130 protein-coding genes, 3 tRNA genes, 3 pseudogenes and 1 other annotated feature are annotated in these 108,941 nt (G+C 53.9%); of the genes and pseudogenes, 81 read left to right on the forward strand and 55 right to left on the reverse strand.

The annotated features are described in order from the left end of the window. A partial coding sequence (locus ACLHV8_RS23960) for a PLP-dependent aminotransferase family protein (RefSeq protein ID WP_410392140.1) occupies window positions 1–1,201 on the forward strand: 1,201 nt, incomplete at its 5' end. Here ACLHV8_RS23960 and ACLHV8_RS23965 read toward each other — a convergent pair. The 6 genes from ACLHV8_RS23965 to acrA all read right to left on the reverse strand — a co-directional run bounded on the left by ACLHV8_RS23965 (window position 1,173) and on the right by acrA (window position 8,016). Then, a complete protein-coding gene (locus ACLHV8_RS23965) occupies window positions 1,173–1,640 on the reverse strand; it encodes a YlaC family protein (RefSeq protein ID WP_028017615.1) in 468 nt (155 codons plus the stop codon). The genes ACLHV8_RS23960 and ACLHV8_RS23965 overlap by 29 nt on opposite strands. A 117-nt stretch (window positions 1,641–1,757) precedes the next feature. Next, window positions 1,758–2,309: a maltose O-acetyltransferase gene (gene maa / locus ACLHV8_RS23970; protein ID WP_028017614.1), complete on the reverse strand. Its 552-nt coding sequence runs from the start codon at window positions 2,307–2,309 to the stop codon at window positions 1,758–1,760. Window positions 2,310–2,519: 210 nt separating this feature from the next. Then, window positions 2,520–2,738: an HHA domain-containing protein gene (locus ACLHV8_RS23975; protein WP_008499287.1), complete on the reverse strand. Its 219-nt coding sequence runs from the start codon at window positions 2,736–2,738 to the stop codon at window positions 2,520–2,522. A gap of 27 nt (window positions 2,739–2,765) precedes the next feature. Continuing rightward, a complete protein-coding gene (tomB, locus tag ACLHV8_RS23980; protein WP_008499288.1) occupies window positions 2,766–3,140 on the reverse strand; it encodes an Hha toxicity modulator TomB in 375 nt (124 codons plus the stop codon). A gap of 513 nt (window positions 3,141–3,653) precedes the next feature. Continuing rightward, window positions 3,654–6,800: a multidrug efflux RND transporter permease subunit AcrB gene (gene acrB, locus ACLHV8_RS23985; RefSeq protein ID WP_208594356.1), complete on the reverse strand. Its 3,147-nt coding sequence runs from the start codon at window positions 6,798–6,800 to the stop codon at window positions 3,654–3,656. A gap of 22 nt (window positions 6,801–6,822) precedes the next feature. Then, window positions 6,823–8,016, reverse strand: coding sequence for a multidrug efflux RND transporter periplasmic adaptor subunit AcrA (gene acrA, locus ACLHV8_RS23990; RefSeq protein WP_028017612.1), 1,194 nt, complete (start codon window positions 8,014–8,016; stop codon window positions 6,823–6,825). A 141-nt stretch (window positions 8,017–8,157) separates the two neighbouring features. Here acrA and acrR point away from each other — a divergent pair, with 141 nt between their 5' ends. Together acrR and mscK are read left to right on the forward strand one after the other, a co-directional pair. Next, window positions 8,158–8,811, forward strand: coding sequence for a multidrug efflux transporter transcriptional repressor AcrR (acrR, locus tag ACLHV8_RS23995; protein WP_028017611.1), 654 nt, complete (start codon window positions 8,158–8,160; stop codon window positions 8,809–8,811). Window positions 8,812–8,924: 113 nt separating this feature from the next. Beyond that, window positions 8,925–12,272 carry a mechanosensitive channel MscK gene (gene mscK, locus ACLHV8_RS24000; RefSeq protein ID WP_028017610.1) on the forward strand — a complete coding sequence of 1,116 codons (3,348 nt, stop codon included), beginning with the start codon at window positions 8,925–8,927 and terminating at the stop codon, window positions 12,270–12,272. Window positions 12,273–12,301: 29 nt separating this feature from the next. Here mscK and rsmS read toward each other — a convergent pair whose 3' ends face one another. Further along, window positions 12,302–12,460, reverse strand: a complete 159-nt coding sequence (gene rsmS, locus ACLHV8_RS24005) for a pleiotropic regulatory protein RsmS (RefSeq protein WP_208594355.1) — start codon at window positions 12,458–12,460, stop codon at window positions 12,302–12,304. Window positions 12,461–12,474: 14 nt separating this feature from the next. Further along, the gene (gene priC, locus ACLHV8_RS24010) at window positions 12,475–13,002 is read right to left on the reverse strand and encodes a primosomal replication protein N'' (protein ID WP_208594354.1); all 528 of its coding nucleotides are present in this window, start codon (window positions 13,000–13,002) and stop codon (window positions 12,475–12,477) included. Window positions 13,003–13,052: 50 nt separating this feature from the next. Between priC and ACLHV8_RS24015 the strand changes: the two genes are divergently transcribed. From ACLHV8_RS24015 to ACLHV8_RS24055, 9 genes are all read left to right on the forward strand, one after another. Beyond that, window positions 13,053–13,430 (forward strand): DUF454 family protein, encoded by a 378-nt coding sequence (locus ACLHV8_RS24015; protein ID WP_028017608.1) that lies wholly within the window; start codon window positions 13,053–13,055, stop codon window positions 13,428–13,430. A 152-nt stretch (window positions 13,431–13,582) separates the two neighbouring features. Continuing rightward, window positions 13,583–14,134 carry an adenine phosphoribosyltransferase gene (gene apt, locus ACLHV8_RS24020; RefSeq protein WP_108090679.1) on the forward strand — a complete coding sequence of 184 codons (552 nt, stop codon included), beginning with the start codon at window positions 13,583–13,585 and terminating at the stop codon, window positions 14,132–14,134. A gap of 88 nt (window positions 14,135–14,222) precedes the next feature. Further along, on the forward strand, window positions 14,223–16,151 hold the full coding sequence (dnaX, locus tag ACLHV8_RS24025) for a DNA polymerase III subunit gamma/tau (RefSeq protein ID WP_028017606.1): 1,929 nt from the start codon (window positions 14,223–14,225) through the stop codon (window positions 16,149–16,151). Next, window positions 15,481–15,545 (forward strand) — a sequence feature (DnaX frameshifting element). Its footprint overlaps the gene before it by 65 nt. Before the next feature lie 54 nt (window positions 16,152–16,205). After that, on the forward strand, window positions 16,206–16,538 hold the full coding sequence (locus ACLHV8_RS24030; protein WP_003858972.1) for a YbaB/EbfC family nucleoid-associated protein: 333 nt from the start codon (window positions 16,206–16,208) through the stop codon (window positions 16,536–16,538). After that, the gene (gene recR / locus ACLHV8_RS24035) at window positions 16,538–17,143 is read left to right on the forward strand and encodes a recombination mediator RecR (RefSeq protein WP_028017605.1); all 606 of its coding nucleotides are present in this window, start codon (window positions 16,538–16,540) and stop codon (window positions 17,141–17,143) included. Before ACLHV8_RS24030 ends, recR begins: the two co-directional genes overlap by 1 nt. A gap of 110 nt (window positions 17,144–17,253) precedes the next feature. Beyond that, window positions 17,254–19,128: a molecular chaperone HtpG gene (htpG, locus tag ACLHV8_RS24040; protein ID WP_028017604.1), complete on the forward strand. Its 1,875-nt coding sequence runs from the start codon at window positions 17,254–17,256 to the stop codon at window positions 19,126–19,128. Between the two features lie 193 nt (window positions 19,129–19,321). Beyond that, complete coding sequence (adk, locus tag ACLHV8_RS24045; RefSeq protein WP_006809841.1) at window positions 19,322–19,966, forward strand: adenylate kinase; 645 nt, start codon at window positions 19,322–19,324, stop codon at window positions 19,964–19,966. Window positions 19,967–20,090: 124 nt separating this feature from the next. Beyond that, window positions 20,091–21,053 carry a ferrochelatase gene (gene hemH / locus ACLHV8_RS24050; RefSeq protein ID WP_028017603.1) on the forward strand — a complete coding sequence of 321 codons (963 nt, stop codon included), beginning with the start codon at window positions 20,091–20,093 and terminating at the stop codon, window positions 21,051–21,053. A 62-nt stretch (window positions 21,054–21,115) separates the two neighbouring features. Continuing rightward, window positions 21,116–22,420: an inosine/guanosine kinase gene (locus tag ACLHV8_RS24055; RefSeq protein WP_128348585.1), complete on the forward strand. Its 1,305-nt coding sequence runs from the start codon at window positions 21,116–21,118 to the stop codon at window positions 22,418–22,420. Between the two features lie 92 nt (window positions 22,421–22,512). On the opposite strand, the gene ybaL is transcribed toward ACLHV8_RS24055, so the two are convergent. Together ybaL and ACLHV8_RS24065 are read right to left on the reverse strand one after the other, a co-directional pair. After that, window positions 22,513–24,189: a YbaL family putative K(+) efflux transporter gene (gene ybaL / locus ACLHV8_RS24060; protein ID WP_208594352.1), complete on the reverse strand. Its 1,677-nt coding sequence runs from the start codon at window positions 24,187–24,189 to the stop codon at window positions 22,513–22,515. A gap of 230 nt (window positions 24,190–24,419) precedes the next feature. Next, entirely contained in the window at window positions 24,420–25,640 is a 1,221-nt protein-coding gene (locus tag ACLHV8_RS24065; RefSeq protein WP_028017600.1) for an MFS transporter, read from the reverse strand. 169 nt (window positions 25,641–25,809) lie between these two features. Here ACLHV8_RS24065 and ushA point away from each other — a divergent pair, with 169 nt between their 5' ends. Beyond that, the gene (gene ushA, locus ACLHV8_RS24070; RefSeq protein WP_208594351.1) at window positions 25,810–27,462 is read left to right on the forward strand and encodes a bifunctional UDP-sugar hydrolase/5'-nucleotidase UshA; all 1,653 of its coding nucleotides are present in this window, start codon (window positions 25,810–25,812) and stop codon (window positions 27,460–27,462) included. A gap of 47 nt (window positions 27,463–27,509) precedes the next feature. Here the strand turns inward: ushA and ybaK are convergent, their stop codons facing one another. The 3 genes from ybaK to copA all read right to left on the reverse strand — a co-directional run bounded on the left by ybaK (window position 27,510) and on the right by copA (window position 31,532). Then, window positions 27,510–27,989 carry a Cys-tRNA(Pro)/Cys-tRNA(Cys) deacylase YbaK gene (ybaK, locus tag ACLHV8_RS24075; protein ID WP_028017598.1) on the reverse strand — a complete coding sequence of 160 codons (480 nt, stop codon included), beginning with the start codon at window positions 27,987–27,989 and terminating at the stop codon, window positions 27,510–27,512. Window positions 27,990–28,188: 199 nt separating this feature from the next. Then, window positions 28,189–28,983, reverse strand: coding sequence for a TraB/GumN family protein (locus tag ACLHV8_RS24080; RefSeq protein WP_208594350.1), 795 nt, complete (start codon window positions 28,981–28,983; stop codon window positions 28,189–28,191). Window positions 28,984–29,033: 50 nt separating this feature from the next. Then, on the reverse strand, window positions 29,034–31,532 hold the full coding sequence (gene copA / locus ACLHV8_RS24085; protein ID WP_410376788.1) for a copper-exporting P-type ATPase CopA: 2,499 nt from the start codon (window positions 31,530–31,532) through the stop codon (window positions 29,034–29,036). Window positions 31,533–31,640: 108 nt separating this feature from the next. On the opposite strand from copA, the gene cueR reads away from it, so the two are divergent. Beyond that, on the forward strand, window positions 31,641–32,051 hold the full coding sequence (gene cueR / locus ACLHV8_RS24090; protein ID WP_028017595.1) for a Cu(I)-responsive transcriptional regulator: 411 nt from the start codon (window positions 31,641–31,643) through the stop codon (window positions 32,049–32,051). Here the strand turns inward: cueR and ACLHV8_RS24095 are convergent. Beyond that, on the reverse strand, window positions 32,048–32,500 hold the full coding sequence (locus ACLHV8_RS24095) for an NfeD family protein (RefSeq protein WP_208594348.1): 453 nt from the start codon (window positions 32,498–32,500) through the stop codon (window positions 32,048–32,050). The genes cueR and ACLHV8_RS24095 overlap by 4 nt on opposite strands. After that, window positions 32,497–33,411, reverse strand: a complete 915-nt coding sequence (locus tag ACLHV8_RS24100) for an SPFH domain-containing protein (protein ID WP_024906863.1) — start codon at window positions 33,409–33,411, stop codon at window positions 32,497–32,499. Before ACLHV8_RS24100 ends, ACLHV8_RS24095 begins: the two co-directional genes overlap by 4 nt. A gap of 136 nt (window positions 33,412–33,547) precedes the next feature. Here ACLHV8_RS24100 and fetA point away from each other — a divergent pair, with 136 nt between their 5' ends. Together fetA and fetB are read left to right on the forward strand one after the other, a co-directional pair. Then, window positions 33,548–34,219, forward strand: a complete 672-nt coding sequence (gene fetA / locus ACLHV8_RS24105; protein ID WP_049007461.1) for an iron efflux ABC transporter ATP-binding subunit FetA — start codon at window positions 33,548–33,550, stop codon at window positions 34,217–34,219. After that, the gene (gene fetB / locus ACLHV8_RS24110) at window positions 34,212–34,994 is read left to right on the forward strand and encodes an iron efflux ABC transporter permease subunit FetB (RefSeq protein ID WP_208594347.1); all 783 of its coding nucleotides are present in this window, start codon (window positions 34,212–34,214) and stop codon (window positions 34,992–34,994) included. The genes fetA and fetB overlap by 8 nt, the downstream gene beginning before the upstream one ends. Window positions 34,995–35,045: 51 nt before the next feature. Here the strand turns inward: fetB and ACLHV8_RS24115 are convergent, their stop codons facing one another. Genes ACLHV8_RS24115 through tesA form a run of 3 tightly spaced genes read right to left on the reverse strand, consistent with a single transcriptional unit; the run spans window position 35,046 to window position 37,381 of the window. Then, window positions 35,046–35,900: a co-chaperone YbbN gene (locus ACLHV8_RS24115; protein WP_023293125.1), complete on the reverse strand. Its 855-nt coding sequence runs from the start codon at window positions 35,898–35,900 to the stop codon at window positions 35,046–35,048. Between the two features lie 58 nt (window positions 35,901–35,958). Beyond that, the gene (locus ACLHV8_RS24120; protein WP_208594346.1) at window positions 35,959–36,729 is read right to left on the reverse strand and encodes an SDR family oxidoreductase; all 771 of its coding nucleotides are present in this window, start codon (window positions 36,727–36,729) and stop codon (window positions 35,959–35,961) included. A 28-nt stretch (window positions 36,730–36,757) separates the two neighbouring features. Further along, window positions 36,758–37,381 carry a multifunctional acyl-CoA thioesterase I/protease I/lysophospholipase L1 gene (gene tesA, locus ACLHV8_RS24125; RefSeq protein WP_028017590.1) on the reverse strand — a complete coding sequence of 208 codons (624 nt, stop codon included), beginning with the start codon at window positions 37,379–37,381 and terminating at the stop codon, window positions 36,758–36,760. On the opposite strand from tesA, the gene ybbA reads away from it, so the two are divergent. The 3 genes from ybbA to ACLHV8_RS24140 all read left to right on the forward strand — a co-directional run bounded on the left by ybbA (window position 37,352) and on the right by ACLHV8_RS24140 (window position 41,777). Continuing rightward, window positions 37,352–38,038: a putative ABC transporter ATP-binding protein YbbA gene (ybbA, locus tag ACLHV8_RS24130; protein WP_208594345.1), complete on the forward strand. Its 687-nt coding sequence runs from the start codon at window positions 37,352–37,354 to the stop codon at window positions 38,036–38,038. The two genes, tesA and ybbA, sit on opposite strands and share 30 nt — an antisense overlap. Further along, window positions 38,035–40,449, forward strand: a complete 2,415-nt coding sequence (gene ybbP, locus ACLHV8_RS24135; protein ID WP_208594344.1) for a putative ABC transporter permease subunit YbbP — start codon at window positions 38,035–38,037, stop codon at window positions 40,447–40,449. Before ybbA ends, ybbP begins: the two co-directional genes overlap by 4 nt. A gap of 182 nt (window positions 40,450–40,631) precedes the next feature. Next, a complete protein-coding gene (locus ACLHV8_RS24140) occupies window positions 40,632–41,777 on the forward strand; it encodes a porin (protein ID WP_208594343.1) in 1,146 nt (381 codons plus the stop codon). Between the two features lie 125 nt (window positions 41,778–41,902). Here ACLHV8_RS24140 and mnmH read toward each other — a convergent pair whose 3' ends face one another. From mnmH to ppiB, 7 genes are all read right to left on the reverse strand, one after another. Then, window positions 41,903–42,973, reverse strand: coding sequence for a tRNA 2-selenouridine(34) synthase MnmH (gene mnmH / locus ACLHV8_RS24145; protein WP_208594342.1), 1,071 nt, complete (start codon window positions 42,971–42,973; stop codon window positions 41,903–41,905). A gap of 84 nt (window positions 42,974–43,057) precedes the next feature. Further along, window positions 43,058–44,125 (reverse strand): 5-(carboxyamino)imidazole ribonucleotide synthase, encoded by a 1,068-nt coding sequence (purK, locus tag ACLHV8_RS24150; RefSeq protein ID WP_208594341.1) that lies wholly within the window; start codon window positions 44,123–44,125, stop codon window positions 43,058–43,060. After that, a complete protein-coding gene (purE, locus tag ACLHV8_RS24155) occupies window positions 44,122–44,631 on the reverse strand; it encodes a 5-(carboxyamino)imidazole ribonucleotide mutase (RefSeq protein WP_028017586.1) in 510 nt (169 codons plus the stop codon). Before purE ends, purK begins: the two co-directional genes overlap by 4 nt. Before the next feature lie 171 nt (window positions 44,632–44,802). Continuing rightward, complete coding sequence (locus tag ACLHV8_RS24160; RefSeq protein ID WP_028017585.1) at window positions 44,803–45,012, reverse strand: YdgH/BhsA/McbA-like domain containing protein; 210 nt, start codon at window positions 45,010–45,012, stop codon at window positions 44,803–44,805. A gap of 79 nt (window positions 45,013–45,091) precedes the next feature. Beyond that, window positions 45,092–46,212 (reverse strand): IS3-like element ISSen4 family transposase gene (locus tag ACLHV8_RS24165; RefSeq protein ID WP_121528277.1). Its coding sequence is split into 2 segments (ribosomal slippage): window positions 45,092–45,954 and window positions 45,954–46,212, totalling 1,122 coding nucleotides; the frame shifts between segments, so codons are not numbered across the junction. A gap of 161 nt (window positions 46,213–46,373) precedes the next feature. Further along, entirely contained in the window at window positions 46,374–47,096 is a 723-nt protein-coding gene (gene lpxH, locus ACLHV8_RS24170; RefSeq protein ID WP_208595040.1) for a UDP-2,3-diacylglucosamine diphosphatase, read from the reverse strand. Between the two features lie 3 nt (window positions 47,097–47,099). Next, entirely contained in the window at window positions 47,100–47,594 is a 495-nt protein-coding gene (ppiB, locus tag ACLHV8_RS24175) for a peptidylprolyl isomerase B (RefSeq protein ID WP_028017583.1), read from the reverse strand. Window positions 47,595–47,769: 175 nt separating this feature from the next. Here ppiB and cysS point away from each other — a divergent pair, with 175 nt between their 5' ends. Next, window positions 47,770–49,155: a cysteine--tRNA ligase gene (gene cysS / locus ACLHV8_RS24180; protein ID WP_208595041.1), complete on the forward strand. Its 1,386-nt coding sequence runs from the start codon at window positions 47,770–47,772 to the stop codon at window positions 49,153–49,155. A gap of 89 nt (window positions 49,156–49,244) precedes the next feature. Here cysS and ACLHV8_RS24185 read toward each other — a convergent pair whose 3' ends face one another. The 5 genes from ACLHV8_RS24185 to folD form a co-directional block, all read right to left on the reverse strand. After that, the gene (locus tag ACLHV8_RS24185; protein ID WP_208595042.1) at window positions 49,245–49,772 is read right to left on the reverse strand and encodes a metal-dependent hydrolase; all 528 of its coding nucleotides are present in this window, start codon (window positions 49,770–49,772) and stop codon (window positions 49,245–49,247) included. A gap of 73 nt (window positions 49,773–49,845) precedes the next feature. Then, complete coding sequence (gene malI / locus ACLHV8_RS24190) at window positions 49,846–50,862, reverse strand: Mal regulon transcriptional regulator MalI (RefSeq protein WP_208595043.1); 1,017 nt, start codon at window positions 50,860–50,862, stop codon at window positions 49,846–49,848. Window positions 50,863–50,945: 83 nt separating this feature from the next. Then, window positions 50,946–52,445 carry a PTS transporter subunit EIIC gene (locus tag ACLHV8_RS24195; RefSeq protein WP_208595044.1) on the reverse strand — a complete coding sequence of 500 codons (1,500 nt, stop codon included), beginning with the start codon at window positions 52,443–52,445 and terminating at the stop codon, window positions 50,946–50,948. A gap of 233 nt (window positions 52,446–52,678) precedes the next feature. After that, window positions 52,679–52,891, reverse strand: a complete 213-nt coding sequence (ybcJ, locus tag ACLHV8_RS24200) for a ribosome-associated protein YbcJ (RefSeq protein WP_023310640.1) — start codon at window positions 52,889–52,891, stop codon at window positions 52,679–52,681. 1 nt (window position 52,892) lies between these two features. Then, window positions 52,893–53,759, reverse strand: a complete 867-nt coding sequence (gene folD, locus ACLHV8_RS24205; RefSeq protein ID WP_208595045.1) for a bifunctional methylenetetrahydrofolate dehydrogenase/methenyltetrahydrofolate cyclohydrolase FolD — start codon at window positions 53,757–53,759, stop codon at window positions 52,893–52,895. Between the two features lie 310 nt (window positions 53,760–54,069). Here folD and fimA point away from each other — a divergent pair, with 310 nt between their 5' ends. From fimA to sfmF, 6 genes are all read left to right on the forward strand, one after another. After that, window positions 54,070–54,630 (forward strand): type 1 fimbrial major subunit FimA, encoded by a 561-nt coding sequence (fimA, locus tag ACLHV8_RS24210; protein ID WP_049007452.1) that lies wholly within the window; start codon window positions 54,070–54,072, stop codon window positions 54,628–54,630. A gap of 63 nt (window positions 54,631–54,693) precedes the next feature. Further along, window positions 54,694–55,239: a type 1 fimbrial protein subunit FimI gene (fimI, locus tag ACLHV8_RS24215; protein WP_208595046.1), complete on the forward strand. Its 546-nt coding sequence runs from the start codon at window positions 54,694–54,696 to the stop codon at window positions 55,237–55,239. Window positions 55,240–55,273: 34 nt separating this feature from the next. Further along, entirely contained in the window at window positions 55,274–55,966 is a 693-nt protein-coding gene (gene fimC / locus ACLHV8_RS24220; protein WP_028018408.1) for a type 1 fimbria chaperone FimC, read from the forward strand. Between the two features lie 14 nt (window positions 55,967–55,980). After that, window positions 55,981–58,545, forward strand: coding sequence for a fimbrial biogenesis usher protein (locus tag ACLHV8_RS24225; RefSeq protein ID WP_208595047.1), 2,565 nt, complete (start codon window positions 55,981–55,983; stop codon window positions 58,543–58,545). A 13-nt stretch (window positions 58,546–58,558) separates the two neighbouring features. Next, complete coding sequence (gene fimH, locus ACLHV8_RS24230) at window positions 58,559–59,563, forward strand: type 1 fimbria D-mannose specific adhesin FimH (RefSeq protein ID WP_049007448.1); 1,005 nt, start codon at window positions 58,559–58,561, stop codon at window positions 59,561–59,563. 9 nt (window positions 59,564–59,572) lie between these two features. Continuing rightward, window positions 59,573–60,097, forward strand: coding sequence for a fimbria assembly protein (gene sfmF / locus ACLHV8_RS24235; protein ID WP_208595048.1), 525 nt, complete (start codon window positions 59,573–59,575; stop codon window positions 60,095–60,097). 51 nt (window positions 60,098–60,148) lie between these two features. Here sfmF and fimZ read toward each other — a convergent pair whose 3' ends face one another. From fimZ to ACLHV8_RS24250, 3 genes are all read right to left on the reverse strand, one after another. Beyond that, window positions 60,149–60,781 carry a fimbria biosynthesis transcriptional regulator FimZ gene (gene fimZ / locus ACLHV8_RS24240; protein ID WP_049007446.1) on the reverse strand — a complete coding sequence of 211 codons (633 nt, stop codon included), beginning with the start codon at window positions 60,779–60,781 and terminating at the stop codon, window positions 60,149–60,151. Between the two features lie 800 nt (window positions 60,782–61,581). Next, window positions 61,582–62,310: a helix-turn-helix transcriptional regulator gene (locus ACLHV8_RS24245; RefSeq protein ID WP_208595049.1), complete on the reverse strand. Its 729-nt coding sequence runs from the start codon at window positions 62,308–62,310 to the stop codon at window positions 61,582–61,584. Between the two features lie 24 nt (window positions 62,311–62,334). Then, window positions 62,335–63,033 carry an EAL domain-containing protein gene (locus ACLHV8_RS24250; protein WP_028018415.1) on the reverse strand — a complete coding sequence of 233 codons (699 nt, stop codon included), beginning with the start codon at window positions 63,031–63,033 and terminating at the stop codon, window positions 62,335–62,337. A 278-nt stretch (window positions 63,034–63,311) separates the two neighbouring features. On the opposite strand from ACLHV8_RS24250, the gene ACLHV8_RS24255 reads away from it, so the two are divergent. Further along, a tRNA-Arg gene (locus ACLHV8_RS24255) sits at window positions 63,312–63,388 on the forward strand. 15 nt (window positions 63,389–63,403) lie between these two features. Here the strand turns inward: ACLHV8_RS24255 and ACLHV8_RS24260 are convergent. The 20 genes and pseudogenes from ACLHV8_RS24260 to ACLHV8_RS24355 all read right to left on the reverse strand — a co-directional run bounded on the left by ACLHV8_RS24260 (window position 63,404) and on the right by ACLHV8_RS24355 (window position 72,761). Then, window positions 63,404–64,561, reverse strand: coding sequence for a tyrosine-type recombinase/integrase (locus tag ACLHV8_RS24260; protein WP_410377042.1), 1,158 nt, complete (start codon window positions 64,559–64,561; stop codon window positions 63,404–63,406). Then, complete coding sequence (locus tag ACLHV8_RS24265; RefSeq protein ID WP_072058545.1) at window positions 64,444–64,779, reverse strand: helix-turn-helix domain-containing protein; 336 nt, start codon at window positions 64,777–64,779, stop codon at window positions 64,444–64,446. Before ACLHV8_RS24265 ends, ACLHV8_RS24260 begins: the two co-directional genes overlap by 118 nt. A gap of 8 nt (window positions 64,780–64,787) precedes the next feature. Then, window positions 64,788–64,988, reverse strand: coding sequence for a hypothetical protein (locus tag ACLHV8_RS24270; RefSeq protein WP_333488453.1), 201 nt, complete (start codon window positions 64,986–64,988; stop codon window positions 64,788–64,790). Window positions 64,989–65,179: 191 nt separating this feature from the next. After that, the gene (locus ACLHV8_RS24275) at window positions 65,180–65,485 is read right to left on the reverse strand and encodes a hypothetical protein (RefSeq protein ID WP_306124754.1); all 306 of its coding nucleotides are present in this window, start codon (window positions 65,483–65,485) and stop codon (window positions 65,180–65,182) included. Window positions 65,486–65,494: 9 nt separating this feature from the next. Then, on the reverse strand, window positions 65,495–65,734 hold the full coding sequence (locus ACLHV8_RS24280; protein ID WP_306124755.1) for a DUF4222 domain-containing protein: 240 nt from the start codon (window positions 65,732–65,734) through the stop codon (window positions 65,495–65,497). Beyond that, complete coding sequence (locus ACLHV8_RS24285; RefSeq protein WP_410376789.1) at window positions 65,734–65,952, reverse strand: TraR/DksA family transcriptional regulator; 219 nt, start codon at window positions 65,950–65,952, stop codon at window positions 65,734–65,736. Before ACLHV8_RS24285 ends, ACLHV8_RS24280 begins: the two co-directional genes overlap by 1 nt. A gap of 91 nt (window positions 65,953–66,043) precedes the next feature. After that, window positions 66,044–66,361: a hypothetical protein gene (locus ACLHV8_RS24290; protein WP_410376790.1), complete on the reverse strand. Its 318-nt coding sequence runs from the start codon at window positions 66,359–66,361 to the stop codon at window positions 66,044–66,046. Continuing rightward, a pseudogene (locus tag ACLHV8_RS24295) lies at window positions 66,358–66,576 on the reverse strand (hypothetical protein). Before ACLHV8_RS24295 ends, ACLHV8_RS24290 begins: the two are co-directional and overlap by 4 nt. Then, window positions 66,573–67,124 carry a phage N-6-adenine-methyltransferase gene (locus tag ACLHV8_RS24300; RefSeq protein WP_252076653.1) on the reverse strand — a complete coding sequence of 184 codons (552 nt, stop codon included), beginning with the start codon at window positions 67,122–67,124 and terminating at the stop codon, window positions 66,573–66,575. Before ACLHV8_RS24300 ends, ACLHV8_RS24295 begins: the two are co-directional and overlap by 4 nt. Beyond that, window positions 67,121–67,273: a DUF1317 family protein gene (locus ACLHV8_RS24305; protein WP_128348905.1), complete on the reverse strand. Its 153-nt coding sequence runs from the start codon at window positions 67,271–67,273 to the stop codon at window positions 67,121–67,123. Before ACLHV8_RS24305 ends, ACLHV8_RS24300 begins: the two co-directional genes overlap by 4 nt. 11 nt (window positions 67,274–67,284) lie before the next feature. Further along, on the reverse strand, window positions 67,285–67,995 hold the full coding sequence (locus ACLHV8_RS24310) for a hypothetical protein (RefSeq protein ID WP_410392112.1): 711 nt from the start codon (window positions 67,993–67,995) through the stop codon (window positions 67,285–67,287). An 11-nt stretch (window positions 67,996–68,006) separates the two neighbouring features. Then, the gene (locus tag ACLHV8_RS24315) at window positions 68,007–68,672 is read right to left on the reverse strand and encodes an ATP-binding protein (RefSeq protein WP_410392141.1); all 666 of its coding nucleotides are present in this window, start codon (window positions 68,670–68,672) and stop codon (window positions 68,007–68,009) included. 3 nt (window positions 68,673–68,675) lie between these two features. Beyond that, a complete protein-coding gene (gene exoX, locus ACLHV8_RS24320; protein ID WP_410392142.1) occupies window positions 68,676–69,332 on the reverse strand; it encodes an exodeoxyribonuclease X in 657 nt (218 codons plus the stop codon). Further along, on the reverse strand, window positions 69,316–69,471 hold the full coding sequence (locus tag ACLHV8_RS24325) for a hypothetical protein (RefSeq protein WP_169809454.1): 156 nt from the start codon (window positions 69,469–69,471) through the stop codon (window positions 69,316–69,318). Before ACLHV8_RS24325 ends, exoX begins: the two co-directional genes overlap by 17 nt. Next, window positions 69,465–69,860 (reverse strand): hypothetical protein, encoded by a 396-nt coding sequence (locus tag ACLHV8_RS24330; RefSeq protein ID WP_410392143.1) that lies wholly within the window; start codon window positions 69,858–69,860, stop codon window positions 69,465–69,467. Before ACLHV8_RS24330 ends, ACLHV8_RS24325 begins: the two co-directional genes overlap by 7 nt. 75 nt (window positions 69,861–69,935) lie before the next feature. Continuing rightward, window positions 69,936–70,142, reverse strand: coding sequence for a cell division protein FtsZ (locus tag ACLHV8_RS24335; RefSeq protein ID WP_001752704.1), 207 nt, complete (start codon window positions 70,140–70,142; stop codon window positions 69,936–69,938). Continuing rightward, window positions 70,139–70,297, reverse strand: coding sequence for a hypothetical protein (locus ACLHV8_RS24340; protein WP_023294196.1), 159 nt, complete (start codon window positions 70,295–70,297; stop codon window positions 70,139–70,141). The genes ACLHV8_RS24335 and ACLHV8_RS24340 overlap by 4 nt, the downstream gene beginning before the upstream one ends. Continuing rightward, window positions 70,294–70,533, reverse strand: a complete 240-nt coding sequence (locus ACLHV8_RS24345) for a hypothetical protein (protein WP_218586899.1) — start codon at window positions 70,531–70,533, stop codon at window positions 70,294–70,296. The genes ACLHV8_RS24340 and ACLHV8_RS24345 overlap by 4 nt, the downstream gene beginning before the upstream one ends. A 1,023-nt stretch (window positions 70,534–71,556) precedes the next feature. Beyond that, window positions 71,557–72,033, reverse strand: coding sequence for a hypothetical protein (locus ACLHV8_RS24350; RefSeq protein WP_096218539.1), 477 nt, complete (start codon window positions 72,031–72,033; stop codon window positions 71,557–71,559). Window positions 72,034–72,068: 35 nt separating this feature from the next. Continuing rightward, window positions 72,069–72,761 (reverse strand): XRE family transcriptional regulator, encoded by a 693-nt coding sequence (locus ACLHV8_RS24355; protein WP_410392144.1) that lies wholly within the window; start codon window positions 72,759–72,761, stop codon window positions 72,069–72,071. Between the two features lie 127 nt (window positions 72,762–72,888). Between ACLHV8_RS24355 and ACLHV8_RS24360 the strand changes: the two genes are divergently transcribed. The 46 genes from ACLHV8_RS24360 to ACLHV8_RS24585 all read left to right on the forward strand — a co-directional run bounded on the left by ACLHV8_RS24360 (window position 72,889) and on the right by ACLHV8_RS24585 (window position 101,889). Continuing rightward, window positions 72,889–73,140, forward strand: coding sequence for a transcriptional regulator (locus ACLHV8_RS24360; protein WP_023327242.1), 252 nt, complete (start codon window positions 72,889–72,891; stop codon window positions 73,138–73,140). Window positions 73,141–73,180: 40 nt separating this feature from the next. Further along, on the forward strand, window positions 73,181–73,402 hold the full coding sequence (locus ACLHV8_RS24365; RefSeq protein WP_045889109.1) for a CII family transcriptional regulator: 222 nt from the start codon (window positions 73,181–73,183) through the stop codon (window positions 73,400–73,402). An 80-nt stretch (window positions 73,403–73,482) separates the two neighbouring features. After that, entirely contained in the window at window positions 73,483–73,629 is a 147-nt protein-coding gene (locus tag ACLHV8_RS24370) for a hypothetical protein (protein WP_319858713.1), read from the forward strand. Next, entirely contained in the window at window positions 73,622–74,440 is an 819-nt protein-coding gene (locus ACLHV8_RS24375; protein ID WP_063448421.1) for a replication protein, read from the forward strand. Before ACLHV8_RS24370 ends, ACLHV8_RS24375 begins: the two co-directional genes overlap by 8 nt. Continuing rightward, complete coding sequence (locus ACLHV8_RS24380) at window positions 74,437–75,870, forward strand: DnaB-like helicase C-terminal domain-containing protein (RefSeq protein WP_410392145.1); 1,434 nt, start codon at window positions 74,437–74,439, stop codon at window positions 75,868–75,870. The genes ACLHV8_RS24375 and ACLHV8_RS24380 overlap by 4 nt, the downstream gene beginning before the upstream one ends. Next, window positions 75,870–76,169 carry a protein ren gene (locus ACLHV8_RS24385; RefSeq protein WP_410392146.1) on the forward strand — a complete coding sequence of 100 codons (300 nt, stop codon included), beginning with the start codon at window positions 75,870–75,872 and terminating at the stop codon, window positions 76,167–76,169. The genes ACLHV8_RS24380 and ACLHV8_RS24385 overlap by 1 nt, the downstream gene beginning before the upstream one ends. Then, window positions 76,166–76,693 (forward strand): hypothetical protein, encoded by a 528-nt coding sequence (locus ACLHV8_RS24390; RefSeq protein WP_410392147.1) that lies wholly within the window; start codon window positions 76,166–76,168, stop codon window positions 76,691–76,693. Before ACLHV8_RS24385 ends, ACLHV8_RS24390 begins: the two co-directional genes overlap by 4 nt. Continuing rightward, window positions 76,690–76,950 (forward strand): DUF4752 family protein, encoded by a 261-nt coding sequence (locus ACLHV8_RS24395; RefSeq protein ID WP_410392148.1) that lies wholly within the window; start codon window positions 76,690–76,692, stop codon window positions 76,948–76,950. The genes ACLHV8_RS24390 and ACLHV8_RS24395 overlap by 4 nt, the downstream gene beginning before the upstream one ends. Then, entirely contained in the window at window positions 76,947–77,330 is a 384-nt protein-coding gene (locus tag ACLHV8_RS24400; protein WP_062856096.1) for an ead/Ea22-like family protein, read from the forward strand. The genes ACLHV8_RS24395 and ACLHV8_RS24400 overlap by 4 nt, the downstream gene beginning before the upstream one ends. 271 nt (window positions 77,331–77,601) lie before the next feature. Continuing rightward, a complete protein-coding gene (locus ACLHV8_RS24405; protein WP_410392149.1) occupies window positions 77,602–78,693 on the forward strand; it encodes a hypothetical protein in 1,092 nt (363 codons plus the stop codon). Next, window positions 78,693–78,977: a DUF4752 family protein gene (locus tag ACLHV8_RS24410; RefSeq protein ID WP_023300402.1), complete on the forward strand. Its 285-nt coding sequence runs from the start codon at window positions 78,693–78,695 to the stop codon at window positions 78,975–78,977. Before ACLHV8_RS24405 ends, ACLHV8_RS24410 begins: the two co-directional genes overlap by 1 nt. Window positions 78,978–79,121: 144 nt before the next feature. Then, on the forward strand, window positions 79,122–79,403 hold the full coding sequence (locus ACLHV8_RS24415; RefSeq protein WP_023300401.1) for a hypothetical protein: 282 nt from the start codon (window positions 79,122–79,124) through the stop codon (window positions 79,401–79,403). 210 nt (window positions 79,404–79,613) lie between these two features. Next, complete coding sequence (locus tag ACLHV8_RS24420) at window positions 79,614–80,045, forward strand: hypothetical protein (protein WP_410392150.1); 432 nt, start codon at window positions 79,614–79,616, stop codon at window positions 80,043–80,045. After that, window positions 80,038–80,610, forward strand: coding sequence for an NUMOD4 motif-containing HNH endonuclease (locus ACLHV8_RS24425; protein ID WP_047723643.1), 573 nt, complete (start codon window positions 80,038–80,040; stop codon window positions 80,608–80,610). The genes ACLHV8_RS24420 and ACLHV8_RS24425 overlap by 8 nt, the downstream gene beginning before the upstream one ends. Continuing rightward, entirely contained in the window at window positions 80,603–80,773 is a 171-nt protein-coding gene (locus ACLHV8_RS24430; RefSeq protein ID WP_410392151.1) for a NinE family protein, read from the forward strand. Before ACLHV8_RS24425 ends, ACLHV8_RS24430 begins: the two co-directional genes overlap by 8 nt. Beyond that, the gene (locus tag ACLHV8_RS24435; RefSeq protein ID WP_410392152.1) at window positions 80,766–81,407 is read left to right on the forward strand and encodes a recombination protein NinG; all 642 of its coding nucleotides are present in this window, start codon (window positions 80,766–80,768) and stop codon (window positions 81,405–81,407) included. The genes ACLHV8_RS24430 and ACLHV8_RS24435 overlap by 8 nt, the downstream gene beginning before the upstream one ends. Further along, entirely contained in the window at window positions 81,404–81,544 is a 141-nt protein-coding gene (locus ACLHV8_RS24440; protein WP_410392153.1) for a YlcG family protein, read from the forward strand. The genes ACLHV8_RS24435 and ACLHV8_RS24440 overlap by 4 nt, the downstream gene beginning before the upstream one ends. Then, on the forward strand, window positions 81,541–82,230 hold the full coding sequence (locus ACLHV8_RS24445; RefSeq protein WP_410392154.1) for a bacteriophage antitermination protein Q: 690 nt from the start codon (window positions 81,541–81,543) through the stop codon (window positions 82,228–82,230). Before ACLHV8_RS24440 ends, ACLHV8_RS24445 begins: the two co-directional genes overlap by 4 nt. A 121-nt stretch (window positions 82,231–82,351) precedes the next feature. Then, window positions 82,352–82,426: transfer RNA gene (locus ACLHV8_RS24450), tRNA-Asn, on the forward strand. A 5-nt stretch (window positions 82,427–82,431) separates the two neighbouring features. Then, window positions 82,432–82,506 (forward strand) — tRNA-Thr (locus ACLHV8_RS24455). Between the two features lie 190 nt (window positions 82,507–82,696). Beyond that, on the forward strand, window positions 82,697–83,038 hold the full coding sequence (locus ACLHV8_RS24460; RefSeq protein ID WP_023311421.1) for a phage holin, lambda family: 342 nt from the start codon (window positions 82,697–82,699) through the stop codon (window positions 83,036–83,038). Continuing rightward, window positions 83,022–83,465, forward strand: a complete 444-nt coding sequence (locus ACLHV8_RS24465; protein ID WP_121528294.1) for a lysozyme — start codon at window positions 83,022–83,024, stop codon at window positions 83,463–83,465. Before ACLHV8_RS24460 ends, ACLHV8_RS24465 begins: the two co-directional genes overlap by 17 nt. Further along, window positions 83,462–83,935 carry a lysis protein gene (locus tag ACLHV8_RS24470; RefSeq protein ID WP_045899734.1) on the forward strand — a complete coding sequence of 158 codons (474 nt, stop codon included), beginning with the start codon at window positions 83,462–83,464 and terminating at the stop codon, window positions 83,933–83,935. The genes ACLHV8_RS24465 and ACLHV8_RS24470 overlap by 4 nt, the downstream gene beginning before the upstream one ends. A 197-nt stretch (window positions 83,936–84,132) precedes the next feature. Then, window positions 84,133–84,651: a Rha family transcriptional regulator gene (locus tag ACLHV8_RS24475; protein ID WP_001064347.1), complete on the forward strand. Its 519-nt coding sequence runs from the start codon at window positions 84,133–84,135 to the stop codon at window positions 84,649–84,651. A gap of 60 nt (window positions 84,652–84,711) precedes the next feature. Next, the gene (locus ACLHV8_RS24480; protein ID WP_045356282.1) at window positions 84,712–85,332 is read left to right on the forward strand and encodes a putative metallopeptidase; all 621 of its coding nucleotides are present in this window, start codon (window positions 84,712–84,714) and stop codon (window positions 85,330–85,332) included. A gap of 31 nt (window positions 85,333–85,363) precedes the next feature. Further along, window positions 85,364–85,837, forward strand: a complete 474-nt coding sequence (locus tag ACLHV8_RS24485) for a DUF2280 domain-containing protein (RefSeq protein ID WP_410376771.1) — start codon at window positions 85,364–85,366, stop codon at window positions 85,835–85,837. A gap of 2 nt (window positions 85,838–85,839) precedes the next feature. After that, entirely contained in the window at window positions 85,840–87,462 is a 1,623-nt protein-coding gene (locus tag ACLHV8_RS24490; protein WP_053520720.1) for a hypothetical protein, read from the forward strand. Further along, complete coding sequence (locus ACLHV8_RS24495; protein WP_410376772.1) at window positions 87,462–88,931, forward strand: DUF1073 domain-containing protein; 1,470 nt, start codon at window positions 87,462–87,464, stop codon at window positions 88,929–88,931. The genes ACLHV8_RS24490 and ACLHV8_RS24495 overlap by 1 nt, the downstream gene beginning before the upstream one ends. A 13-nt stretch (window positions 88,932–88,944) precedes the next feature. Beyond that, window positions 88,945–89,553 carry a phage minor head protein gene (locus ACLHV8_RS24500; RefSeq protein WP_410376773.1) on the forward strand — a complete coding sequence of 203 codons (609 nt, stop codon included), beginning with the start codon at window positions 88,945–88,947 and terminating at the stop codon, window positions 89,551–89,553. A gap of 14 nt (window positions 89,554–89,567) precedes the next feature. After that, window positions 89,568–90,800 (forward strand): DUF2213 domain-containing protein, encoded by a 1,233-nt coding sequence (locus tag ACLHV8_RS24505; protein WP_410376774.1) that lies wholly within the window; start codon window positions 89,568–89,570, stop codon window positions 90,798–90,800. A 4-nt stretch (window positions 90,801–90,804) separates the two neighbouring features. Then, the gene (locus tag ACLHV8_RS24510) at window positions 90,805–91,308 is read left to right on the forward strand and encodes a hypothetical protein (RefSeq protein ID WP_006120173.1); all 504 of its coding nucleotides are present in this window, start codon (window positions 90,805–90,807) and stop codon (window positions 91,306–91,308) included. Window positions 91,309–91,319: 11 nt separating this feature from the next. Further along, window positions 91,320–92,261 (forward strand): DUF2184 domain-containing protein, encoded by a 942-nt coding sequence (locus ACLHV8_RS24515; protein WP_053520707.1) that lies wholly within the window; start codon window positions 91,320–91,322, stop codon window positions 92,259–92,261. Between the two features lie 41 nt (window positions 92,262–92,302). Beyond that, window positions 92,303–92,692 carry an STY1053 family phage-associated protein gene (locus ACLHV8_RS24520; protein WP_001040703.1) on the forward strand — a complete coding sequence of 130 codons (390 nt, stop codon included), beginning with the start codon at window positions 92,303–92,305 and terminating at the stop codon, window positions 92,690–92,692. Next, window positions 92,658–93,065 (forward strand): DUF4054 domain-containing protein, encoded by a 408-nt coding sequence (locus tag ACLHV8_RS24525; protein ID WP_410376775.1) that lies wholly within the window; start codon window positions 92,658–92,660, stop codon window positions 93,063–93,065. The genes ACLHV8_RS24520 and ACLHV8_RS24525 overlap by 35 nt, the downstream gene beginning before the upstream one ends. Beyond that, the gene (locus ACLHV8_RS24530; protein ID WP_057057891.1) at window positions 93,062–93,616 is read left to right on the forward strand and encodes a hypothetical protein; all 555 of its coding nucleotides are present in this window, start codon (window positions 93,062–93,064) and stop codon (window positions 93,614–93,616) included. Before ACLHV8_RS24525 ends, ACLHV8_RS24530 begins: the two co-directional genes overlap by 4 nt. Then, window positions 93,603–93,992, forward strand: a complete 390-nt coding sequence (locus ACLHV8_RS24535) for a head-tail adaptor (protein WP_109549915.1) — start codon at window positions 93,603–93,605, stop codon at window positions 93,990–93,992. The genes ACLHV8_RS24530 and ACLHV8_RS24535 overlap by 14 nt, the downstream gene beginning before the upstream one ends. Beyond that, window positions 93,967–94,530, forward strand: coding sequence for a hypothetical protein (locus tag ACLHV8_RS24540; RefSeq protein WP_410377040.1), 564 nt, complete (start codon window positions 93,967–93,969; stop codon window positions 94,528–94,530). The genes ACLHV8_RS24535 and ACLHV8_RS24540 overlap by 26 nt, the downstream gene beginning before the upstream one ends. Window positions 94,531–94,533: 3 nt before the next feature. Continuing rightward, a complete protein-coding gene (locus ACLHV8_RS24545; RefSeq protein ID WP_410376776.1) occupies window positions 94,534–95,694 on the forward strand; it encodes a DUF3383 family protein in 1,161 nt (386 codons plus the stop codon). Window positions 95,695–95,704: 10 nt separating this feature from the next. Next, on the forward strand, window positions 95,705–96,145 hold the full coding sequence (locus ACLHV8_RS24550) for a DUF3277 family protein (RefSeq protein WP_410376777.1): 441 nt from the start codon (window positions 95,705–95,707) through the stop codon (window positions 96,143–96,145). A 3-nt stretch (window positions 96,146–96,148) separates the two neighbouring features. Continuing rightward, a complete protein-coding gene (locus ACLHV8_RS24555; protein WP_410376778.1) occupies window positions 96,149–96,574 on the forward strand; it encodes a phage tail assembly chaperone in 426 nt (141 codons plus the stop codon). A 104-nt stretch (window positions 96,575–96,678) separates the two neighbouring features. Beyond that, complete coding sequence (locus ACLHV8_RS24560; protein ID WP_371831623.1) at window positions 96,679–96,762, forward strand: DUF6889 family protein; 84 nt, start codon at window positions 96,679–96,681, stop codon at window positions 96,760–96,762. Next, on the forward strand, window positions 96,752–99,019 hold the full coding sequence (locus tag ACLHV8_RS24565; protein WP_410376779.1) for a transglycosylase SLT domain-containing protein: 2,268 nt from the start codon (window positions 96,752–96,754) through the stop codon (window positions 99,017–99,019). The genes ACLHV8_RS24560 and ACLHV8_RS24565 overlap by 11 nt, the downstream gene beginning before the upstream one ends. Continuing rightward, window positions 99,019–99,621: a phage baseplate protein gene (locus ACLHV8_RS24570; protein WP_059365111.1), complete on the forward strand. Its 603-nt coding sequence runs from the start codon at window positions 99,019–99,021 to the stop codon at window positions 99,619–99,621. Before ACLHV8_RS24565 ends, ACLHV8_RS24570 begins: the two co-directional genes overlap by 1 nt. 1 nt (window position 99,622) lies before the next feature. Then, window positions 99,623–99,928, forward strand: a complete 306-nt coding sequence (locus tag ACLHV8_RS24575; protein ID WP_410376780.1) for a phage baseplate plug protein — start codon at window positions 99,623–99,625, stop codon at window positions 99,926–99,928. Window positions 99,929–99,930: 2 nt separating this feature from the next. After that, window positions 99,931–100,998, forward strand: coding sequence for a hypothetical protein (locus ACLHV8_RS24580; RefSeq protein ID WP_410376781.1), 1,068 nt, complete (start codon window positions 99,931–99,933; stop codon window positions 100,996–100,998). Between the two features lie 519 nt (window positions 100,999–101,517). Further along, the gene (locus tag ACLHV8_RS24585) at window positions 101,518–101,889 is read left to right on the forward strand and encodes a hypothetical protein (RefSeq protein ID WP_410377041.1); all 372 of its coding nucleotides are present in this window, start codon (window positions 101,518–101,520) and stop codon (window positions 101,887–101,889) included. 34 nt (window positions 101,890–101,923) lie between these two features. Here the strand turns inward: ACLHV8_RS24585 and ACLHV8_RS24590 are convergent, their stop codons facing one another. Continuing rightward, entirely contained in the window at window positions 101,924–102,274 is a 351-nt protein-coding gene (locus ACLHV8_RS24590) for an effector-associated constant component EACC1 (RefSeq protein ID WP_410376782.1), read from the reverse strand. Between the two features lie 215 nt (window positions 102,275–102,489). Between ACLHV8_RS24590 and ACLHV8_RS24595 the strand changes: the two genes are divergently transcribed. The 8 genes and pseudogenes from ACLHV8_RS24595 to ACLHV8_RS24630 all read left to right on the forward strand — a co-directional run. Further along, window positions 102,490–103,227 carry a Gp138 family membrane-puncturing spike protein gene (locus tag ACLHV8_RS24595; RefSeq protein WP_410376783.1) on the forward strand — a complete coding sequence of 246 codons (738 nt, stop codon included), beginning with the start codon at window positions 102,490–102,492 and terminating at the stop codon, window positions 103,225–103,227. Continuing rightward, window positions 103,227–103,580, forward strand: coding sequence for a hypothetical protein (locus tag ACLHV8_RS24600; RefSeq protein ID WP_016239889.1), 354 nt, complete (start codon window positions 103,227–103,229; stop codon window positions 103,578–103,580). Before ACLHV8_RS24595 ends, ACLHV8_RS24600 begins: the two co-directional genes overlap by 1 nt. Continuing rightward, window positions 103,581–104,780: a baseplate J/gp47 family protein gene (locus tag ACLHV8_RS24605; RefSeq protein ID WP_410376784.1), complete on the forward strand. Its 1,200-nt coding sequence runs from the start codon at window positions 103,581–103,583 to the stop codon at window positions 104,778–104,780. Continuing rightward, window positions 104,777–105,457 carry a DUF2612 domain-containing protein gene (locus ACLHV8_RS24610; protein ID WP_264878914.1) on the forward strand — a complete coding sequence of 227 codons (681 nt, stop codon included), beginning with the start codon at window positions 104,777–104,779 and terminating at the stop codon, window positions 105,455–105,457. Before ACLHV8_RS24605 ends, ACLHV8_RS24610 begins: the two co-directional genes overlap by 4 nt. Then, entirely contained in the window at window positions 105,457–106,359 is a 903-nt protein-coding gene (locus tag ACLHV8_RS24615; protein ID WP_410376785.1) for a phage tail protein, read from the forward strand. The genes ACLHV8_RS24610 and ACLHV8_RS24615 overlap by 1 nt, the downstream gene beginning before the upstream one ends. Continuing rightward, a complete protein-coding gene (locus tag ACLHV8_RS24620) occupies window positions 106,359–106,949 on the forward strand; it encodes a tail fiber assembly protein (RefSeq protein WP_410376786.1) in 591 nt (196 codons plus the stop codon). The genes ACLHV8_RS24615 and ACLHV8_RS24620 overlap by 1 nt, the downstream gene beginning before the upstream one ends. Window positions 106,950–107,297: 348 nt before the next feature. Further along, window positions 107,298–107,540 (forward strand): annotated as a pseudogene (locus tag ACLHV8_RS24625) (Arm DNA-binding domain-containing protein); the annotation flags it as partial. A gap of 2 nt (window positions 107,541–107,542) precedes the next feature. Then, window positions 107,543–107,929 (forward strand): annotated as a pseudogene (locus ACLHV8_RS24630) (DNA primase); the annotation flags it as partial. Window positions 107,930–108,279: 350 nt separating this feature from the next. Here the strand turns inward: ACLHV8_RS24630 and ACLHV8_RS24635 are convergent. After that, the gene (locus ACLHV8_RS24635; protein WP_125322005.1) at window positions 108,280–108,861 is read right to left on the reverse strand and encodes a hypothetical protein; all 582 of its coding nucleotides are present in this window, start codon (window positions 108,859–108,861) and stop codon (window positions 108,280–108,282) included. Between the last annotated feature and the right edge of the window lie 80 nt (window positions 108,862–108,941).

Raw genomic sequence — 108,941 nt, forward strand, 5'->3', positions numbered from 1 at the left:
ACAGTTAGCTCACCGTTCTGTCGCCCGGGCATTGCCGGATTCTGCCATCACGCTCGCAAAGCGGGTCTCCTTGTTACCTGCGCCAGTGGCCCGGGATACACCGGTTATGGCATTCACCCCCGGGACGCCTGCCATCAACTATTTTCCTCTACCGCTGTGGCGAAGATTGTTCGATCGCGTGTTGCGGGAGGAGGGGAGTAGCCTGTTGGGATATGGTTCACCTGCCGGGGAACCGTCGCTGCGGGCGGCCATTGCCCGTCATCTTGCCCTGTCTCGCGGAATTGACTGTGACGCCAGCCAGATTGTAATAACGGAAGGCGCGCTTGAAGGCGTCAATCTTTGCACGATGCTGTTGAGCGAGCAGGGAGATGTCGCGTGGGTGGAAAATCCCGGATATAGCGGGGCAAAAAGTGCTTTTGTAAAAAACGGTCTGAAGATGACGGCAATACCTGTTGATGACGAGGGAATGTGCTGGGAAGGGCTGGATGTTCCTTCCCCCTCGCTTATTTTCACCTCGCCTTCACATCAATTCCCTTACGGAAGCGTACTCAGTGCGCGGCGGCGTCTGGCATTGCTGGAACTTGCCCGGCAACATAACGCCTGGATTATTGAGGACGATTACGACAGTGAGTTCCGTTACACCGGTGAGCCCGTGCCGGCAATGTTGGGAATGGTAGCGAATGCCCCCGTCGTCTATCTGGGGACATTCAGCAAAACGCTGTTTCCGTCGCTCAGAATGGGGTTCATGGTGTTACCCCCGGCGCTGGCAAATGCGGCTCATCCGGCTATTGGTGCACTGTTACGCGGTGGACACCGTGCTGAACAGCGTACTCTGGCGCTGTTTATTGAAGAAGGCCATTATGCCCGTCATCTTGCCGCCATGCGTCGGCTCTATCGTAAACGTTACCGCCAGTTACGGGAGGTGCTGAGCGGGGAGCTTCATACTCCGCATCGCATTCTTGCTGGCGAGGGCGGAATGCACCTGACGCTGGCGATAGAAGGGATTGATGACCAGAAGCTGGTGGAGCAGGCGAGGGCGTTTCAGCTGGCCCCCGCTGCATTGAGCGGATATTACCTGGAGAAAAAGCAGGGGCAAACCGGTCTGGTATTAGGTTACGGCAATACCTCTGCTTCTCAGTTTGTGCCGGGGATCCGACGCCTGCAGGCCTTAATTACGCAGCAACAGGGCGAGAAAGGGTAAAGACATCGTAGAAAGAAAGCTGACCTTTGGTAGAGATCATTTTCTGTAGCTTCTCTTTTTGCACGTTTTCGACAGCCGGAGAGTGCATGATGCTGTCGATTAGCTCTGTTGGTACGTAACGGGTGTTGTACCATTCGCCGTTGTAGCAGACCCGAAAATCGAGTACGTCGATATCTTCGTAGCGGTAGCGGGGATTCACGTCGAAAAAGAAAAAGGCGTTAAATACAACAAACAGCACAACGAGTAGCCAGACGGAGTCCACCAGCGTTTCGGATTTCAGCATCACAATAAGCGTCGCCAGCCAGGCGGCATACATTGCAACAAACAGTCCAGGATGTTTGCGGATAAAGCTAATGCTAAAGCGCGGGCGATTGTCGCGCTTTTCGCGGAGGTTAAGTTCGTCGATGGTGGCAGTGAGCAGGCGCTGTATCTCGGTCATTTTTTGCCTTCATGAGAGTTGACAATACAGGGGATCTGTCAATTTTAGGGGAGCCATTTGGTTGAAAAAAGTAACAGTATGGCGCTAAAAGACCATAACAGTTGACTCCCCGCAGCCTTACAGTTTTTTGATGATTTTTGCCGGGTTACCGCCAACGACGACATTGGTCGGGACGTCTTTCGTCACGACAGCGCCGGAGGCCACCACTACATTATCGCCAATGGTTACGCCGGGATTAATGACCGCACGTCCACCAATCCAGACGTTGTTACCGATTCTCACGGGTTTGCCAAACTCCACGCCGCTATTACGTTCTTCGGCGTCCAGTGGATGGGTTGCCGTATAAATATGAACTCCCGGCGCGAGCATGCAGTTATCACCAATGTGAATTGGGCACACATCGAGCATCACGCAGTCGAAGTTAGCGTAAAAGTCTTTACCCAGATAAATGTTATATCCGTAGTCGCATCGGAAGCTCGGTTCAATATAAGCCCCTTCGCTTTTTCCCAGAAGTTCCGCCAGAATGTTCTGGCGTTCTGTTTTTTCATCAGGTGCGGTGTGGTTATAACGATGAACCAGATGGCGGGCCCGCAGGCGGTCAGTCCGTAATGTCTCATCACCAGGGCGATAAGGTTCACCTGCAATCATCTTCTGTTTTTCAATGCTCATCCTGGAAACCTCTGTGAACGTATTTACCGCAGGGTAATATTAACCGCTCGACATGGGAACGTTCCCTAATAACCGATGTGACTATTGTCACAACATTGTTGTTGATGCGCATGTTTTACATGGAGACCTGGCTTTTGCACAGGGAGCATAGCTGGATAGGTGAATACAGTTCAGAACGTGGCGTAGAACTCTACAGGCACACTTCAAAGATTAACGAACAAATTTCCATACAGAAGTAGGAATTTTGTCATACAACTTATTCATCGTCAGCTCAGCAAGACGATGGTCTGCAGCTGAATAAAATACCGCCAGTTCATTATCAGAAAGCTCGTATTTATTCTTTTCAATGACACGTTCGAGCGTGTCAATTGACTGACAGCGTCGTAAGCGCATCAAATAATCGATCTTTGTGAGTGGTTTATCAGACATAAATTCACCTTAGTAATTGTAATAATTTTAACAGGAAAGACTAACCGGGTTAGCTCTGCTCACGTTGACGAAACAGCGGAATAGCCGGTTTCCCGATTTACGCCATTTTTGCAAATCCTGGGCGTTAATGCCGTAACTGCTGAACAACATAAAGGTGTCATCCAGGTATTCATCAATTTGCTCAATGAGCTTATTATCTTCATTGTACTTAATTTTATAATTAAGTGCGAAGGTTGCGATATGCTCTATAAGCTCATTCAACTGTAAATTGATGGCAGACGTTGGGTCGTTCACCCAGCCATGGTTGCTTTCATCAAGATTGGCAAGGCAGTCATGGTACAAGGATTCGCAGAGAAATTTCAACTGCGCGATATCATGCCTTTTTGGCGAGTACTCGTCCATAGCGCATCCCCTTCTGAGTGATTTCTTACTCACCGAACATCATTGTCGGGATGGATACAACATACTTAGCCACATGGGTGCTGTGTTCCTGATATCTCTAACTATAAGCCACTCCATTCAAGATTTCACCGCGCTATTACGAAAAATTACAAATAAAACCGCAGACTGCGAGCGTTTACGCAAATGTTTGTCCGGAAGTGAACATTTTGATCTAAATTAACAAAGAATTTTTTTTCGCTTCCTTACGTTTCATTGGTTTAGCTTAAACGATGGGAAGACGTCCTGGTCCGGAGTTCTGTTTGTCCGAACTTGTTGTTAGGAATATTCCTAATAGCTTAAGCGTGGAAATGAAATTAAAAAAATCCCGAATTCACCGATTAAGCGATCAGTTAATTATGATATGCCTAATAAACATGGCAGGAAATAAATGGAAAAACAATAAGCGTATTTTATGATTTTTTCAGGAAATGAAAAAGGCCGCTAATGCGGCCTTTTTATCATGTGAAACCGGTATCAGTGATGCTCTACTGAATGACTGTGTTCAACATCTTCATTCTTGCGGCTGAAGCGGCGGCGAACCACCACGAAGAACACCGGTACGAAGAAGATGGCCAGAACGGTCGCGGTGACCATACCACCCATTACACCTGTACCTACTGCGTTCTGTGCACCGGAGCCAGCACCAGAGCTGATAACCAGTGGCATAACGCCGAGGATAAACGCCAGAGACGTCATCAGGATTGGACGCAGACGCATACGTACCGCCTCCAGCGTCGCCTCAATCAGGCCTTTACCTTCTTTCTCCATCAGATCTTTGGCGAATTCCACGATAAGTATCGCGTTCTTCGCCGACAAGCCAATGGTTGTCAGCAGGCCTACCTGGAAGTACACGTCGTTGGTCAGGCCACGGAAGGTTGCGGCAAGCAGTGCACCGATAACCCCCAGCGGAACCACCAGCATGACGGAGAACGGAATCGACCAGCTCTCGTACAGTGCTGCCAGACACAGGAAGACCACAATCAGTGAAATGGCGTACAGGGCAGGGGCCTGGTTACCGGACAGACGTTCCTGATAGGACATACCGGTCCAGTCGTAGCCAATTCCCGACGGCAGCTTGCTCGCCAGTTGCTCCATCATCGCCATCGCTTCACCGGTGCTTCGACCCGGAGCAGCCTGACCCAGAATTTCCATGGAAGGCAGACCGTTATAGCGCTCCAGACGCGGCGAACCGTATTCCCAGCGTGACGTAGAGAACGCGGAGAAAGGTACCATCTGACCGTTACTGCCGCGGACGAACCAGTTATTGATATCGTTCGGCAACATACGGTATTGGGCTTCTGACATCACGTACACTTTCTTCACACGACCACGGTCGATGAAGTCGTTGACGTAGCTACCGCCCCAGGCTGCGCCCAGAGTGGTATTGATGTCACTGATGGAAACGCCCAGGGCCTGAGCTTTCTCCTGATCAATGTCGATTTTGAATTGCGGCGTATCTTCCAGGCCGTTAGGGCGCACGCCCACCAGCAGGTCAGGGTGTTTTGCCACTTCGCCAAACAGCTGGTTACGTGCCTGCGTTAGTTTCTCGTGACCCAGACCACCCTGGTCAATCAGCTGGAAGTCGAAACCGGTCGCCGTACCCAGTTCAACAATCGCAGGCAGGTTGAAGGCAAAGACCATCGCATCTTTGATCTTCGAGAACGTGCCCATGGCACGGCCAGTAATCGCCTCGACCTTGTTTTCCTTACCTGGACGTTCAGACCAGTCTTTCAGAGAAACGAAGGCAATACCTGTGTTCTGACCACGACCCGCAAAACCAAAGCCGTTAACCGCAAATACGGATTCAACGTTGTCCTTCTCTTTGGTGAGGTAGTAGTCGGTCATCTCATCCAGTACTTTCTGAGTACGTTCTTGTGTCGCACCCGCCGGAAGCTGAGCCATACTCAGGAACACGCCCTGATCTTCGTCTGGCAGGAACGAGCTTGGCAGACGAACGAACAGATAGGCCATGCCCACCACGATGATGATATAGAGCAGCAGGTAACGACCGGTACTGCGCAGGATGTTGCCCACGCTGTCGGTGTAGTGGTGCGTACTCTTATCAAACATGCGGTTAAACCAGCCGAAGAACCCTTTATGCTCGCCGTGACCACCTTTCTGAATTGGCTTCAGCATGGTGGCACACAGAGCAGGTGTCAGGATCAACGCAACCAGTACCGACAGCGCCATTGCAGAAACAATGGTAATCGAGAACTGACGATAAATCGCACCGGTAGACCCCCCGAAGAACGCCATCGGGATAAATACCGCCGACAGAACCATCGCGATACCGACCAACGCGCCCTGGATCTGGCCCATTGATTTACGGGTGGCTTCCTTCGGCGGCAGACCTTCCTCCGCCATTACACGCTCAACGTTCTCTACTACCACGATGGCGTCATCCACCAGCAGGCCGATGGCGAGCACCATCCCGAACATCGTCAGGGTGTTTATCGAATAACCGAATATCGACAGGATGGCAAAGGTACCGAGCAATACAACCGGAACGGCGATGGTTGGAATCAACGTCGCGCGGAAGTTTTGCAGGAACAGATACATTACCAGGAATACCAGGATGATCGCTTCTACCAGGGTTTTAACCACTTCGTGAATCGAGATTTTAACGAACGGCGTGGTGTCATACGGGTAGACGATCTTCAGGCCTGACGGGAAGTACGGTTCCATCTTCTTCAGTTCTGCGCGGATCGCTGTAGCGGTGTCCAGGGCGTTAGCGCCTGTCGCCAGCTTAATACCCAGACCGGAAGCCGGTTTGCCGTTGTACTTCGCGATGATGTCGTAGTTCTCACCACCCAGTTCCACTTTTGCCACGTCGCGCAGGCGAACCTGTGAACCGTCCTGATTCACTTTCAGCAGGATCTTACTGAACTCAGCGGCAGAGGTCAGACGCGTTTGCGCGATGATCGAGGCGTTAAGCTGCTGGCCTTTCACCGGTGGCGTACCACCTAACTGACCGGCAGCAACCTGGGCGTTCTGGGCTTTGATGGCGCTGATGACGTCAACCGGCGTCAGCTGGAAGTTGTTCAGTTTGTTCGGGTCCATCCAGATACGCATTGCATACTGGGAACCGAACAGCTGAACGTCACCCACACCAGAAGTACGGCTAATGGCGTCCTTCATGTTGGCGCCCACGTAGTCGGAAATATCCTCCTGCGTCATGGTGCCGTTGGTGTTGATAACGCCGACAACCATCAGGAAGCTACTGGACGATTTCTCGACGCTCACGCCCTGCTGTTGTACTTCCTGCGGCAGCAGTGGCATCGCCAGCTGCAGTTTGTTCTGCACCTGAACCTGCGCGATGTCAGCATCAGTACCTGACTGGAAGGTCAGGGTGATCTGTACCGTACCGGTGGAGTCACTGTTTGAGGACATGTACATCAGGTTATCAATACCGTTCATGTTCTGTTCGATGACCTGAGTAACGGTATCCTGCACCGTTTTCGCATCAGCCCCTGGGTAGGTTGCGGAAATTGTCACCGCCGGTGGCGCAATGGTCGGATATTGCGCGACAGGCAGCTTCAGGATCGCAAGTCCCCCAGCCAGCATGATGATTATGGCGATCACCCACGCAAATATGGGGCGATCGATAAAGAAATTAGGCATGTCTTAACGGCTCCTGTTTAAGTTAAGACTTGGTTTGTTCTGACTGGCCAGCGGCCGAAGCTTGTTGTTTATCGTCAGATTTCACTTCCTGTGCTTTGACCTGCGCGCCAGGACGAACTTTTTGCAAACCAGTAATAATCACGCGATCGCCATCTTTCAGACCTTCCGTCACCAGCCATTTATCGCCAATCGCCTGTGTAGCAGTGATATTACGTGTTTCGACTTTGTCATCAGCCCCGACAACCAGTGCGCTCGCATCGCCGCGAGGTGTACGGGTTACACCCTGCTGTGGAACCAGAATGGCGGTTGGGTTGGTCCCTTCTTCCAGACGTGCGCGAACAAACATACCTGGCAGCAGATTCTTGTCAGGGTTCGGGAAAATCGCACGTAAGGTGATGGAGCCGGTGGTCTGGTCGACCGTCACGTCAGAGAATTCCAGCGTACCTTCCTGCGGGAACTTGATACCGTCGTTCGTCACCAGTTCCACTTTGGCTTTGCCGTTTTCCTGCTTCAGGGTGCCGTTAGCCAGCTCCTGTTTCAGACGCAGGAAATCGTTGCTCGACTGGGTCACGTCGACGTAGATTGGATCAAGCTGCTGCACAGTCGCCAGCGCAGTGGCCTGACCGTTCTGCACCAGTGCCCCTTCCGTCACGGAAGATTTGCCAATACGACCGCTAATCGGAGAGGTCACTTTGGTATAGGCCAGGTTAATGCGGGCGGTTTCGACAGCTGCTTTCGCTGCCACTACGGCCGCGTTAGCCTGCTGGGCATCTGCCAGGGCGGTATCGTAATCCTGTTGGCTGATGTACTTGGTACCGAGCAGTTTTTGGTAGCGGTTCAGCGTCAACTGGGCGATTTTGGCTGCGGCTTGTGCTTTCGCCAGGTCGCCTTTGGCGCTTTCATAAGATGCCTGATAGGTTGCCGGATCAATCTGATACAGAGACTCACCCGCTTTAACATCCCCGCCTTCGGTAAAGTTACGTTTCAGGATAATGCCACTCACCTGAGGACGAACTTCCGCAATGCGATATGCATTTGTACGGCCGGGTAATTCTGTAGTGATTTGAAGAGGTTCGGATTTGAGCGTCACAACGCCAACTTCTGGCATCTGCTGAGCTCCTTGTTGAGCCTGTTTATTGTCACATCCTGTAAGCGCTAAGCTGCCTGAGAGCATCAGAACGACCGCCAGAGGCGTTAACCCTCTGTTTTTGTTCATATGTAAACCTCTAGTGTCCGATTTCAAATTGATCAATGGTCCTGAGTCCAAAAACCCATTGCTGCGTTTATATTATCGTCATGCTATGGTACATACATTCACAAATGTATGTAAATCTGACTCCTGTAAATTCACCCACCTATGGCACGAAAAACTAAACAACAAGCGCTGGAAACCCGACAACACATTCTGGATGTGGCAATGCGTTTGTTCTCTCAGCAGGGTGTTTCATCGACCTCGCTGGCACAGATTGCTCAGGCCGCAGGTGTCACGCGGGGAGCGATTTACTGGCATTTTAAAGACAAGTCAGATCTGTTCAGTGAAATCTGGGAGCTTTCAGAGTCCAGCATTAGCGATCTAGAGAGTGAGTATCGGGCAAAATTCCCTGACGATCCACTCTCAGTATTAAGAGAAATATTAGTATATATCCTTGAAGCGACAGTCGTTGAGGAACGTCGCAGGTTAATGATGGAAATTATTTTCCATAAATGCGAGTTCGTGGGTGAGATGGCGGTGGTGCAGCAGGCGCAGCGCAGTCTCAGCCTGGAGAGCTATGACCGCATCGAACAGAACCTGAGCGTGTGTATGCAGGCAAAGCTGTTACCGGCCAATCTGATGACCCGACGGGCGGCTATTCTGATGCGCAGCTACATTTCAGGCCTGATGGAAAACTGGCTTTTTGCGCCGGAATCCTTTGACCTCAGAGAGGAAGCTCGCAGTTATGTGGCGATTTTACTGGAAATGCTACAGCTCTGCCCCACGCTGCGCAGCGACACGCCTTCGTTAACGGCCTGACCCCTTTCCAGGATTTATCTCAGAGGATAACGTTCGCGCTATTCTGCTTCAGGCGAGCGTGATATTCTTCACGCCGGACTATTTTCGGTCATCTTCTGACATCATTCACGACTATGCTGCCCATCAATCGCTCGCAACATCCTGTTTTTGCATTGCTCCTTGCGATGCTGTTTTTCTTCGCCACGGCACCGCTTTCCTGGGCCCGTGCCGACAACAGCAATGATATTCCCTCGCGCGCTGATGTTCAGTCGCAACTCGACACCCTGAACAAACAGAAAGATCTCTCTCCTCAGGAGAAGCTTATCCAGCAGGATCTGACGGAAACGCTGGAAACGTACGATAAAATTGAGCGTGTCAAAGCTGAAACCGCGCAACTGCGTCAGAAGGTGGCTCAGGCTCCTGACAACATGCGCAAGGCAACGGATGCGCTGAATGCCCTGAGTGACGTCGATAACGACGATGAAACACGTAAAACACTCGCGACCCTTTCTTTACGTCAGCTGGAGTCGCGTGTCTCGCAATCACTTGACGATCTGCAAACCGCACAGTCCGATCTCGCAACGTATAATAGCCAACTTGTCTCACTGCAGACTCAGCCCGAGCGCGTGCAAAACGCAATGTACGCCGCGTCCCAACAGCTGCAGCAGATCCGTAACCGCCTGAATGGCACGACGGTGGGTGAGGGCACTTTACGCCCGACGCAGCAAACCCTGCTGCTGGTTCAGCAAACATTACTCAACGCGCAAATCGAACAGCAGCGTAAGAGCCTGGAAGGGAATACGGTGCTGCAGGACACGCTTCAGAAACAGCGTGATTACGTCACCGCGAATATTAATCGCCTGGAACACCAGCTGCAGCTGTTGCAGGAGGCGGTTAACAGTAAACGCCTGACGCTGACAGAAAAAACCGCCCAGGAGGCAGTATCACCTGACGAAACCGCTCGTATTCAGGCGAACCCACTGGTGAAACAGGAACTCGAGGCTAACCATCAGCTCAGCCAGCGTCTGATACAGGCGACGGAAAGCGGTAACTCGCTGGTTCAGCAAAATATCAAAGTAAAAAACTGGCTGGACCGCGCGCTGCAGGCTGAACGCAACATTAAAGAGCAGATTGCGGTTCTGAAAGGCAGCCTCCTCCTGTCGCGTATTCTCTACCAACAGCAGCAGACGCTCCCGTCTGCCGATGAACTGGAGGATATGACCAACCGCATCGCGGATTTGCGTCTGGAGCAGTTTGATGTCAACCAGCAGCGAGATGCCCTTTTCCAGAGCGATACCTTTGTCGCCAAAATTGAAGAAGGCCATTCCAGTGACGTGAACCCGGAGGTGCACGATGCGCTACTTCAGGTAGTGGATATGCGTCGCGAACTGCTGGACCAGCTCAACAAACAGCTGGGCAACCAGTTGATGATGGCCATTAACCTGCAGATCAACCAGCAGCAGTTGGTGAGCGTCTCGAAAAGTCTGCAGGAAATTTTGACGCAGCAGATTTTCTGGGTAAACAGCAACAAGCCAATGGACTGGGACTGGATTAAATCCTTCCCTGAGACGCTGAAAACGCAGATCAAGAGCATGAAAATTACCGTGAACTGGGAGAAAGCCTGGCCTGCGGTGATGATTGCCTTCCTGGCGGGATTACCGCTGCTGCTGATTGCCGGTCTGATCCGCTGGCGTCTGGGCTGGCTGAAGAAGTATCAGGCGAAACTGGCATCCGAAGTGGGACAACTGCGAAACGATAGCCAGCTTCATACGCCGAAAGCGATTCTGATCGATCTCATCCGCGCCCTGCCGGTGTGCCTGATTATCCTGGCGGTAGGTCTGATTCTGCTCACGATGCAGCTTAACGTCAGCGATCTGCTGTGGGCATTCAGTAAGAAACTGGCGCTGTTCTGGCTGGTGTTTGGTCTGTGCTGGAAGGTACTGGAAAAAGACGGCGTGGCAGTGCGCCATTTCAACATGCCTGCGCAGCTGACCAGCCACTGGCGTCGTCAGATTGTGCGTATCAGCCTGGCTCTTCTGCCGCTGCACTTCTGGTCGGTTGTCTCTGAACTTTCCCCGCTGCATCTGATGGATGATGTACTGGGGCAGTTGGTTATTTTGTTGAACCTGCTCCTGATTGCCATTCTGATGTGGCCGATGTGCCGCGATAGCTGGCGTGATAAAGAGTCCCACAATATTCGTCTGGCTACCGTGACGGTACTGGCAATCATTCCGCTGGCGCTGATGGTGCTCACGGCAACGGGCTACTTCTACACCACGCTGCGTCTGTCTGGTCGCTGGATTGAAACGGTTTATCTGGTGATCATCTGGAACCTGCTCTATCAGACCGTTCTGCGAGGTTTGAGTGTTGCGGCCCGTCGTATCGCCTATCGCCGTGCCATTGCGCGTCGTCAACATCAGGTAAAAGAGGGCGCGGAAGGGGCGGAGCCACAGGAAGAGCCGACCATCGCCCTGGAGCAGGTCAACCAGCAGACGCTGCGTATCACCATGCTGGTGATGGTCGCTCTGTTTGCGGTGATGTTCTGGGCTATCTGGTCTGATTTAATTACCGTCTTCGCCTATCTGGACAGTATCACCCTCTGGCAATACAACGGTACCGAAGCCGGTGCTGCGGTCATGAAGAGCGTCACCATGGGCAGCCTGCTCTTTGCGCTGGTTTCATCGATGGTGGCCTGGGCGCTGATTCGCAACCTGCCGGGCCTGCTGGAAGTACTGGTACTGTCGCGCCTGAACCTGCGTCAGGGGGCGTCCTATGCCATTACTACCATCCTCAACTACGTCATTATTATTGTCGGGGCGATGACGGTCTTTGGCTCGCTGGGTGTCTCGTGGGATAAACTCCAGTGGCTGGCTGCCGCGCTCTCGGTAGGTCTTGGTTTTGGCCTGCAGGAGATATTCGGTAACTTTGTATCCGGCCTGATCATCCTGTTCGAACGTCCAGTTCGTATCGGCGATACCGTCACCATCGGCACGTTCTCCGGTACGGTCAGCAAGATCCGTATTCGAGCCACCACCATTACCGACTTTGATCGCAAAGAGGTGATCATCCCGAACAAAGCGTTCGTGACCGAGCGCCTGATCAACTGGTCGCTTTCAGACACCGTGACGCGCGTAGTTATCCGCCTGGGCGTGGCCTACGGTTCGGATCTGGATAAGGTAAAAGAGGTACTGCTGCAGGCGGCGTCTGAACATCCGAAAGTGATGCACGATCCTGCGCCATCGGTCTTCTTCACCACCTTTGGGCCGAGCACGCTGGATCACGAGCTGCGTTTATACGTACGTGAACTGCGTGACCGCAGTTATACCGTGGATGAGCTGAACCGCTCTATCGATCGCCTGTGTCGTGAGAACGATATTAATATCGCCTTCAACCAGCTTGAAGTTCACCTGCGTAACGAGAAAGGTGACGAGCATACGGAAGTGAAGCGCGACATTAAGGGTGATGATCCTACTCCTGCCTAATCTATTTTCCCTCTCCCAGTGAGAGAGAGTTAGGGTGAGGGCTGTATTGCCCTCACCTTACCTTCAAAGTCTCGCCGTACAATCTCCAGCGCCTTAAGCACCGTCTCTGGGGGGATTTCATGATTCTCCAGTAACATAATCAAATCAACGGCCAGCTTGACCTCATCGGGTGCATTTTCCAGTGACATTTGTGTGGCTCCTGTTAACGGGTCAAACGTGCAATCACGCGTTCAATCTCATCCAGCGCCTGACGGCAGCGGACAAGGCGTCCTTCCAGCGCGCTAATCTCACGCATCAATAATTGCTGCTCTTCCAGCGTTTCACTGTTGCTCAGGCGCGCTTCCCGCTCGCGCTTCATCTCGAACAACCGGCGTTCAAACTCCTGGTTCTCCAGCCGCTTACGCTGCCATTTGCCGAGCCCCGGAGATGCACCGTCCCAGGCGCGCAGCGTCCAGGTGGCAATTTCCCGGCGCAGGGCGGTGATTTGCCCGGTGAGATGCTCTGCAAGCCAGGCCACCTGCTGTGTTTGCTTGTGCTCAACCGCGTGGCGAAGCTCATCAAGATGGGCCTGGGCTTCAGCAATATAATCCTGAATGAGCGTGCTTCGGGTGCGAAAAAGTTGCCGGTCAAAGCGCGGCTTCAGCGTGGCGTGCCCCATCAGAGGGGTAGCCTCTGCTCGCAGGGTGGTCAGCTGTTTTTGCAGCGTCTCCAGAAGCAAGGCTGTTTTCAAGGCGCTCTCCAGTGGTAAAGTAGCCGTTCAGTTTGATAACGATTCGCATTATGCAGCGTACTATTTTAATCATCATTGGCTGGCTGGCGGTAGTGCTTGGCACATTAGGTGTGGTTTTACCCTTGCTGCCGACCACGCCGTTTATCCTGCTGGCGGCCTGGTGCTTCGCCCGATCATCGCCGCGTTTTCACCACTGGCTGCTGTATCGCTCATGGTTTGGCGGTTATCTGCGCCACTGGCAAAAACACCGGGCCATGCCGCCCGGTGCTAAACCGCGCGCGATCGCGGTGATCCTCATTACCTTCGCTATTTCATTATGGCTGGTGAAAATGATGTGGGTACGGATCCTGTTGCTGGCGATCCTGACATGCCTGCTCATCTTTATGTGGCGAATCCCGGTGGTTGATGAAAAGCAACAAAAGCACTGACGCCTTATAATGTCTGTTGCAATTATCTCGCACAGCCAGTAAATTCGACCGTTTTCGAGCACAGGTGCGCCTGGTTAAAGGTTAAACAATTGTTATCTTTAATCGACTCGTTGCGCGCTGTGAGTAACACTGTTTCATTTAGGCACAAACCGATGACCGCAACTGCACAGCAGCTTGAATATCTGAAAAACAGCATCAAAAGTATCCAGGACTATCCAAAACCTGGCATTCTTTTCCGTGATGTCACCAGCTTGCTGGAAGACCCGAAAGCGTACGCGCTCAGCATTGAACTGCTGGTTGAGCGTTATAAAAACGCCGGGATCACCAAAGTAGTAGGTACCGAAGCCCGTGGCTTCCTGTTTGGCGCACCGGTTGCGCTGGCGTTGGGTGTGGGTTTTGTTCCGGTACGTAAACCGCGCAAACTGCCACGTGAAACCATCGCTGAAAGCTACGAGCTGGAATACGGCACCGATCAGCTGGAGATCCACGTTGATGCGATCGTCCCTGGCGACAAAGTGCTGGTGGTTGACGATCTGCTGGCAACCGGCGGCACCATCGAAGCGACCGTGAAGCTGATCCGTCGTCTGGGTGGTGAAGTGACCGATGCGGCATTCATCATCAACCTGTTCGATCTGGGCGGTGAACAGCGCCTGGAAAAACAGGGTATTACCAGCTACAGCCTGGTGCCATTCCCGGGTCACTGATCCCGATTTTCACAACCTCGCTCAATGGGTGAGGTTGTGATAGCATTCCCCTCCATAAATTCACCTTCCAGCGTTGCAGAGCCTGCCCATGAGTTATCAGGTGTTAGCCCGTAAGTGGCGACCACAAACCTTTGCTGACGTTGTCGGTCAGGAACATGTGCTGACGGCCCTGGCGAACGGCTTGTCGCTAGGTCGCATCCATCACGCCTATCTTTTCTCCGGCACCCGCGGCGTCGGCAAGACCTCTATTGCCCGTTTGCTGGCAAAAGGTCTGAACTGCGAAACCGGGATCACCGCCACGCCGTGTGGCGTATGCGATAACTGCCGGGAGATTGAGCAGGGGCGTTTTGTCGATCTGATCGAGATCGACGCTGCTTCACGCACGAAAGTTGAAGATACCCGCGATCTGCTCGACAACGTGCAGTATGCCCCGGCGCGTGGGCGCTTCAAGGTCTACCTGATCGATGAAGTGCATATGCTGTCGCGTCACAGCTTCAACGCCCTGCTGAAAACGCTGGAAGAACCGCCCGCGCATGTGAAATTCCTGCTGGCGACCACCGATCCGCAAAAGCTGCCGGTCACCATTTTGTCGCGCTGCCTGCAGTTCCATCTGAAGGCGCTGGACGTTGAACAGATCCGTGCTCAGCTTGAACATATTCTCGACGAAGAGAAAATTGTCCACGAACCGCGTGCTCTGCAGCTGTTGGCTCGTGCAGCGGACGGCAGCCTGCGTGATGCGTTAAGTCTTACCGATCAGGCGATAGCCAGCGGTGACGGCAAGCTCTCGACCGAGGCGGTCAGCACCATGCTCGGCACGCTGGATGACGATCAGGCGCTCTCCCTTATCGAAGCGATGATTGCCGCCAACGGCGAGCGTGTTATGTCGCAGGTCGATGCGGCCGCTGCCCGGGGTATTGAATGGGAAGGGCTGCTGGTCGAGATGCTCAGCCTGCTGCACCGCGTGGCGATGCTGCAGCTTTCTCCGTCTGCCATTGGTGCGGATATGGCGGCTATCGAACAGCGGATGCGTGAACTTGCCCGCACCGTGCCGCCTGCTGATGTTCAACTTTACTACCAGACGCTGCTGATTGGCCGCAAAGAGTTACCGTTCGCGCCGGATCCGCGTATGGGCGTTGAAATGACGCTGTTGCGCGCGCTGGCGTTCCACCCGCGTATGCCGTTGCCGGAACCGGACGTACCGCGACAATCCTTTGCTCCGGTCGCACCGACGGCGGTGATGTCACCGCAGCAGGTACCACCGCAGCCGACACCGCCGCCGCAGCAAAATGTGCCGCTGTCGGACGCCACCAGTTCGGTGCTTGCCGCGCGCAGCCAGTTGCAGCGTGCGCAGGGAGCAACCAAACCAAAAAAGAGTGAACCGGCAGCGCCTGCAAGAGCGCGGCCGGTTAACAACGCCGCGCTTGAACGACTGGCCTCGGTAACGGAGCGCGTACAGTCGCGTCCTGCACCCTCCGCGCTCGAGCAGAAAGCCCCGGTGAAAGAAGAGGCTTACCGCTGGAAGGCGACCACTATCATCGAAGAGGTGAAGGAAGAAGTCGCCACCCCGAAAGCGCTGAAAAAGGCGCTGGAGCATGAGAAAACGCCGGAGCTTTCTGCGAAGCTCGCCGAAGAGTCAATTGCGCGTGATGCCTGGGCCGCCGAGGTCAGTAAGCTTCAGTTGCCCAAGCTGGTGGAGCAGGTCGCGCTGAATGCCTGGAAAGAGCAGGACGGCAATCAGGTGCGGTTACACCTGCGTCCTGGTCAACGACACCTGAATTCGCCAGGCGCGCAAAAGGCGCTGGCCGAGGCGCTCACCGCATTACAGGGGGCGCCGGTTGAATTGACTATCATTGAAGATGATAATCCGGCAGTGAAAACGCCGCTGGAGTGGCGTCAGGCCATTTATGAAGAGAAGCTCGCGCAGGCGCGCGAGGCAATTATCGCGGATAACAACATTCAGACCCTGCGCCGGTTCTTCGACGCCGATCTGGATGAAGAGAGTATTCGCCCCATTTGATCGTGAGTCTGACTTACGGTTGTAATCCTTAAACGTGAAAAAAGAGAGAAGCCTATGTTTGGTGGAAAAGGCGGTCTGGGTGGCCTGATGAAGCAGGCTCAGCAGATGCAGGAAAAAATGCAGAAGATGCAGGAAGAGATCGCTCAGCTGGAAGTCACGGGTGAATCCGGTGCCGGTCTGGTCAAAGTGACCATCAACGGTGCGCACAACTGCCGCCGCGTTGAGATCGACCCAAGCCTGCTCGAAGACGACAAAGAGATGCTGGAAGATCTGGTTGCAGCCGCGTTTAACGATGCCGCTCGCCGTATCGACGAAACTCAGAAAGAGAAAATGGCCTCTGTTTCCAGCGGCATGCAACTGCCACCTGGCTTCAAGATGCCATTCTGATGCAAACCAGTCCGCTGCTCACGCAGTTAATGGAAGCACTGCGCTGCCTGCCGGGCGTTGGCCCGAAGTCGGCGCAGCGCATGGCGTTTACGCTATTGCAGCGCGACCGCAGCGGCGGGATGCGCCTGGCGCAGGCTCTGACCCGCGCCATGTCAGAAATTGGTCACTGTGCGGATTGCCGTACCTTTACCGAGCAGGACGTGTGTAACATCTGTTCGAACCCGCGTCGCCAGGAAAACGGTCAGATTTGCGTGGTGGAGAGTCCGGCGGACATCTACGCCATTGAGCAGACCGGGCAGTTTTCCGGCCGCTATTTCGTGCTGATGGGGCATCTCTCCCCGCTGGACGGTATTGGCCCGGACGATATCGGTCTTGACCGCCTTGAACAGCGTCTTGAGTCCGAAACGATCAACGAAGTGATCCTCGCCACCAATCCTACGGTGGAAGGGGAGGCAACGGCCAACTACATCGCCGAGCTTTGCTCGCAGTACGGCGTTGACGCCAGCCGTATCGCCCACGGCGTGCCGGTGGGCGGCGAGCTGGAGATGGTCGATGGCACCACGCTGTCGCACTCTCTTGCGGGACGCCACAAGATTATTTTCTGACCAAACGGAGGCTGCGTCCGTGGCCTCCGCTTGAAATTTCCCCCCCTTATCCCCATCTATCCCTCAACGTTTTAAAACCCCATTAAATGGCATTGTTGAGGTCGACTTAGATGAAAGGACAAGAAACCCGTGGTTTCCAGTCAGAAGTAAAACAGCTTCTGCACCTGATGATCCATTCCCTGTATTCCAACAAAGAAATCTTCCTGCGTGAGCTGATTTCCAACGCCTCCGATGCGGCGGACAAGCTGCGCTTCCGCGCACTGTCTAACCCGGATCTGTACGAAGGCGACGGTGAGCTGCGCGTGCGCGTCTCTTTCAATAAAGAGAACCGTACCCTGACCATCGCCGATAACGGCATCGGGATGAATCGCGATGAGGTCATCGACCATCTCGGGACCATCGCCAAATCCGGCACCAAAGCGTTCCTGGAGTCCATGGGCTCTGACCAGGCGAAAGACAGCCAGCTGATCGGTCAGTTCGGCGTTGGTTTCTACTCGGCGTTCATCGTCGCGGACAAAGTTACCGTGCGTACCCGTGCAGCAGGTGACAGCGCGGAAAATGGTGTGTTCTGGGAGTCCAAAGGTGAAGGCGAATACACCGTTGATGACATCACCAAGGCGGATCGCGGCACCGAAATCACCCTGCACCTGCGTGAAGGCGAAGATGATTTCCTGAACGACTGGCGCGTGCGCTCCATCATCAGCAAATATTCCGATCACATCGCCCTGCCGGTTGAGATTGAAAAACAGGAAGAGAAAGACGGCGAAACCGTGGTCTCCTGGGAGAAGATCAACAAGGCGCAGGCACTGTGGACGCGCAACAAGTCTGAAATCAAAGACGACGAATACAACGAGTTTTACAAACACATCGCCCACGATTTTACCGACCCTCTGACCTGGAGCCACAACCGTGTGGAAGGTAAGCAGGAGTACACCAGCCTGCTGTACATTCCGGCACAGGCACCGTGGGACATGTGGAACCGCGATCACAAGCACGGCCTGAAGCTGTACGTACAGCGTGTGTTCATCATGGACGATGCCGAGCAGTTCATGCCGAACTACCTGCGTTTTGTGCGTGGTCTGATAGATTCCAACGATCTGCCGCTGAACGTCTCCCGCGAAATTCTGCAGGACAGCACCGTCACCCGTAACTTGCGCAACGCCCTGACCAAACGTGCGCTGCAGATGCTGGAAAAACTGGCGAAAGACGATGCGGAAAAATACCAGACCTTCTGGAAACAATTCGGCCTGGTGCTGAAAGAGGGCCCGGCGGAAGATACCGCGAACGTGGAGGCCATCGCCAAACTGCTGCGCTTCGCGTCTACGCACACCGACTCCTCCGCGCAGACCGTGTCGCTGGAAGAGTACGTCTCGCGCATGAAAGAAGGGCAGGAGAAGATTTACTACATCACCGCCGACAGCTACGCGGCGGCGAAGAGCAGCCCGCACCTCGAGCTGTTGCGCAAGAAAGGCATCGAAGTGCTGCTGCTTTCTGACCGCATCGACGAGTGGATGATGAACTACCTGACCGAGTTTGACGGTAAGGCGTTCCAGTCCGTTGCCAAAGCGGATGAGTCCATCGACAAGCTGGCGGATGAAGTGGATGAAAGCGCGAAAGAAGCCGAGAAGGCGCTGGAACCATTCGTTGAGCGCGTGAAAACCCTGCTGGGCGAACGTGTGAAAGAGGTGCGTTTCACTCATCGTCTGACTGATACCCCGGCGATCGTTACCACCGACGCTGACGAAATGGGCACCCAGATGGCGAAACTGTTCGCTGCGGCGGGCCAGGCGATGCCGGAAGTGAAATATATCTTTGAGCTTAATCCGGATCATCCTCTGGTGAAACGCGCGGCGGACACCCAGGACGACGCCCGCTTTGCCGAGTGGGTTGAACTGCTGCTGGATCAGTCCCTGCTGGCCGAGCGCGGCACGCTGGAAGATCCTAACCTGTTCATTAAACGTGTGAATGCGCTGCTGCTGGCGTAATTGACCACGCCTCCCCTGGTCTTCTCCCTCTCCCGTGGGAGAGGGCCGGGGTGAGGGCACCAGACCCCACCCTCCCAAATAATCTCCCCCGTTAACCGTTTCAGCCTTCCCGCCTTCCTTGAGCGATGCCCGTTCTGGTGGTATTGTTTAGCGCTTTTGAAAAATTGAAACGACTTTTGAGGGGATTTTCGCAATGCGTATTATTCTGCTTGGCGCTCCGGGCGCGGGTAAAGGAACTCAGGCTCAGTTCATCATGGAGAAATACGGTATTCCGCAAATCTCCACCGGTGACATGCTGCGCGCCGCTGTTAAATCTGGCTCCGAGCTGGGTAAACAAGCGAAAGACATCATGGACGCAGGCAAGCTGGTGACCGACGAGCTGGTTATCGCTCTGGTCAAAGAGCGCATTGCTCAGGAAGACTGCCGTAACGGTTTCCTGCTGGACGGCTTCCCACGCACCATTCCTCAGGCTGACGCCATGAAAGAAGCGGGCATCAACGTGGACTACGTTCTGGAGTTCGACGTACCGGACGAGCTGATCGTTGACCGTATCGTTGGCCGTCGCGTACACGCTGCTTCTGGCCGCGTTTACCACATCAAATTCAACCCACCTAAGGTTGAAGGCAAAGACGACGTGACCGGCGAAGAGCTGACTACCCGTAAAGACGATCAGGAAGAGACCGTGCGTAAGCGCCTGGTGGAATACCACCAGATGACTGCACCGCTGATTGGCTACTACACCAAAGAAGCGCAGGCGGGTAACACCAAATACGCGAAAGTTGACGGTACCAAAGCCGTTGCTGACGTACGTGCAGAGCTGGAAAAAATCCTCGGCTAATCGCACCTTTCTCACCCGGGGCTCCGGGTGAGAAATATTCCCATCTTTCCTATCGCAGCAATGGGTTTCGTTTAAATGCATTTCCGCTACAATTGACAACCATTCAAATGGTTAAGAGGCGTGAATGAGTCAGGCGAAAACCGGCATCCTGCTTGCCAATCTGGGCACCCCAGAAGCACCTACATCAGACGCGGTAAAACGCTACCTGCGACAATTTTTAAGCGACACGCGCGTCGTGGATACCCCAAGACTGCTGTGGTGGCCGTTGCTCCGTGGCGTGATTCTGCCGATTCGTTCTCCGCGCGTCGCCAGGCTCTATCAGTCCGTCTGGATGGAAGAAGGTTCTCCGCTGATGGTTTACAGCCGTCGCCAGGAAAAGGCGCTGGCCGCACGCCTGCCGGATATGCCCGTTGCGCTCGGCATGAGCTACGGTAAACCCTCGCTGGAAAGTGCGGTTGAATCACTGCTGGCGCAGGGGGTTGACCACATTGTGGTGCTGGCGCTCTATCCGCAGTACTCCTGTTCGACGGTTGCTGCGGTATGGGATGAACTGGCGCGTATTCTGGCGACTCGCCGTCGCATACCTGGCGTGACCTTTATTCGCGACTACGCGGATAACGATCTCTATATCAAGGCGCTTGCCAACAGCGCGCGTGCGTCGTTCGAAAAACACGGCGAGCCGGATCTGCTGCTGCTGTCTTATCACGGCATTCCGCAGCGTTTCGCTGACGAGGGGGATGATTACCCGCAGCGTTGTCGTGATACCACGCGCGAACTGGTTTCTGCCCTCGGCCTGCCGCCGGAGAAGGTGATGATGACCTTCCAGTCGCGCTTTGGCCGCGAGCCGTGGCTCACCCCATATACCGATGAAACGCTTAAGATGCTTGGTGAGAAAGGGGTGAAGCATATTCAGGTGATGTCGCCAGGCTTCTCGGCGGATTGCCTGGAAACGCTCGAAGAAATTGCTGTGCAAAACAGAGAGTTCTTCCTGGAAGCGGGGGGCACGAAGTACGAATACATTCCGGCACTTAACGACTCGCCTGAGCATATCGACATGATGGTCTCTCTGGTGACAAACAGTCGCTGATCGCACTCCGGGCCGGGTTTGTGCTAACATTCCCGGCCCATATTCTTTGTACAGTTCAGACCATGAAATTTCCCGGTAAACGCAAATCCAAACACTACTTTCCCGTTGATGCCCGCGATCCGCTCCTGCAGCAAATCCAGCCTGAGAATGAAACCAGTGCCGCATGGGTCGTTGGTATCGACCAGACGCTGGTGGACATTGAAGCGAAAGTGGATGATGCGTTTGTCGCCCGTTACGGTCTGAGCGCGGGGCACTCGCTGGTGATTGAGGACGACGTTGCCGAAGCGCTTTACCAGGAACTGGTGCGCGAAAACCTGATCACCCATCAGTTTGCCGGCGGTACCATCGGTAACACCATGCACAACTACTCCGTACTGGCTGATGACCGCTCGGTACTGTTGGGCGTAATGTGCAGCAATATCGAAATTGGAGGCTATGCCTACCGTTATCTGTGCAATACCTCAAGCCGTACCGATCTGAACTATCTCCAGGGGGTCGACGGGCCGATTGGCCGCTGCTTTACGCTGATCGGTGAGTCCGGCGAGCGTACCTTTGCCATCAGCCCGGGTCACATGAACAAACTGCGTGCCGAGAGCATCCCGGAAGAGGTGATTGCAGGCGCCTCGGCGCTGGTGCTGACCTCCTATCTGGTGCGCTGCAAACCGGGTGAGCCGATGCCGGACGCGACCATGAAAGCGATTGAGTACGCGAAGAAATACAATGTCCCCGTCGTTCTCACGCTGGGCACCAAATTCGTGATTGCCGACAATCCGGAGTGGTGGCAGGTGTTCCTGAAAGAGCACGTCTCGATTCTGGCGATGAACGAAGAAGAGGCGGAAGCGCTGACGGGCGAAAGCGATCCGCTGCTGGCGTCTGATAAAGCGCTGGAGTGGGTGGATCTGGTTCTCTGTACCGCAGGGCCGGTTGGGTTATACATGGCGGGCTTCACCGAAGAAGAGAGCAAGCGCAAAACCCAGCATCCATTGCTGCCTGGCGCGATCGCCGAGTTCAACCAGTACGAGTTCAGCCGTGGTATGCGTTTTAAAGACTGTGTTAATCCGCTGCGTATCTACTCGCACATCGCCCCGTATATGGGCGGGCCAGAGAAGATCATGAACACCAACGGTGCAGGTGATGGCGCGCTGGCCGCATTGCTCCATGACATCACCGCGAATGCTTACCATAAAACTAACGTCCCGAATTCCAGCAAGCACAAGTTCAACTGGCTGACCTATTCGTCGCTGGCGCAGGTGTGCAAATACGCTAACCGCGTGAGTTATCAGGTGCTTAATCAGCATTCCCCGCGCTTAACGCGTGGTCTGCCGGAAAGGGAAGACAGCCTGGAAGAGGCTTATTGGGATCGGTAAATGTAAAAAGGCAACGTAAGTTGCCTTTTTTAATGTTTGTTCCCTCTCCCCGTGGGAGAGGGCCAGGGTGAGGGCATCAGGCCGCACCAAACCTACCCCGTCACCGCCTCTTCAGCCGGCGGTTTCTCCAGTAGCGTCAGCATCGTATTCGCAATCTCGCGCTCGCCCATCACGACCTTATCCGCACCGCGCTCGGTAATGTACTCCACCTCATCGTCATAATGTGCCCGGGCGATAATCTCAATCGTCGGGCACTTCTCGCGCGCGGAAGCCACAATTTCACCCGCTTCATAGCCGTTTGGGATGGTCAGCAGCAGCCAGCGTGCGCAGTCCAGATGCGCCAGATTCATGATCTCTTCGTTTGCCGCATTGCCCAGCACCGCTCGGATACCGCGCTCACGCAGCTCGTCGACGCGGGTGCGTGACGTTTCAATCACTACCAGAGGGATCCCTTGCGCCATCAGTTTCTCACCGAGCAGGCTGCCTACGCGACCAAAACCAACCAGCAGGGCGTGATTACAAATATCTACCGGGATCTGCTTCTCTTCTTCGATAGCTTCTTCCAGCGTCTGTTCTTCAAGCGTTTCGGTTTTATCGAGGTATTTTTCCAGCAGTGCGAACAGGACTGGGTTCAGCATAATCGACAGGATTGCACCTGCCAGCACCAGGTTCTGCCCGGCTTGCGGTAGCAGGTTCAGCGCCATGCCCAGACCCGCCAGAATAAAGGCAAACTCACCAATTTGCGCCAGACTGGCGGCGATGGTCAGCGCCGTACGCGGGGAGTGGCCAAACATCCTTACCAGGAAGAAAGCCGCGAGCGACTTACCAAAGATAATAATCGCCAGCGTGCCCAGCACAGCCAGCGGCTGATGAATCAGGACCATCGGGTCAAACAGCATCCCGACGGAAACGAAGAACAGTACGGCGAAAGCATCACGTAGCGGCAGAGTGTCATGCGCCGCACGGTGGCTCAGCTCGGACTCGTTCAGCACCATCCCGGCGAAGAACGCGCCCAGGGCAAAGGAGACATCAAACAGCTCTACGGCACCAAAGGCGATACCCAGCGCCAGCGCCAGCACGGAGAGGGTAAACAGCTCGCGTGAGCCGGTTGCTGCGCTGCGGGACATGATCCACGGCACCAGACGGCGGCCCACCAGCATCATGATGGCGATAAACGCCACAACTTTACCGATGGTAATGCCCATATCCAGTGCCAGCGAGGCAAAGCCGACGTTGTCTTTTTCCATCATCCCGGCGACTGCGGGCAGCAGTACCAGCGTTAACACCATCACCAGGTCTTCAACAATCAACCAGCCTATCGCAATTTGTCCGCGCTGGCTGTCAATCAGCTGTCTCTCTTCAAGTGCGCGCAGCAACACCACGGTACTGGCGGTGGAAAGACACAGCCCAAAAACGATGCCGGTCATCAGCGACCAGCCAAGAATTGCTGAAAGCGCCATCCCCAGCAGCGTCGCTACCCCTATCTGGGCGATCGCTCCCGGTATGGCGATCGACTTTACCGCCATCAGGTCCTTCAGTGAAAAATGCAAACCGACGCCAAACATCAGCAGAATCACGCCTAATTCCGCCAGTTCAGGAGCCAGTTTGGTATCCGCAACGAAACCCGGCGTAAACGGTCCCGCCAGGACACCCGCTAACAAATAGCCGACAAGGGGAGAAATACGCAGTTTATTGGCAATCATGCCAAGGATAAAAGCGAGCACAAGGCCACCAACAATGGTGGTGATAAGCGGTGTGGCGTGATGCATTCCGTCTCCTTTCGTTGTGGGTGTTCCTTTTTGGCGCAAACCAAAAAAACCGAGTAATAGTTTATGACAATTTTTACTCTTATGTTTATGAATAATTGTTGAAATTTGAATAAAACAGCAATAAGCACGAAAAAAAGCGCATTTTGATAAATTCAGCAGGGGGAGGCAGAAGAAACCCTTATGGCATCAGGGTGTCAGGTAGCCAAAGTAAAACTTTGGCTACCTGTAATTTACGCTTTGTGACGGTTATCAGGCAGGAATATGGTCAACATCCCAAGAAGTGGCAGGAAAGCGCAGATTTTATAAACCAGGAAGATGCTGGTGTGATCCGCAACCATCCCTAACACCGCAGCACCAAGCCCACCCATGCCAAAGGCGAACCCGAAAAAGAGTCCGGAAACCATACCGATACGACCAGGTAACAGCTCTTGCGCATAGACAAGAATGGCGGAAAACGCGGAAGCGAGGATAAAACCAATAATCACGGTTAAAATTCCCGTCCATTCAAGGCTGGCGTACGGCAAAATAAGGGTAAACGGTGCCACGCCGAGAATAGAGCCCCAAATTACATATTTACGCCCAATCTTATCCCCCACAGGCCCGCCAATCACTGTCCCGGCAGCGACCGCAAACAGGAAGGCAAACAGGTGGATCTGCGCATTTTGTACCGATAATCCGAATTTTTGCATCAGATAAAAGGTGTAATAGCTGCTGATGCTCGCCATATAGAAATATTTCGAGAAAATCAGCACCAGCAGGACGGAAACCGCCAGGATAATCTTGTTACGCGGTAGAGGATTAATCACCTTCGCTTTAGGTTTACCCTTGTTCACCCGATGTTGAGCGGCATACCAGCGGCTGATCTGCGCCAGTACGATAATCGCCAGCAGTGCGGCTAGCACAAACCATGCCACGTTGCCTTTACCGTAAGGGGCAATAATCACCGCGGCCAATAGCGGGCCGAGAGAGCTACCAAAGTTACCGCCCACCTGGAAGAGTGACTGCGCCAGGCCGTGACGACCACCGGAGGCCATACGCGCCACGCGGGAGGATTCCGGGTGGAAGACCGACGAGCCGGTGCCCACCAGTGCGGCGGCGATTAACACCGCTTCAAAACTCCCAGCCATGGCCAGCAGTACCAGCCCGCTTAAGGTGAAACACATGCCAATCGGTAGCGACCATGGCATCGGGTATTTGTCCGTCCAGTAGCCCACTATTGGCTGCAGTAGCGAGGACGCGAGCTGGAAGGTCAGGGTGATCATCCCGATCTGCACGAAGGTTAAAGAGAACTCTGATTGCAGCAGCGGATAAATTGCCAGAATCAACGACTGGATCATATCGTTGAGCAGATGAGAAAGACTGATTGCACCTAAGACTTTAAAAGAGGTGCGCGATTTCGGCGGTGACGCCGGCACGCCCGGAACGGGCTGGGTTGATTCACTGATTGCCATAGAGAGAATTACCACGTCTTTAGTTATTAGAAATGCAGGATGTAATTATTATCCAACTAACATACCTGTCAGGGGCATTTGAAGAAAGTCGCAATTCTGAAAACTTATTTGTCTATTATTGTGAGTCATTGTAATTTTTGCCTTTGTCTATTGGTCAGGGAGAGAAAAGATGAAGTTAATGAAGCGGGGCGTCGCGCTGGCGCTTATCGCCGCATGGGGCCTGGTAAGCCTGCCCGCGCAGGCATACGAAAAAGATAAAACCTACAAAATCACCATTCTGCATACCAACGATCACCACGGGCATTTCTGGCGCAGTGAATACGGCGAATATGGTCTGGCGGCGCAAAAAACGCTGGTGGATGGTATTCGTAAAGAGGTGGCGGCTCAGGGCGGCAGCGTGCTGTTGCTGTCCGGGGGAGATATCAACACCGGGGTACCGGAATCCGATTTACAGGATGCCGAGCCCGATTTTCGCGGTATGAATCTGATTGGTTACGATGCGATGGCCGTCGGCAACCACGAGTTTGATAATCCACTAACGGTACTGCGCCAGCAGGAAAAACTGGCAAAATTCCCGTTCCTCTCCGCCAATATTTACCAGAAAAGTACCGGCGAACGCCTGTTTAAACCCTGGGCGTTGTTTAAGCGCCAGGACCTGAAAATCGCGGTGATTGGCCTAACCACTGACGATACGGCGAAAATTGGCAACCCGGAGTTCTTTACCGATATCGAATTCCGTAAACCGGCAGACGAAGCAAAGCTGGTTATTCAGGAATTACAGCAGAACGAAAAACCGGATGTGATTATTGCCACCACCCACATGGGGCACTATGACAATGGCGAGCACGGCTCTAATGCGCCAGGTGACGTGGAGATGGCGCGCAGCCTGCCGGCTGGCTCGCTGGCAATGATTGTGGGCGGTCACTCACAGGATCCGGTCTGCATGGCCTCCGAGAATAAAAAGCAGGTTGATTACGTGCCAGGCACGCCGTGTGCCCCAGACCGTCAGAACGGCATCTGGATTGTGCAGGCGCATGAGTGGGGCAAATACGTGGGCCGGGCGGATTTTGAGTTCCGTAACGGCGAGATGAAACTGGTGCATTACCAGCTCATCCCGGTCAACCTGAAGAAGAAAGTCACTTATCCTGACGGGAAAAGTGAGCGCGTACTTTACACCCCGGAGATTGCTGAAAACCAGCAGATGCTCTCCCTGCTGACGCCGTTCCAGAATAAAGGTAAGGCACAGCTGGATGTGAAGATTGGCACGCTCAATGGTCGTCTGGAAGGGGATCGTAGCAAAGTTCGCTTCGTGCAGACCAATATGGGGCATCTGGTGCTGGCAGCGCAAATGACGCGTACCGGCGCTGATTTTGGCGTAATGAGCGGCGGCGGTATTCGTGATTCCATCGAAGGTGGAAACATTACCTATAAAGACGTTCTGAAGGTGCAGCCGTTCGGTAACGTGGTGGTCTATGCGGACATGAGCGGGAAAGAGGTCATGGACTACCTGACCGCCGTGGCGCAGATGAAGCCGGATTCCGGTGCCTATCCGCAGTTTGCCAACGTGAGCTTTGTGGCGAAAGACGGCAAGCTTAACGATCTGAAGATCAAAGGCGAACCGGTTGATCCGGCTAAAACGTACCGTCTGGCGACGTTAAGCTTTAACGCCACCGGCGGTGACGGCTATCCGCATATTGATAACAAACCAGGCTATGTGAACACCGGTTTTATCGACGCGGAAGTGCTGAAGCAGTTCATCGAGCAAAACTCGCCGATTGATGTGAATGCATACGAGCCGAAGGGTGAGGTGAGCTGGCAGTAGTGCGGTTGTTTTGCCGGGTAGCGGCTGCGCCTTACCCGGCTTTTCTCTTACTCCCGGCGTGCAATATCCGCAAATTTCGCGTCCAGCATTTTCGCCAGATCGCCCGCCGCGAGTTCAATATCCAGCCCGCGTTTGCCGCCGGATATAAAGATGGTTTCAAACTCCTGTGAAGGCGCATCTATCAGCGTCGGCAGCCGTTTTTTCTGCCCGAGTGGGCTGATCCCGCCGACCAGGTAGCCCGTGGTGCGTTGCGCAACCATTGGGTCTGCCATATCCACTTTTTTCGCGCCCAGCGCTTTCGCCACTTTCTTCAAGTCAAGCTGCCCGGCGACGGGCGTAACCGCGACGGCGAGGTGCTTCATGTCGCCATTCACGGCGACCAGCAGCGTTTTATAGACCTGGTCAGCGTTCAGCCCCAGTTTGCGCACCACTTCATCACCAAAATTGGTTTCATTCGGATCGTGATCGTAGGTATGGATCCGGAAAGGAATTTTGTTTTTTTCGAGTAATTTAACGGCGGGAGTCATAGCTATCCTTCTTACGACAGACAATTCATGCTCACAGCATACGCCTGACGTTTGTCTAAAAAATAGCACCATCTTGCGCAATAGTATTGGCAGTGATGGTCACTTTGAGCGACAATCGGCTCAACCGAAGGTCTCCTTCGGCATAATAAAAACGATGAAATTCCTCTTTGACGGGCCAATAGAAATATTGGCCATTTTTTTATTTCAACAGTGACGGCAAATTCCCTTCTCCGTACAAATGTAATGCACCTACTGCGACAACGTAATGCCCGGCAGGTAAGGCATGCAGCGTCTGCCGCCAGGCTTTATTACGCGCATTCATCAGCACATCATACAGCGATTCGCTGAATGTAGACGGTAACGCCAGCTTACTGTCTGCGGGGGGAGCATCCAGCCACCAGCCGATCATGGTCTGCAGCAGGCGCGCGTTGGTGTGCCAGTGGGTCAGGGTATCATCCAGCAGCATCAGACCGTCGTCAGGCAGTTGTCGCAACAGCGCAATCTGGCTGTCCGTCCCTTCCAGTTCGATGATCGGCATCCTGCGTGCCCTTGCCATATTCAGTAACTGGTAATCAATGCCGTAATCACCGCGCAGACCCAGACGTTGCGCCTGCGTGGCCTGAAGCACCATGGCAATTTGCCAGAGCGGCAGAGCGTCGAGCATCGAGAGCGACACGCCCGTCTCATCCGCGACGCGCGTCAGTTCCGCGAGCAGATCATCATCCAGACGTTCTGCCAGGCTGAGAGTGCTCTCCAGACCGGCAAACGGTGATTCATGGCCCGAAATGTCCGCCTCAACAACCAGCGCATCGGCGCGCTTGAGAAGTTTTATCAGACCAGGAGGCAGGGGAGACATATCCTGCGTACCCATATGGATGCTGCCCACCAGGTGCAGGTGCTGGCCGCCAGGAAGCGAGATATCCAGACCGGGCCAGGCATAACGGCGGGGGAATAGGGCGCGAAACGATGTTTTTATACGATTAAACAGACTCATACGCGCTCCATGAACTGAAAGGTTCATGCTAGCGCGTACGAGAACAAGGTTCAATCTTTCGGTTTAAACCGCAACAGTCGGTTGGCGTTGCTCACCACGGTGATGGAGGAGAGCGCCATGGCTGCACCTGCGACCACCGGGTTCAGCAGCGTGCCGGTCAGCGGCCACAAAATCCCGGCGGCAATCGGAATGCCGAAACTGTTGTAGATAAATGCCCCCAGCAGGTTCTGCTTCATGTTGCGCAACGTGGCTTTTGAAATGGCCAGCGCATCAGCAACGCCCATCAGGCTATGGCGCATCAGCGTGATCGCTGCCGTCTCGATAGCGACATCGCTCCCGCCTCCCATGGCGATACCGACATCCGCCTGGGCCAGCGCAGGGGCATCGTTGATGCCGTCGCCGACCATTGCCACCTGACGCCCCTGGCTTTGCAGTTTCTTGATTGCGTCAGCTTTACCGTCCGGCAGTACGCCAGCAATGACCTCATCAATACCGGCTTCTTTCGCGATGGCGTTGGCGGTGGTCGGGTTATCCCCGGTCAGCATGACCAGGCGATAACCCGCGCGGTGCAGGCGTTTTAAGGCATCCACACTGTCCTGGCGAAGCGGATCGCGCACGGCCAGCAGCGCGGCGGCTTTGCCATCCACCGCCAGCAGAACCGGCGTGGCGCCCTGAGACGCCTGCGCCTTCAACTCGCTTTCCAGCTCGGCAGTATCAATACCGTTTTCATTGAGCAATGCCTGGTTGCCCAGCAGCAGCGCGTGGCCTTCTGCTTCACCGCTGACGCCGAGCCCGCGCAGGGTGCGGAAATTGCTCACCTGCGGCAGGCTGGCATTCCCGGCTTTCTCAATAATCGCGCGAGCCAGAGGATGGCTGGAGCCTTGCTCAAGCGCGGCAGCAAGACGCAGTGCGTCATTTTTTGTCAGGCCTGTCGTATTCACGGCCACAACCTGCGGTTTGCCTTCGGTCAGCGTGCCGGTTTTATCAAACACCAGCGTGTCGAGCGTACTGGCCCGCTGCAGTGCATCCGCATCCCGCACCAGCACGCCAAACTCGGCGGCGCGGCCTACGCCGGAGATAATCGACATCGGTGTGGCAAGACCGAGTGCGCAAGGACAGGCGATGATCAGCACCGTGGTGGCGATCACCAGGGTATAAACAATCTGCGGTGCGGGGCCGAAAAAGTACCAGATAGCCGCGCTCAGCAGGGCAATACCGACCACGACCGGAACAAAAACGGCTGAGATTTTATCCGCAAGCTGGCCAATTTCCGGCTTGCTGCTCTGCGCCTGGCGCACCATGCGGATAATGCGTGACAGGGTGGTGTGGCTGCCGACGGCGCTGGCGGTGAACAGCACGCTGCCGTCCTGTACCACCGTACCGGCATGAACGGCGTCACCGTGGGATTTCTGCTGAGGGATAGGCTCGCCGGTCAGCATCGCTTCATCCAGCCAGGCTTCGCCCTGGGATATCTTACCGTCAACGGGCACGCGGTCGCCCGTGGTCAGTCGCAGCGTCATGCCGGGCTGAACCTCGGCCAGCGGAACGCTCTTTTCACCGTCCTCTGTGACCACGCGCGCGGTTGGCGGCGTTAAATCAAGTAATCTTTCCAGCGCTTTTGAGGAACGCTGACGCGCGCGGGCTTCCAGCATATGGCCCAGGTTAATCAGGCCGATAATCATCGCGCTCGCTTCATAATAGAGATGTCGCGCCTCCATCGGGAACCACTGGGGCCAGACGTTCACGCTCATCGAATATAGCCACGCCGTGCCGGTGCCGAGCGCTACCAGCGTATCCATTGTCGCCGTGCGGTTTTTCAGGCTCTTCCAGGCGCTGGTATAAAAATGTCCGCCTGCAACGATCATCACCCCAAGGGTGATCAAACCGATCGCCAGCCACAGCGTGCGGTTGTCGTCGGTGACCATCATGTTGTCGCCGAGCATGCCCCACACCATCACCGGAACCCCGACCAGCAGGGCAACTATTGCCTGCCAGCGGAAGCGTTTCATGGTGGCAACCGCCGTTTCCTGCTGACGTTCACGACGCTTTGCATCGTCTTCGATGGCTTCAGCGCCGTAGCCTGCTTTCTCAACGGCCTGCACTAAATCTGCGGCGGAGGCACTGCCCATCACCAGCGCGGTGCGCTCCGCAAGATTGACCCGTGCCTGCGCGACGCCCGGTACGGCCTGTAAGGCGTTTTGTACCCGGGAGACGCAGCTGGCGCAGCTCATGCCGTTGATCAGCAGCTGTTGGCTGTCATCAATATCATCAGCTACCGGAAGCTCAGGAGTGGCCGCTGTCAGTGCTTCCGACGGGGATGATGACTCTGCCAGCGGTTTAGCCTTTGGGTGGCTCAGCTCCGCCCCGTAACCGGCCTGCTTGATGGTATCAATCAGCGCATCCGCGCTGGCGCTACCGGTTACGGCGGCATGATCGATGGTAACTTCAGCACTTTCAACGTCAGGACGCTGTTCCAGACTTTCTTTAACGCGTTTGACACAGTGGCCGCAGGAGAGGCCGTCCAATGTCAGGTCAATAGTGTGAGACATAACAAAACTCCCGTATAATGATCTGGTCAGTTGTTGACCAACATAACGCTTTTGGCTAACTGTTATGAAGGTTAAACCTTCCATCAAGGGGAAGGTCAAGGGGGAAATGTGAATATCAGTGATGTTGCGAAAAAAACCGGCTTAACCAGCAAAGCGATTCGCTTTTATGAAGAGAAAGGGCTGGTGACACCGCCGCTGCGCAGCGAAAACGGCTACCGCAGTTACACGCAACTGCATCTTGACGAACTGACGCTGCTGCGTCAGGCAAGACAGGTCGGTTTTAATCTGGAAGAGTGTGGCGAGCTGGTGAATCTGTTTAACGATCCGAAGCGTCACAGCGCTGATGTGAAAAATCGCACGCTGGAAAAGGTGGCTGAGATTGAACGCCACATCACCGAGTTACAGGCGATGCGCAAACAGCTGCTGGCGCTGGCGGAATCATGTCCGGGAGATGACAGCGCCGATTGCCCGATCATAGATAATCTTGCTGGCTGCTGCCATCGTAAGGCATCTGTTTAACAGGCTTTAACCCGCAGAGTTATTCCTTCTACCGCAACGACCTCAACCCGCGTTCCGGCGCTGAGGTCATCGTCGGCCACGACAGGCCACGAACTGTCGCCCACGCGCATATGTCCACGCCCGTTCACCAGCGCGGTGTCGAGCGTAAAACGCTGGCCGACAATCTGCTGCCCGCGCTGATTAAGGTGCGCATCTAACGGTTTCTGCTCGTTAACCCGTCGGTTAAGCCAGCGCCACCACAGCCATGCAGCCACCAGTGTCAGTACGGCAAACAACGCACCTTGCCACGCCCAGTCGAGCGGCAGAAGCCACACGAGCAGCCCGGTAATGACGGCGGCGACACCGCTCCAGAGCAGGTAGCCGTTGCCGCCCAGCATCTCAGCGGCCAGCAATAACCCCCCGAGGCTTAGCCAGAAAGCGTGAGGATATGCGGCAATAAGCTCAATCATTTTTTACGCTCGTTTCCGCTGTCTTTGATCAGTTCAGCGATCCCGGCAATAGAGCCCATGAGACTGCTGGCATCCAGCGGCATCATGACCACTTTGCTGTTGTTTGCTGAGCCGATCTGTTTCAGCGCGTCGGTATATTTTTGCGCGACAAAGTAGTTCACGGCCTGGATATCACCAGCGGCAATCGCCTCTGACACCATCTGGGTGGCACGAGCTTCCGCTTCGGCCGAACGTTCACGCGCTTCCGCCTGGAGGAACGCAGACTGGCGATCGCCCTCGGCTTTGAGGATCTGCGACTGTTTTTCCCCTTCCGCTTTGAGGATCTCGGCCTGACGTACCCCTTCGGCTTCAAGAATATAGGCACGTTTGGTTCGCTCGGCCTTCATCTGGGCGTTCATGGAGGCGATCAGTTCAGCCGGCGGGCGAACGTCGCGGATCTCAATACGGGTGACTTTGATCCCCCACGGATTCGTCGCTTCATCGACAATGTGCAGCAGTCGGGTATTGATGCTGTCTCGCTGTGAGAGCATCTCATCCAGCTCCATCGAACCCAGTACGGTACGGATATTGGTCATCGTCAGGTTAACGATAGCCAGCTCCAGATTGCTCACCTCATAGGCCGCTTTTGGCGCATCAATTACCTGAATAAAACAGACGGCATCAATGGTGACATTGGCGTTATCCTTAGAGATCACTTCCTGAGAAGGAATATCCAGCACCTGTTCCATCATGTTGATCTTACGACCAATTCTGTCCATGAAAGGGACAATCAGGCTTAAACCAGGTTGTAATGTGTTGGTGTAACGTCCGAAACGCTCGACTGTCCACTGGTAACCCTGCGGGACAATTTTGACGCCAGCGCCGACAATAACCAGCGCAACGAAAATAAGGACAGGAACAACGATGAGCATAAAAACCTCCTGTTTTGCATGCTGTGGCGGAAACCGTATGGCTGTTTGTTGACCCTAAGTATACGAGGAAAGTCGCCATACAATCACTAATCGCCGTAGACTACTGCTAATTATTGGGATGAAGGCAGGAAATAACATGAAGGATAACAGCGCGATTTTAACAATCGCGGATGTAGGCTACCGTGTGGGTGAAACCACTATTCTGAATAATGTCAGCTTTACCGTTTCGCCGGGGGAGTTTCGTTTGATCACCGGGCCATCGGGCTGCGGGAAAAGTACGCTGCTAAAAATCATTGCCTCGCTGCTCAGCCCGACCTCAGGCAAGATTTTTTTTGAGGGGAAGGATATTGCAACGCTCTCTCCTGAGGCGTATCGCCAGCAGGTCTCATACTCGGTACAAACGCCCACGCTCTTCGGCGATACGGTGTATGACAACCTGATTTTTCCCTGGAAAATTCGCAATAAGACGCCCGATCCTGAGCGGTTATCGGCCGATCTGGAACGTTTTGGCTTGCCGCAGGAGACGCTGACCAAAGCCGTGAGTGAGTTGTCGGGTGGAGAAAAGCAACGCGTCTCGCTGATCCGTAATCTGCAATTTTTACCCAGGGTGCTGTTGCTGGACGAAATCACCAGCGCGCTGGATGAGGCCAATAAGCGCAACGTTAACGACATCATTCATCATTACGCCAGCAAGCAGAATGTTGCCGTGCTGTGGGTGACGCACGACGCTAACGAAATAACCCATGCGGATGACGTGATTACGCTCCAGCCGCACGGTGGGAAAATGCAGGAGGCTAACCGTGGGTGAGCATAATATTACCAATGAATCCCTGGCGTTTTCGATGGTGCTGGTGCTGATTGCGATTGTGGTCAGCTACCGGGAAAAGCTGGGGCTGGAAAAAGATATTCTGTGGAGTATCTGCCGGGCGGTTATTCAGCTGATTATTGTCGGCTATGTGCTGAAGTATATTTTCAACGTCAACCACGCCGTGCTGACGCTGCTGATGGTGCTTTTTATCTGCTTTAACGCAGCGTGGAATGCGCAAAAACGCAGTAAGTACATTGATAAGGCCTTTATCTCGTCGTTTATTGCCATAACGACCGGGACGGCGCTCACGCTGGCAGTGCTGGTGCTCTCTGGTTCAATTGTGTTTACGCCAATGCAGGTCATCCCCATTTCCGGAATGATCGCCGGAAACGCGATGGTTGCCGTGGGGCTGTGTTACAACAATCTGGGCCAACGGTTCAGCAGTGAACAGCAGCAGTTGCAGGAGAAGTTAAGCCTGGGGGCAACGCCTAAAATGGCCTCGGCGCGGCTGATCCGTGAGAGCATCCGTTCATCGCTGATCCCGACGGTGGATTCTGCCAAAACGGTGGGACTGGTGAGCCTGCCGGGTATGATGTCGGGGCTGATTTTTGCCGGTATCGATCCGGTAAAAGCGATTAAGTATCAGATTATGGTAACGTTTATGCTGCTCTCAACGGCGAGCCTGTCAACCATCATTGCCTGTTACCTGACCTACCGGAAGTTCTATAACGCGCGCCACCAGCTGGTGGTGACGCAGTTGAAAAAGACGGGGTAATATCGGCTTTTGTCGGCCCGGTAAGGCGAAGCCGCCCCCGGGCAAAGTGCATCAATACAGCAGCGCGTAAAGCTGACGACGATACTTCGACGCCAGCGCGTCGCCGGTGCCCAACGCGGCCAGAATTTCCTGGAACATCTTACGCGCCTGGCCGTCTGCGGCAGCCAGATCTTTTTGCAGATGGCTAAACAGCAGCTCCAGTGCTTCTTCGTTACGCCCTACCTGATGCAGCTGCAGCGCCAGCTGGCTTGCCAACGCGGCATCGGCCGGGTTGTCAGCTACCTGCTGTTGCAGCTGCTGAATTTCCGGGGTGTCTGCCGCCTGCTTCAGCAGCTCAATTTGCGCGACCAGCCCCTGGTAACGGGTGTCCTGATCCTGAAGTGGAACCGTCTTCAGCACGGCTTCTGCGTCTTCTGAGCGGTGTAGTGCAATCTGCGTTTCCGCCAGCAGCAGACCAATCTGGCTGTTTTGCTTCGACAACTGCCATGCCTCTTTGAGCAGCGGCAGCGCCTCGTCATATTTGCCTTCCTGCATTAGCGCCATGCCTTCCTGCGCTTTCAGCTCTTCTTCACGCGGCAGGACTTTATCCAGCAGAGCGCGAATAGCCTCTTCCGGCTGCGGCCCCTGGAAACCATCAACAGGCTGACCGTTCTGGAAAAGATAGACGGTTGGAATCGCGCGCAGACCAAACTGAGATGCCACCATTGGCTCGGCGTCACAATCCAGTTTGGCGAGAATGAACTGGCCGTTGTACTGTGCGGCAAGGCTTTCCAGTACCGGCGTCAGCTGCAGGCAGTGCTGGCTTCGCTCAGACCAGAAGTAGAACAGCACCGGTTTGGTCATTGACTGTTCGAGGGTCTGTTGCAGGTTTGCTTCAGTAATATTGACGATATTCTGTACGGACATGCGGCTTTCTCTTTTGTCGGTTTGTTCTTTACATGGGGGTGAGCGTCGTTGCTTCAACTCAACCGTGTAAAATTTTGTCCATCATCCGGCCCGGCAGCAGGCGTTTTAACCAGCCTACGGCATGGGTGACCAGCGTCACCGGATAGCGAATTTTTGGATTTTCACTCTCAAAAGCATGGCGCACTTTCGCGACAACCGCTTCCGGCCCGAGGGTAAAACGTGCGGCGATGCCAGGGTTTTCGACCGGTTTGTCCGCCTGCGTCTGGTTGACGTTTTCGGTAAAGCGGGTGCGGATGGGGCCGGGTTCAATCAGGCTGACCTTAATGCCGCTGTGACGCAACTCCATGCGCAGGGCGTCAGACCAGGCCTCCAGCGCATATTTGCTGGCGGCGTAGGCGCCGCGGCCTGGGGTGGAGATCAGGCCCATCACCGAGGAGGTCATCACGATACGTCCTTCACCGTGCGGCAGCATGGCGGGGAGCAGGCGCATAGTCAGTTGATGCACGCCGAAGAAGTTGGTCGAAAACTGTTTTTCCAGCGTTTCGCGGGAGAGCGTATCCAGCGGGCCATACACGCCGTAGCCGGCATTGTTAAAGAGCCCGTACAGACGATTATCGGTCAGCGCGATCACTTCATCGGCGGCGCGTTCAACGCTCTCCGGCGAGTCCATATCCAGCAGCACGCCGGTAAACCCCATCCCGTTCATGCGTTCGACATCGTCGGGTTTACGGCAGGCTGCCAGGACCCGAAATCCCTGGCGCTTTAATTCGAGCGCGCTTTCAAGGCCAATTCCACTGGAACATCCTGTAATTAAGACCGATTTTTGCATAACTTTACCTGTCAGGATCTCCGCTTAATCAGGAGTCATGTTTAACTAAAGGGGCCAGCCGCGTTGCCATCCAGTCGGCAATAAACGGCTGAGCATCGCGATTGGGATGGATCCCATCGTCTTGCATCCATTGGGGTTTGAGATAGACCTCTTCCATGAAAAATGGCAGCAGCGGAATATCAAACTCTTTGGCAAGCTTTGGGTAGATCGCGCTAAAGGCCTCATTATACCGACGACCGTAGTTAGCGGGCAGGCGAATTTGCATCAGCAGCGGCTGGGCGTTTGCCGCCTTGATATCCTGCAGAATGGTGCGCAGCGTCTGTTCTGTTTGCTGAGGCTGAAAACCGCGCAGGCCATCATTGCCGCCAAGCTCAACCAGCACCCAGCGCGGCTGATGCTGTTTGAGTAAGGCAGGCAGCCGCGACAAGCCCTGCTGCGAGGTATCGCCGCTGATGCTGGCATTGATCACCGGCGTTGTGCTCTGCCATTTATCATTGAGCAAAGCAGGCCAGGCCGCGCTGGCGGCCATGCGATAGCCTGCACTCAGGCTGTCGCCGAGAACCAGTAACGTGTCCGCTGCCGCCGCGCGGAAGGTCATCAGAATCAAAAACAGGAAGGGCAAATGCCAGCGGAAAACAGTGTTGAAGTTCATCGTCTTAAGAAATCCGTCGGTCAGGGGGAACACGAGCTTTCCATCCTTACTGGAGTTGAACTCGTTGTCAAACGCGCTGAAACCATCGCGCTGATTGGCGAATCCGGTTCCGGTAAGTCTACGCTGCTGGCAATTTTGGCGGGTCTGGACGACGGAAGCAGCGGAGGGGTCCACCTTGTCGGGCAACCGCTGCATCAGCTTGATGAAGAGGCGCGCGCTGCGCTGCGTGCGCGACACATCGGTTTTGTTTTTCAGTCCTTTATGCTTATCCCGACGCTGAACGCGCTGGAAAACGTCGAACTCCCGGCGCTTCTGCGCGGCGAAAATAGCCGTGAAAGCCGCGCGCATGCAAAGGCCTTACTGGAGCAACTGGGGTTGGGCAAACGCCTCGACCATCTTCCGGCACAGCTTTCCGGCGGGGAGCAACAGCGCGTGGCGCTGGCGCGCGCGTTTAACGGTCGTCCGGAGGTACTGTTCGCTGATGAGCCTACCGGTAACCTTGACCGTAAAACCGGGGACAAGATTGCTGACCTGCTGTTTTCGCTCAACCGTGAACATGGCACTACGCTGATCCTCGTGACCCACGACCCGCAACTTGCCGCCCGCTGTGACCGTCGTCTGCGGCTGGTCAACGGTGTTCTTCAGGAGGAAGCATGATTGCCCGCTGGTTCTGGCGCGAGTGGCGCTCGCCCTCGCTGCTGATAGTCTGGCTGGCCTTAAGCCTGGCGGTAGCGTGCGTGCTGGCGCTCGGCAGCGTCAGCGACCGCATGGAGAAAGGGCTCAGTCAGCAAAGCCGGGAGTTTATGGCGGGAGACAGGGCGCTACAAAGTTCACGCGGGGTTCCGCCGGGCTGGATTGATGAAGCGCGCAAGCGGGGGCTCAAGGTCGGGGAGCAGATAAGCTTCCAGACCATGACCTTCGCGGGCGAAACGCCGCAGCTGGCAAGCGTCAAAGCCGTCGATGACATCTACCCGATGTATGGCGAACTGCAAACCAGCCCACCAGGGTTGAAACCCAAACCCGGCACGGTGCTGCTAGCGCCGCGCCTGATGGCGCTGTTGAACCTGAATACGGGCGACAGCATTGATGTCGGTGATGCTACGCTGAAAATTGCCGGGGAAGTGGTTCAGGAACCTGACTCCGGGTTTAATCCGTTCCAGCTCGCGCCGCGATTACTGATGAACACCGCCGATGTGGCGAAAACCAATGCCGTACAGCCGGGTAGCCGCGTCACCTGGCGCTATAAGTTTGGCGGCACGCCTGCCCAGCTTGACGCGTATGAAAAATGGCTTCTGCCGCAGTTAAAACCGGAACACCGCTGGTACGGGCTGGAGCAGGACGAGGGAGCGCTCGGTAAGTCCCTCGAGCGTTCTCAGCAGTTCCTGCTGCTTTCGGCCCTGTTAACGCTATTGCTGGCAGTGGCGGCAGTTGCCGTCGCAATGGGGCACTACTGCCGCAGCCGTTACGATCTGGTGGCGGTTCTCAAAACGCTGGGTGCGGGCAGGGTGCAGTTGCGTAAGCTGATTGTCGGCCAGTGGCTGATGCTGCTGCTTTTCTCGGCCTTCACCGGCGGGGTAATGGGGCTACTGTTCGAAAAACTGCTGATGGTGATGCTGAAACCGGTGCTCCCGGCAGCATTGCCGCCGGCCAGCCTCTGGCCGTGGCTGTGGGCGATGGGCGCGATGACGGTAATTTCGGTGCTGGTGGGGCTCCGTTCGTACCGGCTGTTGATTGCGACGCAGCCGCTGCGTGTTTTACGCCGTGACGTCGTGGCAAACGTCTGGCCGCTGAAGTTCTATCTTCCTGTGATAATCGCGGTGGCGGTTGGGCTGCTGACCTGGCTGATGGGGGGCAGCACTCTGCTTTGGGCAGTACTGTCCGGGGCGGTTGTTCTGGCGCTGCTGTGCGGCGTACTGGGCTGGATACTGCTCAATATTCTGAAAAAAATCACGGTAAAATCGCTTCCCGTGCGGCTGGCAGTGAACCGTCTGCTGCATCAGCCCTGGTCCACGCTCAGCCAGCTTTCGGCGTTTTCGCTGTCGTTTATGCTGTTGGCACTTCTGCTGGTGCTGCGAGGCGATCTGCTGGATCGCTGGCAGCAGCAGCTTCCGCCGGAAAGCCCAAACTATTTCCTGATCAATATCGCGCCTGAGCAGGTCACGCCGCTGAAGGGATTTCTGTCGGAGCATCACATTATCCCCGAGTCGTTCTACCCCATCGTTCGCGCGCGGCTGACGCAGATCAACGGTCAGTCAACGGAAGGGAACAAGGACGAGTCGCTTAACCGCGAGCTGAACCTGACCTGGCAGGAAAAACGCCCCGATCATAACCCCATTACCGCCGGAACCTGGCCGCCGAAAGTGGGGGAAGTGTCGATGGAAGAGGGGCTGGCGAAGCGTCTGAGCGTTAAGCTGGGAGACAGCGTCACGTTTACCGGGGATACGCAGGATTTTACCGCGAAAGTCACCAGCCTGCGTAAGGTGGACTGGGAAAGCCTTCGGCCCAACTTCTTCTTTATCTTCCCGCCGGGGGCGCTGGACGGGCAGCCACAGAGTTGGCTGACCAGCTTCCGCTGGGAAAACGGCAACGGCATGCTGACCCAGCTTAACCGGGAGTTTCCGACGGTCAGCCTGCTGGATATTGGGGCGATCCTGAAGCAGGTGGGACAGGTGCTGGAGCAGGTGAGCCGCGCACTGGAGGTGATGGTGGTGCTGGTTACGATCTGTGGCGTGCTGTTGCTGCTGGCCCAGGTACAGGTGGGGATGCGCCAGCGCCATCAGGAGCTGGTGGTTTACCGCACGCTGGGGGCCGGTAAGCGGCTGCTGCGGGCGACGCTCTGGAGTGAATTCGCACTGCTGGGGCTGGTGGCAGGTCTGGTCGCGGCCATTGGTGCAGAGACGGCGCTGGCTGTCCTGCAGACAAAGGTCTTCGACTTCCCATGGGAGCCTGACTGGCGTCTTTGGCTGACATTGCCTCTCTTTGGTGCGGTACTGCTTTCCCTCTGTGGAGGCTGGCTCGGTACACGCTTGTTAAAGGGCAAAGCCCTGTTCCGCCAGTTTGAGAGTTGATTCAATGTGGTGATAATTACGCACCGGTTTTTATATCGGTGCGTAGTAATTTAATGGCACAAAAAGATAATACCCACTCATTTAGTAGCACAAAACATTAAAAAACCGTCCACACAGACTGATTATTTCTAGTTAATATTCACCCGCTAAATATTTAGCAGCGTGTCTATTAAGGAAAAATAATGACTATAAAAAAATCAGCGCTGGCGGTTACGATCGGCGCGGCAGTGGCATTGACTACCTTCGCTTCTCAGGCGGAAATCACCGTTCTTAAACAGGATCCTCAGGCGGGCGATCCACTGAGCCGTCTGAACTTCACCGTGGGCGACAGTATCCGTCCTCAGTTCAACATGATGACGGGCGATGGCGACAAAGGTTCCTACAAACGTAATGGCTTCGACGGCGGTACCCGTTTCCGTTTCGCAGCCGATTACTACCTGTTTGATGACATCAGTTGGGTAAGCTACTACGAGCTGGGCGTGAACATTCCTGCGCTGTTCGACTGGGACAACCACTACAAAGAAGGCGCGAACAACACGACTCGCCGTATGTTGTACACCGGTCTGAAGAGCGACACCTGGGGTACACTGACCTATGGTCAGCAGAACAGCGTTTACTATGATGTGGTTGGCGTGAAAACCGATATCTGGGACTACGACATGATCGGTCAGGCACCAGGTAACGGTATCAACGGTGACTACGACGGTTCTTATCGTTCACGCAACATGCTGAAATATAAGAAAACCGTTGGCGATGCTGACATTTATGCATCCTACCTGTTTGAAGACAGCGAATACCTGCCGGGCAACGGCCTGCGCTACAAGCGTAAAGGCGGCGGTTCACTGGGTCTGGATTATCACCTGACTAAAGATCTGACCTGGGGTACGGCGTGGAACTACACCCGCGCCGACATGCGTAACCCGGACAACGGCGACAGCAAAACCTACGATCAGAACATCCTCGGTACTGCGCTGAGCTGGAAACCTGACAACTGGACCTTCTCCTTTGGCGGCGGCTGGTACCAGAACTTCCTGACCACCAAAAAAGTGTCTGTTAACGACTACTTTGCGGGCGACGCGTGGGGTATTGAATACTTCGCAGGGTATAAATTCCCAATCAATCAGTATGCGGTTAAATCCATCCAGCCTTACTTCATGGGCGATCGCATCGAGTACGTGAACGGCCGTAACTACCAGCGCATCGACAACGGTGTGGGTATCAGCTTCCAGCTGGATTATGGTTTCCGTGTTGATTACGAACACGTATTCACCTCCAGCACCGACGATCTGGGCGATATGAACCTGGTCCGTCTGCGTTACGACTTCTAAGTGATCTTGTAGGGTGCGGCCTGATGCCCTCACCCTGACCCTCTCCCACAGGGAGAGGGAACAAACATTAAAAACGGCAACCCTGGTTGCCGTTTTGCTTTTACCTCGTCACCCGGCTTTATTTTTCAGCGATCAAGCCACTCAGCAATTTCTTCGAACGTTCCGCGATAGACAATCTTCTCCGCTTTCTTTCCAAGCTGATAGCTGTACATCGGGTCGTAATAATCATTCAGCAACGGGGCAAGCCAGCGGAAGTGCGCATCAGTGCTGCCAGAGCGTTGTTGTTCCAGCAGCGCGGAATCTAACAGCTCGGTGAATTCTGCATACCGCTGCAGCCCCAGACGGCGGCGAATGGCGAACAGGCCGTGGTGCAGGTACTCGCTGTACTCTTTCCAGCCTTCTTCATCACCGTAAGCCGCAGAAAAATCTGCCCACATATGGTCGAAATACTCTTCTCGCAGGCGCTCAAGACGGATATCAAACGGGTCGTCGACGACAACGATAGGAGCTTCAACCATACGGTCGCGCAGGCACTCCGGCAGGTGGTTGGAACCAATCATCCGACCTTCATCTTCCAGCACCCAGCGTGCAGCGTCTTTTTTTAATAGCTCAACCGCAAGGTGATTTTCAAAGCTGGCCTGGGAAAGCTGCGGCGTGAGCGTGCGGCCAAACGATGAACCGCGATGGCGAGCCAGTCCTTCCAGATCAATGCCCTGGACATGTTGCTTAACCAGCAGGGTTTTACCGCTGCCGGTACAGCCACCGATAAGTACCATCGGTTTTTGTGACTGCTCGGTTGTGACCTGAATCGCCGTCTGACGCAGGGCTTTATAGCCGCCGCGGATCAACGGGTAGTCGACACCCGCCTCTTTCAGCCATGCCTGTGAGATGTGCGAACGCTGGCCGCCGCGTGCGCAGCAGAGATAGCCCTCAGGATGGGCAAGGCTGGCCTCCCGCCAGGCGTTGATCCGTGCCTCACGCGTTGCGCCGTTCACCAGACTATGGCCGAGCGCCAGCGCGGCCTCGGGGCCCTGCCGCTTATAGCAGGTGCCGACGGCGGCGCGCTCGTCGTCGTTCATTAAAGGCAGGTTGAGCGCGGCGGGCATCGCGCCCTGTGCAAATTCGATCGGCGCGCGAACGTCGATTAAAGGGGTATCGGACGCGAGGATCGCGCGATAGTCCGTTCCATCGTTCATGGTTATTCCAGAAGAAAACTCAGCAGCAATGGGCGGGGATTGTACGCCGGGGAAGGGGAAGGTCAACTCCCCGGCGCAGGTGTGTTACTTGATCTTAGACTGTGCCCAGACAATTCCGCTCGCGTATTCCGGCGGCAGAAGAGGGATGATGGCTTCGAGGGTGGCGCTCAGACGGCCCGTGTCGCTGTCGTTCAGGTTCAGGTGACCGACCTTACGACCCGGGCGAACCTCTTTGTCATACCAGTGCAGGTGTACCAGCGGCAGCTTCAGCCAGTCGTAGTTCAGATCGGTGCCGATCAGGTTGATCATCACTGACGGGCTATTCACCACCGGCTGCGGCAGAGGCAGCTCAGTGATGGCGCGCAGGTGCAGTTCGAACTGGCTGATGGACGCGCCGTTTTGCGTCCAGTGGCCGCTGTTGTGCACGCGCGGCGCAAGCTCGTTGATCAGCAGACCTGACGGGGTGACAAAGCACTCCATCGCCATTACGCCGACGTAGCCCAGTTCGTGCATGATGGCAGACAGCATGTCTTCCGCCTGTGCCTGTTGTTCCGCACTGGCCTGCGGAAACGCCACGCTGGTGCGCAGAATGCCGTCCTGATGCAGGTTATGCGTCAGCGGATAAAAGACGGTATGCCCGTCGTGCCCGCGCGCGCCAACCAGCGACACTTCGCCGCTAAAGTTGATGCCCTGCTCAACGATACACTCGCCGTAGCAATCATCCGGCAGTTCTGCCGTTTCATTTGCACGCAGGCGCCACTGACCGCGGCCATCGTAACCGCCCACGCGGCGCTTCACGATGGCCAGTTCGCCCAGCATCGCGAAAACATCATTCCACTCGCTTTTATCCGACAGGAGCTGCCACGGTGCAGTCGGCAGACCGAGCTTGTCGAACAGCTGCTTTTGCGTCAGACGGTCGGCAATAATCGGGAAAACATCGCGGTTAACAAAGGCGTTATGACGCGCCAGCTCGCGAGTCAGCGCCGTTTCCGGCCAGCGTTCGATCTCGGCGGTGATCACGCTCTGGTGGAACGGTACCGCTTCAGGTTCATCATCCAGCCCGACGGGCCAGACGGAAATACCCAGCGGTTCACCCGCCTGGCGCAGCATACGGCCCAACTGACCGTTACCGAGGACGCAAACCTGCTTCATGCCGCACCCCGTGGGTCCGGATTGTCCAGCACCTCGTCGGTCTGTGCTTTACGCCAGTCAGCCAGACGCTGATGTAAGTCTTTATCATGCGTCGCCAGGATCTGTGCAGCCAGCAGGGCAGCATTTGCAGCACCCGCTTTACCAATCGCCAGCGTGCCGACCGGAATACCCCGCGGCATCTGCACGATGGAATAGAGGCTATCGACACCGCTCAACGCAGCGCTTTGTACCGGCACGCCCAGAACGGGGACCAGCGTTTTAGCGGCAATCATGCCTGGCAGATGTGCTGCGCCGCCCGCACCGGCAATGATCACCTCATAACCGTTCTCTTCAGCGCCTTCGGCGAAGCTGAACAGTTTGTCCGGTGTACGGTGTGCGGAAACCACTTCAACGTGGTGCGGAACATTCAGGATTTCAAAGATTTCGGCGGCGAACTGCATGGTAGCCCAGTCGCTTTTGGACCCCATCACGATGGCGACACGCGCCGGATTATTGCGGGAAGACATGCGTCTTAAAACTCCTGTGGTGCGAAACACACTGCTTTCGAGGGCACAGAGAATAGCATGTAATACGGGGAAGGAAAACGGTTGCGCGGTTAAAACTTGAGCCGTTGTGACCGCCAGGACATAACAAAACAGACCGCTATCTGGCGGTCTGTTTTCATCAATCAGGTGTCTTTATTTGGTCAGTTCTGCGGTCATGTATACGCGGTTGTTAACCTGTGCGCTGGTGATTTTGTAAGACGCACCTTGTTCAGCAGCCTGAGCGGCGATTTTCGCTTCTGCGCGGTCGAGGGTAGAAGCACTCGCGCTGACGCTCTGAGCGAAAGAACCAAAAGAGATCATAGAAAGAGCGGCAACTGCAACGAAAGTTTTGATGGATTTCATGGTCGTATTCCTGAAGTAATTTATCTGGGATAGGGCGTGTTGCCCTGATGTGACCTGCCCCCACGATTAGATACAACACTCAGTTAGTAACGTCGGAATCTTCATTCTCAGAATGACCCTTTCTCCAGCCCGCTGCAAATTCAGACGGTGTCTGATAATTCAGCGTGGAGTGCGGGCGGCATTCGTTATAATCCTGCCGCCAGTCATTAATAATTTTCCTGGCATGAACGATATCGCTGAACCAGTGCTCATTCAAACATTCATCGCGAAATCGTCCGTTAAAGCTCTCAATAAATCCGTTCTGCGTTGGCTTGCCCGGCTGGATTAAGCGCAACTCAACACCATGCTCAAAGGCCCATTGATCCAGTGCACGGCAAGTGAACTCCGGCCCCTGGTCAGTTCTTATCGTCGCCGGATAGCCTCGAAACAGTGCAATGCTGTCCAGAATACGCGTGACCTGAACGCCTGAAATCCCAAAGGCAACAGTGACCGTCAGGCATTCCTTTGTGAAATCATCGACGCAGGTAAGACACTTGATCCTGCGACCGGTGGAAAGTGCGTCCATGACGAAATCCATCGACCAGGTCAGATTGGGCGCCGCCGGACGGAGCAGCGGCAGACGTTCTGTTGCCAGCCCTTTACGACGTCTTCTGCGTTTTACGCCCAGGCCACTGAGGTGATAAAGCCGGTACACGCGCTTATGATTAACATGAAGCCCTTCACGGCGCAGCAACTGCCAAATACGACGGTAGCCAAAACGCCTGCGCTCCAGTGCCAGCTCAGTGATGCGCCCTGATAAATGCGCATCAGCAGCCGGACGGTGAGCCTCATAGCGGCAGGTCGACAGGGATAAACCTGTAAGCCTGCAGGCACGACGTTGCGACAGACCGGTCGCATCACACATCAACATCACGGCTTCCCGCTTCTGGTCTGTCGTCAGTACTTTCGCCCAAGAGCCACCTGAAGCGCCTCTTTATCCAGCATGGCTTCGGCAAGCAGCTTCTTGAGTCTGGCGTTCTCTTCCTCAAGCGACTTCAGGCGCTTAACTTCAGGCACCGCCATACCGCCATACTTCTTACGCCAGGTGTAAAACGTGGCATCGGAAATGGCATGCTTGCGGCAGAGTTCACGGGCGGGTACCCCAGCTTCGGCTTCGCGGAGAATACTGATGATCTGTTCGTCGGAAAAACGCTTCTTCATGGGGATGTCCTCATGTGGCTTATGAAGACATTACTAACATCGGGGTGTACTAATCAACGGGGAGCAGGTCAGATGTGATAAATATTAGGCTAACCATGGGCTGATTAAAATCGGAACAATTTGCCAATGTTATTCAAAAAAATAGAATGATATTTGAGGGGTTAAAACGGAAAAGCGATCAGCTCTACACTCTCTGGTGTGACTTTGACCATGGAGCCTTCACTGTGCCAGGCACCCAGTACGACGCGGTGGGCCGGTTCGCCGTTGGCGATAAGGGAATGTACATCGGGGCGATGAGTATGACCGTGGATCAGCCACTGGACGCGATGCTTTTCCATCACGTTGACCACTGTCTGCGGGTTGACGTCCATGATGGTCATGGATTTGCTGCTGTTGGCGGCTTTACTGCCCGCGCGCATTCTGGCTGCGATACGGTTGCGGATAAACAGCGGCAGGGACAGGAACACTTTTTGGATCCACGGGGTGTGGACTTTGGCGCGGAAGGCCTGATAACCGGTATCGTCGGTGCAGAGCGTATCGCCATGCATGATCAGGATCTTTCGGCCATAGAGTTCGAGCACCTGTTCTTCCGGCAGCAGTTGCATACCGCTTTCGCGAGCGTAGCGCTTGCCGAGCAGGAAATCACGGTTGCCATGGATGAAGTAGCAGGGAACGCCGGAATCCACCAGCGCATTAATGGCTGCAGCCATTTCCCGGTGCAGCGGGTTAGGGTCGTCGTCGCCAATCCAGGCTTCGAACAGGTCGCCCAGAATGTACAGCGCGTCGGCGCTTTTCGCTTCACCGCGTAAAAAACGCAGAAAACCGGCGGTGATCGCCGGTTCTTCTGTTTGCAGATGCAAATCCGCAATAAAGAGTGTCGCCACCTATTACTCGCTGACGGTCACGCTGGTAATCACTACGTCTTCTTTAGGAACGTCCTGGTGCATGCCGCTGCGGCCAGTAGAGACGGCTTTGATCTTATCAACCACGTCCATACCTTCAACCACTTCTGCGAATACGCAGTAGCCCCAACCCTGCAGGCTTTCGCCAGAGAAGTTCAGGAAGTCGTTGTCGGCCACATTGATGAAGAACTGGGCAGTAGCAGAGTGAGGCGCCTGAGTACGGGCCATCGCCAGCGTGCCACGGGTGTTTTTCAGACCGTTGTTCGCTTCGTTTTTGATCGCTTCTTTGGTCTCTTTCTGGTGCATGCCAGGTTCAAAACCGCCGCCCTGGATCATAAAGCCGTTGATCACGCGGTGGAAAATGGTGTTGTTGTAGAAACCTTCGCGGCAGTAGTCCAGGAAGTTTTTAACTGTTTCAGGCGCTTTGTCATCAAAGGTTTTGATTACGATATCGCCATGATTAGTGTGGAAAGTAACCATTTTTGCATCCTGTTCCGTTATTGTGGTGCGTCAACCCGTGTTCGGGTCACATATAGGGGCTTGTTATAGCATAACCACAGGACGCGATCACCTTGCATTGTGTGCTGATCCTATTCCGAATTATGGGTATTATAGGGAACAAACAACCCACACACGTGTTTACATGGAATCTTCGATGTTAAAAATCTTTAATACAATGACGCGCCAAAAAGAGGAATTTAAACCTATCCATGCCGGGGAAGTCGGCATGTACGTGTGTGGTATTACGGTTTACGATCTCTGTCATATTGGCCATGGCCGTACCTTTGTCGCCTTCGATGTTGTTTCGCGCTACCTGCGTTTTCTGGGGTACAACCTGAAGTACGTGCGCAACATCACCGACATTGACGACAAAATCATTAAACGCGCTAATGAAAATGGCGAGAGCTTTGTGGCGCTGGTGGACCGCATGATCGTTGAAATGCACAAAGACTTTGATGCATTAAATATTCAGCGCCCGGACAGCGAGCCACGTGCGACCCACCATATTCACGAAATTATTGAAATCACCGAAAAGCTGATCGCACGCGGTCATGCCTACGTTGCGGATAACGGCGACGTGATGTTCTCCGTGCCGACGGACCCAACCTACGGCGCGCTTTCCCGTCAGGATCTGGATCAGCTTCAGGCCGGTGCCCGCGTTGACGTCGTTGACGTGAAGCACAACCCGATGGACTTCGTGCTGTGGAAGATGTCCAAAGAGGGTGAACCGAGCTGGCCATCTCCGTGGGGCGAAGGGCGTCCTGGCTGGCACATTGAATGTTCGGCGATGAACTGCAAACAGCTGGGCAACCATTTCGATATTCACGGCGGCGGCTCGGATCTGATGTTCCCGCACCATGAAAACGAAATTGCACAATCTACCTGTGCACATGGCGGCGAGTACGTTAATTACTGGATGCACTCCGGGATGGTGATGGTTGACCGCGAGAAGATGTCTAAATCACTCGGCAACTTTTTCACCGTGCGTGACGTGCTGAAGTATTACGATGCGGAAACCGTGCGTTACTTCCTGATGTCCGGTCACTACCGTAGCCAGCTGAACTACAGCGAAGAGAACCTGAAGCAGGCGCGCTCGGCACTGGAGCGTTTGTACACCGCGCTGCGCGGTACCGACAGGTCTGTTCCTGCTGCGGGCGGCGAAGCGTTCGAAGCGCGCTTCATTGAGGTGATGAACGACGACTTCAATACGCCAGAAGCGTACTCCGTGCTGTTCGACATGGCGCGCGAAGTGAACCGCCTGAAGTCAGAGGATATGGCGGCAGCGAATGCGCTGGCGTCCCATCTGCGTAAGCTCTCTTCCGTTCTCGGCCTGCTGGAGCAGGAGCCGGACGTGTTCCTGCAAAGCGGTGCGCAGGCGGACGACGGTGAAGTGGCGGAAATTGAAGCGTTGATCAACGCGCGTCTGGAAGCGCGTCAGGCGAAAGACTGGGCGGCGGCAGATGCGGCGCGTAACCGTCTGACCGAGATGGGCATCATTCTGGAAGATGGCCCTCAGGGAACCACCTGGCGCCGTAAGTAATCTTCCCCTCACCCTAACCCTCTCCCGCAGGGAGAGGGAATGGTCAGGTTTGCTCCCTCTCCCCGTGGGAGAGGGTCGGGGTGAGGGCATCAGCGCGCACGTCTTCTCCACCACAACATCCCCATCAGCACTACTCCCGGCAGCCACACCCACAGCAATTCTGAAATGATCACCTGATGCCCGTACGGCGTGGTATAGCGTGACAGCGCGAACGGTGCGACCTTAATCACCTGCCATGGCGCAAAGAAGCGTTCGTCTGACCACGGCCACAGCCAGCCAACCCCTTTCCCCCCCGTGGTAATGGAATCCAGCAGGCTGTGCGACAGTAATGACACGGTTAAAAACAGCCAGCACCGGGGCAGGCTGGCTCTGAACCATCGTCGACCGATCAGCAAGCAGAGTATCGGCACCACAAAGGCAAACAGCAGGGAGTGAGTAAAGCCGCGATGGCCGAAAACATTGCCATAGGCAACGCCGAACTTAAACGCCAGCACGTCGGCGTCCGGCAACATCGCGAGGACAATTCCGGTGAACAGCAGACGAGGCGGAATAACTCTGGTTCCCAGGCCTAAGCCCAGGCAAAGCGGAACAGCAGCGTGCGTAATAACGGTAGGCATTGACATTATCCATGGCAAATCATGGAAATATAGCAGTAATCTCGCGCTAACAGACCTGTGCTAAATTCTGATTTTACGCCGATTCGCGCGCGATAAGCTGCCCGGAAAGCGTAATCCGCTGCGTTTGCAAGTCCGGCTCTTTCAGCTTGCGAATAATCAACCCGGCAGCCTGACGCCCCGTCTCTTCACTGGCGGAGGAGACGTAGGTCAATGACGGTGACGTGAGGTTTACGTGCAGCATATCTTCGAAACCGACCAGCGCGACCTGCTGCGTCAGAAACACGTCTTTACCCACCGTACGTCCTACCTGATGAATCGCTGATATAGAGCCGATCATGGCATCAGGCGAGTGGCAGAGCAGGGCGGTGAAGGTGTTGTTTTTTTCCAGCAGTTGGCGGGTGGCGAAACCCGCGGCCAGCGTGTCATCACTGCAGGCCGGAGAGTATTCATCGCGCCAGACCAGCCCGTTTTGCGTCATCGCGCTGCGAAAACCGAGCAGACGCTGCTCGCGGATAAGGCAGCCCTCACGCCCGCCAATGTAGGCGATATTGCGATGGCCGCGCTCGATAAGATAACGTACCGCCAGATTTGCCGCCTGACGGTTATCACGCATCACCAGGTTGCATTTTTCCTCCAGCAACGACTGAGAGACCGCAACCAACGGCAGTGGGCAATGACGAATGTGTTCCGGCAGGGTGGATGTCCGGGTGTCAGAAGCGAGGTAAATCACACCGGCGACGCCCTGCTGTTTAAACGACAGCAGGCAGCGTTCCAGATGGTCATAGTCATTCTGCGGCTGGCCGAGAAACACCATATACCCCTGTTTTTCCAGCTCCTGGACGATGCTCGCCATCACCTTGATGGAGAAGCTGTCGCTGAAGTCACGGAGGATAAGACCAATAAGATTGGAGGTGTTGGCGCGAAGGTTGGCGGCGGCGACGTTATGAACATAGCCCAGGGTATTGATGGCAGCGTTGACCTTCTCGATCGTTGCCTCTGAGATTTTCCCTTTCTGGCGCAACACCAGCGAGACGGTTGAGACCGAAACGCCCGCGTGCTTTGCGACATCAATAATGCTGACTTTCTTCAAAACCGCTCCCTGAAATTTGCCGATTATCAGCCAGATAAAACACGTCTCCCAGCGTACAGGAGACGTGTCGTTCAGGCATCTTATTATTTGCCGATCATGGTGGACATGGTCTGGGCGATAAACTGTGCTCTGGCACCGAAAATCACCTGAATACCGTTGTCGCCGACGAAGACCACGCCGCGCGCGCCAAGTCCGTTCAGGCCGTCTTTATCAACTGCCTCGCTTTTTGCCACTTCCAGACGCAGACGGGTGATACAGGCGCCGACGGAGTTGATGTTATGCGCTCCGCCCAGCAGGGTGATGATCTCGGTCGCGAGTTCGGAATCTGACTTCTCATCCGCATTGGCTGTCACTTCAGTGCGGCCCGGCGTTTTCACGTCGAAACGACGGATCACAAAGCGGAACGTGAAGTAATAAATCAGGCCCATTGGAATGCCGATGATAATGGCGTTCAGGAAATTGGTTTTGTAACCGTTAAACGACGGCAGGATCCCGAATGACAGATAGTCGATAAAGCCCGCGGAGAACGACTTGGCGATATGCGCATGCAGCAGATACATGGTCATATAAGCCAGGCCCGCCATGATGGCGTTAAAGACGTACAGAATCGGCGCCACGAAGATAAAGGTAAACTCAACCGGTTCGGTGATCCCCGTCAGGAAGCAGGTCAACGCCGCAGAGAACAGAATACCGGCCGCGATTTTCTTATTCTTCGTATGGGCTTCGTGATACATCGCCAGGCACGCCGCAGGCAGCGCGAACAGCATCAGCGGGAATTCACCCTGCATGAACTTACCGGCATTCTGGTAGGTGTCGCTGCTGAAGGATTTGACCCCTTCTTCCAGCATCTTGAACCAGATGGTTTGGTCGCCGTGGATCACCTGGCCTGCCTGGGTGGTGTAATCCCCAAACGAATACCAGAAGGATGGATACCAGATGTGGTGCAGTCCGAGCGGGATCAGCGCGCGTTCCACCAGACCGAAGATAAAGGTCGACGCCGCCTGATTATCGCCGTTAACCACTACGGAGAGTGCGTCGATACCGGCCTGGATATGTTGCCAGATGTAGGGCAGCAGCAGCCCCATCAGGAACGAGAGGAACGCCGTTGCAATTGCCACGAAGCGCTTACCGGAGAAGAAGCCCAGGAACTCCGGGAGCTGCATGGTGTGGAAGCGGTTATAGCACCAGGCCGCGAGAATACCGCAGATCAGGCCGCCGAAGACGCCCATTTGCAACGTCGGGATGCCGACCACCATGGCGTATTTCCCGCCCTGAGAGGCCATTTCCGGCGTGATGCTCAGCACGGTGCTAATGGTGATATTCGTGACAAATACCGATACCGCCGCAGACAGCGCAGCGATACCGGATTCTGACGCCAGACCCACGGCAGAGCCAATGGCGAACAGCATCGGCAGGTTATCAAAAATAACCCCGCCCGCGTTCATCATCAGCGGCAGGTGGAACTTATCGCCGAAGGCCAGCAGCAGGCCCGCAGCGGGAAGCAGTGAAATTGGCAGCATCAAGGCGCGACCAATCATAGACAACTTAGACAGCGATTTAACAAACCCTGATATCAGACTCATGCTGATTTCCCCCGAGTAGCGCTTTTTTTAGCGCTGTTATTGTAAGTAGAACGTTTTAGTAGAACGTTCTACTTATCGTGGGCAAAGTGTGAAAAACGCGCAACTGAATTTTCACTATTCAACAGAGGAAATAGTGATTATTTGAAGTTGATCGATAAATAACCGTGATGGATGTGAGGGGATTTTTAACCCTCTCCTGCTGGGAGAGGGTTGGGGTGAGGGCGTCAAATGGCTCAGGCCGTAACGGTCACGCTCTGTCCTTCAAAGCTCACGGTCTGTCCCGCGACAATCTTGCAGCGCTTGCGCGTTTCCACCACGCCGTCGACTTTTACTCGCCCGTCGGCGATCACGATTTTCGCCTGCGCGCCGCTTTCGCTCCAGCCTTCCAGCTTCAGCAGATCGCACAGTTCAACGTGTGGGTGTTTTCCTAATGAAAATGTCGCCATCTTACGCGTCCTCTACATCATGGTACTCTTCGCATGCCTGCAAAGTATTCTGAATCAATGTGGCAACCGTCATCGGGCCTACGCCGCCCGGTACTGGGGTGATGTAAGAGGCACGTGCCGCAGCATCTTCATACACTACGTCACCGACGACTGTGCCGTTTTCCAGACGGTTAATTCCGACGTCCACGACAATCGCACCCTCTTTAATCCATTCACCTGGAATAAAGCCCGGTTTCCCGACGGCAACGATCAGCAGATCGGCGTTCTCTACGTGGTGACGCAGATTTTTGGTGAAACGGTGGGTGACGGTAGTGGTGCAGCCGGCCAGCAGCAGTTCCATGCTCATCGGGCGGCCCACAATGTTGGAGGCACCAATGACCACGGCGTTCAGACCGTAGGTGTCAATGTTATAACGCTCCAGCAGCGTCACGATACCGCGTGGCGTACATGGACGCAGACGCGGTGCACGCTGGCACAGGCGGCCAACGTTGTACGGATGGAAACCGTCAACGTCTTTATCCGGTGCGATACGCTCCAGCACCTTCACGTTGTCGATGCCTGCGGGCAGCGGCAACTGAACCAGAATACCGTCGATCTCTTTATCGGCATTCAGAGTGTCAATAAGTTCCAGCAGTTCTGCTTCGCTGGTGGTTTCTGGCAAATCGTAAGAGCGGGAGACGAAGCCCACCTCTTCACACGCTTTGCGTTTGCTGCCGACATAAATTTGTGATGCCGGGTTGCTACCAACCAGCACAACGGCCAGCCCAGGGGCGCGTTTTCCGGCGGCTTTACGCGCCTTCACTTTTTCCGCAACCTCAGAGCGCACCTGCTGCGCAATCGTTTTACCGTCAATAATCTTTGCTGCCATCAGAGAGAAGATTCCGTCTGTAACGTTTGAAAGGGGGGATTGCCTGTATTTTGTCAGAAGCGAGCGCCGCTGTCAGTCACCCTTTGCGAGTTTTCATCAGTAGGGCATAAAAACCCTTCGGGATGGATGGTCAATTTCTTAGGCGGGATTAGGATGTGACCTGGAGAAATGGCAGCGTTTTGACATATTTAAAAAATGATTCCTGAGCTACTTTGTCTCCTCCGAAATAAGCTTTCAATTCAACAATTGAACGTATTTCTTATTCCCGATTATTCGCGGGAAGGGTTATTTACATTTTAAAGGAATAGACATGAAACTCAGCAACATTGCTTCTACTGTTATTGCAACTCTGGCCCTGGTCGCGGGTGCCGCTCATGCAGCCGATCCTGCTCCGGTTTCCGTAAATGGCGGTACTGTGCATTTTAAAGGTGAACTGGTTAATGCTGCATGTTCAGTAAATACTGATTCTTCCGAGCAGACTGTTAATCTCGGTCAGTACCGTACCGCGAAATTCACTAAAGTGGGCGACACCACCTCTAATATCCCATTCAACATTGAACTGAACGATTGCGATCCACTGGTAGCGAAAACCGCCGCCGTTGCGTTCACCGGTCAGATTGATGCAACTGACAAAACCCTGCTGGCAGTGACTTCCGGTAGCAACGATAACACCGCGAAAGGCGTGGGTATCGAGATCCTTGACAGCAAATCCAGCGTTCTGACTCCAGACGGTGCAACCTTCTCTGCTGCACAGAGCCTGATCGAAGGTACTAACACCCTGAAATTCACCGCACGTTATAAATCAACGGCTGCGACCACCGAGCCAGGCCAGGCAAACGCTGACGCCACCTTCGTTATGAAATACGAATAATTCGTACAAGGATGTTCAGGCCTCAGGGACGAGGCCGTCATACGCTAATGCCAGGAACGAAGGATGATAAAAACGGGAGCATTACTGCTTTTAGCGCTTGCGATGACTAACCAGGCATCGGCACATACCGTGGTGATCGAAGGTGGCAAAGTTCACCTCAGAGGTGAACTGGTGAACGGCGGCTGCGCCGTTGCGCCCGACAGCCAGAATATGCGCATCGACATGGGACAGTATCGAACCAATTCATTTGCCGGTGTGGGGAGCTTTTCCACGGTGAATGTCCCCTTCACCGTGCGGCTACTGGATTGCAGCGTTGATGTCTCGCGCACCGTGGGGATCCAGTTTCAGGGTGTCACACCCGCAGAAGATCCGCAGGTTTTTCTGGCGACATCGCGGCCAGGTGAAACACCTGTCAGCAGCGGTGTGGGGCTGGCGCTCTTTGACGAACAACAACGTCAGATTATCCCAAATGCCACTGCCGTCAGCTGGTTGCCGGTAAATACCAGTGAACTCGCGTTTCATTTTAGCGCCCGCTATCGGGCTATTTCCGAACATCTCATGCCAGGCAATATTCAGTCGGATGTCTGGTTTACGTTGATTTATCCATAACACCTGCGAACACATTATTAAAGGTACGGTTGTGATGAATACCCGAATTAAACCAGGACTTTTTTTATCGTTTATTTTGATGATGGTTTCTGCTTGCGCGAATGCTTCCGGCGGTATTGCGCTGGGGGCCACGCGCGTTATTTATCCGGCAGATGCGAAGCAAACGTCGCTGGCGATCACTAACAGCAACAAACAAGAACGCTATTTAATCAACGCGTGGATCGAAAATGCGAACGGGCAAAAAGAAAAAACCTTTGCCGTCACACCGCCCCTGTTTGTGAGTGAGCCAAACAGCGAAAACACGCTGCGTATTATTTACGCCGGACCGACGCTGCCCGCCGACCGCGAATCGCTCTTTTACATGAACGTGAAAGCGATCCCGTCAGTGAACAAGGAGAAAACGGAAAACAATAACGTGCTGCAGCTGGCGATCCTTTCGCGTATCAAACTGTTTGTACGCCCGAACAATCTGGCGATGCAGCCGGAAGAGGCGCTCTCCCAGCTGCGTTTTGAGCGTACTGGCAACCACCTCAAAGTCAGCAACGCGTCTCCGTATTACATCACCCTGGTCAACATGAAGCTGGGTGGCAAGACGCTGGATAACCTGATGGTTGCGCCTAAAAACTCGGCACAGCAGGTACTGCCAGCCGGTGCGAGCGGCACGCTCTCCTGGCAGAGCGTGAATGACTACGGTGCCATTACACCGGCGCGTAGCGTCAACCTGTGAGCAGAGTCAGGGCGATGAAAAATCATCTGGGACGTTACTGCCCGGTTGCACTGGCGCTGATGGCCGCGCTCTGGCCGCAGTCTGGCTGGAGCGAAAGCTACTTCAACCCGGCCTTCTTGTCCGACGATACCGCCAGCGTGGCGGATTTGTCGCGTTTTGAACAAGGTCACCAGCAGGCACCCGGCGTTTATCGTGTGGATATCTGGCGTAACGATGAGTTTATCGGCACCCAGGACGTGCGTTTTGAGCAAGCCGAAAACACCCCGCCAGTGGCGGGCGGTTTATCGCCGTGCATCACGCGCGCGATGCTCGATCGCTTTGGTGTCAATGTTGCGGCATTTCCTGAACTGGCAAATGTACAGGGCGATACCTGCGTTCCGCTGACCACGGCCATTCCTGGTAGTGAGACGGCATTTAACTTTGCCTCTCAGCGTCTGAACGTCAGCCTGCCGCAGGTGGCGTTGCAGAACAGCGCCCGTGGCTACATTCCGCCTGAACAATGGGATGAAGGCATTCCCGCCGCACTGTTGAACTACAGTTTCACCGGTAACCGGGGCAGCGAAGACGACAGTTATTATCTGAACCTGCAGAGCGGGTTGAACTATGGTGCCTGGCGTTTACGTAACAATGGCGCATGGCGTTACACGCAGAATAACGGGCAGCGACACAGCGAGTGGCAGAATATCGGCACCTGGGCGCAACGCACCGTTATTCCGCTTAAAAGTGAACTGGTGCTGGGTGACAGTAATACCGGTAATGATGTCTTCGACAGCGTCGGTTTTCGCGGCGGACGGCTCTTTTCATCTGACAGCATGTACCCTGACAGCCTGCAGGGCTATGCCCCAACCGTACGCGGAATTGCCAGGACGCCAGCTAAAGTTGTGGTGCGTCAGAACGGCTATGTCATTTATCAAAGCTATGTCCAGCCCGGCGCGTTCGCCATTACCGATCTCAACCCGACCTCCTCAAGCGGTGACCTGGAAGTGACGGTCGAAGAGAAAGACGGTACCCAGCAGCGCTATACCGTGCCGTACTCCACCGTACCGCTCCTGCAGCGTGAAGGGCGCTGGAAGTACGATCTTGTTGCCGGGGATTACCGCAGCGGTAACAGCGATCAGGATACGCCATTCTTTACTCAGGGAACCCTGATTACCGGTCTTGCCAATGGTTACACGCTGTACGGTGGTACCCAACTGGCATCTCGTTATACCGCGGTGGCTATCGGGGCCGGAAAAAACCTCGGTGACTGGGGCGCGGTCTCGCTCGATATTACTCACGCCCGCAGCCAGCTCGCGGACGACAGCAAACATGAAGGACAGTCTCTGCGCTTCCTCTATGCGAAATCACTCAACGGCTTCGGCACCAACTTCCAGCTGCTGGGTTACCGCTACTCCACAAAAGGGTTTTACACCCTGGACGATGTGGCCTGGCGCTCAATGGAAGGTTATCAGTATGCGGATAACCAGGATGATAACAGCGTCCCGGACGTGCAGAGTTATCACAACCTGACGTGGAATAAAAAAGGGCGTTTCCAGCTCAATGTGTCTCAGTCGCTGGGGGATTATGGATCGGTATATATCTCCGGCAGCGAGCAGAGCTACTGGGGAACCGACGAGACAAACCTCTGGTATCAGCTGGGGTATGCGGGGGGCGTGAAGGGGATCAACTACTCCGTTTCCTGGTCGTGGAACAAATCCGTCGGGATAGAAGGTACCGACCGGATCGCGTCGTTTAACGTCTCCGTGCCGTTTAGCCTCTTTACCCGTCAGGGATATCGCCGTGACAGCGCGATAGACCGCGCCTATGCCACGGCATCCGCCAGCCGAAACAGCGATGGCGATACAAGCTGGCAAACCGGCGTCAGCGGTACGCTGCTGGAGGATCGCAACCTAAACTACAGCGTGACCCAGGGACACACCAGCAATAATGGCTCAAGCGGTAGCGCCAGTGCCAACTGGCAGGCGACTTACGGCACGTTGGCCGCGGGTTATAACTACTCACGCGATCAGCACGATCTCAACTGGCAGCTCTCCGGGGGCGTGGTCGGTCATGCCGACGGGGTGACCTTCAGTCAGCCACTGGGCGACACCAACGTACTGATCAAAGCGCCGGGAGCATCGGGCGTCAGCGTGGAAAACCAGACCGGCGTGAAAACCGACTGGCGAGGCTACGCGGTTATGCCGTATGCCACCGTCTATCGCTACAACCGCGTGGCGCTGGATACCAACACCATGAGCAACAACACCGATATCGAAAACAACGTGAGCAGCGTGGTGCCAACCAAAGGCGCGCTGGTTCGCGCCAGCTTTGATACGCGTATTGGTGTGCGTGCCCTGCTGACGGTGATGCGCGGTAACCAGCCCGTGCCGTTCGGTGCTGTGGTGCGCGAAACCCAGAGTGGCGTTACCAGCATGGTGGGGGATGACGGGCAGATCTATCTGAGTGGGCTGCCGCTGGAAGGTGAACTGCTTATCCAGTGGGGCGACGGGGCGCAGTCCCAGTGCCGTGCGCACTATCGCTTACCGCCTGAGAGTCAGAACCAGGCTATCACGATGGCGGGAGTCAGCTGTGATCGTTAACAGGAACCCAAAGATGCGCATTTTACGCACTGCTGTTAGTTTTGCGCTGCTTTGCAGCGCATTGCCCGCGTGGGCTACGGTTTGTCAGAACTCGACGGGGGTGGCGAAGGATATTTCCTACGATCTTTCAAACGTCTTTAATAGCTCCAATAACAAACCGGGGCAGATTGTTACCCTGGCGCAAAAAACCGGGCTTGTCGGGGTGAATGCCATTTGCCCTAAGGGAACAAGCGGGAAATCCACGATGCGTAGTTACGTTACCAGTCTGCCGATCACGACGGTAATTGATAGCTACAAGTATGTAAAACTTAACGATTACCTTGATGGCGCCATGCAGATTCATGACGACTTTGCGGGCACGTTCTATCCACCCGCGAATTACATCCAGATGGGGCAGCATCCTAACGTACCGAACAACAAGGCATTTCCAGTCACCGACTCGAAGCTGGTTTTTCGTCTGAGAGTCACGCGGCGGTTTATCAACATGGTGGTTATTCCCGAGCAGACCATGTTCAGGGTGTATGTCACGACGACAACGTCTGACCCATTGAATACGCCGGTCTATACCATCAGCTACAGCGGAACAATCCAGGTACCACAAAGCTGTGCGATAAACGCAGGGCAGGTGGTGGAGTTTGATTTTGGCGACATTGGCGCATCGCTGTTCAGTCAGGCCGGAGCTGGTAATCGTCCCGAGAAAGTCTCGCCGCAAAGCAAAACCATTGCCATTAAGTGTACCAATGTGGAAGCCAATGCTTATCTGACGATGCGTATCGAGGCGGAAAAAGTTTCAGGTAATGCGCTGGTTTCCAATAATGCAGATTTGGGTTTTGTGGTGGCAAACGAGAGCGGTACACCTTTGACGCCGAACAATCTGAACAGCAAAATTCCGTTCCGCCTGGACGACAACGCGCAGGCTCAGGTAGGGATCCGGGTCTGGCCGGTGAGCATCACGGGTAACAAGCCTGCAGAAGGACGTTTCACCTCTCGCGGTTATCTGCGTGTGGATTACGATTAAGGGGAAATGATGCTGAACGGGAAAGGGTATCTCGCCGCAGTGGCTCTGGTGATGCTTCATGCAAACGTGCAGGCTGCCACTGCACTGGGAGAGATTAACATTCAGATGTCCGGAAATATTGTCGATTTCACCTGTGTAGCAGAGGGGAGCGATAGCGACAAGACCGTCACGTTAGGCACCTGGCCGACTAAACAGCTCAGCTCCACCGGGAGCCGCACGCAGCCTATGCCGTTTACGCTGAAGCTGACCGACTGCCCGCCGGGGGCGGCGTCTATTACGTTTTCGGGTAAAGCCGACGGAAGCAATAACGGGTTGCTGGCGCTGAATGACGCCAGTACAGCAAGTCATGTCGCCGTTGAGATCAGGGATGCGGATAAAACGCGCCTGCCGCTTCAACAGGCCAGCCAGCCAGTCACGGTTGATGCGCAGGGGAATGCGGTGTTGTCGTTTTATGCCAATTATATCGCGACTGCTGATAACCCTCAGCCCGGACGGGCTGATGCAGATGCCACTTTCATGATTAACTATAATTAGCACTGACCGCACTCCCTGCAGCTCAGATAAGCTGCAGGGAGTGAATTCAGGTTATAGCAGTTCGTGCGCTTTGGCGTAATCAATTAATTCCACGATACTTTGCACGCCCAGCTTGGAATAAATGTTGGATTTGTGCGCACTAATGGTTTTGTTACTCAATAGTAGCTGTTCAGCTATTTCCTTATTGGATAATCCATTCGCCAGATAACGTAATACCGTGACTTCACGATTCGATAATGGCATATCCACTGCGATCCCTTTCCCTGAACCCTGGTGATTTATAAAATTCAGCGTTTCCGACGGGAAAAAAGAATAGCCCATCAGGATCATATCTACGGCATTGTAGATCTCACCCAGGTCTTTTCGTTTACTGACAAAGCCATTTGCCCCGGCTCGAATGGCACGGCCTGAGTAAAACAACTCTGATTTCGACGAGAGGAACAGAATCTTAATGTTTTTATTTAAGTTTCTGATTCTCTTTAGTAAAGCGAAAGCATCTGTACTGGTGAGTTCGATGTCAAGGATCACCATATCAATAGGGTGATTACGGATACAGTCAAGGACTTCATGGCTGTCGCCAGACTTGAGCTTGACGGTGATGTTTTTATTTTTCTGTAGCAGGACTTCTATCGACATTCTGACAATAGGGTGTTCGTCCATAATGATAACGGATGCCGGTTTCATTTTTAATGCCTCAGATTGTTAAAAGCGTTATGTAGAGTTTTGTAAAACTCACGAAATGCCGGAAGGATATAATGTGCAGATCCCTATACCGAAGTATTTCCCTGGAAAGAGCGAAAGCATCCTTGTTTACGTAATGAAAAGAACTATGCCTCAGCGCGGTCATCTCATTTGGCTGGTGTTCGCAAAAAGGTTTTTCTTATTCAGATTTGGTACGCATCTTATTATACAGGGTAAGTTTTTTCCGAAAACCCTGTAAATTAATATCCGTGTGTTGGTTTGTATTATCTTCTGGATCTGAATAGCTAATTTTTTAAAATTAGCGGAAATATCCTGGTATCTCATTTACCGCATATTTTCGTCTTTATGTAATAACAAAAAATAACAGATATCTCTGTATGTTGATTAATTGTTAACAAAATTACGCCTTTTTTAAAGGGGCGAACCCGCTGTGGAGAGGTTAAAAATTACCCTCACAGGCCGTCAGACCTTCATCTGAAAGTTCTTACGTTGATCTGGATAACGGTGTCTGCTGTACAGGAGAACATGCTGACCGCTTCGCTTTTTACTCCTGGAAGGTGTCACCAAGCTGCTTGTTTTTACATCATTATCATCTTATTAACGCCTTCTGCATTCACTTAACGGATGGAGGAAAGTTCTGCTGTTTCGTCAATTTGTGGTATTTCACAAGGTTCACGCCCATAAATTAGGAATAGTTATAATTTCGATTTTATTGTTAAGAATTAACATTGTTGCAACGTAAGTGGTAAGTAAATTCCTAAACCGCTTTAGGAAATAAGGGGTTAGGATGTGAGTGAAAACGTGCAGTCTGAGAGATTATTAAGAAGATGCAGCAATTCCTGGCGATGGCTTAGCCCGAGTTTCAGCAGGATGCAGCTAAGACGATAGATAATGCGGCTATAGGGACGATTCTGCATATGGGCAATCTGACGTAATGTCTTGCCCCGGGAAAGCTCCTGCAGGATGGGCCATTCATTACGCGAGAACCAGTCTTTCCCGGTACCCTGCGGGGGGCGGGTATCCAGCAGGCTGTGCTGGAGCGCAGTGGTGTTCAGCTGACGTTCGAGCACATGAAAGGGACCTGCCGCTTTGCAGAAGAGGCGGGTGTCGTAATTATCGGCCCGGACCAACAGCCAGGGCGTAAGGAAAGGAGGAAACAGGCTATGCCGTCTCAACTGATCCAGTTTCTCCAGAAGCCCCGTGGAGCGGCTTTCAATATCCACGACCAGACGGGCTGATGGCCACTGCGTCTGAGCGACAAGGGCGTCGTCCAGCGTGGCGTAGTCGCAGCAACTGCTCAGGGGAAACTGCCCGTTGAGAAAACCGGTGCGCAGGAAGTGATCCTCCGTCACCAGAAGGATAAACGGGGCGTCTGTTTTGCGGGGCTGGCTGATGGACTGGCTCAAAAATTCGAGTCGGTCGAAAAAGGGGGGAGCAAAAGGCGAGTGCGTAAATCCCAATGCATCACTTCCTGTACGCCGCCGCCTGTAACGGCGCACTGTCATTCGCATGGTCTCCCTCCTGGAAATGGCTTTTTAATCCTCCGGCCATGTCCAGGACGGCCAGTAATACCCCTGGCCGAGATCTGCGCCCGCCTGCAGTGCCCAGGTGTGATCGCGCTCAGTTTCAATCCCTTCGATAAGAACTTTCCCGGCAAGCTGAAAGCAAAGTGAAACCAGTTGCCTCAGCGCAGGGGTGGCGCGTAAGCGCCAGAAAGCTTCTTTATCAATCTTGATGCCGCTTAACGGTAGGCGACAGGATATAAACGACGATATTAATACTTCATCAATATCATCCAGCCAGATGCTGTGCCCCTGCCTTCTGAGTTGCTGCAGGTTCTGAATGACGCTCTGTTTCTGTGCAACAGACAGCGCCAAAAAAGCCGCGAGATCGACGATCTCAATATTCAGCGGAGCCCCACTCAGCCGGATAAGTCGCTGAAAAGATTCTGACTCTGTCAGGACGGTTATCGGCAGATTAATAAAAAGGTTATGACAGTGCGGTGTATTTTTTAACGCGACAAGCTGCGCTTCAAGCAGGGTTATCGACTCTTCTGCGGACTGACGATGGAAAAACGCCTCACTGTGCCGTGTTTCGGACATGATGCTAAGCACCTCAGCGCCAATCTGACGCAAAGAGGTGAGGGCGACAATGGGCTCAAGTTTAATGCCGACGATGTCCTGAGAAAGGGTCTGTAGCTGGGGGGGCGTATAGATCAGGTTTTGCGCTGTCACTCCATTGTCCTGTTGTCTGTCAGCCTCCGGGCGGCCGGGATACCTCTTACTAGTGTGACGAGGTGACGTTCAGGAAAACAGCAGGCGTTACTTAAATGCCACTAAGCCTTTTCGCAGCGCATAATTTTACGGTGAATTTGATGAAAATGTTGAAAAAACAGCCGTATTTACAACCGACTAGTCGTTATTGGGCCTGAAAACGGAAAAGGCATTGACTCACCTGACATTGACCGTATAATTCTTCGCGTTTCACCACCGCGAAGTTCACTCTTCTCAGTGCGCCCTTAGCTCAGTTGGATAGAGCAACGGCCTTCTAAGCCGTAGGTCGTAGGTTCGAATCCTACAGGGCGTGCCATTTAGAAACAGTCACTTACGCCAGTTTCAAACCAGCCTGATTTTCTCCTTGTGTCGTATTTGTGTCATGGTTGCCAAAAATGGCATCTATTTTCCGCGCGTGTTCACTTAAATGGTTCGGCGCCAGGTGAGCATAACGACGGACCATTTCGATCGACTCCCAGCCGCCCATTTCCTGCAGAACGGACAGCGGTACGCCGGACTGAATTAACCAGCTCGCCCAGGTATGCCTGAGGTCGTGAAAACGGAAGTCCTCTATACCTGCTTTTGCCAGGCCAATGCGCCAGGCGCTGTTATCGTCCACGCGCATCTTCCTGACCGCCGGAGTGACAGTTTTATCCGGGCGCGTCGATGGTTTCGTGTGAACGAATACCCACCTTGAACTTTTCCCGATCTGATCCCTTAACACCCTGCATGCGGTATCATTCAGAGCCACGCCGATAGCCTTGCCCGCCTTCGCGTTCTCCGGATTTACCCATGCAACCTTTCTCTGCATATCGACCTGCTGCCACTCCAGATCAATGATATTGGAGCGGCGCAGGCCGGTTGCCAGCGCAAATATCACCACCGGCTTTATCGAGTCCGGCATGCAAGCGATAAGCCGTTCTGCCTCTTCCCTGGTCAGCCAGCGGATGCGTTTGCTGATTGGCTTTTTGGTCTTAATGACGGGGGCCGTCTTTATCCAGCCCCAGTCATTGGCTGCAGTTTTCAGCAGCGATCGCATAAAAGACAGGTGCTGGCTTTTTGTGGCCTGGCTTACCGGCTTTTCAGTGTACGGCGGCGGCTCCTTTCCCCGACGTATAGCAGCGTCCCGGCGCGACTCCCATACCTGGATGTGCTTGCGGTTGACCATCTTCGAAACTGCTTCGTTTACCTGGTCCGCCGTGATGGTCGAAATATCGCGGCCGGAGAAATGCCGAAGGAAGTATTCGATTTTGGTCTTATCGTCATCAAGGGATCGCTTATGCTCTTTCTCACGGATCCACCTGATGCAACATTCCTCAAACGTCCTCGATGGCAGTTCCCCGATTTTATCCACCCGCCACGCTTCAGCCTTCAGCTTGTCGTGCAGCTCCTGCGCTTGTTTCTTGTCCCCCGTGCCAAGAGATCGTCTAATTCTTTTCCCTGACGGCGTAACGAAATGACAGTGCCAGACGCCGCCTCTGAGGGTGATTGACATAAAATTTCTCCTTTATGTTCACCCGCGCTCGCGGAAACAGGATCGCGCGGGTCATGTAAATACGCAATACAGGCGACGTCGGTCGTGCGGTATTTGTTCCCGATCTTCTTCCCGGCTAGTTGGCCGGAGTCGATGAGGCGGTAGACAGTCCTCGGAGAGACCTTCAGGAGTTTTGCCGCCTTCTGCGCAGTGAGTGGCTCTGCTGTAACCATCTCCCCTCCTATGACATCGTTTTATAAAACTGCGGCTGGTCTGGCGTGGCCGCGCGCAATTCGTATTCGTAATGGATCTGATAAGTGCCGCCGTCCCATGCGACATATACCCGCGCCTTATCGTTTTCCGGCTCCAGCAGGGTTTCGACTATCCCCGTCAGTCCGCCTTTCTTCTTCTGGACTAATGCGCCCACATTAAAAGCAGCCATTGCACACCTTCCGGTTCGTGAAGAAATGAGATGAGAGCGCCCAGTGCGATAAGCGCGCCGATAAACTTAAGTACGGGGTTTGATTGCATGGTGAACTCCCAAAAAGAAGCCCGGCGCGGGGCCGGGCAAAAGGGATGACGTTGCAGTGCTTTCGCACCCAATAGCCAGCTCATAACTGGCTATCAGTTGCGTCAATCGTCGTCTTCCTGTACCAGCACAGTGTCGTCTGGAACCTGAATGGTAAGGACAACGCTATATCCCTTCTCGTGAGTGCTGAATGATGTTTCCCATTGTGGGATTGGCACATCTTCATCAATCTGGCAGATGCCGATAGACCAACAGCCGCTGTCGGTGTAAGTGGCGATGACTTGCATTTCGCCCTCAGCTGATTTCAGGTGATAAATGCCCGGGTGGCTGTAACAGCCGATTTCCTCTCGAATGGCACCCTCACACTCAAATAGGTCATCGCTTGCACCATAAAAACGTAATTCCTTCATAATCTCTCCTCATGCCGCACGCTGGGCGCGGAGCGATTTAATGTGCTCGCTCGTCTCCAATTCGGCGCGTATCTGCGCCGCCTCACGTTGATCGAGGTGCTCAAAATCAATGTTAAAACGGTCGATTGAGGCGGTGTTTATCCGGCCCTGTCGCCAGTAACGGACTATCTGTGATGTGCAGCTGTGGATGATGACGGGCCAACCGTGCTGGTCAGCGTAAATCTGACCCCGTTGAATGAGTGCAAACATCACGCACCTCGCTGCTTATTCCTTAGTTCGATAACACCCTGGCACTCCGCGCACGTCTGGCAGCCGGGAACGGCAGCGCGCCGCGGCTCGGGAATTGGTTCGGCGCACTCCGCGCAATGTTCAGCTGATACGGCGTTACGGTCGATGCGGTGAGCGGAAAGGGCAGCGTTACGCTGAAGCTCTTCAATCTCTGCTGCGGTATCGATGATGTCGGCCATGGTCAATGCTCCCGGAACTGTCGATTAATTCGGGCGAAGGTAAACGCCAGCAATAAAAAAGGAGCTTTAAGCTCCCGGGTTATTAGTGCCTTCATGCGGCGCCGCCAGCGTGCCGCAGCCAGATGCATACCGCGCCATCTTCAGTGTCGTGAATTGAACCGACAAACCAACCACAACCGGCGGGTGTTTCTGGCTGCCACGCCGAAATGTCATAGCCGTCAACATCTGGATCAGCGTCGTCCTCATCGCGATAAATCACTTTCCACTCGAGGCCGTTCTTCTCCAGCCATGCGTTGAACTCAATGGGCGAAATGGATTCGCGGCCATCGCAAAATTCATCGTAAAGCGGGTGAGTCCAGTAGCCGTATTGGTCGCGTTCGACGGGTAGGGCTTTAAATTCTGTTGTCATTGTTCTGCTCCGAAGCGACGATTAAGCCGCCCTGTGTATACGACGAACTCCAGGAGGCTTACTCCCAAAGCTTCAATTTTCTTGTGATGCTTGTTGATGATGGGAGGCACCGTTTCGTTCCAGTTAGGCTTTGGCTTCTTGCGCATGGCCTGCTGGATTTCTTCGGTTCAACGGCGGCAGGCGGCGCGGATAGCGTTTTCATTTGCTGGCGTCATGCGGCCTCCCGGCGGGCGAGAAGTTTCGCCCCGAAAGCCATCAGCTCGTCCCGGTCCACAGTTGCGAAGTGGCAGTGTGTCCGCGGGTAAGGTCGCCAGATGATGAGCATCGACCCTTTATTGTTGCCGCTGACTGGCTTACCGGTAACCGGGTTGATAAATGCCAGCCGCCCGGCGGTGATGAAGCGCACTTCGCTGGCTGTCTGGATAGCCTCCTTAAACCAGCCAACCGAAGTGTCTGCCGGTACCAGCATGACCGTGCCGATCTGATTGGCGCTCTCGGCTGCGGCCTTCTTAACGAACGGCGTGATGTCGCTGTATGGCGGGTTCAGCCAGACGTAGCCGGGAATGCTCAGGTAATCAGCCCAGGGCGTTTCCAGCGTGTTCTGCTCGGCGGTGATGAACTTGCGGCAAAGGGCGTTATGCGGGGCCGCGGCGGCATCCAGTTGGAAGCAGAACTCAGCATCAAGGGAGGCGAAGAGGGCGGGTGGAGTGCGCCATAGGTCACGCTGATCCGCTGGGGTGTTGCTGCCGGTGTAATCAGTCATGCCGCCTCCTGCCTTTCCCGATATTCCTCAGCGAGCCGCTGCGCCTTTAATGGATTGCTGACCACTTCACCCCATGGCATTAGCCAGCCGTTACCAATGAAGGGAAGGCACAGTGTGCTAACCCTGATGTCGTCGTGAGCGTGAGTCATAGCGATGCCTTTCAGAAGGGGATATCATCGTCGAACTGAGGATGTTGATTGCTCTGCGATACCTGACGGTTGGCCTGCTGCAGGCGCGATTCAGGTACCGCATTCGGATCCTGCTGATTACCACCCCATCCACCACCGCTATGTGATGGTGCACCCCAGCCCCCGCGAGAAGAGTCGTGAGGTTTACGGTCGTCTTTGTCTTTCATGGTGCGTTCGAGTGTGGCGATCGCTTCTGCTGGCGTTTTGTCGGTGAACTCTTTATAGGTCAGACGACTTCCCGGCTGGAAAACATGCCGGACTTCGAATTTGTAGCTGTCACTGCCATCTGTCTTGGTGGTGAGGATTTTTTGCAGGAACAAGCCGACACGCTTACCTTCCAGTGCCGGGAGGAACCATTCAGGGCCATTTTGCCCCTGGCGCTGTTGTGCCTGAGCATTTTTAACCTGAGCAACCCACATAATGGCGGCAATCAGGCCCATACCGAATGTCTGGCTGCCGTCGCGACCGAGGAAATTGATACGCAGGAAGTTTGCTTTCTGGCCGTCAGCGTCAAGCGAAAGAACAAGTGCCTGCGACTGTGATCCGTCCTTGCCGAACTCATACACAGCGGAGGTGATCACCCCTTCGTATGCGCCGGTTTCAGAAATGCCAGCGGAGGATCCTGCTTTGAGTGCTGCTTCTGCCGACTGCTGATTCCAGGTAAAGCTGATTGGTTGGTTCATCGTTATCTCTCTTATAAGTCAATGAATTCAGAAATTGCGTTGTCGAACGCCGCCAGGTCGTTATCCATGTCAGTCACTTCTGGCCCGAACAGGTCAGGAGGACATTTCACGGTGTCGTTGTCGTCGCCCTTCAACAGGAAAAGGTGTTTGCCGTCGCGCTTGATGATGCGCAGAACAATGGGGAAGTAGCCTTCAGGAGTGAGCTTTTCGTTAAGCATCTTGCCGACGGTCTTCATCCTGATTTTTCCTTCGCTCTCTTCGGTGTGGGCGAGGAAGTAGACGCGGAAGTCGTCCGGAAGCTGTGTGGCGGCTTCAATGATGCGCCAGGCGTGTTCCGCCATTTCGGTGAACTTGGTGTAACCTGTCTCGTAAGCCCGATCCATATTCTCGTGCTGCATGATGGCTTGGAAGTCATCAATGATGAGCATCCGGCGACCGCTACGCGCAGCGTTTTGGATTACCTCGAACAGATGCCGGGCATTTCTGATGTCTACCACGTTCCCTCGCTGAATAGAGTTATCCGGCAGGCGTTTACCGTGAAGCTTCCAGCCGTTATTACGGAACGGAAGGGCCTTACGAATACAGCGAGCGAGAATGGCATTTTCCGGGTTAACGTTGCGGATGCTGTACGTCTTGCCATACCCGGAGTCGGCAAGGATGAGAGTCATCACCGCCATAAATCACCCCTTAAGCCAGTGTTTGATTGTGAAGAGAATGTCTTCGTCGTCGCTGTTGCTGGACAACCAGCGGAGATAGCCAGGGTCGACCTTCGCAATCTCTTCGAACGTAAGGCCCTTGTGCTTGCCAAACCGGATCGCCTTAATCAGTGACGGGCTGTTTGAAATGGTTCGCATTTCACCAAAAGTCCACTTCGCCAGGCGGCCCATGTACAGAAGTAACTCAGCTGTGACGTAGCAGTCATATAGCGCGCGGTGCGCATATAGTCCTTCCGGCAGTTCAGGCTTCAGCCCCAGGCTGTAACGCAGATACTGGTTGCTGTGACTTGGGTGATCAGGAAGAAGTGCGCGGGCCAGCTTAGCGGTGCAGATCCATGGTCCGTCGATTTGCGGGAGTTTCGACTTGTCGAACTTCGCGTTGTGTGCGACATAAGCCTGCGCGCCAAGGTAACGCCCGATAACCTCGCCAATCAGCGGGGCGTCAGCGACCATATCTTCAGTGATATGGTGGATAGCCATAGCCTCGAAGCTGATCGCTTCAGTGGGCTTCACAAAGTCGCTCATGGGATTGCAGATAACACCGTCGACAATATCAACGCTGGCTATCTCCAGCACGCTACCTTCCAGGCTGGTAGTTTCGGTATCAATAACTCGCAACATGCTTAATCTCCGTAAGGTGGTCGTTAACTGCGTCAAATTCTGCGAGCTGGTGGGCCAGTGATTCGAGGTCTGCCGGCTGCAGGTCATACAGCAGGCAGAGCATGGCAACCAACAGCAATCCGGTATGCTGAGTTACCATCTCGTTCTCCGTGATGTCTTGGCGCGGGAAGGGTTCTGGCGGAAGAACTTCTCAGCGCAGCCTTTGTCGGTGCAGAAATGTTTTTGTGACGTCGACATGTAGGTCGATACCGTCTGAACGGTGCAATCGCTCTTATGGCGCCGCGCGCCGCAGTAAGCACACATCACAGAGCTGAGGTACTCGGTAGCCGAGTCGAGAATGATGCTTTCCGCAAAACTGCCGGGCACACCACGTGAATCGACATACTCGATCATGTTCTCGGTGCGCCCGGCGCTGTTGGTAAATGACCCGCGCCCGGTAAGTTTGATAATTAGCCCGCCGAGTTTTAGTCGGGATCCTTCTGGCAAACTTGCCAGACGTTCAGAGGTTAATCGCTCGTAAGGTTGCATATAGACTCCTTAAAAATTGCGTGCGAAGGCCGCCCGCGTAATGCCAGGCCGATCGGTTGAATAGGGTGGTTGGCATCAGTGAACCATCGGCTCGCCGCGCTCATTCAGCAGCACAACGACGGAATCACTTTTGATGATGGTTTTTTCGAAGATGTTGAAGGCGTACAGGCCTTTCTCAACGTTCGCAGAGGCGCGATAAGTTTTGCCGTGGTGTTGCAGCATTGTGCCCGGTAAAACCTCGCTACGTGGCACTGATGCGGTGCCGTAGTGCATTCCAATCATACCTTCACCTCAACCTGTTCCAGGAGGCCAGCGATATGCATCTGCCAGCGGTTCAGAGTCAGCTTGTCGCGCGGTGCCGATACCGACGTCAGCTGCCACTCGTTATCGTTGAGCTTTTTGGCGGTGTACTGCTTGCCGTTGTGGGTGACTGTCATGATGCCTCCCGGGCGCGGAGCATTGCGTCGGCAATGCTGTATGCATCGCTTGCTAAATCACTAAATGCTCCATAGTTGCATTCGCTGCTGATGATTCCCTGCATAGCCTTGGCCGCGAAGTAATCGCGTAGGGTCATGCCGCCAGAGCTGACTTCGAAACCATGTAAGTGACCAACTTCGTCGCGCTCCACGATAGAATCACACGGGAAAGCGCGCCCTCCAGTTTTGTTGCTCATAAATCCTCTTGGCCTTATCGCGGCGAACGGAACGGTTAATACAAGACTTCAACGCATTTATTCAGTGTTCAATGGGCGGTGGATGGCCGCCGGTTGTCATAACTAAGCCGCCTCGGTGAAGCGACTGAGGTATGAAAAAAGCCGCTGGTTAGGCGGCTTGATATCTGCGAATGGAAAGGACCGGGCATCGAGTAATTCCGTCTACCTTTTCCCATTTCAAAAGCGGAAGGCGAAAAACCTCAAACGTAACCTTTCCAACATAATCGTTCTGAAAATCTTTCGTTCCCACAGCCCATACCTTTTCGAATCTGCGCTCGATGCAAAAAGCTGACGACCAACCGAATTTTGAGCCTGCACTGATAGCTTCTTTTTTGGTACGAAACGTGGGAATTATGGAAACAACCTCATCAACCTTAATGCTAAGGCGATGATTTTCCCTGAAGCTTATGTCGCTAGATCCCATCACCTTACCCTCTGTCGTTACCCGCTGATGCGGGAGAAATGCTTTGGTCGGTGTGGGCGGTAACCAGCCGCATGAGCCGGGCCCTCTTCACGATTAGGCCGTTCTCACTGACCACACCCCAAAACATTCCCTGTATTGGTCAGCGCCAACTCCCTGCCAGTGTTGCCCGTTCTCACGCCGTTATCGCTCTCGCGCGGGGATACTCTCTCACCGACCGGATCGCACCCGGTGATACAGCACGTTTACGTGTAGGGGTCTTAACAGGTCATTGACGCTGTAAATCTGCATGTTGTTAAAAAGCAGGCGACTTGCTGTCCGCCGCTGGCTAACTTCGCTCAGCTGTCGATGTTTCGTTTCGATGGGGTAACAATAGCTAAAGCGATTATTTGAGTCAATCGCCAAAACGATATTTTCCATCGATAAAGTGATAATTCATTGAATGTTAAAGCGATATTTTTTTAAAAGAATTAGAAAAAAGTGATGTTGAAGGCGGTTTGATGGGAGAGAATTGAAGGTGGTTGATGGGGGTATAAAAAAACCGGCTTTCGCCGGTTGGTTAATCAGTTGCAGTTAACTTTTCTGCCTACGAAGATCAAGTCTCCGTATTGGTCGTTGGTGTTCTTAAACCTAAGCACCTGGCCATTACGTATGAAAGCCCAGTAGAGTTGCTTGCCAGTGTATCCGCCATACGAATTTTTTGCGTTAACGAAAACGCATGTCGAATAACCGTAAACAAAATTCCTGTTCTCAACCATCACCTCTTTGCGGAGAGGAGAGAAGTCGCTGAATTTCGCGGAGTCAGGATCCTTTAAGGCATCCTTGATTGTTGCCTGAACCAGCTCTTTATAGTTCTTTGGCTTTTCACCGACATCAGCTGTTTCAAGATTGATATTTCTCACCTTCTCGGCAAACTCGGCATCATGTTTTTTAGCCTCAGCCATCTTCTGATCGTAATCAGAAGCAATACGGGCATAAGGTGGTTGCGCACACGCGCTGAGCAATGCAGAGGCGATAACTACAGCTGCTAATTTTTTCATCTTCCCATCCCAGAGTAATTGCTGTGTAAATTTTGTTATGCGAATCTTTTATAATCGACTGACTGTCTAAGCAGTACTTTAGCCATGACGTAGAACGCGTCCTCATCTTCAGGCTCGACGTACCATTTTTCGTAAATCGGGTTATCGGATATTACTGCCAGTCTGTTGCGCTGCATCTGCAGGCGCTTAACGTGCAGTGTTTTCCCGAAGACAAAGACGTAAACCCCGTCACCATCAAAGTGCGTAACGCCGGTATCAACGAAGATCTGATCGCCAGGGGAAATAGTTCCGTCCATGCTGTCACCATTTACGGTGATCACTTTGACGTGCGCAGCTGGTCTGTTGCCGAATAATGCTCGCGCCTGCTCAGTCGTGTATTCGATGGCTCGGATAGTTTCAATGAAATCGCTGGTGACAATGCTACCAGGACCAGCGCTGGCTTTAACGTCGAGTACATCCACGCGGAAAATTCCATTCAGTGACGGCTTAACCTGGTATAGCGCAGTCGTTTCTCTTACGCTACTGGAAGCCATTTCACCCTCACCAGTAGACAGCCACTCCGGACGCACACCAAGAACGGAGGCAATCTCCACGGTCTTACGTGAGCCGTTTGCATCCTTCAGTAGCTTATTGACGCTGGACTGAGCCATGCCGACATCTTTGGCTAATCGGCCCTGTGTATATCCAGCATTTTTCATTGCCTGCGCCAAGCGCTCTGAGAATCCCATATCCACCTCTGTAAATGACTCCTTTAACTCTATCGCCCAAGCGATTAATTAGCAAAAAATCGCCTATGCGATTGACATTCGCTAAAGTGATAACCATAATCGCTTTGAACTGATAGCTGAGGTGATTATGAAGACCCCAACAGTAGAGAAAAACTCCGCAGTCGAAAAAGCGATCGCCATCGCTGGCAGCCAGAAAGAGCTAGCCAAACGTTGCGGCAAAGCCCAGTCAACAATCTGTGACTGGCTGAATGGCAAGAAACGCATCTCCCCGGTTCACGTTCCTGAGCTGGTGAAAGCGGTTGGTGGCGAGATAAAGGCATATGAATTCCGCCCGGATCTGCCATCCATCTTTCCACATCCAGATAACCATGCCGCCTGACCGGCGGCCATAACCAATTAATTCAGAGGAAGTATCGCAAATGGAAACCTTAACGACACGCAACAAAGCGGAGGCACGACGAATTGAGAGTTGGGTGCAGCGTCAAATCGCTGATCTGGGTACCGCCCGGATAGCCGAAGTAGCTGGCATCAACAAATCCACAGTCAGCCGGTGGCGGGAGAACCTGGTACCGAACATGTCGCTGCTGCTGGCCATCCTGATTTCGAACAGGGATGGAGCGAAGGGAGATTTTGAAGCATGAAAGTAGAAAGGGGAAAAGCCGCGGTGCTGGAACACCAACGGCTTTCAGGTGCAAAAAAGAGAGTAGTTGCAGGAGGAATAATGGCAAAAAATCCACGCTATTACCATACCGCTGTACATAAAAACATAACCCGTGACCGCTTTGTCCGTTCCGTTAACCCGGAAGTGGCCGAAAAGATGCGCGCCATCCTGGAAGAACTGAAACGCAAGGAGAGTGGTCGTGGATAACCTCGCAAAAGTAATACCTTTCAGACCGTCTGTATCGGTCGTGGAGCGTCAGGTGGCAGATATCGATGATGGGTATACCCGCATCGCTAACGAGCTGCTGGAAGCGGTTATGGCTGCTGATTTAACGGCTCGCCAGCTGAAGGTCGTTCTGGCGGTGATCCGCAAAACCTACGGGTTCGGGAAAAAGTTTGACCGCATTACCAATACCCAGATTTCGGCGATGACCGGCATTCACCACACGCATGTCTGCAAGGCCAAGAACGAGATGATTGCAATGAACATCATCGTTACCAATGGTCTGGCGATCGGGGTGAATAAGGTGATTTCTGACTGGAATTTCAGCATTAGCCAACATGGCAAAACATTAGCCGAAACAGCTAATGAAACATTAGCCAACTCAGCTAATACCCATAAGCCAACTCAGCTAAACACAAAAGAAACTATTCAAAAGAAAGAAAGAAAAGATCCCCCTAAATCCCCCAAGGGGGAATGTGGCGGGCAGGAAGAAAAACCGGTTTCACAGAAAAAACCAGCAATCGACTATCAAGCTGTGATGTCAGCATACAACTCAACCTTGGGAGACAGATTGCCGCAGGCAGAGGCCCTTAATGACAAACGTCGCCGTAATATCAAGCGTCTGTTGTCTGAGCTGAAAGAACCAACGGTAGAAGCAATTGAGAACTATTTTTCAGCGTTCTCCCGTACTGCAAAGCCGTTTTATTTTGGTGACAACGACACCGGCTGGCGTGCCAGCTTTGACTACCTGCTGCGTTCAGAAACACTGGTTAAAACGCGGGAGGGTTCACTGTGAGCAATGAATTCCTGACCGTACCTCATAACCTCGAAGCAGAGCAGAGCGTTATCGGTGGCCTGCTGCTGGATGATGACAACAGCGAGCGAGTCCAGAAGGTTCTGGCGATGCTCAAGCCTGAGTCGTTTTACAGCCGACCTCACCAGCTGATCTTTGCCGAGATGCGCCAGATGTTCCGCGACAACAAGCCAGTCGATGGCCTGACATTGTTCGACGCGCTTGAAGGAAAAGGACTCGCTGAGCAGGTAGGTGGCTTTGCTTACCTGGCGGAGATAGCCAAGAACACTCCCAGCGCTGCAAACATCGTTGCTTACGCAGCATCAGTCCGGGAAGCCGCAATGGAGCGCTACGGTATCAACCGTCTGACCGAAGCTACTGAGCTGCTGTATTCCCGTAACGGCATGAGCGCCACGCAGAAGTACGAGGCCATTCAGGGTATTTTCACCCAGCTCGCAGACCATTCAAAAACCGGAAGTCGTCGTGGGTTGCGGTCTTTCGGCGAGGTTATGGATGACTGGGTAGCGGATCTGGAGAAACGGTTTGACCCTTCAGGCGAACAGCGCGGTATGAGTACCGGTATCCCGTCACTCGACCGGCTGCTGGCGCCGAAAGGTCTGGTTAAAGGCTCTCTGTTCGTGATTGGCGCAAGGCCAAAGATGGGCAAGACAACCCTATACGGGCAGATGGCGATCAACTGCGCGGTTCGTGAGAAAAAGCCAGCGCTGATGTTCAGCCTTGAAATGCCGAGCGACCAGATCCTCGAAAAACTGGTTGGTCAGAAGTCCGGCGTAAATCCGAGCATTTTTTACATGCCCGCCACGGATGACGCCGATGACCAGTACCAGGGCGACTACGACGGAGACTTTAAGAAGGCGATCGCTACAGCTGGCCGGCTGAGTGAAATCGACATGCTGTACATCGACGACACTCCGGGACTGTCACTGGCGCACATCGTTAGCGAAAGCCGCCGAATAAAACGCGAGAAGGGCTGCGTAGGCATGATTCTTGTTGACTACCTGACGCTGATGACCGCCGAAAAGGCCGACCGTAATGACCTGGCCTACGGGATGATCACCAAAGGTCTGAAGAACCTCGCCAAAGAGCTTGGCTGCGTCGTCGTGCTGCTGACCCAGCTCAACCGCGAACTGGAGAAGCGAGTGAATAAACGCCCGTTGCCGAGCGATTCCCGCGACACAGGACAGATTGAGCAGGACTGCGACTACTGGGTTGGCATCCACCGGGAAGGTGCTTTCGATGACAGCGTGCCGCCTGGAGAAACCGAGTTAATCCTGCGACTCAACCGCCACGGTAATACCGGCACGGTTTATTGCAATCAGATCAACGGTGCAATTTACGACAAAGACCAGCAGGCCGCCGCCGCAGAACGCCGCGGGCGCGAGCAGCAGCCGAAAAAGAAAGGGGGCTTCTGATGAAAGGCAAACAGGCAATTCTGCGTTATCTCGAAACGCACCGGACCTTCACCGCGAAGGATGTGGCCACAGAGTGCGGCATGACCATCAACTGCATCACGAAGAACGCTATCGATCTGGAGCGGTCCCGCAAGATTGTCCGGGTGAGCAAGGTCTGGCGAACGGTGACTTATCGCCTGGCGACGCCGGAAGAGCAGGATGGTACCGCGCGCAGCTGCACCAACGGAATATTTCAGGAGTGCCGCAACAGCGCGGAGATGAAGCGAGTATTGATGGTTTGGGGGAGGGTTGGGGTATGAAATTATTTGAGATGGAAGGTTTTCTGCGTGGCAAGTGCATTCCACGCGATCTGAAGGTTAACGAAACCAACGCCGAGTATCTTGTGCGTAAATTTGCCGAAGCAGATGCCATGTGCGCGGCGCTGGCTGCGGAGAGTGCGGGGCTGAAGGCTGCTGCTGAATTCGCAACAGCACCTGATATGTGGGAAGAGCTCGGCGGAAATGTGATGCGCTACCAGTATCAGGAGTGGTACGCGGACAGGTTGAAGTCTGCAATGGAAACCCCGGCCACCGGCGCTTTCCTGGCTGAAGTGCGGGCGCAGGCCCACAAGGAAGGCGCTCACTTTGTTGCTAACAGGATGCTGGCCGCATGGGAGGCTGGGTTTATCGATGACACGGCGAAGAACGCGGCAGACATCGCGCGGATGATTCTCACATCTACAGAGTTTATGGCTGATGCGCCAGAGGGGGATTTTGATCGCTCCTTCGCTGATGGAGTACTCGAAGACATCGCCGCACAGCTTCGCAAAGGAACTCAGTCATGAGCATTCTGGACATTCTAAACACAGGCCTCGCTCTGATGGGGTGGTTATTCATCATGTTCAAAACGGGCCAGTGGTCTATCTCCATTGCGCTAAAGCAGTGGGATAAGCGTAGAAAGCTATCTCGTAGACAGAAGGCAGTAAACGAATTTTACGATGCGTTTGACCTTTCCAGCATCGAACCAGGAACAACGGTGCGCCTGGCGACTAAAGGCGATCTGACAATCATGATGTATCGCACAGAAGGAGCCGCCCAATGAGCAACATCGACAAACGTGGATTACGGGAAGCAGCGGAGAAGGCGACGAAAGGCCGGTGGGCTGTTGAGTTCGACGATGAGATTTACTCCACTGACGGCGTGAACCATGAGCAAATAGCCATGGTATTCAGTGAAAACGAAGCGCGTGATGCTGCATTTATCGCCGCAGCCAACCCCGCCACCGTGCTGGCACTGCTAGATGAGTTGGAAGCCGCAGAGAAGCGAATCGCTGAACTGGAAGCGAAGCTCGATAGCGCAGATAAATTGCAAGATAGCGCATTTCGTCATGGTCTTCAGCATGGCTTCAGTTTAGGTCAAACGGATAATCAGGCTGGATTTGAAGAGTGCTTATCTGCCTATGGCACCGGTAAAGGAGAGTGAATGTGAAAAATTATCTCAGCAATTTAGCCAGCATGCTTCAGGGGATTGCAGGTGTCATTTCAGACGGCGAGCGGGTGCAGAAAGAGTGCCCTGCGCACTTAAAGTCAGCACTACTCGAGGCTTCTCACGCGCTAGATGGTCAATCGGTCAGGGTCAATTATCCGCCTAATGGAAAGCCTGAAATTGTTAATGCCCGCGGACACCATCGACCGCTTACCTTCCGGGAACGAGTGGCAATCCGCTTACTTGGTGGCAGGACGGAGATTCGCCCATGAGCACTATTACCAAAGAACTGGCAAAGCTGTTCAGAAAAATTACGAATTCTGAAATTGATGCGGAGGGAAACGCTCATGTTGTTTTATCTCCTGCTGATAGCCTCCTGATTAATAATGCGCGTATCGCGCTGGCATCGCTCGAAGCGGAGGCTGTTGGTACGTTCCGGAAAGGACCGTGTGGGTACTCCCCATCTTTTCATGAAGATGCCGTTCCGCTTTACACCGCCCCGCCAGCGCCAGCCAATGCTGAACCCGTAGCCTGGCTGTGGTCACACAGAAAACATCCGAGCGAGGTAACGCTTGTTCGCCCTGAAGATGATGAGAGAGCGGAAGGTGCTCACTGGTCTGGGTGGAGTTGTCAGGCGCTTTATTCAGCACCGCCAGCGCCGGTATCAGTGCCGGACGAGTTAGCCGGAAAGAGCTTTAACTATATTGCCAATAAATTCCAGGTTTCCCTATCAGAGGCGCAATGGATTCTTGTTGGATGGAACGCAAGAAGCGCCGCCATGCTTCAGAGTGCAGGAGTAACAGAAAAGTGCAGGAGTAGTGAAAATGTGCAGGAGGTGCAGGAGTACCCTGAAACCCTGCCATGCCCTGTTTTTCTTGAGCCAGCATTGCGTTTTGGAAAAGGCGTTCCTACCAGAACAATGCTTGGAGCATTACAGCGTCGCGCAGAGTATTACGCAGAACTTGAGGATATGACACCAGAACAGCGTGCGGAGCATGATGCAAACATGAATGAATTAGCCGCCATGCTTCAGGGTGCCGAACCTGATTTTCGGGAAACCTCAAATTCGTCAACCAAACATTTTCGGGAAAACGCGGAAACGTCAACCAAATGCTGGTGCCGCACCTGCCGCCCGGTGACAATTTCCGACATGCGCTTCGTCGTTTGCCCTGAATGCGGTAACAAGCGCTGCCCTCATGCCAATGACCACCGTAATGCATGCACCGGAAGCAATGAACCAGGTCAGGAAGGCAGCGCGTATCCAGCAGCACCTCAGCAGGAGGTTGCTCAGGCGCTCGCCAAAGGAATGGAGCGCTACGGCGATGCCATGCAGGAGCTGGCGAAGAAGGAGGTGAAGTGATGGACGAGCTCAAAAACTTCAGCGCGACGGACTGGTTATTTTTCGCAACGATGATCCTCGCTTGGCTTCATCTGGCGGTTAAAACCTATAGCTGGGTCATAGGAATACTGATTCGCCGCGGATGGAGATTATGGAATCGCAAGGACGAGAAAACCTTGGCTATGGACTCGTTTTATGAGGCGTTCAGGCTGGCAGATATCGAGCCTGGGCAGAGGGTGGTTATTACTACCGAAAGCGGTATGCAGATCCACATTCTCCGGCCAAAAGGTGACCGTCATGCCTAACCATTCGACGCAGCAGAGCTCTGAGAAAAAATAGCAAACTATTGTAACTCATTGATATATACACATGTTTTACAATTTAACTGCTTCATTTCTTCTTGCTTGGTGGTACATTCATTTGGCGATGTAAAACCAACAGGAGGCGTTATGAGTATCGATCAACTTTGCATGAAACAAGAGTGCTGGGCACTGGAAATGCTCGGTAGGGTTGGCGCTTTAACGCAGTGCCCCCATCATGAGGGCGCTTATGTTGATGAGGGCATAGATGAGGCTAACATCTATAAATACGCAGCTGGAGCTTATAAAAAAAGCAATGGTGGTCATCCATTTGAAAATTTTAAAGAGATGACTGATGCCGTTAAAGGCGCATACGAAGAGCACGGTGGAAATGATGTTTGCCCGCTGTGCTTTAAACGCGTGGACGACTAACTCATTGGCCTCTCCGGAGGCCTTTCTCTTACGTTGATTTTGTTGAATCAACCGTCCATAATCATGTCATCGGAGCCTGAACAACTCCGGTGACTTCTTCGCATTTAAGGGGACTTAAATGCGACCACAATCTGAACTCATCACCTTGTCACAGATGCAGAAATGCACCTGCGATTTCCTGCATTCTGCGGTTTCCTTTAAGGAAGCCGCATGAGCATGAACAAAGACGGCATCCGTCTCCACAAATCCAATTTTTCCGCAATCGGGCAGCAGATACAGCCAATGCTGGAATCTGGCGACTGCTATCGCCTCATCATCAAGCCCTGGAAGGACAAGCGCAGCCTCTCCCAAAATGCCCTTCTCTGGATGTGGAATGGTGACGTTGCATCTGCCGTCAACCGGCACGCTGAAAGCAAGCTAACAGAGGAAGACCTTCATGAATTTATGAAGGATATGTTCTGTCCCGCCAAGCCTGTAACCGTCCTTGGTGAAACCAAGATGGTGAAGTCCACCAAGCTACTCGACACCGAAGAGATGACCTTCTACCTGCGCCGCATTGAAGTCTGGTGCGCTGAGCGCGGTATCAAATTACGGATCCCTGCCAACTCCGAATATCACTCAAAAGGACACGACTATGTTTGAAGAAGAGATTTGGGAAAAAACCTCCATATCAAGCGATTATGAAGTCAGTAATCATGGTCGATTCCGATCCTTAACACGCACCGTTAGCGTGATGAGTGGCTACAAGAAGGTTTTAGAAGGTAAGGATTTAAAGCCGTTTGACGTGCATACCACTGGTTATCTTCAGATAAAGATTCGCGGCAAAAAGTATGCGGCACACAGGCTTGTCGCCATGGCATTTTGCGACGGTTACGCCGACGGATTAGTTGTTAACCATAAAAACGGCAACAAAAAAGATAACCGAGCTGAAAACCTTGAATGGACAACTCCGTCAAACAATCTTCGCCATGCCTATAGCGATCTTGGTGTTATCCCAAATCAGCTCGGAAGATTCGGTGAGGATCACAACTCAAGTAAAGCGGTAATCGCTACATGCCGTGTTACTGGACAAGAGGTCCGCTACGCAGCCGCTATGGATGCGGTTCGTGATGGGTTTGATAGTGGCTGCATTAGCAGGTGCTGCACAGGTCAATCATCTTACCATAAAGGCTATAACTGGCGATTTGAGGGTGAGCGCAATGAGTAGCCCACTTTCCCGCGTCATCTCAAACGAAATCTTCCGCGTTCCGGCGCGCCGCAAGCGTAAGCCCGCGGTTAAGCCGTCCGACATCCCGACCTTGAAAGGCTACACCGCCCGCCTGGTGGATCAGAAATGGCTGCGTCTCGCGGCGCGGAGGTCGCATGGCTAAGTTACCGCGCCGCAAGTGTGCCCATAAAGCCTGTCGCCAGTGGTTCCATCCGGTCCGCGACGGGCAGGTAGTTTGCTCATTCGAGTGCGCCAGCGCAATCGGCAAAGAACAGACAGCAAAAGCCCGTGAAGACGCTAAGCAGAAGGAGGCGCAGCGTCAGCGTACCGAAGAGAAGGCAGGTCGCCAGCGCCGTAAAGCGCGATTGGCAGAACTCAGACCTAACGGTTACTACAAAGCCCAGGCTCAGCAAGCTTTCAACGCCTACATCCGAGCGCGTGATGCTGATTTGCCATGCATTAGCTGCGGCGAGACCAACCCACCCGATCTACATGGCGGCCAGTGGGACTGCGGTCACTTCAAAACGGTCGGCGCTAACCCTGAACTGCGCTTTGAAGAGCGCAACGCCCATAAGCAGTGCAAGTCGTGTAATGCCGGGGCTGGGAAGTACACCGCCAAAGAGGCGACGGTCGCGCAGCAATACGAAGCTGGCCTGGTTGCTCGTTACGGTCAGGAATACGTCGACTGGCTCAACGGTCCCCATGAAATGACCAACTACCGCCGGGAAGACTTCGTCCGGATCCGGGATGAGTACCGCGCCAAGCTCAAGGCACTGAAACAGCAGGAGGCAGCATGAAGCCAGAAACGATCGAGATACTCCGAGCGCGCTGGCAGCGCCTCCGGATTTACCGCCGCCCGGGTTCCGTGCTGGTCGATTACCGCATTCTCCGTAACTTCGTTCGCATCTATCACCCTACAGGAGCCGCACAATGAACAATCAGCAACTGGAATACGTACGTCAGCAGCTCATTGTGGCGACCGCAGATCTCAGCGGGGCGACGAAAGGGCAACTGGTAGCTTTCGCCGAGAACGCGCAGTTCACCGCGACGGCGCGCAGCCGGGGCCGGAAGAAAATCACCGACCCGATCACCGGCCGAAAAGTTAACCCTGACGGCCCGGCGATGAGCGGCAGCCAGTCCCGTGCCAAAGGCTCATCTATCGCGCTGGTGGGGCCGGTTGAGTTCGTGACCGCATCCTGGCGCCGCGCAGTCCTGTCGCTGGAAGACCATCAGAAAGCGTGGCTGCTGTGGAACTACAGCGAGAACATCCGCTTCGAGTACCAGATGGCGATCACCCAGTGGGCGTGGGCCGAGTTCCGGGAGCAGCTCGGTGCGAAGAAGGTTGCGGGCAAGACGATGGAGCGCCTGAAGAAGCTGATATGGTTGGCGGCGCAGGACGTGAAAGCGGAGCTGGCTGGTAAGGATGTGTATCAGCACCAGGACCTGGCGGCCCTGTGCGTAGTTAAGCCTGATAACTGGTGTCATAACTACGCCGATTACTGGCGGGCCATGTGCGCCATCTTTAAGCGGCTGGATGGCGATTCTCTTCTCTGTACTGTGAGAACACGATCACAACAAAAGGCTACTTTTTCGCAGCAGGGTATTGCAAAAGTCAATTAAATAAGCCATATTTGAGTCTACTTTGATATGCTGCCTAAATTACATCGGCGGCATAAAGATGATAGTCACTATCCAGTTTGTAAAATGAGCCCTGGCATACCGCCGGGGCTTTTTCATTTCAGGGTCAGAAGCACAGCGGTTGTGCGTTCGGCTGTTAACCGAATGGTCGAAGGTTCGAATCCTTCCTGTCCCGCCATATTCGCCGGTCTAGTTCAGTGGCAGAACGGCAGCCTTGTAAGCTGCGCGTCAGAGGTTCGATTCCTTTGCCCGGCACCAGAACCCACTGCCTGGGACCCTTCGGCCAGAGAGCCGACATTGCCTTACCCCCATATTGCCCGCCTGTCGCGGGCTTTTTTATTTTCAGGCTCCGGGAACCATCCTCGACATGCCTTCTTGTTAAATCGTCCCGAGGGCCTGACCCCTTTTAAACACACAGCCCCCGCTTTTAAGCCGGAGGTTAGAGACTATGAAAATGCATAACGATCCCCACTCCTGGACGGAGTTTATCGAACTACTCCACAGCTGGTGGCGTGGCGAAACGCCGATGGGTGCCGTCTTGCTATCGGTTGCCATGGCCGCATTGCGAATCGCTTACGGCGGTGGCGGCTGGAAGAAAATGCTCCTTGAGGGGGCAATCTGTGGGGCTCTGACCCTTACTGCTGTGTCAGCTCTTGATTACTTTAACCTTCCACAGTCTCTGTCGATAGCTATCGGCGGCGCGCTAGGGTTTGTTGGCGTAGAGCAGGTTAAGGTTATGGCTTCCCGGGTGTTTAATTCTCGCTTTGGAGGCGGTGATGCAAATCAGTGATAAAGGCATTGCCCTGATCAAGCAATTCGAAGGCTGCAAACTCACCGCGTACCAGGACAGCGTCGGAGTGTGGACGATCGGCTATGGCTGGACCAAGCCTGTCGACGGCAAACCGATCCGAGCCGGGATGACGATTAAGCAGGAAACTGCAGAACGCCTGCTGAAGACCGGGCTGGTCAGCTATGAAAACGACGTGTCCCGCCTGGTCAAAGTTGACCTGACTCAGGGGCAATTCGATGCTCTGGTGTCGTTCACTTACAACCTCGGCGCCCGGTCACTGTCGACATCGACCCTTCTGCGAAAACTCAACGCCGGTGATTACGCTGGTGCATCCGATGAGTTCCTGCGCTGGAATAAAGCTGGAGGCAAAGTCCTGAACGGGCTGACCCGTCGCCGGGAGGCAGAGCGGGCTCTGTTCCTGTCATGATTGGCGCGCTGGTTAAGCGTTACTGGTTACAGCTGCTGGTGCTGGTGTTAATCGGCGTGCTGGCGCTCCTCGTGAACCACTACCGCGACAATGCCATCACCTACAAAGACCAGCGCGATAAGGCGACTCGTAAACTCAGCCTGGCAAACGCCACCATCAAAGACATGCAGACCCGCCAGAGCGATGTTGCTGCACTGGATGCCAAATACACGAAGGAACTGTCCGATGCGAAAAAAACCATTAACGATTTGCGTCGGGATGTCGATTCTGGCGCTAAACGGCTGCGCATCGCCGCAACCTGCCCTGGAGTGTCAAAAGCCACCTCCGCCCCCGGCGTGGATGATGCAGGAGCCCCCGAACTTACTCCAGACGCTCGACGGAATTATTTCGATCACCGGGACGGAATCGCAACCGCTGACAAAATGATTCGCGGCATGCAGGACTACATCAAAGAGCAGTGTCTTAAGTGATTCGTCACCCAAATAACAGAGCCTGACTTCGGTCGGGCTTTTTTATGCCCGAATTTCACCGCGCACCGCAGCGCATTCAACCCACGTCGAACCATACCCTTTGAAATGAGCCTTTGAGGAAGTCAGTTAGTGCTGGCGAGCCTCGACGGGCTGATTTCCTATGCGGCAAAGGTTCATCTCAAAGAAAGGTACACGCTATGAATAATCCGTCAGTTATTCCGGCCTTCGACTTCCGCGAAATGGTCACGACCCTCGACAACAAGATAATCACCACATCACTCAAGGTGGCGGATTACTTTGGCAAGCGACACAAAGACGTTTTGCGTGCCATACGTAACCTGAAATGCTCCGATGACTTCACCCAGCGCAATTTTGCGCCCATTGATTTCATTGATAAAAATGGCGATGTTCAGCCTATGTATAACATCACCCGCGACGGATGCATGATGCTAGTGATGGGATTCACTGGCAAAACAGCTGCCGCAGTGAAGGAGTGTTACATCAATGCCTTCAACTGGATGGCCGAGCAGCTAAACCGGCGCATGGCGATGGGTGAGGAATTGCAGCATCGCTACGCGATCAAAGAAACTCGCTCAAAGCTGAAAGGCACGATCGGAAGCCGTTTGATGAACGAGCGGAAGAAAGAGAAGCGCGTCCTGGAGCTCGAACATGAGCACATCATGCAGGTAACGCAGCCGGAATTACTTATTGGCTGATCTCGGCATTACAGAAGCTCTTCACTGAGGGGCTTCGATAATGGAGCACTGGAATTATTCATGAACAGACCACACCCACCAGCGCATTTTACGATGCCACCTGACCCGAAGCCGTACATCAGCATAATGCCCGCCAGTGACGTTGGCGAGTGGCTGAATCAGCACATCCTGAGCGATGAGGGTGACCTCTACAACCCTGACCACCAGCATTTGCTTGAAGCGGATCTGTGCTTTCTCTGGGCGTCGAACGCTTTCGAGAAGAAAGGTCGTTCCGTGTTGGGGCAGGCGGAAGAAGTGGCAATGCGGGCTGGAGGTTGGCAGAAAGCGCGGATGGAGCAGCAGATGTATGAGTGGTTCGGCAGGGTGCCGCAGTTCATCATCACGCTGGCCGCCGATTACTGTTCGCAATGTTCCGATCTGGAATTCTGCGCGCTGATAGAGCACGAGCTTTATCACATCTGCCAGGCGACAGATGAATTTGGCGCGCCGAAGTTCACGCAGGAAGGGCAGCCAAAGCTGAAGCTGCGCGGCCATGACGTGGAAGAGTTTGTGGGCGTGGTTCGCCGTTACGGTGCGAGCCGGGACGTGCAGGAAATGATTGATGCGGCGAATCAGCCAGCGGAGGTTGCTCATCTCGATATTGCCAGAGCGTGCGGGACGTGCATGCTGCGACTGGCTTAAATACTGGACTGTATAAGACGAATGGTGATTTATGGCTGCATTAAAACCTGATGTGAAAGCCTTCATCATTCAATCGCTTGCGTGCTATGACACGCCATCGCAGGTGGTCGAGGCTGTCCAAAAAGAATTCGGGATCAAGATCACCCGCCAGCAGGCTGAATCTCACGACCCCACGAAGGCCAGCGGTAAGACGCTCGCCAAAAAGTGGATCGAGGTGTTCCACGCGACGCGCGAACGATTCCTGACCGAAACCAGCGACATTCCGATCGCGAACAAATCCTATCGCCTCCGCGTGCTTGACCGCATGGCAACCAAAACCGAGGGGATGAAAAACTTCTCCCTGACGGCGCAGCTTATTGAACAGGCCGCGAAAGAGGTTGGCGACGCTTACACCAATAAGCTGAAGGTTGAGAGCACTGGCAAGGATGGCGGCCCGATCAAGACCGAGACGACCAACCTCACCGCAGATCAGGCCGCAGAGATTTACCGCAAGATGATGGGGTGATCATGCCTCTCCCGTTTGAATTCGATTTCAGAAACCCTGATTACCAGATGGTTTTTGAATGGCGGATGGAACGCTTACAGCGCATTCGCCAGAACCCTGAAATGCTGCCAGCGCTAAAGCAGTTTTACCGCACCAACCCGGCACAGTTCATCATCGACTGGGGTATGACGACTGACCCGCGTAACATCGATTATGGCCTGCCGGTCACCATCCCTTTTCTGCTGTTCCCGAAACAGGAAGAGTGGATTCACTGGATCATGGAGCGGCGCGAACGGCTGGAGAACGGCATCACCGAAAAGAGCCGCGAAATGGGGCTCAGCTGGACGGCTATCGGGCTGGCTTGCTCGCTCTGCCTCTTCAACAAAGAAATGGTCATCGGCTTCGGCTCCCGTAAAGAGGAATATGTCGACAGCACCGGTGACCCGAAGGCGCTGTTCTGGAAGGCGCGCAAGTTCGTGGAAACGCTGCCCGTCGAGTTTCGCGGTTCATGGGACGAGAAGAAGCACGCGCCGTACATGCGCGTTGAGTTTCCCGATACTGGTGCGGTCATCAAAGGCGAAGCTGGCGACAATATCGGACGTGGTGACCGTACCACGCTCTACCTGGTGGATGAGGCTGCATTCCTCCAGCGGCCCCTGCTGATTGATGCGGCGCTGTCGCAAACCACCCGCTGCCGTATCGACCTGAGTTCGGTTAACGGCATGGCGAACCCGTTCGCGCAGAAGCGTCACGGCGGGAAGATACCGGTATTCACATTCCACTGGCGAAATGACCCGCGCAAGGATGAAGAGTGGTATCGCAGGGAATGCGAGAAAATCGACAATCCGGTGGTGGTGGCGCAGGAACTTGACCTGAACTACAGCGCATCTGCGGAAGGCGTCCTGATCCCGTCCGACTGGGTACAGGCTGCCGTCGACGCGCATATCAAGCTGGGCATCCAGCCAACGGGCAAACGCCTGGGCGCGATGGACGTCGCCGACGAAGGCCGGGACAAAAACGCCTTTTCGACCCGTCACGGCTTCCTCCTGGAGAACGTGCGGGAATGGTCCGGCGTGGGCAGCGACATTTACCAGTCCGTTGAGAAGGTCTTCGGCTTCTGCGAACAGGACAACCTCGAAGAGTTTCGCTTCGACGAGGACGGTCTGGGCGCTGGCGTTCGCGGCGATGCGCGCGCCATCAACGAACTGCGCAACGCTGCGCGCCGACCGTCAATACTCGCCACACCGTTTCGCGGTAGCGGCGCAGTGTTTGATCCGGACGATGAAGCGGTGCGCGGCGACAACGGACAGGCCGCCCGCCTGAATAAGGACTTCTTCGCTAACGCCAAGGCCCAGAGCTGGTGGCGGTTACGCAAGCTTTTCCAGAACACCTATCGCGCCGTGGTTGAAAAGATGGCTTACAACCCGGACGAAATCATCTCAATCAGCGGCACTATGGCGAACAAAGACAAACTCATCATCGAGCTGTCGCAGCCGACCTACTCCATTAACGGCGTGGGGAAAATCGTTGTTGATAAACAGCCTGACGGCACCAAGTCGCCGAACCTCGCCGACTCGGTGATGATCAGCTACGCGCCAATGAATTCAGCCCTGAACATCTGGGAGCTGCTAGGGAGACAGGCCTGATGGCACGAAACAAACAAGCCTCTCAGCGAACGGCGCAGGCCACCGCTGATGGTTATGAGAACTTTGTCGCCCGCGTGGGGATGCAGACGCCTAACCAGCACTCAGCATCGACCTACCGGGCGAACTTCACCAGCCGCAACCGCATGCTGGTGGAATGGTCCTATCGTTCGTCCTGGATCATCGGCGAAGCGGTCGACGCTATACCGGACGATATGACCAGGAAAGGTATTCGCATCACCTCGGAGATTGACGCGAAAGACCGTGGCACCCTCGAAGCGCAGCTGGACGAGTTGCAGATCTGGGATGCTCTGAACGACGTGCTGAAATGGTCGCGTCTCTACGGCGGCGCGGTTGGCTTCATCATGATTGAGGGGCAGGCACCAATGACCCCGTTGCGGCTCGAAACCATTGGAGAAGGCAAGTTTAAGGGCATTCTCCCGCTCGACCGCTGGATGATTAACCCGGTGCTGACCCGCCGCATTAAAGATATGGGGCCGGATCTCGGCAAACCTGAGTTTTACGACGTGGTGACCACTGCAACGGGCATCCCGGCGTGGCGCATCCATCACAGCCGCCTGATTCGCTTCGACGGGGTGACGCTGCCATTCCAGCAGAAGATGACCGAAAACGAATGGGGAATGTCGGTTGTAGAGCGTATCTGGGATCGGATTACTGCGTTTGACAGCGCCACTGTCGGCGCGGCGCAGCTGGTCTACAAAGCGCATCTGCGTACCTACAAAGTGAAAAAACTCCGTGAACTTATTGCGCTGGGTGGTCCCGCGTTCGAAGCGCTGCTGAAGAACATCGATCTGATCCGCCGGTTCCAGAGCAATGAAGGCATGACGCTGATGGATTCCGAGGATACTTTCGAAACCCACCAGTACAGCTTCAGTGGTCTGGATGACATTCTTTCGCAGTTCGCTGAGCAGATCAGCGGTGCCGTTGGTATCCCGCTGGTGCGCCTGTTCGGTCAGTCCCCGAAAGGCTTCTCTACCGGTGACGCAGACCTCGCCAACTATTACGACCGGGTGAGCTCATTGCAGGAGCGCCGCTTACGGCTGCCGATGCGCCGGATACTGGACATTATGCACCGCTCGGAACTCGGTAAGCCGCTGCCGGACGATTTCACGTTTGAGTTTAACCCGCTATGGCAAATGTCTGACGTTGACCGCTCAACGGTGGCCGTAAACACCACCACCGCGATCAGCACCGCGCTGGGCGACGGATTGATGACGCGTAAGGCGGCAATGACCGACCTGCGCGAAAACTCTGACGTCACCGGTATCGGGGCATCCATTACCGACGAGGACATAGAGAATGCCGAAGACGAAGCGCCGCCAGGCATCGGCGAACTTGGCGACAAACCGCCAGAGTCGCCAGGCGGAGATCCGATATCGAACGAGCCTACGGCAGATAGCGCGGGCGGTCGGGGATATCGTAAATGGGCGCTACGATGGTTCAAACGATAGCGTCACCGAAATAATGAATGCGCTGGATCGCTACAGCGAAATCATCACCCCCTGGGCGACGAAGGTTGCTGAGAACTTTACCGCCGACATTGCGCGCCAGAATGAAAAGCAGTGGCGTCAGCACAGTCGGAACATCAGCGCAGAACTACGCAACATGGTCGACCGCGCCCCGGTAGGCCAGGTGATGAAATCCATCGTCGCCGAGCAAATTAAGTACATCAAATCTCTGCCTCTTGAGGCCGCCGATCGGGTGTATGACATTCAGAACAAGGCCATCGAGGCTGTAGTAACTGGTGGCCGCGCTGAGCCATTCGCGAAAGAGATAGCTGCTTCCGGTGACGTGTCACGCTCACGAGCGAACCTTATCGCCCGGACTGAGCTTGGGCGCGCAACCGGTGCACTGGATCAGGCGCGTGCGCTGTCAATCGGCTCGAATGGTTATATCTGGCGTACAGCCGAAGATGGCGACGTCCGGCATTCTCATCGAGAGATGGAAGGGAAGTTTGTCGAATGGGGCCGACCTCCAACGCTTGACGGCATGACCGGTCACGCTGGCGAGCTCCCGAACTGCCGCTGTTACAAAGAAATCGTCTTCCCCAACCCTCATTCTTATCTCGCCTGAATCGCAGGTAAACCATGAAATATTTTTTCAATACCCGGCTGGGGGAAACCCGTTATCAGCTGGCTGACGGCTCGCTGCTGTGCAAAGACGTGCCGATAGGTCGAACGGGTAAGCAGCTTTACGGCGCTGCCGATCTGCCAAACCTCAAACCCGACAAGCTCGGCGAGATAGTCGTAACGCGCTCTCCTGATCAGGTATTCCATCCGGCCACGCTCGCCTCATTCGAAGGGATGAGCATCACGATCCTGCATCCTGAAGATGAAAACGGGAATGTGCGGCTGGTCAACCCCGAGAACTGGAAAGAGCTTGCGGTCGGGCATCTTCAGAACGTTCGGCGCGGGACTGGTGATCAGTCTGATTTGATGCTGGCTGACCTTATCGTCAAAGACGAAAGCGCCATTCAGCTGATCGAAGATGGTCTGCGCGAAGTGTCGTGCGGCTATGACGCTGAGTACGAGCAGACCGAACCCGGAAAAGCCGAGCAGGTCGATATTACCGGAAACCATGTGGCTCTTGTCCCTAAAGGCAGAGCCGGAAATCGTTGTGCAATTGGAGACAGAGACACAATGGCAAATCAAAAGAAAAGCTGGTGGACCCGCATGCGCACGGCCATCAAAACGGGTGATGCTGACACCATGAACGAACTGCTGGACTCTGCGCCAGCGGCGGTAACGGGCGATGAAGGGGATCTGCCGAGCGGCGTTAACCTCAACATTAATCTTTCACCGCAACAACCATTGCCGGACAAAAAGCCGGAAATGGGCGGAGAGCCAACCGGCGACGGCGAGGACGATATCAAAACCTTGCTCAAAGCCCTGCTGGCTAAGCTGGAAGGTACTGCAACGGGCGATAACGACGATAAGCCTGACGGCAAAGATAACAAAGACCCTACCTGCGACGGTGAGGACGACGAAGAGGAAACCACGATTACCGGTGACGCTGCTTATCGTGCCGAAGTTATCGTTCCGGGTATCGATCTGAGCCGTAAGGTGAAACCGACCGCGTTCAAACGTGATGTGCTGTCCGCCGCTGACAAAACACTGGTTCGCCAGGTTGTCGGTGATGCGGATATCCGCAAATTGCCCAAGCAATCGGTAGATATGGCGTTTAACGCCGTGTCAGAGATTGCCAAAGGGCGAAACACCCGCACCACCACGGGCGATGCACAACGCCAAAATATGGGCATGACCAGCATCGCTTCCCTGAACAAACAAAACGCCGACTTCTGGTCTAACCGCAAAGGATAATCCAATGACTGCATATCTGTACCGGATGCCTGTTGGCATTGCCGGGGCTATCTCTCGCCCGCAGGACTTAACCGTCGAACCGGTGATCCTTAAATCCGCTAACGCCTTCGCTGCCTATGGTCTGGCTGGCAAATACGACGCTGACGGATTTTTCGTGCCGCTGGCGGACGGTGACACCGCCGACAAGGTGAAGGGTATCTACGTTCGTCCGTATCCGACCACGTCGCAGCCGGACATGGTTCGCCAGGTGGGGACGGATAAGAACTTCCCGGGCGACGCCATGAAGCGTGGCTACATGACCGTTAACCTCGGATCTGGCTTCGATGCCAGCACCATCAAAAAAGGCGCGCCTGTCTACGTGGTTGTTTCGCTCGATTCGACCATTGACGTGCCGCTGGGCGGCTTTATGTCCACGTCCGTCAGTGGCAAAAACGTGGCGCTGACCAACGCCGAATTCACAGGGGCCGGTGACGCTAACGGCAATGCAGAAATCTCCTGGAAGATTTAAGGAACAGACGAATGATTACTTTTGATCAGGCAACCGTTGATGGCTCTGGTGCCTTTCTCATCGGGGAACTGGAGCGACTCGACCAGACGCTGAACCTGCCGCTGGTGGGTTACACGTGGACCCGCGATATTCAGCTGCGTGAAGACGTTTCTATCGCAGATGACATTTCCAGCTGGACTAACACCAGCTTTGGCGCTGCGGGTACTGGCGCAAATCCGAACGGTAAAAACTGGGTAGGCAAAGACTCCACTGCTATTGCTGGCGTGAACGTTGATATCGGCAAAGACGGCAATCCGCTGAACCTCTGGGGTATGGAACTGGGCTGGACCGTTGTAGAGCTGGCAGCAGCTCAGCAGGTAGGCCGCCCGATTGATACCCAGAAGTACGACGGGATGCAGCTCAAATGGCAGATGGACAACGACGAGCAGGTTTACATCGGCGATGATGCGCTCGGCCTGAAAGGGCTGGCAAACCTCGTCGGTGTGACGCTGAACAATGCGCCGAAGACCTGGGCTAACTCCACCAACGACGAGATCCTCGATAGCGTGAACAGCATTCTGTCGAATGCCTGGGCAGCATCCGGTTATTCCGTCGTGCCTTCTGATCTGCGCATTCCGCCAGAACAGTATTCACTGCTGGCGAGTCGTAAGGTTTCCGAAGCTGGTAACCAGTCACTGCTGACCTATCTGGCCGTGAACACTATCGCTTTCCACCAGAACGGCGTTCCGCTGGAAATCAAAGCGGTCAAATGGCTGAAAGGGCGCGGAGTTGGCGGTAAAGACCGTATGGTCGCCTACACCAACGACAAGAAATACGTGCGCTATCCGCTGGTACCGTTGCAGAGCGTTCCTGTCCAGTATCGCGGTCTGTATCAGATTGCGACCTACTACGGCAAGCTCGGTGCGGTTGAGCCAGTGTACAAAGAAACCCTGTCCTACGTGGACGGTATCTGATAACCAGAACGGCCCCGAAAGGGGCCAGAAGGGAACTGAAAATGGCGAAAGAAAAGCTGGTTACCATCCATGTTCACACCCCGTTTACGCTGACGCTCGGCGATCAGTCAAAAAGGGAGTTTGGCCGGGGACGGCATAACGTACCGGAAGAGGTCGCGTCGCACTGGTTCACCCAGGCGCACTCCGAGCTTTCCGAAAGCGTGATTAGCGACACCGATGATCTGCAACCCATTATCGACAGCCTGCAAGCGCAGATTGCCGACAAAGATAAGCAGATTATCGATAAAGATCAGTTGATTGCCGATCTGCGAGAAGCGCTGCTCAAGCTGCAAGAGCAGAACGACAGCCTGCAAGCGCAGATTGCTGCCGCCCAGACTGGCGGTAATGGGGCGAAAGATGCCAAAGAATCAAAGCCTGCCAACAGTAAGTGATTTTCGGCGCGACTTTCCACAGTTTGCTGACCCTGCCAAATATCCCGAAGCACAAATCCAGTTTCGTCTGAATCTGGCTGATGTGCTGCTGAGCGAAAACGTCACCGGCAAAGAGTTGTTTCCGTACTTTGTCGAGTTGTTCGTGGCTCACTACATGACGCTCTGGGCGGCAGATAGCCGGGCAATGCTCGTCGGCGGCTCGGGTGGCTCAACCAATGGTGTTCAGTCCTCCAAGTCCGTTGACAAGGTAAGCGTCAGCTATGACACCAGCGCGACGCTAAACCCTGACGCAGGCTTCTGGAATAACACCCGATATGGCGCTGAATTTTATCAGCTGATCACGATGTTCGGTGCGGGCGGTCGCCAGCTATGAGTTTCAAAAGTGGTGTAACAACGAGGGTTGATAACGCTCAGGCCATTCTGGATGCGCTCCGGTCGCTAACCAAAAAGGATGTGCTGGTGGGCATCCCGGAAGAAGACAGCGAGCGTGAGGATGTTCCGTTTGGTAATGCCGGGATCGGTTACGTCAACGAATACGGCTCACCAGCGCAAAACATACCCCCACGCCCGCACCTGATCCCCGGCGTTAAATCCGTAGAGGAACAGACGGTGCCGCAGCTCAAAGCAGCGGCGCAGGCTGCGCTTGATGGAAATGCGGCGGGTGCGGAAAGAGCGCTTAACCGCGCCGGAACGCTGGCCGCGAATGGCGTCAGGCGTTACATGACCATTACCGGCTTTACACCGCTTGCTGATAGCACCGTTGAAGCACGCGCGCGTCGAGGGCGCAAAGGGGCGAAAGCGGAGCTTGCCCGACGCGCTGCTGGCGAGTCCCCCGGAACCGATCTGGTGAAACCACTAATCGACACCGGGCAATATCGCAGAGCCATTACCCATGTTGTGAGGGATAAAGATGCCGAATCTTGATGTAACAGACGTGCTTTTTGACCCCGATTTTTGCGACTTCAACCTGTGGGTAACGCGTCGCGCGCAAACGGTGGACGAGGACGGGATCGGCAGCGACAGCGAAGTTAAAACGCAGTTTGCCGGGGTTGTTACCGTTGACCGCTCTCTGGAAAACCGCCGCATGCAGGCCGGGCAGGTTATCAGCGGCGCGATTCTTATCGTGACGACTGAACGACTTACGCAGGGGCAGACTGGCCGTGATGCCGATATCGTGACGTATCAGAACCGTGATTATCGCGTGACATTCGTCGACCCGTATACGGCTTACGGTGCTGGCTTCGTCCAGGCTCATTGTGAATTACTGCCGTTTGATGGGGGAACTCCCATTGAGCAATAACACCAGCACAGAGCGCGGCTGGCTGACACCCACCAGCGGCGATCCGGCTTATGACGAAGCGCTCGACAGGCTGCTAAGCCAGTGGATGCGCAATGTTTCCGGCTTGCCGTCTGGAATGGTTCGTCCGCGCTGGCAGAAAAATCAGCCGCCACTGCCACCCGTTGAAACGAACTGGTGCGCGTTTGGCGTTACCGGGTTGCTCATTGATAACAACCCTGCATTCACCAATCAGACCGACGAGGGCGCTCAGCTCTGGCGGCATGAAACGTTCGAGTGCATGGCGTCGTTCTATGGCCCGGCTGGTATGTCTTATGCGTCCCGTTTTCGCGATGGCATATCTGTCCCGCAAAACAATGCTGAGCTGAACGCGCTTGGTTTGTCCCTGGGCGATTATACCGGTATGACCCCTTTCCCCGAACTTATCAACCAGCAATGGGTTCGCCGCTACGACATGACGGTGCGCCTGCGCCGGAAGGTCGTGCGCGAGTACGGCATCAAATCGCTGGCGGAAGCGCCAGTCACCTTTTTTGGAGAATAAACTATGACGCAGGGCTTACCTGTATCCAACGTTGTAAACGTTGATGTGATCATCTCGCCGAAAGCGGCTACTGGTCGTAACTTCGGCGCGCTGCTGATCCTTGGTTCTTCCACCGTTATTCCGGTGCAAGAGCGCGTTCGCCTCTATGCTTCCGTTGAGGACATTGGCGAGGACTTCGGCGTCGACAGCCCGGAATATAAAGCGGCGCAGGTTTTCTTCAGCCAGTCACCGAAGCCGACGCAGGTTTATGTTGGCCGCTGGGCGAAAACGCTGACCTCTTCCGAAGGTGGAAGCGTGGAAACCATTGTGCAAGCTGTTAATGCCTGCCTGCAATATACCAACTGGTATGGGCTGGTTGTCGCTGATGATGTTGCTGATGGCGGTGATGTGCTTGATGCTGACGACGTGATTGAGGTTGCTAAACTCATCGAAGCGTCCAGTCTGAGCCGAATTTTCGGGGTAACATCTGCCGACGCCGAGATTATCAGCACGACTTCGACGACCGATGTTGCGTCGAAATTAAAGGCTGGCAAGTATGCCCGTACCTTTATTCAGTATTCCACCAGCAGCCCATATGCCGCAGTCTCGGCTTTTGGTCGCGCGTTTACTGTCAATTTCAACGGCAGCAATACCACCATTACCCTGAAATTCAAACAGGAACCGAGCGTAACCCACGAAACGCTGACGGTAGGACAGGCGGCGGCTGTGGATGCGAAGAATGCGAACGTGTTCGTGTACTACGCCAACGACACGGCGATCCTCCAACAGGGTGTTATGGCGAACGGCGACTTCTTCGACGAGCGCCATGGGCTCGACTGGTTGCAGAACTACGTTCAGACCAATCTCTATAACCTGCTTTACACCAGCACCACCAAAATTCCGCAGACTGATGCCGGTGTGACCCGTCTGCTTTCCAACGTTGAACAGTCCATGGATCAGTCCGTCACGAACGGTCTGGTAGCGGCTGGCGTGTGGAATGGTGGCCCTATCGGACAGCTGAATTCCGGCGATACGCTGACAAAAGGTTATTACGTGTATGCGCAACCTCTGGTGCAGCAGGCTCAGGCCGACCGCGAAGCGCGCAAAGCACCGTTAATTCAGGTGGCCTGTAAGCTGGCTGGTGCAGTTCATTACGCCGATGTGCAGATCAACGTGGTTCGCTAAGGAGCGATAAATGGCAACTTATTCTTTTCTCGATGTAAGCGCGTCGCTCACCGGGCCGACCGGCGTTATCGATCTTGGTCAGGGTTCCGCGAACGCTGAAGAAGGTATCACCCAGACTATGGGCGGGAATAAAAACACCATGACCATCGGTGCCGACGGTGAAGGCATGCACAGTCTGCATGCGGATAAATCCGGCACCATTACGGTGACCCTGCTCAAAACCTCCCCGGTCAATAAAAAGCTGTCGCTGGCGTATAACGCGCAGAGCCAGTCATCCTCCACCTGGGGAAAGAACATTATTGTGATCCGTAACACGGCATCCGGTGATATCTCCACGGCCCGCGAGTGTGCTTTCCAGAAACAGCCCGATTTCAACAACGCCAAAGAGGGCGGCACCGTGGCCTGGGTGTTTGACTGCATTAAAATCGATCAGCTGCTTGGGGAGTTTTAACCGATGGAATTTCAAATTAACGGCGTCAATTACCGCACCGCGAAGCTTAGCGTCTTTGAGCAGCTGAAGGTGTCCCGCAAACTGCTGCCGGTGCTCGCCGGCATGGTTTCAGAGTTCCGCAGCGTGCAGGAAAAAATCACCAACAAGGATATCGAAGGGGCCATGTCCAGCATTCTTCCGAAAATCGCAGAAGCGGTGTCGGACATGAGCGATGAGGACGTGAACGCCATCCTTTTTCCGTGCCTGTCCGTCGTGTCCCGCGACCACATGAAAGGCTGGGTACCGGTATGCCAGCAGGGCCAGATGTCATTTGATGATATCGACCTGCTGACGATGCTGCAGCTGGTGGCGCGGGTGGTCGCCGACTCGCTGGGAAATTTTTTGCAAGGACTCCCTACCAGCGAGACGCCCACCCCGCCAGCGGAATAACCTTCAATAGCCTGCCGGGCGGTGAAGATTTTATTCTTCGTCCGGCGCTTGCCTTCCATATTGACCAGAAAGACCTTAACAGCGGTGCGGTAGACCTCTGCCGCATCGCGCTTCTCAATGACTACCTCGATATGCGCGAGGATAACGACGCCCGGGTAGATAAATGGAGAGCGGCCAATGAGCGGTAACGCAGATACGATTAAAGATTTCCTTGTTTCGCTGGGATTCGATATCGATCAGGCTGGCGCTAATAAGTTCGAAGCCGTGCTGAAAGGCGTTACCGCTAACGTTCTGAAGGTCGGCGCGGTGGTGGAAGGCGCAGCGCTGAGCATTGTCGGATTTACCACGCAGATCGCGAACGGTCTGGATAAAGTTTACTGGGCATCCCAGCGGACGGGGGCCAGTGTCCAGGGCATCAAAGCACTGGGCTATGCTGCATCGCAAACCGGTGCCAGTGCCGAGTCGGCTATGTCCTCCCTCGAAGGGCTGGCTGGTTTCATGCGTAGCAATCCGGGCGCGGAAGGCTTCCTGAACCGCCTGGGCGTCCAGACTCGCGATGCCAGCGGAAAGATGCGTGATACTGCGGCCATCTTTACTGGCGTTGGGCAAAAGCTCAACAACATGCCGTATTACCGCGCGAAACAATACGCGCAGATGCTTGGCATCGATGAAAACACGCTGATGGCGATGCGGCGCGGCATGAATGGCTTTACCGCCGATTACCAGTCGATGCTGCAAAAGACAGGGTTCAACGCTGATAAAGCGGCTGTTCAGTCCAACAAATTCATGACGTCCATGCGCGGGCTTACGTCGCTGTTCGGCATCATGCGGGACAAGATCGGCTCAAACCTCGCTGGTGGCCTGGCTGGTTCGCTGGACAGCCTGCGGCGGCGCATCCTCGACAATTTCCCGAAGATTGAAGAGACGCTGACCAGAGTTATTAAAGGCGTGATCTGGCTTGCGAACGCATTCACGAGAATGGCGTGGCGGCTGATACAGGGCGCTGGCTCTGTCATTGACTGGTGGAAGCGTCTTGATGATGGCAGTAAAAACCTGCTGAAAATATTCGGTGCTCTACTGGTCGCATGGCGTTTGCTTAATTCTGCGTTCCTGAAATCCCCGATTGGAATTATCACCACGCTGATTCTGGCGATCGGATTGCTGTACGACGATTACCAGACGTGGAAAGAGGGTGGCAAAAGCCTGATTGACTGGTCCAAGTGGGAGCCTGCAATAGAAAAGGCGAAAAAGGCAATTCTCTGGCTGCGCGATAAGCTTCTGGGGCTGAAAGATTCTGTTGGTGGATGGCAGAACTCGCTGGAAATTTTGGCTACTTTCATCGCTGGGGTATGGGTAACAAAAGTATTGGGAGCATTCGCAAAAATATCCGGTCTTCCGATACCTCCATGGCTTAAATTATGGGGAGCGTATGCTGGTTACCTGGTTTCAGATCGTGAAAACATAAAAGCCAGTGCTAAATCATCTTTGGACTATACCAAAAGGAACATTGGTGATGCTCTTGCTACGGTTGGCATCAAAACCGACCTTGGGCGAAAGGATGTTAGCGAGGTAAGAGAATGGCCCGCATGGATGGATTGGCTGCATGGTGGCCCAGGTAAGATTATTCGTCAGGCGCAAAGCAATGGCGTCGTTTATGGCGATAATGTTCAGCCTGACATTCCCGGGGCGGAACAGCATGTTCGTAGTAATGAAATTGCCCCGCATGAAAGAGATGAAATAAAAAACCGTCAGCAGGCTGCTAATGGTTATCTTGAAAAAATCTCAGACGGGATTGCCAAAATCGGTAATTTATTTTTCTCCCCGGCTGGAGCTGCTGAAATCTCTCCAAATATATCGGGTGACCCCTCCCAGTTTGCGCAATCAGTCAAACGTCCACAGGCCACAGCCCAGGGCAAAGTATTGCTCGACTGGATGGGGCCAATGTTCAATAAACTTGAGTCGCTTTATCAACTTCCAGCTGGTCTATTGAAAAGTGTGGCCATAACGGAATCTGGCGGTAATCAGTTCGCCGTTTCAGGCGCTGGCGCTAAAGGTCTGTTCCAGTTCATGGATGGCACGGCGCGAGACATGGGCCTTCGCGGAAACGATGTATTCGACCCGCAAAAGTCAGCTCAGGCCGCAGCTAAGTACCTCAGCCAGCTGTTGCGGCAGAACGGCGGAGACCTTAGCAAAGCGCTGGCTTCATATAACTGGGGGATCGGAAACGTTCAACGTTATGGCATGGGGTTGATGCCGCAGGAGACGCGCAACTACATTCCGAAAGTTATGAGTAACATGCCTACCAGCGCCCCGGTGATTCAGCAGGAAACGAACATTAACATCCACGGCGTTTCCGATCCGCGCGAGGCTGCCCGTTTGACTGTTGACCGTCAAAAGGGTGTGAACTCACAGTTAACCCAGCAACTCCCCGCAGGACCGAGATAATGGATATTTTATCAGCGATTTTTCGCCAGCAATCCCGGCGAATTGGAATATTAATCCCCAGCGTGGTTGTTTCTGAAAAGCATTCTGATGCGCTCGAAATTACTGAGCACCCGGTGGAGAAGCCGACAACGAATAGCGCATCGGGTTTCATCGCCGATCATGCATATAAACGTCCCAGCGAAGTCACAATGGAATGCGGCTTCGCTGGTGGCGGTTCGTTGCTGGACTTCATTGATACATCTTCAATCGGTCTTAGCGCTGGGCTTAGCCCAAAGGAGACATACCAAAAACTGCTGGATATGCAGCTTGAGCGCGTGCCATTCGATGTGGTGACCGGGAAGAGGGTGTACAGCAATATGCTGGTGAGAGCCATCGAGGTGACAACGGACAAAACCAGCGAGAACGTGCTGAACTGCACGCTTACCCTGCGTGAAGTGATCATGTCGCAAACGCAGAGCGTTAGCGTTGCTGATAAATCAGATATGCAGGATGGCGTCAGCACATCGGCGGTGCAGAATTCCGGGACGAAATCCACGACACCGCCAAATGAATCGCTTCTCAGCAGCATCGTCACTGGCGGTCAGCGCCTTGCCGGAGGGTGAAATGCAGTTTAACGAAATACCGCTTTCTCCTGACAATCAGCAGTTCCGCGTCTTGCTGGGCAGTACCACGTATACGCTCAGGATTATCTGGCGCGATGCGGCTGGATGGATTATGGACGTGATGGATAGCGGCGGTGCCGCGCTTCTCTCTGGCGTACCTCTGCTGACCGGCGTGAACCTGTTACGACAATATCCACAGCTCGGCATTGATGGCGCGCTGGTGGTGGCGACCGATAAGGGCGCGCCAGTCGAGCCCACCAAAACCAACCTCGGCACATACAGCCACCTCATTTTCGTACAGGAGTAGAAATGTCTTTTAACTGGATGCGCCATTTTGAATTGCAGCTGTTGGATCAGAACGGGCAGGGCGTTTCCCTGTCTGACTTTAAGGTCACGTTCCAGATCGAGTGGGCAGATACACGCTGGCCGCGCGTGGCAAACGTGAAAATTTATAACCTTTCGACCGATACCACGAACAAGATTCTGGGGCAGGAGTTTGCCAAAATTCGCATCATTGCCGGGTATGACGGTATTGCGCCAGATGTTGATGCGAGCCAGGTCGGCGTCGCCCGGGAGATTTCACCAGACCAGGTAGGGCAGGTGAACGGTCAGAACTACGGCCTGATTTTTGACGGCGATATTCGCTTCACCGTCACCGGGAAGGACAACATTACCGATTCCTGGGTGTTGATTCAGGCCATTGGGGATCACGAAGCGTTCCTCTACGCGACTACTATCACCACGCTTGCAGCCGGTTATACCGTTGCCGACCTGCACCGGGCGACGATGCAGGATTTCAATGCGTTCGGCGTGACGCAGGGCATTACCGGCGATTTCCCGGACACCGTGTTTCCTCGTGGCCGCGCGATTTACTCATCCACCCGTAACGTGATGGACAACATCGCTGCGCAGTGCAAAGCGACATGGCAGCTGGTGGATGGTCAGGTTCAGATGGTGCCGGAGGATAAATACATTCACGAAGCCATTGTGCTGAATGCCGATACTGGCCTGATCGGTATGCCGCAACAGACGATGGGCGGTGGCGTAAACGTGCGATGTCTTATAAACCCCAACATCCGCATTAATGGCCTTATCCAGCTCGATCAGGCTTCGGTGTACCGCGCCGCACTCGGCAATAGCGAAATCGCGCAGTCGCCCGGGCGTATCACCGAAACAGAAGAGAACGGCAACCGCGTTCTGACCGGCACAACGTCACAGGCTGCCAGCATTGCGACGGATGGCGTTTATATCGTCAAAGCTATCGACTATACTGGCGACACCCGAGGTCAGGAGTGGTACATGGACCTGATGTGTTTTGCGCGTGGGGCTCGTGACCTGATTAGCCAGTCGACTATAGCTCGCTCAGGAGGAAATTAAGTGGGTACAAATAAGAACGGAATTCGATATAGCGCACTTTTTCTTTCCGGGTTGCTCTTATCCGGGTGCGCGAGTGCGGGCTTTAATTCCGCGCAGAATGCTGAGTACAAAAGACGTCCAGGATGGCAGCCGATAGTAATTTTATCGACAGATGATTGTCAGACATGGAAATCTAAAGGGAAGTCACTAATTGACTGGAGTGGCGAGACCTGTGGTCCTGACGGGTTGATTAAGGCAATCAATAAAAAGCCGGAGAATATACCAGCTTTTTATGCTGCATATCATGAGTACGGCACTGGTGGAGTTAGGGCTATCGATGTAAGAGATAATTCTCAGCTAAATTATCTCAACTTTGTAAATGATTTAGCTAAGAAACTTTCTTCTTCGGCTGTTGTATCAAAGATTTATGATGATTATGTCATTGATAGAAAACCCATGGGGCTTGCAGAGGTTTCACGAGAAAATTTTGTAAAACAGCTAAATGAGTTATCGCTGAAGCAGCCCGCCATCTATCAAAAAATGAACGACGTAGCCAAGGCTGATTACGAGAAAAGTAGTAATGTTCACAGTAACGAAAAGCTTGGCGTGAATTACAAAACAGTCTGTGGTCCTTATACGATTGATCTGTCTTCTGCTGATGGTTGGGCCAGAATTAATGGCGCAAAACCAGAGACGCAAAAAATTAGTCCAATCGGTTCTGGTGGTAGCACCAAAGGGGTACCGGATAACATCAAGATGGAGTGGATGGCTGCCACTAATCAACCCGGTCGCTGGGTCGGGCTTGAGTACATTAAGCGCAACGGCAAAGCCATTCTCAACGCTCAGTGGCTGCAAGCCAGCATGGACGCCCCGCGTCAGTATGCGACCTACGATTGTGTGAAGGTTAAGTGACCATGACAAAAGCGCCGGAGTAACCGGCACCAGGTTATTCCTCTTTAAAGCTGATTTTTTTGCATTGCTCCATTACTTCCATCAGCTCTTTTGACGTCAGGTTTTCTACTTCGATTTTACCTTTCTCTGTGGTCATGATTATTTTCTTGGATGATCTGGTCTGTATCCATTTCCTCACAATGGATGCGATGGCTATACATGCTGGCGATGACGTGGCGACGATAATCGTTATATCGATGAGCGATCCGACTGCGCCAACTGAATCACCTGTGCTCATTCTTTTGCGCATTATATAGTCATCAACGGGGATGTTTTCCTGAATGACAGGAAGCAATTCTTTTCCTATTGCTGGAGTAAATTTTATGGTTATTTCTGATTTTGGCATAAAGGTATCCGGCCCCTATCGTGAGAAGCTAAAAATTGCCTTGCGGCTTTTCCTTAGCAGCCTGTATCTCGCAACAAACCACGACGTTACAGTGGTTTTAAGCAAGACCTACATTCAGAGCTGCAAAGAAGATAAATAGCACGTACAAATCAGCCTTCAAACCCTGACATTTGATCAGTAACCCGCCGCCGAGCGGGTTTTTTTATGGAGTTTTTATGCCAATTCCAACTCAATCACAGATCGGCGGCGAGCAGCAGACCGCGCAGGCCATTGCCGATTCAGTGTCTACCCAGATGCGCGTAGCGATGCCTGGCATCATTCAGTCGTTCGATCCTGACGCTGTAACCTGCACAGTAGAAGTGGCGCTTCGCGGTATTGTTGGCGATGGTTCCACCGAATTAAAACCGCTGGTGGATGTGCCGGTTATCTTTCCGCGCGGAGGCGGTTGCACGCTGACCTTTCCGGTAAAAGAAGGCGACGAGTGTCTGCTGATCTTTGCCGACCGTTGCATCGATTTTTGGTGGCAGAGTGGCGGTGTTCAGGAGACCGTAGACCCGCGCCAGCATGACTTATCTGATGCGTTCGCCATTGTTGGCCCGCAGTCGCAGGCGCAGAAAATAGGCGGTATCAGTACCGGGTCCACGCAGCTGCGCAGCGACGACGGGAGCACCTATTTCGAGCTCAATCCCACCACGCAGAAAATTAAAATTGTAGCGCCGGGCGGCCTGGATGTTATCGCGCCTGAATCGACATTCTCAGCGAAGGTAACGATTACAGGTCTACTCACCTGGATGGGGGGGATGGTCGGCAGTCTTGCCAGCGGAACAGCGGCGAAAATTACTGGTGCGATTGAATTCTTTGGGACGCTTAAATCTAACGGTAAATCTATTGATGACACGCACACCCACAAAGGCGTTCAGACGGGTAGCGGCAATTCTGGCGGGGTAAACTGATGCGATACCGACGAGAAGATGCTGACGGCGATTACACTTTCGGGCAGGGTGACGACACCTTCCTTATCGACAGCCCGGAATGTGTCGCCCAGGCCGTAAAAACCCGTTTCGAGCTGTGGCGCGGTCAGTGGTTTCTCGATCTGACGGAAGGAACGCCGTATGTTCAGTCAGTGCTTGGGAAGCAGCGATCAGACGTCTACATTCTGGCTATACGCGAACGCATTCAGGACACTCCGGGCGTTCTGTCGATTCTTTCCTTCGATACCAACTATGACGGCACCAGCCGCCGCGTCACTTTCACTTCCTCCATTGACACAATCTACGGCCAGACGACTGTAACAAGCGAGGCATAAATGGCTTTGAACCTCGACACGCTGGGGCTATCGGCAACGGTAACCGCCCAGGGGATTAGTGCGCCTGATTACCAGACAATCCTCGATACACTGACCAGCTATTTCAGGCAGATTTACGGTAGTGATGCCTACCTCGAACCAGACAGCAAAGACGGGCAGATGGTCGCGCTGGTGGCTCTTGCCGTGCATGACGCTAACAATACCGCTATCGAGATCTACAACTCGTTTTCACCGACGACAGCGCAGGCCGCAGCGCTTAGCAGCAATGTGAAAATTAACGGGATCACGCGAAAAGTAGCGACAAACTCTACTGCTGACCTTCTGTTAACCGGTACGGCGGGCACGACTATCACGAATGGCTCCGCACGGGATAAAAACGGCATTATCTGGAATTTTCCCGCGAGTGTAGCGATCGGCGTTGATGGTACTGTACTGGTGACAGCCACATGTGCGAATAGCGGTTCGGTTGCGGCGATGGCCGGGACTATCACCACCATTAATACACCGACTCGCGGCTGGGTGTCGGTAACCAACCCGGCTGCGGCTACTGTCGGTTCACCAGCTGAAACCGACGCAGAGCTGCGCATTCGGCAGGGGCAAAGCGTCGCGCTATCATCGATCACACCGTTTGAAGGCGTCGACGGTGCGATCGCCAACGTTGCTGGCGTGACACGTCACAAGCTCTACGAGAATGATACTGGTGCAACCGACAGCAACGGGCTACCGCCTCATTCCATTTCCGCCATCGTCGATGGAGGTGATGTTACCGAGATAGCCCAGACAATCCGGGGAAACAAAGGGCAGGGAACGGCAACTTTCGGGACAACCTCTGTCACGGTACCGGACACCTACGGCAACCCACACGTGATCAACTTCTCGCGGTCTACTGATGTCCCGATTTACGGGCATATCACTCTGAAAGCCTTCACGGGCTACACGTCGCAAATTGGCGTACAGATTCAGCAGGCCGTCGCGGATTACATCAACGGGCTGACCATCGGTGACGATGTGCTGCTGAGCAGGATTTATTCACCGGCGAACCTCGGCGTAGTGAGTGGCGGCAATGCGCGCTACTACGACATACAGGAGCTGCTGATTGGCAAATCAGCCGGTAGCGTAGCGGCGGCAAACATCATTATCGCCTACAACGAATCCGCGTCGTGTAAACCCGAAAACATTGTTCTAACGGTGACGTCATGAGCAAGTACACGGATTTAATCACCAACTATCACGCCACTAAGCCGAAATTTTTTGATCACATCGACCTGAGCACGCGGCCACTGATTGATATCACCGGCGCCACCAGGGGGCTGGTAAGCGCTTTCGATATTGATACCGCTGTCGGCGTCCAGCTCGATACGCTCGGCCTCTGGATTGGTCGCAGTCGCATCGTCAGTCAGCCGATAAGCGGGGTGTATTTTAGCTGGGACACTGACGGACTCGGATATGACCAGGGCGTATGGCAAGGCCCGTATGATCCAGATGCAGGCTATACAACGCTGAGCGATACAACCTATCGCATCGTTCTTAAGGCAAAAATCGCCATCAACAACTGGGACGGCCGCAATGATTCGCTGCCTCCCATCCTTGACGCTGCAACTGCAGGCTCTGGCCTGAAGATGCAAATCGTTGACAACCAGGACATGACGATCTCGGTCTGGGCATTTCCCGAGACTGATATTTCAAATGTGTCTCTCGAACTGATCGCCGCTATCAAACAGGGCTATCTCACCGTTAAAGCTGCTGGCGTATGGGCGGGTGACATTGAAACGCCTTCGATAGAAACACCGTCAGAAGGTTCTAAATTTTTTGGGTTTGATATGGATAACGAATACATCGGCGGTTTCGATGTTGGAGCATGGGGGACTTTACTCTAATGGCAACAAATAACTTTAAACCGTTCGCGACAGCAGCGAATGCTAACGTGATGTCTCAGGTTGACTGGGAAGCACTACCGGCGCTTTTGTCCGGCTTTATTAGCGGGCCAGCAAAATCAGCGCAGGTAAACAAAGCCATTCGACAGGCCAGCTTTATAGCGGCAGCGTTGGCGCAGTACACCGCTAACAAAAGCGGGCTGGACGTGCTTGATGATGGTGACCTGAACGGGTTTATCTCCAAAATGAGGACCGCTTTTGGGAAGGATTTCCAGGCGCTTGACGCCACGCTGACGGCATTGACTGGGCTCGCAACCGGTGCAAATAAACTCCCGTATTTCACTGGAACTGATACAGCATCACAGACTGATTTAACTTCTGTCGGCCGGGATATTATCGGGAAAAGCACTATCGCTGACATTCTCACATACCTTCGTTTGGGAGCAGGCGCACCAGCTATCGGTATTCCGTTCTTCTGGCCGTCCTCGGCGATGCCCAATACAGTTATGACTGAATGGGCTGACATGGTTTTTCTGAAGTTCAACGGGGCCACATTCTCAGCATCGACATACCCAAAACTTGCTCAGGTTTTTCCTGGGTTAACGCTACCTGAAGCGCGCGGGGAATTTTTGCGTATCTGGGATGATGGCCGAGGTATCGATAATTCACGTAGTTTATTGAGTTATCAGTCTGGAGCATTTCAGAGCCACTCTCACCGTCTCCTGTTGAGCGCTGGTAGTGTTGGCAGCGGCAATGTCATTGGCATTGATAATAATTTAAATGGAACTTTAACTTACGGTATTAACCAACCTGGTGGAGGCCAGATACAGGCGATTGAAAATACGGGTGATACAGAAACACGCCCACGTAACATCGCATTCAACTTTTTAGTAAGGGCTAAATAATGAAACCTATTTTCGATAAAAATGGACTGGCAATAGAACCGGGTGAAATCCGATGCTATTACTACGACGCGGTGACGTTTGAATACATGGGATGGTCTGACGAATATATTAATATTGGTGTCAGTATGCCGGGTGATTCTACTGATATTGACCCTGGTGATGAAGTGGCTGGGAAGGTCGCTGTATTCCAGAGCGGCGGATGGGTGCTTAATGAAGACCATCGTTGTGAAACGGTATATTCAACCGCTGACGCCTCGGCCTCTACGGTAGATTATATCGGTCCAGTTAAGGATGGTTACACCAGTCTTGCCCCTTCAGGTCCTTACCAGAAATGGGATGGGAAAAAGTGGATAACAGATACAGATGCTCAGCATGCTGCTGATGTAAAAGCGGCGGATAAGCAGAAAACCGCGTTACTGGTTGAAGCGCAGGAAACAATCAGTTTCTGGCAAACTGAGCTGCAACTGGGCATCATCAGCGACGAAGACAAAGCAAACCTGATTGCCTGGATGCAGTACATTAAAGCTGTGCAGGCAGTGGACACCTCGAAAGCACCGGATATCATCTGGCCTGAGCCACCAGCGGCTTAATCTTATTTTGGCGATGTGCCAGATTTGTGCCATACATGGTAAATCGCCTTCCTCTTTCTTACATCATGTGCCATTGAGTTGCCTGATGTGAATGCGGCAATGTGTATGTAAAACAGCTAGTTAAATGTGATTCTACTAATTCGTAATGCGAAGGTCGTAGGTTCGACTCCTATTATCGGCACCATTCAAGCATCTCTCAAAGTATACTCAAGCCCTCTAGAACCCTTTATACATTAGATTTAAGCCCTTTCTCATTATTTTGAGGTCTAGCGAAGTACCCCTTAATCTACATCATCTTGGGGGGATATCCGGGGGTATACGCTGTTCGGTCTAAAGGAGATACCTCCAATGAAGCTAAACGCTCGGCAGGTAGGGACAGCTAAGCCAAAGGATAAGCCATACAAGATGGCTGATGGCGGTGGGCTTTATCTGCTTGTTAACCCAAATGGTGCTCGGTACTGGCGCTTAAAATACCGTGTTGATGGCAAAGAGAGACTCTTGGTGTTGAGCGTTTACCCTGCTGTTACTCTTGCTGATGCTCGCTCAAAACGTGATGAGGCAAAAAGGGGTATCGTTGGGGGTATCGATCCGGGGGGACCGGAAATAAGGAGCATCAGCAGGTCATTGAACAGTGTGAGGCCTTTCTTAACGCCTATGGCATGAGCCGTTTCGCTCCGCTCAATTATGATCCGCGCGATTTGCCGATTCATGAGCTCTACGGATACAGAGACAAGGGGGGAGATTTTAATGAACCGGTACTGTTTTATTTCCTGCCGACACCTTTTAAAAATGAGGTAGCCAAGGGCTTCAATAAGGATACGGTGGTGAGAATTCTCAGTGAGTCGGGGATGCTGAAAAAGCCAGGGCACGGCAAAGGCTGGCAGATTAAAACGCCGCGGTTAAAGCATCTGAATAATGCTCAGCCATGGACTTATGTTTTGCTGTTTGCCCCTGAACTGACAGAAGAAAAAACGCAGTAGCGATGTGACTTTTAGTTGCCTCAGTTGCCTCAGTTGCCTCAGTTGCCTCAGTTGCCTCAGTTGCCTCAGTTGCCTCATAGCTAGTTAGATTTTCTATCTAATTAATATATATGGTTTTTTACAAAGATTGTTGAGGCAACTCTGAGGCAATTACTACCTTGTTTGAGGCAAATACTGCGTGTTTTGAGGCAACTTACAAACTGAGGCAACCGGATTTCAGCGCGAGTTGCCTCAAATCACCCCTGAGTTGCCTCACATTTTGAAATTAAAACCTTAAAATACATATGGTTGTAATTTCTGAGGCAATGAGGCAACTGAGGCAACCACTTTTTGTATCTCTATAATGATTTTTATCCAGCGGTAACCAACAACCACTGCAGGAGCAGAAGTGTCAAATAGACCGCTGAGGTAAAGCCAAGCAAAAGCAAAAAAGCCAATGTTCGCTTCACCAAAGGACTGAAATCGCGATAGTGAACGAGGTTAATTTCACGGGCTATCGATTCCTTGGATCTTATTGCAAGGATGTCAGGCAAATCTCCGTTGATAGAAAGAGCTTCGAACATTACAGAGTCCTTTGGAGCAAGGCTTTCAAATTCAATGATGTACCTTCCATCAGCCTCTTTGAATTCTGTAAACTTCCGAACCGGCCATATATTCAGATATCTCGGTTGATAGTTGAAAATCACCTCAATTTTTGTTGCGACTTCTCGACCTTCATTTAACAACGTGACCGAACGTGTGTGTACAAGTTGCTGGTGGCGAATAACTTCACCTTCTGGATTCCTTAAAGGTTCAGGAACGAGAAAAGTAAAGTTGTGCAACTCGCCGTATGCAAGCCTGACGCGAGCCTTGAAGTAAGTATTTAAGGTCCATGTGAGTAACGCCGCTACTACTGAAAAAATCTCTTTGCCATAGAGTTTCAAAAATTCCATTTGACGCCTTCGCTATATCAGCCATGAACACCTGACAGATAAGTCGGCACTTCAACAATGCCAATCGACTTAAATTCCTG

It is taken from the genome of Enterobacter sp. CPE_E863, from assembly GCF_046521465.1.
Classification (GTDB): Bacteria; Pseudomonadota; Gammaproteobacteria; order Enterobacterales; family Enterobacteriaceae; genus Enterobacter; species Enterobacter adelaidei.

Excerpts from the sequence above, each read along its gene's own strand:
- ACLHV8_RS24600 (WP_016239889.1), top strand. The coding sequence starts at position 103,227 with ATGCGATACCGACGAGAAGATGCTGACGGCGATTACACTTTCGGGCAG.
- ACLHV8_RS24540 (WP_410377040.1), top strand. The coding sequence starts at position 93,967 with ATGGGGGAACTCCCATTGAGCAATAACACCAGCACAGAGCGCGGCTGG.
- ACLHV8_RS24575 (WP_410376780.1), top strand. The coding sequence starts at position 99,623 with ATGCAGTTTAACGAAATACCGCTTTCTCCTGACAATCAGCAGTTCCGC.
- ACLHV8_RS24285 (WP_410376789.1), bottom strand. The coding sequence starts at position 65,952 with ATGGCCGACATCATCGATACCGCAGCAGAGATTGAAGAGCTTCAGCGT.
- ACLHV8_RS24550 (WP_410376777.1), top strand. The coding sequence starts at position 95,705 with ATGGCAACTTATTCTTTTCTCGATGTAAGCGCGTCGCTCACCGGGCCG.
- ACLHV8_RS24290 (WP_410376790.1), bottom strand. The coding sequence starts at position 66,361 with ATGACAACAGAATTTAAAGCCCTACCCGTCGAACGCGACCAATACGGC.
- ACLHV8_RS24265 (WP_072058545.1), bottom strand. The coding sequence starts at position 64,779 with ATGGTTACAGCAGAGCCACTCACTGCGCAGAAGGCGGCAAAACTCCTG.
- fimC (WP_028018408.1), top strand. The coding sequence starts at position 55,274 with ATGAATACCCGAATTAAACCAGGACTTTTTTTATCGTTTATTTTGATG.
- ACLHV8_RS24310 (WP_410392112.1), bottom strand. The coding sequence starts at position 67,995 with ATGAACCAACCAATCAGCTTTACCTGGAATCAGCAGTCGGCAGAAGCA.
- ACLHV8_RS23965 (WP_028017615.1), bottom strand. The coding sequence starts at position 1,640 with ATGACCGAGATACAGCGCCTGCTCACTGCCACCATCGACGAACTTAAC.
- exoX (WP_410392142.1), bottom strand. The coding sequence starts at position 69,332 with ATGTTGCGAGTTATTGATACCGAAACTACCAGCCTGGAAGGTAGCGTG.
- ACLHV8_RS24015 (WP_028017608.1), top strand. The coding sequence starts at position 13,053 with ATGCAGCGTACTATTTTAATCATCATTGGCTGGCTGGCGGTAGTGCTT.
- ACLHV8_RS24160 (WP_028017585.1), bottom strand. The coding sequence starts at position 45,012 with ATGAAATCCATCAAAACTTTCGTTGCAGTTGCCGCTCTTTCTATGATC.
- ACLHV8_RS24385 (WP_410392146.1), top strand. The coding sequence starts at position 75,870 with ATGAAAGGCAAACAGGCAATTCTGCGTTATCTCGAAACGCACCGGACC.
- hemH (WP_028017603.1), top strand. The coding sequence starts at position 20,091 with ATGAGTCAGGCGAAAACCGGCATCCTGCTTGCCAATCTGGGCACCCCA.
- maa (WP_028017614.1), bottom strand. The coding sequence starts at position 2,309 with ATGAGCATTGAAAAACAGAAGATGATTGCAGGTGAACCTTATCGCCCT.
- apt (WP_108090679.1), top strand. The coding sequence starts at position 13,583 with ATGACCGCAACTGCACAGCAGCTTGAATATCTGAAAAACAGCATCAAA.
- acrB (WP_208594356.1), bottom strand. The coding sequence starts at position 6,800 with ATGCCTAATTTCTTTATCGATCGCCCCATATTTGCGTGGGTGATCGCC.
- ACLHV8_RS24280 (WP_306124755.1), bottom strand. The coding sequence starts at position 65,734 with ATGTTTGCACTCATTCAACGGGGTCAGATTTACGCTGACCAGCACGGT.
- ACLHV8_RS24485 (WP_410376771.1), top strand. The coding sequence starts at position 85,364 with ATGGCTGCATTAAAACCTGATGTGAAAGCCTTCATCATTCAATCGCTT.
- ACLHV8_RS24300 (WP_252076653.1), bottom strand. The coding sequence starts at position 67,124 with ATGACTGATTACACCGGCAGCAACACCCCAGCGGATCAGCGTGACCTA.
- fimI (WP_208595046.1), top strand. The coding sequence starts at position 54,694 with ATGATAAAAACGGGAGCATTACTGCTTTTAGCGCTTGCGATGACTAAC.
- dnaX (WP_028017606.1), top strand. The coding sequence starts at position 14,223 with ATGAGTTATCAGGTGTTAGCCCGTAAGTGGCGACCACAAACCTTTGCT.
- ACLHV8_RS24565 (WP_410376779.1), top strand. The coding sequence starts at position 96,752 with ATGAGCGGTAACGCAGATACGATTAAAGATTTCCTTGTTTCGCTGGGA.
- ACLHV8_RS24305 (WP_128348905.1), bottom strand. The coding sequence starts at position 67,273 with ATGACTCACGCTCACGACGACATCAGGGTTAGCACACTGTGCCTTCCC.
- fimA (WP_049007452.1), top strand. The coding sequence starts at position 54,070 with ATGAAACTCAGCAACATTGCTTCTACTGTTATTGCAACTCTGGCCCTG.
- mscK (WP_028017610.1), top strand. The coding sequence starts at position 8,925 with ATGCTGCCCATCAATCGCTCGCAACATCCTGTTTTTGCATTGCTCCTT.
- ACLHV8_RS24505 (WP_410376774.1), top strand. The coding sequence starts at position 89,568 with ATGAAATATTTTTTCAATACCCGGCTGGGGGAAACCCGTTATCAGCTG.
- ACLHV8_RS24535 (WP_109549915.1), top strand. The coding sequence starts at position 93,603 with ATGCCGAATCTTGATGTAACAGACGTGCTTTTTGACCCCGATTTTTGC.
- ACLHV8_RS24345 (WP_218586899.1), bottom strand. The coding sequence starts at position 70,533 with ATGAGCAACAAAACTGGAGGGCGCGCTTTCCCGTGTGATTCTATCGTG.
- tesA (WP_028017590.1), bottom strand. The coding sequence starts at position 37,381 with ATGAACTTCAACACTGTTTTCCGCTGGCATTTGCCCTTCCTGTTTTTG.
- ACLHV8_RS24635 (WP_125322005.1), bottom strand. The coding sequence starts at position 108,861 with ATGGAATTTTTGAAACTCTATGGCAAAGAGATTTTTTCAGTAGTAGCG.
- fimH (WP_049007448.1), top strand. The coding sequence starts at position 58,559 with ATGCGCATTTTACGCACTGCTGTTAGTTTTGCGCTGCTTTGCAGCGCA.
- ACLHV8_RS24525 (WP_410376775.1), top strand. The coding sequence starts at position 92,658 with ATGCCAAAGAATCAAAGCCTGCCAACAGTAAGTGATTTTCGGCGCGAC.
- ACLHV8_RS24555 (WP_410376778.1), top strand. The coding sequence starts at position 96,149 with ATGGAATTTCAAATTAACGGCGTCAATTACCGCACCGCGAAGCTTAGC.
- ACLHV8_RS24350 (WP_096218539.1), bottom strand. The coding sequence starts at position 72,033 with ATGAAAAAATTAGCAGCTGTAGTTATCGCCTCTGCATTGCTCAGCGCG.
- ACLHV8_RS24330 (WP_410392143.1), bottom strand. The coding sequence starts at position 69,860 with ATGCAACCTTACGAGCGATTAACCTCTGAACGTCTGGCAAGTTTGCCA.
- ACLHV8_RS24610 (WP_264878914.1), top strand. The coding sequence starts at position 104,777 with ATGAGCAAGTACACGGATTTAATCACCAACTATCACGCCACTAAGCCG.
- ACLHV8_RS24415 (WP_023300401.1), top strand. The coding sequence starts at position 79,122 with ATGAGTATCGATCAACTTTGCATGAAACAAGAGTGCTGGGCACTGGAA.
- ACLHV8_RS24430 (WP_410392151.1), top strand. The coding sequence starts at position 80,603 with ATGAGTAGCCCACTTTCCCGCGTCATCTCAAACGAAATCTTCCGCGTT.
- ACLHV8_RS24460 (WP_023311421.1), top strand. The coding sequence starts at position 82,697 with ATGAAAATGCATAACGATCCCCACTCCTGGACGGAGTTTATCGAACTA.
- ACLHV8_RS24325 (WP_169809454.1), bottom strand. The coding sequence starts at position 69,471 with ATGGTAACTCAGCATACCGGATTGCTGTTGGTTGCCATGCTCTGCCTG.
- ACLHV8_RS24275 (WP_306124754.1), bottom strand. The coding sequence starts at position 65,485 with ATGAAGGAATTACGTTTTTATGGTGCAAGCGATGACCTATTTGAGTGT.
- ACLHV8_RS24195 (WP_208595044.1), bottom strand. The coding sequence starts at position 52,445 with ATGAGTCTGATATCAGGGTTTGTTAAATCGCTGTCTAAGTTGTCTATG.
- ACLHV8_RS24400 (WP_062856096.1), top strand. The coding sequence starts at position 76,947 with ATGAGCAACATCGACAAACGTGGATTACGGGAAGCAGCGGAGAAGGCG.
- fimZ (WP_049007446.1), bottom strand. The coding sequence starts at position 60,781 with ATGAAACCGGCATCCGTTATCATTATGGACGAACACCCTATTGTCAGA.
- adk (WP_006809841.1), top strand. The coding sequence starts at position 19,322 with ATGCGTATTATTCTGCTTGGCGCTCCGGGCGCGGGTAAAGGAACTCAG.
- ACLHV8_RS24470 (WP_045899734.1), top strand. The coding sequence starts at position 83,462 with ATGATTGGCGCGCTGGTTAAGCGTTACTGGTTACAGCTGCTGGTGCTG.
- ACLHV8_RS24605 (WP_410376784.1), top strand. The coding sequence starts at position 103,581 with ATGGCTTTGAACCTCGACACGCTGGGGCTATCGGCAACGGTAACCGCC.
- htpG (WP_028017604.1), top strand. The coding sequence starts at position 17,254 with ATGAAAGGACAAGAAACCCGTGGTTTCCAGTCAGAAGTAAAACAGCTT.
- ACLHV8_RS24590 (WP_410376782.1), bottom strand. The coding sequence starts at position 102,274 with ATGCCAAAATCAGAAATAACCATAAAATTTACTCCAGCAATAGGAAAA.
- fetA (WP_049007461.1), top strand. The coding sequence starts at position 33,548 with ATGAAGGATAACAGCGCGATTTTAACAATCGCGGATGTAGGCTACCGT.
- ACLHV8_RS24245 (WP_208595049.1), bottom strand. The coding sequence starts at position 62,310 with ATGCGAATGACAGTGCGCCGTTACAGGCGGCGGCGTACAGGAAGTGAT.
- ACLHV8_RS24510 (WP_006120173.1), top strand. The coding sequence starts at position 90,805 with ATGACTGCATATCTGTACCGGATGCCTGTTGGCATTGCCGGGGCTATC.
- ACLHV8_RS24530 (WP_057057891.1), top strand. The coding sequence starts at position 93,062 with ATGAGTTTCAAAAGTGGTGTAACAACGAGGGTTGATAACGCTCAGGCC.
- ushA (WP_208594351.1), top strand. The coding sequence starts at position 25,810 with ATGAAGTTAATGAAGCGGGGCGTCGCGCTGGCGCTTATCGCCGCATGG.
- ACLHV8_RS24580 (WP_410376781.1), top strand. The coding sequence starts at position 99,931 with ATGTCTTTTAACTGGATGCGCCATTTTGAATTGCAGCTGTTGGATCAG.
- ACLHV8_RS24185 (WP_208595042.1), bottom strand. The coding sequence starts at position 49,772 with ATGCCTACCGTTATTACGCACGCTGCTGTTCCGCTTTGCCTGGGCTTA.
- ybaL (WP_208594352.1), bottom strand. The coding sequence starts at position 24,189 with ATGCATCACGCCACACCGCTTATCACCACCATTGTTGGTGGCCTTGTG.
- ACLHV8_RS24355 (WP_410392144.1), bottom strand. The coding sequence starts at position 72,761 with ATGGGATTCTCAGAGCGCTTGGCGCAGGCAATGAAAAATGCTGGATAT.
- ybbP (WP_208594344.1), top strand. The coding sequence starts at position 38,035 with ATGATTGCCCGCTGGTTCTGGCGCGAGTGGCGCTCGCCCTCGCTGCTG.
- ACLHV8_RS24340 (WP_023294196.1), bottom strand. The coding sequence starts at position 70,297 with ATGACAGTCACCCACAACGGCAAGCAGTACACCGCCAAAAAGCTCAAC.
- recR (WP_028017605.1), top strand. The coding sequence starts at position 16,538 with ATGCAAACCAGTCCGCTGCTCACGCAGTTAATGGAAGCACTGCGCTGC.
- ybaK (WP_028017598.1), bottom strand. The coding sequence starts at position 27,989 with ATGACTCCCGCCGTTAAATTACTCGAAAAAAACAAAATTCCTTTCCGG.
- ACLHV8_RS24410 (WP_023300402.1), top strand. The coding sequence starts at position 78,693 with ATGGACGAGCTCAAAAACTTCAGCGCGACGGACTGGTTATTTTTCGCA.
- ACLHV8_RS24270 (WP_333488453.1), bottom strand. The coding sequence starts at position 64,988 with ATGGCTGCTTTTAATGTGGGCGCATTAGTCCAGAAGAAGAAAGGCGGA.
- ybbA (WP_208594345.1), top strand. The coding sequence starts at position 37,352 with ATGCCAGCGGAAAACAGTGTTGAAGTTCATCGTCTTAAGAAATCCGTC.
- ACLHV8_RS24490 (WP_053520720.1), top strand. The coding sequence starts at position 85,840 with ATGCCTCTCCCGTTTGAATTCGATTTCAGAAACCCTGATTACCAGATG.
- ACLHV8_RS24100 (WP_024906863.1), bottom strand. The coding sequence starts at position 33,411 with ATGCTCATCGTTGTTCCTGTCCTTATTTTCGTTGCGCTGGTTATTGTC.
- ACLHV8_RS24440 (WP_410392153.1), top strand. The coding sequence starts at position 81,404 with ATGAAGCCAGAAACGATCGAGATACTCCGAGCGCGCTGGCAGCGCCTC.
- ACLHV8_RS24585 (WP_410377041.1), top strand. The coding sequence starts at position 101,518 with ATGAACGACGTAGCCAAGGCTGATTACGAGAAAAGTAGTAATGTTCAC.
- ACLHV8_RS24420 (WP_410392150.1), top strand. The coding sequence starts at position 79,614 with ATGAGCATGAACAAAGACGGCATCCGTCTCCACAAATCCAATTTTTCC.
- ACLHV8_RS24620 (WP_410376786.1), top strand. The coding sequence starts at position 106,359 with ATGAAACCTATTTTCGATAAAAATGGACTGGCAATAGAACCGGGTGAA.
- acrR (WP_028017611.1), top strand. The coding sequence starts at position 8,158 with ATGGCACGAAAAACTAAACAACAAGCGCTGGAAACCCGACAACACATT.
- ACLHV8_RS24475 (WP_001064347.1), top strand. The coding sequence starts at position 84,133 with ATGAATAATCCGTCAGTTATTCCGGCCTTCGACTTCCGCGAAATGGTC.
- ACLHV8_RS24545 (WP_410376776.1), top strand. The coding sequence starts at position 94,534 with ATGACGCAGGGCTTACCTGTATCCAACGTTGTAAACGTTGATGTGATC.
- tomB (WP_008499288.1), bottom strand. The coding sequence starts at position 3,140 with ATGGACGAGTACTCGCCAAAAAGGCATGATATCGCGCAGTTGAAATTT.
- ACLHV8_RS24095 (WP_208594348.1), bottom strand. The coding sequence starts at position 32,500 with ATGATTGAGCTTATTGCCGCATATCCTCACGCTTTCTGGCTAAGCCTC.
- ACLHV8_RS24445 (WP_410392154.1), top strand. The coding sequence starts at position 81,541 with ATGAACAATCAGCAACTGGAATACGTACGTCAGCAGCTCATTGTGGCG.
- ACLHV8_RS24480 (WP_045356282.1), top strand. The coding sequence starts at position 84,712 with ATGAACAGACCACACCCACCAGCGCATTTTACGATGCCACCTGACCCG.
- ACLHV8_RS24405 (WP_410392149.1), top strand. The coding sequence starts at position 77,602 with ATGAGCACTATTACCAAAGAACTGGCAAAGCTGTTCAGAAAAATTACG.
- purK (WP_208594341.1), bottom strand. The coding sequence starts at position 44,125 with ATGAAGCAGGTTTGCGTCCTCGGTAACGGTCAGTTGGGCCGTATGCTG.
- ACLHV8_RS24065 (WP_028017600.1), bottom strand. The coding sequence starts at position 25,640 with ATGGCAATCAGTGAATCAACCCAGCCCGTTCCGGGCGTGCCGGCGTCA.
- ACLHV8_RS24360 (WP_023327242.1), top strand. The coding sequence starts at position 72,889 with ATGAAGACCCCAACAGTAGAGAAAAACTCCGCAGTCGAAAAAGCGATC.
- ACLHV8_RS24395 (WP_410392148.1), top strand. The coding sequence starts at position 76,690 with ATGAGCATTCTGGACATTCTAAACACAGGCCTCGCTCTGATGGGGTGG.
- ACLHV8_RS24120 (WP_208594346.1), bottom strand. The coding sequence starts at position 36,729 with ATGCAAAAATCGGTCTTAATTACAGGATGTTCCAGTGGAATTGGCCTT.
- ACLHV8_RS24595 (WP_410376783.1), top strand. The coding sequence starts at position 102,490 with ATGCCAATTCCAACTCAATCACAGATCGGCGGCGAGCAGCAGACCGCG.
- ACLHV8_RS24570 (WP_059365111.1), top strand. The coding sequence starts at position 99,019 with ATGGATATTTTATCAGCGATTTTTCGCCAGCAATCCCGGCGAATTGGA.
- ACLHV8_RS24520 (WP_001040703.1), top strand. The coding sequence starts at position 92,303 with ATGGCGAAAGAAAAGCTGGTTACCATCCATGTTCACACCCCGTTTACG.
- ACLHV8_RS24515 (WP_053520707.1), top strand. The coding sequence starts at position 91,320 with ATGATTACTTTTGATCAGGCAACCGTTGATGGCTCTGGTGCCTTTCTC.
- ppiB (WP_028017583.1), bottom strand. The coding sequence starts at position 47,594 with ATGGTTACTTTCCACACTAATCATGGCGATATCGTAATCAAAACCTTT.
- acrA (WP_028017612.1), bottom strand. The coding sequence starts at position 8,016 with ATGAACAAAAACAGAGGGTTAACGCCTCTGGCGGTCGTTCTGATGCTC.
- ACLHV8_RS24055 (WP_128348585.1), top strand. The coding sequence starts at position 21,116 with ATGAAATTTCCCGGTAAACGCAAATCCAAACACTACTTTCCCGTTGAT.
- folD (WP_208595045.1), bottom strand. The coding sequence starts at position 53,759 with ATGGCAGCAAAGATTATTGACGGTAAAACGATTGCGCAGCAGGTGCGC.
- purE (WP_028017586.1), bottom strand. The coding sequence starts at position 44,631 with ATGTCTTCCCGCAATAATCCGGCGCGTGTCGCCATCGTGATGGGGTCC.
- ACLHV8_RS24315 (WP_410392141.1), bottom strand. The coding sequence starts at position 68,672 with ATGGCGGTGATGACTCTCATCCTTGCCGACTCCGGGTATGGCAAGACG.
- ACLHV8_RS24030 (WP_003858972.1), top strand. The coding sequence starts at position 16,206 with ATGTTTGGTGGAAAAGGCGGTCTGGGTGGCCTGATGAAGCAGGCTCAG.
- ACLHV8_RS24115 (WP_023293125.1), bottom strand. The coding sequence starts at position 35,900 with ATGTCCGTACAGAATATCGTCAATATTACTGAAGCAAACCTGCAACAG.
- ACLHV8_RS24080 (WP_208594350.1), bottom strand. The coding sequence starts at position 28,983 with ATGAGTCTGTTTAATCGTATAAAAACATCGTTTCGCGCCCTATTCCCC.
- ACLHV8_RS24615 (WP_410376785.1), top strand. The coding sequence starts at position 105,457 with ATGGCAACAAATAACTTTAAACCGTTCGCGACAGCAGCGAATGCTAAC.
- ACLHV8_RS24500 (WP_410376773.1), top strand. The coding sequence starts at position 88,945 with ATGAATGCGCTGGATCGCTACAGCGAAATCATCACCCCCTGGGCGACG.
- ybcJ (WP_023310640.1), bottom strand. The coding sequence starts at position 52,891 with ATGGCGACATTTTCATTAGGAAAACACCCACACGTTGAACTGTGCGAT.
- ACLHV8_RS24365 (WP_045889109.1), top strand. The coding sequence starts at position 73,181 with ATGGAAACCTTAACGACACGCAACAAAGCGGAGGCACGACGAATTGAG.
- sfmF (WP_208595048.1), top strand. The coding sequence starts at position 59,573 with ATGCTGAACGGGAAAGGGTATCTCGCCGCAGTGGCTCTGGTGATGCTT.
- ACLHV8_RS24495 (WP_410376772.1), top strand. The coding sequence starts at position 87,462 with ATGGCACGAAACAAACAAGCCTCTCAGCGAACGGCGCAGGCCACCGCT.
- ACLHV8_RS24140 (WP_208594343.1), top strand. The coding sequence starts at position 40,632 with ATGACTATAAAAAAATCAGCGCTGGCGGTTACGATCGGCGCGGCAGTG.
- ACLHV8_RS24225 (WP_208595047.1), top strand. The coding sequence starts at position 55,981 with ATGAAAAATCATCTGGGACGTTACTGCCCGGTTGCACTGGCGCTGATG.
- ACLHV8_RS23975 (WP_008499287.1), bottom strand. The coding sequence starts at position 2,738 with ATGTCTGATAAACCACTCACAAAGATCGATTATTTGATGCGCTTACGA.
- ACLHV8_RS24435 (WP_410392152.1), top strand. The coding sequence starts at position 80,766 with ATGGCTAAGTTACCGCGCCGCAAGTGTGCCCATAAAGCCTGTCGCCAG.
- cysS (WP_208595041.1), top strand. The coding sequence starts at position 47,770 with ATGTTAAAAATCTTTAATACAATGACGCGCCAAAAAGAGGAATTTAAA.
- ACLHV8_RS24425 (WP_047723643.1), top strand. The coding sequence starts at position 80,038 with ATGTTTGAAGAAGAGATTTGGGAAAAAACCTCCATATCAAGCGATTAT.
- mnmH (WP_208594342.1), bottom strand. The coding sequence starts at position 42,973 with ATGAACGATGGAACGGACTATCGCGCGATCCTCGCGTCCGATACCCCT.
- copA (WP_410376788.1), bottom strand. The coding sequence starts at position 31,532 with ATGTCTCACACTATTGACCTGACATTGGACGGCCTCTCCTGCGGCCAC.
- ACLHV8_RS24390 (WP_410392147.1), top strand. The coding sequence starts at position 76,166 with ATGAAATTATTTGAGATGGAAGGTTTTCTGCGTGGCAAGTGCATTCCA.
- ACLHV8_RS24335 (WP_001752704.1), bottom strand. The coding sequence starts at position 70,142 with ATGATTGGAATGCACTACGGCACCGCATCAGTGCCACGTAGCGAGGTT.
- rsmS (WP_208594355.1), bottom strand. The coding sequence starts at position 12,460 with ATGTCACTGGAAAATGCACCCGATGAGGTCAAGCTGGCCGTTGATTTG.
- ACLHV8_RS24370 (WP_319858713.1), top strand. The coding sequence starts at position 73,483 with ATGGCAAAAAATCCACGCTATTACCATACCGCTGTACATAAAAACATA.